Annotated in this window: 109 protein-coding genes, 1 tRNA gene, 7 pseudogenes and 1 other annotated feature (2 of these 118 only partly in view); of the genes and pseudogenes, 43 read left to right on the forward strand and 74 right to left on the reverse strand. The window is 60.2% G+C overall.

The features are described 5' to 3' along the window. The 10 genes from xrtA to NQE15_RS12400 all read right to left on the reverse strand — a co-directional run. Positions 1 to 725, reverse strand: partial view of an exosortase A gene (xrtA, locus tag NQE15_RS12355; protein ID WP_416336459.1) — the 5' portion only. It extends 700 nt beyond the left edge of the window; 725 of the gene's 1,425 nt are visible here — the first part of the coding sequence; its start codon is at positions 723 to 725; its stop codon lies off the left edge, out of view. Positions 726 to 829: 104 nt separating this feature from the next. Further along, positions 830 to 2,041, reverse strand: coding sequence for a TIGR03087 family PEP-CTERM/XrtA system glycosyltransferase (locus tag NQE15_RS12360; RefSeq protein ID WP_265941719.1), 1,212 nt, complete (start codon positions 2,039 to 2,041; stop codon positions 830 to 832). 6 nt (positions 2,042 to 2,047) lie between these two features. Then, on the reverse strand, positions 2,048 to 3,082 hold the full coding sequence (locus NQE15_RS12365) for a FemAB family XrtA/PEP-CTERM system-associated protein (RefSeq protein ID WP_265941720.1): 1,035 nt from the start codon (positions 3,080 to 3,082) through the stop codon (positions 2,048 to 2,050). A gap of 5 nt (positions 3,083 to 3,087) precedes the next feature. Further along, entirely contained in the window at positions 3,088 to 3,927 is an 840-nt protein-coding gene (locus NQE15_RS12370; protein ID WP_265941721.1) for an XrtA system polysaccharide deacetylase, read from the reverse strand. Positions 3,928 to 3,941: 14 nt separating this feature from the next. Then, the gene (wecB, locus tag NQE15_RS12375; protein ID WP_265941722.1) at positions 3,942 to 5,108 is read right to left on the reverse strand and encodes a non-hydrolyzing UDP-N-acetylglucosamine 2-epimerase; all 1,167 of its coding nucleotides are present in this window, start codon (positions 5,106 to 5,108) and stop codon (positions 3,942 to 3,944) included. Next, positions 5,101 to 6,183, reverse strand: a complete 1,083-nt coding sequence (locus tag NQE15_RS12380; RefSeq protein WP_416336460.1) for an XrtA/PEP-CTERM system-associated ATPase — start codon at positions 6,181 to 6,183, stop codon at positions 5,101 to 5,103. Before NQE15_RS12380 ends, wecB begins: the two co-directional genes overlap by 8 nt. A 25-nt stretch (positions 6,184 to 6,208) precedes the next feature. After that, positions 6,209 to 7,858: a TIGR03016 family PEP-CTERM system-associated outer membrane protein gene (locus NQE15_RS12385; RefSeq protein ID WP_265941724.1), complete on the reverse strand. Its 1,650-nt coding sequence runs from the start codon at positions 7,856 to 7,858 to the stop codon at positions 6,209 to 6,211. Next, positions 7,848 to 8,816 (reverse strand): XrtA-associated tyrosine autokinase, encoded by a 969-nt coding sequence (locus NQE15_RS12390; protein WP_265941725.1) that lies wholly within the window; start codon positions 8,814 to 8,816, stop codon positions 7,848 to 7,850. The genes NQE15_RS12385 and NQE15_RS12390 overlap by 11 nt, the downstream gene beginning before the upstream one ends. Before the next feature lie 9 nt (positions 8,817 to 8,825). Further along, on the reverse strand, positions 8,826 to 10,385 hold the full coding sequence (locus tag NQE15_RS12395) for an XrtA system polysaccharide chain length determinant (RefSeq protein ID WP_265941726.1): 1,560 nt from the start codon (positions 10,383 to 10,385) through the stop codon (positions 8,826 to 8,828). A 65-nt stretch (positions 10,386 to 10,450) separates the two neighbouring features. Further along, positions 10,451 to 11,068: an XrtA/PEP-CTERM system exopolysaccharide export protein gene (locus NQE15_RS12400; RefSeq protein WP_265941727.1), complete on the reverse strand. Its 618-nt coding sequence runs from the start codon at positions 11,066 to 11,068 to the stop codon at positions 10,451 to 10,453. Positions 11,069 to 11,485: 417 nt separating this feature from the next. On the opposite strand from NQE15_RS12400, the gene NQE15_RS12405 reads away from it, so the two are divergent. Continuing rightward, entirely contained in the window at positions 11,486 to 12,346 is an 861-nt protein-coding gene (locus NQE15_RS12405) for a PEP-CTERM sorting domain-containing protein (protein ID WP_265941728.1), read from the forward strand. Between the two features lie 177 nt (positions 12,347 to 12,523). On the opposite strand, the pseudogene NQE15_RS12410 reads toward NQE15_RS12405, so the two are convergent. Further along, positions 12,524 to 13,093, reverse strand: a pseudogene (locus NQE15_RS12410) (IS3 family transposase); the annotation flags it as partial. A 57-nt stretch (positions 13,094 to 13,150) separates the two neighbouring features. Continuing rightward, positions 13,151 to 14,377 (reverse strand): annotated as a pseudogene (locus tag NQE15_RS12415) (IS3 family transposase). Continuing rightward, positions 13,983 to 14,099: a sequence feature (AL1L pseudoknot), on the reverse strand. (Overlaps the previous pseudogene by 117 nt.) A gap of 48 nt (positions 14,378 to 14,425) precedes the next feature. On the opposite strand from NQE15_RS12415, the pseudogene NQE15_RS12420 reads away from it, so the two are divergent. After that, positions 14,426 to 14,926 (forward strand): annotated as a pseudogene (locus NQE15_RS12420) (IS66 family transposase); the annotation flags it as partial. Positions 14,927 to 14,943: 17 nt separating this feature from the next. On the opposite strand, the pseudogene NQE15_RS12425 reads toward NQE15_RS12420, so the two are convergent. The 6 genes and pseudogenes from NQE15_RS12425 to NQE15_RS12450 all read right to left on the reverse strand — a co-directional run. Continuing rightward, a pseudogene (locus tag NQE15_RS12425) lies at positions 14,944 to 15,506 on the reverse strand (transposase); the annotation flags it as partial. Between the two features lie 108 nt (positions 15,507 to 15,614). Continuing rightward, positions 15,615 to 16,487 carry a ThiF family adenylyltransferase gene (locus NQE15_RS12430; protein ID WP_265941729.1) on the reverse strand — a complete coding sequence of 291 codons (873 nt, stop codon included), beginning with the start codon at positions 16,485 to 16,487 and terminating at the stop codon, positions 15,615 to 15,617. Between the two features lie 76 nt (positions 16,488 to 16,563). Further along, positions 16,564 to 17,847, reverse strand: coding sequence for an ABC transporter permease (locus tag NQE15_RS12435; protein ID WP_265941730.1), 1,284 nt, complete (start codon positions 17,845 to 17,847; stop codon positions 16,564 to 16,566). Further along, positions 17,796 to 19,025, reverse strand: a complete 1,230-nt coding sequence (locus NQE15_RS12440) for an ABC transporter permease (protein WP_265941732.1) — start codon at positions 19,023 to 19,025, stop codon at positions 17,796 to 17,798. Before NQE15_RS12440 ends, NQE15_RS12435 begins: the two co-directional genes overlap by 52 nt. A gap of 49 nt (positions 19,026 to 19,074) precedes the next feature. Further along, positions 19,075 to 20,427: a DUF1302 family protein gene (locus tag NQE15_RS12445; RefSeq protein ID WP_265941734.1), complete on the reverse strand. Its 1,353-nt coding sequence runs from the start codon at positions 20,425 to 20,427 to the stop codon at positions 19,075 to 19,077. A gap of 20 nt (positions 20,428 to 20,447) precedes the next feature. After that, positions 20,448 to 21,209 (reverse strand): ABC transporter ATP-binding protein, encoded by a 762-nt coding sequence (locus NQE15_RS12450; RefSeq protein WP_265941736.1) that lies wholly within the window; start codon positions 21,207 to 21,209, stop codon positions 20,448 to 20,450. A 54-nt stretch (positions 21,210 to 21,263) separates the two neighbouring features. Between NQE15_RS12450 and NQE15_RS12455 the strand changes: the two genes are divergently transcribed. Both NQE15_RS12455 and NQE15_RS12460 read left to right on the forward strand, forming a co-directional pair. Then, entirely contained in the window at positions 21,264 to 22,058 is a 795-nt protein-coding gene (locus NQE15_RS12455) for an outer membrane lipoprotein-sorting protein (RefSeq protein WP_265941738.1), read from the forward strand. Positions 22,059 to 22,095: 37 nt separating this feature from the next. Then, complete coding sequence (locus NQE15_RS12460; RefSeq protein ID WP_265941740.1) at positions 22,096 to 23,535, forward strand: mannose-1-phosphate guanylyltransferase/mannose-6-phosphate isomerase; 1,440 nt, start codon at positions 22,096 to 22,098, stop codon at positions 23,533 to 23,535. On the opposite strand, the gene NQE15_RS12465 is transcribed toward NQE15_RS12460, so the two are convergent. Beyond that, the gene (locus NQE15_RS12465; protein WP_265941742.1) at positions 23,536 to 23,871 is read right to left on the reverse strand and encodes an Mth938-like domain-containing protein; all 336 of its coding nucleotides are present in this window, start codon (positions 23,869 to 23,871) and stop codon (positions 23,536 to 23,538) included. 160 nt (positions 23,872 to 24,031) lie between these two features. Between NQE15_RS12465 and NQE15_RS12470 the strand changes: the two genes are divergently transcribed. Next, positions 24,032 to 25,297, forward strand: a complete 1,266-nt coding sequence (locus tag NQE15_RS12470) for a pyridoxal phosphate-dependent aminotransferase (RefSeq protein ID WP_265941743.1) — start codon at positions 24,032 to 24,034, stop codon at positions 25,295 to 25,297. Positions 25,298 to 25,312: 15 nt separating this feature from the next. Beyond that, positions 25,313 to 26,623: a homoserine dehydrogenase gene (locus tag NQE15_RS12475; RefSeq protein ID WP_265941744.1), complete on the forward strand. Its 1,311-nt coding sequence runs from the start codon at positions 25,313 to 25,315 to the stop codon at positions 26,621 to 26,623. Between the two features lie 141 nt (positions 26,624 to 26,764). Here NQE15_RS12475 and NQE15_RS12480 read toward each other — a convergent pair whose 3' ends face one another. Then, positions 26,765 to 27,004, reverse strand: coding sequence for a hypothetical protein (locus NQE15_RS12480; RefSeq protein ID WP_265941746.1), 240 nt, complete (start codon positions 27,002 to 27,004; stop codon positions 26,765 to 26,767). Between the two features lie 214 nt (positions 27,005 to 27,218). On the opposite strand from NQE15_RS12480, the gene NQE15_RS12485 reads away from it, so the two are divergent. Genes NQE15_RS12485 through thrC form a run of 3 tightly spaced genes read left to right on the forward strand, consistent with a single transcriptional unit; the run spans position 27,219 to position 30,070 of the window. After that, positions 27,219 to 27,485 (forward strand): DUF2249 domain-containing protein, encoded by a 267-nt coding sequence (locus tag NQE15_RS12485; RefSeq protein WP_265941748.1) that lies wholly within the window; start codon positions 27,219 to 27,221, stop codon positions 27,483 to 27,485. Continuing rightward, on the forward strand, positions 27,486 to 28,610 hold the full coding sequence (locus NQE15_RS12490; protein WP_265941750.1) for a hypothetical protein: 1,125 nt from the start codon (positions 27,486 to 27,488) through the stop codon (positions 28,608 to 28,610). A gap of 32 nt (positions 28,611 to 28,642) precedes the next feature. Next, on the forward strand, positions 28,643 to 30,070 hold the full coding sequence (gene thrC / locus NQE15_RS12495; protein ID WP_265941752.1) for a threonine synthase: 1,428 nt from the start codon (positions 28,643 to 28,645) through the stop codon (positions 30,068 to 30,070). A 36-nt stretch (positions 30,071 to 30,106) separates the two neighbouring features. Here thrC and NQE15_RS12500 read toward each other — a convergent pair whose 3' ends face one another. The 5 genes from NQE15_RS12500 to NQE15_RS12520 form a co-directional block, all read right to left on the reverse strand. Further along, on the reverse strand, positions 30,107 to 30,244 hold the full coding sequence (locus NQE15_RS12500) for a hypothetical protein (RefSeq protein WP_265941754.1): 138 nt from the start codon (positions 30,242 to 30,244) through the stop codon (positions 30,107 to 30,109). Between the two features lie 70 nt (positions 30,245 to 30,314). Then, positions 30,315 to 31,178: a carboxylating nicotinate-nucleotide diphosphorylase gene (gene nadC, locus NQE15_RS12505; protein ID WP_265941756.1), complete on the reverse strand. Its 864-nt coding sequence runs from the start codon at positions 31,176 to 31,178 to the stop codon at positions 30,315 to 30,317. 84 nt (positions 31,179 to 31,262) lie between these two features. Next, positions 31,263 to 32,762, reverse strand: coding sequence for an NAD(P)H-hydrate dehydratase (locus tag NQE15_RS12510; RefSeq protein WP_265941758.1), 1,500 nt, complete (start codon positions 32,760 to 32,762; stop codon positions 31,263 to 31,265). A 64-nt stretch (positions 32,763 to 32,826) separates the two neighbouring features. Further along, entirely contained in the window at positions 32,827 to 35,556 is a 2,730-nt protein-coding gene (locus NQE15_RS12515) for an ATP-binding protein (protein ID WP_265941760.1), read from the reverse strand. A gap of 105 nt (positions 35,557 to 35,661) precedes the next feature. Next, positions 35,662 to 36,570, reverse strand: coding sequence for a histone deacetylase (locus NQE15_RS12520; protein WP_265941762.1), 909 nt, complete (start codon positions 36,568 to 36,570; stop codon positions 35,662 to 35,664). A gap of 257 nt (positions 36,571 to 36,827) precedes the next feature. Here NQE15_RS12520 and NQE15_RS12525 point away from each other — a divergent pair, with 257 nt between their 5' ends. Next, positions 36,828 to 38,042, forward strand: coding sequence for a hypothetical protein (locus NQE15_RS12525; protein WP_416336461.1), 1,215 nt, complete (start codon positions 36,828 to 36,830; stop codon positions 38,040 to 38,042). Between the two features lie 83 nt (positions 38,043 to 38,125). Here the strand turns inward: NQE15_RS12525 and NQE15_RS12530 are convergent, their stop codons facing one another. The 10 genes from NQE15_RS12530 to NQE15_RS12575 all read right to left on the reverse strand — a co-directional run bounded on the left by NQE15_RS12530 (position 38,126) and on the right by NQE15_RS12575 (position 46,627). Further along, positions 38,126 to 38,983 carry a tetratricopeptide repeat protein gene (locus NQE15_RS12530; protein ID WP_265941766.1) on the reverse strand — a complete coding sequence of 286 codons (858 nt, stop codon included), beginning with the start codon at positions 38,981 to 38,983 and terminating at the stop codon, positions 38,126 to 38,128. 18 nt (positions 38,984 to 39,001) lie between these two features. Then, entirely contained in the window at positions 39,002 to 39,676 is a 675-nt protein-coding gene (locus tag NQE15_RS12535; RefSeq protein WP_265941768.1) for a hypothetical protein, read from the reverse strand. Then, on the reverse strand, positions 39,673 to 40,752 hold the full coding sequence (locus NQE15_RS12540) for a beta-ketoacyl synthase N-terminal-like domain-containing protein (protein WP_265941770.1): 1,080 nt from the start codon (positions 40,750 to 40,752) through the stop codon (positions 39,673 to 39,675). Before NQE15_RS12540 ends, NQE15_RS12535 begins: the two co-directional genes overlap by 4 nt. Beyond that, complete coding sequence (locus tag NQE15_RS12545) at positions 40,749 to 41,018, reverse strand: phosphopantetheine-binding protein (RefSeq protein WP_265941772.1); 270 nt, start codon at positions 41,016 to 41,018, stop codon at positions 40,749 to 40,751. The genes NQE15_RS12540 and NQE15_RS12545 overlap by 4 nt, the downstream gene beginning before the upstream one ends. Next, a complete protein-coding gene (locus tag NQE15_RS12550; RefSeq protein ID WP_265941773.1) occupies positions 41,015 to 42,247 on the reverse strand; it encodes an ABC transporter permease in 1,233 nt (410 codons plus the stop codon). The genes NQE15_RS12545 and NQE15_RS12550 overlap by 4 nt, the downstream gene beginning before the upstream one ends. A 3-nt stretch (positions 42,248 to 42,250) precedes the next feature. Then, entirely contained in the window at positions 42,251 to 43,162 is a 912-nt protein-coding gene (locus NQE15_RS12555; RefSeq protein ID WP_265941775.1) for an ABC transporter ATP-binding protein, read from the reverse strand. Beyond that, positions 43,162 to 44,157 (reverse strand): BtrH N-terminal domain-containing protein, encoded by a 996-nt coding sequence (locus NQE15_RS12560; protein ID WP_265941777.1) that lies wholly within the window; start codon positions 44,155 to 44,157, stop codon positions 43,162 to 43,164. The genes NQE15_RS12555 and NQE15_RS12560 overlap by 1 nt, the downstream gene beginning before the upstream one ends. Then, positions 44,154 to 44,549 (reverse strand): hypothetical protein, encoded by a 396-nt coding sequence (locus tag NQE15_RS12565; RefSeq protein ID WP_265941779.1) that lies wholly within the window; start codon positions 44,547 to 44,549, stop codon positions 44,154 to 44,156. The genes NQE15_RS12560 and NQE15_RS12565 overlap by 4 nt, the downstream gene beginning before the upstream one ends. After that, a complete protein-coding gene (locus tag NQE15_RS12570) occupies positions 44,542 to 45,618 on the reverse strand; it encodes a beta-ketoacyl-ACP synthase III (RefSeq protein ID WP_416336462.1) in 1,077 nt (358 codons plus the stop codon). Before NQE15_RS12570 ends, NQE15_RS12565 begins: the two co-directional genes overlap by 8 nt. A gap of 64 nt (positions 45,619 to 45,682) precedes the next feature. Continuing rightward, positions 45,683 to 46,627: a dialkylrecorsinol condensing enzyme gene (locus NQE15_RS12575; protein ID WP_265941783.1), complete on the reverse strand. Its 945-nt coding sequence runs from the start codon at positions 46,625 to 46,627 to the stop codon at positions 45,683 to 45,685. Positions 46,628 to 46,785: 158 nt separating this feature from the next. On the opposite strand from NQE15_RS12575, the gene NQE15_RS12580 reads away from it, so the two are divergent. From NQE15_RS12580 to NQE15_RS12615, 8 genes are all read left to right on the forward strand, one after another. Further along, complete coding sequence (locus tag NQE15_RS12580; RefSeq protein WP_265941785.1) at positions 46,786 to 48,426, forward strand: CTP synthase; 1,641 nt, start codon at positions 46,786 to 46,788, stop codon at positions 48,424 to 48,426. Then, the gene (gene kdsA, locus NQE15_RS12585; RefSeq protein ID WP_265941787.1) at positions 48,423 to 49,259 is read left to right on the forward strand and encodes a 3-deoxy-8-phosphooctulonate synthase; all 837 of its coding nucleotides are present in this window, start codon (positions 48,423 to 48,425) and stop codon (positions 49,257 to 49,259) included. The genes NQE15_RS12580 and kdsA overlap by 4 nt, the downstream gene beginning before the upstream one ends. Next, positions 49,256 to 49,564, forward strand: coding sequence for a DUF1330 domain-containing protein (locus NQE15_RS12590; RefSeq protein WP_265941789.1), 309 nt, complete (start codon positions 49,256 to 49,258; stop codon positions 49,562 to 49,564). The genes kdsA and NQE15_RS12590 overlap by 4 nt, the downstream gene beginning before the upstream one ends. 36 nt (positions 49,565 to 49,600) lie before the next feature. Then, complete coding sequence (eno, locus tag NQE15_RS12595) at positions 49,601 to 50,884, forward strand: phosphopyruvate hydratase (RefSeq protein WP_265941791.1); 1,284 nt, start codon at positions 49,601 to 49,603, stop codon at positions 50,882 to 50,884. 6 nt (positions 50,885 to 50,890) lie between these two features. Further along, positions 50,891 to 51,175: a cell division protein FtsB gene (ftsB, locus tag NQE15_RS12600; protein ID WP_265941793.1), complete on the forward strand. Its 285-nt coding sequence runs from the start codon at positions 50,891 to 50,893 to the stop codon at positions 51,173 to 51,175. A 99-nt stretch (positions 51,176 to 51,274) separates the two neighbouring features. Continuing rightward, complete coding sequence (locus tag NQE15_RS12605) at positions 51,275 to 51,745, forward strand: peroxiredoxin (protein ID WP_265950267.1); 471 nt, start codon at positions 51,275 to 51,277, stop codon at positions 51,743 to 51,745. After that, positions 51,742 to 52,242: an FKBP-type peptidyl-prolyl cis-trans isomerase gene (locus tag NQE15_RS12610; protein WP_265941795.1), complete on the forward strand. Its 501-nt coding sequence runs from the start codon at positions 51,742 to 51,744 to the stop codon at positions 52,240 to 52,242. The genes NQE15_RS12605 and NQE15_RS12610 overlap by 4 nt, the downstream gene beginning before the upstream one ends. A gap of 195 nt (positions 52,243 to 52,437) precedes the next feature. Then, on the forward strand, positions 52,438 to 52,608 hold the full coding sequence (locus NQE15_RS12615; RefSeq protein ID WP_265941797.1) for a hypothetical protein: 171 nt from the start codon (positions 52,438 to 52,440) through the stop codon (positions 52,606 to 52,608). Between the two features lies 1 nt (position 52,609). On the opposite strand, the gene NQE15_RS12620 is transcribed toward NQE15_RS12615, so the two are convergent. From NQE15_RS12620 to menD, 5 genes are all read right to left on the reverse strand, one after another. Further along, a complete protein-coding gene (locus tag NQE15_RS12620) occupies positions 52,610 to 53,293 on the reverse strand; it encodes a hypothetical protein (protein ID WP_265941799.1) in 684 nt (227 codons plus the stop codon). Further along, a complete protein-coding gene (locus NQE15_RS12625; RefSeq protein WP_265941801.1) occupies positions 53,290 to 53,613 on the reverse strand; it encodes a thioredoxin family protein in 324 nt (107 codons plus the stop codon). The genes NQE15_RS12620 and NQE15_RS12625 overlap by 4 nt, the downstream gene beginning before the upstream one ends. 10 nt (positions 53,614 to 53,623) lie before the next feature. Further along, positions 53,624 to 54,544: a hypothetical protein gene (locus NQE15_RS12630; protein ID WP_265941803.1), complete on the reverse strand. Its 921-nt coding sequence runs from the start codon at positions 54,542 to 54,544 to the stop codon at positions 53,624 to 53,626. Next, a complete protein-coding gene (gene mutS / locus NQE15_RS12635) occupies positions 54,541 to 57,120 on the reverse strand; it encodes a DNA mismatch repair protein MutS (protein ID WP_265941805.1) in 2,580 nt (859 codons plus the stop codon). The genes NQE15_RS12630 and mutS overlap by 4 nt, the downstream gene beginning before the upstream one ends. Before the next feature lie 74 nt (positions 57,121 to 57,194). Then, complete coding sequence (gene menD / locus NQE15_RS12640) at positions 57,195 to 58,808, reverse strand: 2-succinyl-5-enolpyruvyl-6-hydroxy-3-cyclohexene-1-carboxylic-acid synthase (protein WP_265941807.1); 1,614 nt, start codon at positions 58,806 to 58,808, stop codon at positions 57,195 to 57,197. A gap of 121 nt (positions 58,809 to 58,929) precedes the next feature. On the opposite strand from menD, the gene NQE15_RS12645 reads away from it, so the two are divergent. The 7 genes from NQE15_RS12645 (at position 58,930) to NQE15_RS12675 (ending at position 65,661) form a co-directional block, all read left to right on the forward strand. Continuing rightward, positions 58,930 to 59,006 (forward strand) — tRNA-Asp (locus tag NQE15_RS12645). A gap of 155 nt (positions 59,007 to 59,161) precedes the next feature. Then, positions 59,162 to 60,454: an HD domain-containing phosphohydrolase gene (locus tag NQE15_RS12650; protein ID WP_265941809.1), complete on the forward strand. Its 1,293-nt coding sequence runs from the start codon at positions 59,162 to 59,164 to the stop codon at positions 60,452 to 60,454. Beyond that, complete coding sequence (locus NQE15_RS12655; protein WP_265941811.1) at positions 60,451 to 61,005, forward strand: response regulator; 555 nt, start codon at positions 60,451 to 60,453, stop codon at positions 61,003 to 61,005. The genes NQE15_RS12650 and NQE15_RS12655 overlap by 4 nt, the downstream gene beginning before the upstream one ends. Before the next feature lie 12 nt (positions 61,006 to 61,017). After that, positions 61,018 to 61,671: a GTP-binding protein gene (locus tag NQE15_RS12660; RefSeq protein ID WP_265941813.1), complete on the forward strand. Its 654-nt coding sequence runs from the start codon at positions 61,018 to 61,020 to the stop codon at positions 61,669 to 61,671. After that, entirely contained in the window at positions 61,668 to 62,870 is a 1,203-nt protein-coding gene (locus tag NQE15_RS12665) for a sensor histidine kinase (protein WP_265941815.1), read from the forward strand. The genes NQE15_RS12660 and NQE15_RS12665 overlap by 4 nt, the downstream gene beginning before the upstream one ends. After that, complete coding sequence (locus tag NQE15_RS12670; protein WP_265941817.1) at positions 62,867 to 65,107, forward strand: ATPase, T2SS/T4P/T4SS family; 2,241 nt, start codon at positions 62,867 to 62,869, stop codon at positions 65,105 to 65,107. Before NQE15_RS12665 ends, NQE15_RS12670 begins: the two co-directional genes overlap by 4 nt. Positions 65,108 to 65,253: 146 nt before the next feature. Beyond that, positions 65,254 to 65,661, forward strand: coding sequence for an Hpt domain-containing protein (locus NQE15_RS12675; RefSeq protein ID WP_265941819.1), 408 nt, complete (start codon positions 65,254 to 65,256; stop codon positions 65,659 to 65,661). Positions 65,662 to 65,682: 21 nt separating this feature from the next. Here NQE15_RS12675 and NQE15_RS12680 read toward each other — a convergent pair whose 3' ends face one another. The 5 genes from NQE15_RS12680 to smpB form a co-directional block, all read right to left on the reverse strand. Further along, a complete protein-coding gene (locus NQE15_RS12680) occupies positions 65,683 to 66,318 on the reverse strand; it encodes a response regulator (RefSeq protein ID WP_265941821.1) in 636 nt (211 codons plus the stop codon). Between the two features lie 96 nt (positions 66,319 to 66,414). Beyond that, positions 66,415 to 67,461, reverse strand: a complete 1,047-nt coding sequence (locus NQE15_RS12685) for an MBL fold metallo-hydrolase (RefSeq protein ID WP_265941823.1) — start codon at positions 67,459 to 67,461, stop codon at positions 66,415 to 66,417. A 32-nt stretch (positions 67,462 to 67,493) separates the two neighbouring features. Beyond that, the gene (locus NQE15_RS12690; protein WP_265941825.1) at positions 67,494 to 68,141 is read right to left on the reverse strand and encodes a DsbA family oxidoreductase; all 648 of its coding nucleotides are present in this window, start codon (positions 68,139 to 68,141) and stop codon (positions 67,494 to 67,496) included. Between the two features lie 64 nt (positions 68,142 to 68,205). Beyond that, positions 68,206 to 68,826, reverse strand: a complete 621-nt coding sequence (locus tag NQE15_RS12695; protein WP_265941827.1) for a trimeric intracellular cation channel family protein — start codon at positions 68,824 to 68,826, stop codon at positions 68,206 to 68,208. Positions 68,827 to 68,833: 7 nt separating this feature from the next. Then, positions 68,834 to 69,283, reverse strand: a complete 450-nt coding sequence (gene smpB, locus NQE15_RS12700; protein WP_265941828.1) for an SsrA-binding protein SmpB — start codon at positions 69,281 to 69,283, stop codon at positions 68,834 to 68,836. Between the two features lie 57 nt (positions 69,284 to 69,340). Between smpB and NQE15_RS12705 the strand changes: the two genes are divergently transcribed. After that, positions 69,341 to 69,784, forward strand: coding sequence for a type II toxin-antitoxin system RatA family toxin (locus NQE15_RS12705; RefSeq protein ID WP_265950268.1), 444 nt, complete (start codon positions 69,341 to 69,343; stop codon positions 69,782 to 69,784). Then, positions 69,777 to 70,103, forward strand: coding sequence for an RnfH family protein (locus NQE15_RS12710; RefSeq protein ID WP_265941830.1), 327 nt, complete (start codon positions 69,777 to 69,779; stop codon positions 70,101 to 70,103). Before NQE15_RS12705 ends, NQE15_RS12710 begins: the two co-directional genes overlap by 8 nt. Positions 70,104 to 70,119: 16 nt before the next feature. Here the strand turns inward: NQE15_RS12710 and NQE15_RS12715 are convergent, their stop codons facing one another. Next, positions 70,120 to 70,596 carry a DUF4124 domain-containing protein gene (locus tag NQE15_RS12715; protein ID WP_265941832.1) on the reverse strand — a complete coding sequence of 159 codons (477 nt, stop codon included), beginning with the start codon at positions 70,594 to 70,596 and terminating at the stop codon, positions 70,120 to 70,122. 62 nt (positions 70,597 to 70,658) lie between these two features. On the opposite strand from NQE15_RS12715, the gene guaB reads away from it, so the two are divergent. From guaB to NQE15_RS12750, 7 genes and pseudogenes are all read left to right on the forward strand, one after another. Next, positions 70,659 to 72,122 carry an IMP dehydrogenase gene (gene guaB, locus NQE15_RS12720; protein ID WP_265941834.1) on the forward strand — a complete coding sequence of 488 codons (1,464 nt, stop codon included), beginning with the start codon at positions 70,659 to 70,661 and terminating at the stop codon, positions 72,120 to 72,122. A gap of 60 nt (positions 72,123 to 72,182) precedes the next feature. After that, positions 72,183 to 73,817 (forward strand): glutamine-hydrolyzing GMP synthase, encoded by a 1,635-nt coding sequence (guaA, locus tag NQE15_RS12725; RefSeq protein ID WP_265941836.1) that lies wholly within the window; start codon positions 72,183 to 72,185, stop codon positions 73,815 to 73,817. 222 nt (positions 73,818 to 74,039) lie between these two features. Next, positions 74,040 to 75,337 (forward strand): annotated as a pseudogene (locus NQE15_RS12730) (tyrosine-type recombinase/integrase). A 277-nt stretch (positions 75,338 to 75,614) separates the two neighbouring features. Continuing rightward, a complete protein-coding gene (locus tag NQE15_RS12735) occupies positions 75,615 to 75,878 on the forward strand; it encodes a helix-turn-helix domain-containing protein (protein ID WP_265941838.1) in 264 nt (87 codons plus the stop codon). Further along, positions 75,875 to 77,224 carry a type II toxin-antitoxin system HipA family toxin gene (locus NQE15_RS12740; RefSeq protein ID WP_265941840.1) on the forward strand — a complete coding sequence of 450 codons (1,350 nt, stop codon included), beginning with the start codon at positions 75,875 to 75,877 and terminating at the stop codon, positions 77,222 to 77,224. Before NQE15_RS12735 ends, NQE15_RS12740 begins: the two co-directional genes overlap by 4 nt. A 209-nt stretch (positions 77,225 to 77,433) precedes the next feature. Continuing rightward, on the forward strand, positions 77,434 to 78,147 hold the full coding sequence (locus tag NQE15_RS12745) for a hypothetical protein (RefSeq protein WP_265941842.1): 714 nt from the start codon (positions 77,434 to 77,436) through the stop codon (positions 78,145 to 78,147). 125 nt (positions 78,148 to 78,272) lie between these two features. Beyond that, positions 78,273 to 78,581, forward strand: a complete 309-nt coding sequence (locus NQE15_RS12750; protein ID WP_265941844.1) for a hypothetical protein — start codon at positions 78,273 to 78,275, stop codon at positions 78,579 to 78,581. Positions 78,582 to 78,666: 85 nt separating this feature from the next. Here NQE15_RS12750 and NQE15_RS12755 read toward each other — a convergent pair whose 3' ends face one another. The 26 genes from NQE15_RS12755 to NQE15_RS12880 all read right to left on the reverse strand — a co-directional run bounded on the left by NQE15_RS12755 (position 78,667) and on the right by NQE15_RS12880 (position 103,286). Then, the gene (locus NQE15_RS12755) at positions 78,667 to 80,232 is read right to left on the reverse strand and encodes an LA2681 family HEPN domain-containing protein (protein WP_265941846.1); all 1,566 of its coding nucleotides are present in this window, start codon (positions 80,230 to 80,232) and stop codon (positions 78,667 to 78,669) included. 300 nt (positions 80,233 to 80,532) lie between these two features. Continuing rightward, positions 80,533 to 80,832, reverse strand: coding sequence for a hypothetical protein (locus tag NQE15_RS12760; protein WP_265941848.1), 300 nt, complete (start codon positions 80,830 to 80,832; stop codon positions 80,533 to 80,535). A gap of 601 nt (positions 80,833 to 81,433) precedes the next feature. Further along, a complete protein-coding gene (locus NQE15_RS12765; RefSeq protein ID WP_265941850.1) occupies positions 81,434 to 84,217 on the reverse strand; it encodes a conjugal transfer protein TraG N-terminal domain-containing protein in 2,784 nt (927 codons plus the stop codon). Between the two features lie 33 nt (positions 84,218 to 84,250). Next, complete coding sequence (locus tag NQE15_RS12770; protein ID WP_265941852.1) at positions 84,251 to 85,699, reverse strand: conjugal transfer protein TraH; 1,449 nt, start codon at positions 85,697 to 85,699, stop codon at positions 84,251 to 84,253. Then, on the reverse strand, positions 85,696 to 86,559 hold the full coding sequence (locus NQE15_RS12775) for a thioredoxin family protein (protein ID WP_265941854.1): 864 nt from the start codon (positions 86,557 to 86,559) through the stop codon (positions 85,696 to 85,698). The genes NQE15_RS12770 and NQE15_RS12775 overlap by 4 nt, the downstream gene beginning before the upstream one ends. A gap of 8 nt (positions 86,560 to 86,567) precedes the next feature. After that, a complete protein-coding gene (locus tag NQE15_RS12780) occupies positions 86,568 to 86,942 on the reverse strand; it encodes a hypothetical protein (protein ID WP_265941856.1) in 375 nt (124 codons plus the stop codon). Next, the gene (gene traN / locus NQE15_RS12785; RefSeq protein WP_265941858.1) at positions 86,939 to 88,678 is read right to left on the reverse strand and encodes a type-F conjugative transfer system mating-pair stabilization protein TraN; all 1,740 of its coding nucleotides are present in this window, start codon (positions 88,676 to 88,678) and stop codon (positions 86,939 to 86,941) included. Before traN ends, NQE15_RS12780 begins: the two co-directional genes overlap by 4 nt. 146 nt (positions 88,679 to 88,824) lie before the next feature. After that, the gene (locus tag NQE15_RS12790; protein ID WP_265941860.1) at positions 88,825 to 89,058 is read right to left on the reverse strand and encodes a hypothetical protein; all 234 of its coding nucleotides are present in this window, start codon (positions 89,056 to 89,058) and stop codon (positions 88,825 to 88,827) included. Positions 89,059 to 89,067: 9 nt separating this feature from the next. Then, entirely contained in the window at positions 89,068 to 89,826 is a 759-nt protein-coding gene (gene trbC / locus NQE15_RS12795; RefSeq protein WP_265941861.1) for a type-F conjugative transfer system pilin assembly protein TrbC, read from the reverse strand. Next, positions 89,813 to 90,841 (reverse strand): conjugal transfer pilus assembly protein TraU, encoded by a 1,029-nt coding sequence (gene traU / locus NQE15_RS12800; protein ID WP_265941863.1) that lies wholly within the window; start codon positions 90,839 to 90,841, stop codon positions 89,813 to 89,815. The genes trbC and traU overlap by 14 nt, the downstream gene beginning before the upstream one ends. After that, positions 90,838 to 91,473, reverse strand: coding sequence for a type-F conjugative transfer system protein TraW (traW, locus tag NQE15_RS12805; protein ID WP_265941865.1), 636 nt, complete (start codon positions 91,471 to 91,473; stop codon positions 90,838 to 90,840). The genes traU and traW overlap by 4 nt, the downstream gene beginning before the upstream one ends. Continuing rightward, positions 91,470 to 91,781 carry a hypothetical protein gene (locus tag NQE15_RS12810; RefSeq protein ID WP_265941867.1) on the reverse strand — a complete coding sequence of 104 codons (312 nt, stop codon included), beginning with the start codon at positions 91,779 to 91,781 and terminating at the stop codon, positions 91,470 to 91,472. The genes traW and NQE15_RS12810 overlap by 4 nt, the downstream gene beginning before the upstream one ends. A 97-nt stretch (positions 91,782 to 91,878) precedes the next feature. Beyond that, positions 91,879 to 92,475, reverse strand: a complete 597-nt coding sequence (gene traF, locus NQE15_RS12815; protein WP_265941869.1) for a conjugative transfer signal peptidase TraF — start codon at positions 92,473 to 92,475, stop codon at positions 91,879 to 91,881. Beyond that, positions 92,472 to 92,717, reverse strand: coding sequence for a hypothetical protein (locus NQE15_RS12820; protein WP_265941871.1), 246 nt, complete (start codon positions 92,715 to 92,717; stop codon positions 92,472 to 92,474). The genes traF and NQE15_RS12820 overlap by 4 nt, the downstream gene beginning before the upstream one ends. Before the next feature lie 118 nt (positions 92,718 to 92,835). Then, positions 92,836 to 95,403, reverse strand: coding sequence for a type IV secretion system protein TraC (gene traC / locus NQE15_RS12825; protein WP_265941873.1), 2,568 nt, complete (start codon positions 95,401 to 95,403; stop codon positions 92,836 to 92,838). Positions 95,404 to 95,410: 7 nt separating this feature from the next. Beyond that, positions 95,411 to 95,992, reverse strand: coding sequence for a TraV family lipoprotein (locus tag NQE15_RS12830; RefSeq protein ID WP_265941875.1), 582 nt, complete (start codon positions 95,990 to 95,992; stop codon positions 95,411 to 95,413). Continuing rightward, positions 95,989 to 96,807 carry a DsbC family protein gene (locus tag NQE15_RS12835; protein WP_265941877.1) on the reverse strand — a complete coding sequence of 273 codons (819 nt, stop codon included), beginning with the start codon at positions 96,805 to 96,807 and terminating at the stop codon, positions 95,989 to 95,991. Before NQE15_RS12835 ends, NQE15_RS12830 begins: the two co-directional genes overlap by 4 nt. Beyond that, positions 96,794 to 98,167 (reverse strand): TrbI/VirB10 family protein, encoded by a 1,374-nt coding sequence (locus tag NQE15_RS12840; RefSeq protein WP_265941879.1) that lies wholly within the window; start codon positions 98,165 to 98,167, stop codon positions 96,794 to 96,796. Before NQE15_RS12840 ends, NQE15_RS12835 begins: the two co-directional genes overlap by 14 nt. Next, the gene (locus tag NQE15_RS12845) at positions 98,164 to 98,973 is read right to left on the reverse strand and encodes a type-F conjugative transfer system secretin TraK (RefSeq protein WP_265941881.1); all 810 of its coding nucleotides are present in this window, start codon (positions 98,971 to 98,973) and stop codon (positions 98,164 to 98,166) included. Before NQE15_RS12845 ends, NQE15_RS12840 begins: the two co-directional genes overlap by 4 nt. Before the next feature lie 58 nt (positions 98,974 to 99,031). After that, on the reverse strand, positions 99,032 to 99,598 hold the full coding sequence (gene traE, locus NQE15_RS12850) for a type IV conjugative transfer system protein TraE (RefSeq protein WP_265941882.1): 567 nt from the start codon (positions 99,596 to 99,598) through the stop codon (positions 99,032 to 99,034). A 15-nt stretch (positions 99,599 to 99,613) separates the two neighbouring features. Then, on the reverse strand, positions 99,614 to 99,913 hold the full coding sequence (gene traL / locus NQE15_RS12855) for a type IV conjugative transfer system protein TraL (protein WP_265941884.1): 300 nt from the start codon (positions 99,911 to 99,913) through the stop codon (positions 99,614 to 99,616). A 28-nt stretch (positions 99,914 to 99,941) separates the two neighbouring features. Beyond that, positions 99,942 to 100,292: a hypothetical protein gene (locus NQE15_RS12860; RefSeq protein ID WP_265941886.1), complete on the reverse strand. Its 351-nt coding sequence runs from the start codon at positions 100,290 to 100,292 to the stop codon at positions 99,942 to 99,944. Between the two features lie 140 nt (positions 100,293 to 100,432). Next, positions 100,433 to 101,110 carry an OmpA family protein gene (locus tag NQE15_RS12865; RefSeq protein WP_265941888.1) on the reverse strand — a complete coding sequence of 226 codons (678 nt, stop codon included), beginning with the start codon at positions 101,108 to 101,110 and terminating at the stop codon, positions 100,433 to 100,435. Next, entirely contained in the window at positions 101,107 to 101,646 is a 540-nt protein-coding gene (locus tag NQE15_RS12870) for a lytic transglycosylase domain-containing protein (RefSeq protein ID WP_265941890.1), read from the reverse strand. Before NQE15_RS12870 ends, NQE15_RS12865 begins: the two co-directional genes overlap by 4 nt. 194 nt (positions 101,647 to 101,840) lie before the next feature. Next, positions 101,841 to 102,338 (reverse strand): hypothetical protein, encoded by a 498-nt coding sequence (locus NQE15_RS12875; RefSeq protein WP_265941892.1) that lies wholly within the window; start codon positions 102,336 to 102,338, stop codon positions 101,841 to 101,843. Between the two features lie 702 nt (positions 102,339 to 103,040). After that, positions 103,041 to 103,286, reverse strand: coding sequence for a hypothetical protein (locus NQE15_RS12880; protein WP_265941894.1), 246 nt, complete (start codon positions 103,284 to 103,286; stop codon positions 103,041 to 103,043). A 388-nt stretch (positions 103,287 to 103,674) separates the two neighbouring features. Between NQE15_RS12880 and NQE15_RS12885 the strand changes: the two are divergent. Next, a pseudogene (locus NQE15_RS12885) lies at positions 103,675 to 103,977 on the forward strand (efflux RND transporter permease subunit); the annotation flags it as partial. Between the two features lie 390 nt (positions 103,978 to 104,367). Here the strand turns inward: NQE15_RS12885 and NQE15_RS12890 are convergent. Then, complete coding sequence (locus NQE15_RS12890; RefSeq protein WP_416336463.1) at positions 104,368 to 105,699, reverse strand: heavy metal sensor histidine kinase; 1,332 nt, start codon at positions 105,697 to 105,699, stop codon at positions 104,368 to 104,370. A gap of 65 nt (positions 105,700 to 105,764) precedes the next feature. Then, entirely contained in the window at positions 105,765 to 106,442 is a 678-nt protein-coding gene (locus NQE15_RS12895; RefSeq protein WP_265941898.1) for a heavy metal response regulator transcription factor, read from the reverse strand. A 177-nt stretch (positions 106,443 to 106,619) separates the two neighbouring features. Between NQE15_RS12895 and NQE15_RS12900 the strand changes: the two genes are divergently transcribed. The 8 genes and pseudogenes from NQE15_RS12900 to NQE15_RS12935 form a co-directional block, all read left to right on the forward strand. Continuing rightward, a complete protein-coding gene (locus tag NQE15_RS12900) occupies positions 106,620 to 106,901 on the forward strand; it encodes a hypothetical protein (protein WP_265941900.1) in 282 nt (93 codons plus the stop codon). A gap of 192 nt (positions 106,902 to 107,093) precedes the next feature. After that, positions 107,094 to 107,609 (forward strand): annotated as a pseudogene (locus NQE15_RS12905) (TolC family protein); the annotation flags it as partial. Between the two features lie 266 nt (positions 107,610 to 107,875). After that, positions 107,876 to 108,343 carry a TolC family protein gene (locus NQE15_RS12910; RefSeq protein WP_265941902.1) on the forward strand — a complete coding sequence of 156 codons (468 nt, stop codon included), beginning with the start codon at positions 107,876 to 107,878 and terminating at the stop codon, positions 108,341 to 108,343. A 17-nt stretch (positions 108,344 to 108,360) separates the two neighbouring features. Then, complete coding sequence (locus NQE15_RS12915; protein ID WP_265941904.1) at positions 108,361 to 109,770, forward strand: multicopper oxidase family protein; 1,410 nt, start codon at positions 108,361 to 108,363, stop codon at positions 109,768 to 109,770. A gap of 27 nt (positions 109,771 to 109,797) precedes the next feature. After that, the gene (locus NQE15_RS12920) at positions 109,798 to 110,298 is read left to right on the forward strand and encodes a cupredoxin domain-containing protein (protein WP_265941906.1); all 501 of its coding nucleotides are present in this window, start codon (positions 109,798 to 109,800) and stop codon (positions 110,296 to 110,298) included. A 127-nt stretch (positions 110,299 to 110,425) separates the two neighbouring features. Further along, positions 110,426 to 111,622 carry a TolC family protein gene (locus tag NQE15_RS12925; protein WP_265941908.1) on the forward strand — a complete coding sequence of 399 codons (1,197 nt, stop codon included), beginning with the start codon at positions 110,426 to 110,428 and terminating at the stop codon, positions 111,620 to 111,622. Beyond that, complete coding sequence (locus NQE15_RS12930; RefSeq protein WP_265941910.1) at positions 111,619 to 112,185, forward strand: carboxypeptidase-like regulatory domain-containing protein; 567 nt, start codon at positions 111,619 to 111,621, stop codon at positions 112,183 to 112,185. The genes NQE15_RS12925 and NQE15_RS12930 overlap by 4 nt, the downstream gene beginning before the upstream one ends. Further along, positions 112,182 to 112,784 carry the 5' portion of an efflux RND transporter periplasmic adaptor subunit gene (locus NQE15_RS12935; protein WP_265941911.1) on the forward strand. Its footprint extends 576 nt past the window's final position, so 603 of the gene's 1,179 nt are visible here — the first part of the coding sequence; the start codon lies at positions 112,182 to 112,184; its stop codon lies off the right edge, out of view. Before NQE15_RS12930 ends, NQE15_RS12935 begins: the two co-directional genes overlap by 4 nt.

Consider the following 112,784-nt stretch of genomic DNA (forward strand, 5'->3'; position numbering starts at 1 on the left):
GGCTCTTCGCTCCAGCGGGCGCCGATCATGAACATGATCATGATGACCAGGCCGAAGAACAGCCAGCCGTAGAGAAGGTGATCGACCCCGACCGCCAGCTTGTTGCCCGACAGATGGCCGAGCATGACGATCATGTAGGCACGCAGCCAGTTGGCGATGACCGGGACGATGATCGCTACGGCAATGAAAATGAGGCGTCGCCGTAGCGAAACATAATTGAGATAGGCGAATAGGGTGCCGACGGTGACCGATGCGATGATGTAGCGGATACCGCTGCAGGCTTCGACAACCGACCAGTTGCCGGAGGAAATGACGAATTGCAGTCCTTCCTGATAGACCGGGATACCGGTGGCACGCAAGGCAAGGACGGTGAACGCGGCGGTCCAATCCATCAGTTTCGGCAGCATGAAATCGCCGATCGGGACTGAGAAAAAAAGGAAGGCTAGCGGGAAGGCGATGCGCTTGCTGACTTGTATGCCAAGCAGCGCCATGATGGCCAAGACGAGTGTTGCGATCAGGGCGAACTGGGTGAGGGCATTGACTGCGGTCAACTCACCGAGCAGCCAGAAAAAGGTGGTAATGACGACCGGGGCGGCGAGTAGGAACGAGGCGCGTGGTTGTTCGGCCAGTACTTGGGTGCGCTGACGCCAGATCAGCCAGAGTGAGATTGGTGGCACCACGAAGGCATGGGCGTAAGTCTCGGAGCGCAACCAGATGGTTACCATCGCGCTGGCTGTCTCCCAGTACCAAAAAAGAATCCAGCCGATCAAGGCCAGTAACAGCGGGAGCGCTTGCCGCCATGCTGTCGACAGTGAAGGCGTCTGTTGGGTCATCTTGGCTGAGCCGGGTGGGCGGGAAGGTAGCGGTCGATGCCGCTCATGTGTGCTTGCCAGCTGTAGTTGGCAATGACGCGGGCCCGGGCGGCCTGGCCAATGGCGGCGGCGGTCGACGGATCGGCCAATTGGCGATCGATGGCCGCGATGAATTCGTCGGGAGTCGTTGCCGTGAGTAGTTCGGTCTCGTTGTCCGCATCGACCGATGCGGCGCAGTCCGTCGTCGCAATGACCGGACGTTCCATGGCCATTGCTTCGAGAACAGTGTTCTGGAGGCCGGGGACAATGCGTAACGGTGCAACGACGACAGTGGCATACTGGAGATAGGGGCGAACGTCGGAGATGGTGCCGGTCAAAACGACATGATCGCCGGCCAATGCCAGGACTTCCGGCATCGGGCTGTGGCCGACGACATAGAAACGCAGTTGTGGCCGACGCTGGAGCAGGCCGGGCAGGACTTCACCAACAAACCAGGTAACGGCTTCAACATTCGGCCAGTAGTCCATGGCGCCGGTGAAGACAACTGGCACTTCCTCGGTTGCGTAAGGCGAAACGCGCTCGGGGTCGGGTGAGAAAAAATCGGCATCGACGCCATTGCTCATGGCTTCAACCCGGACGCTGCATTCGGGGGCCAACTGGGCAAAACGCTCCACTGCGGCGTCCGTGGCGAAGAAGGAACGAGACGCCTGGGCGGCCATCTGGCGCTCATAGGCGAGGAGGGTTTCACCTTCGCGCCGATGGAGCCATGATATCGGCCAGCGATACTTGGGCGCGTATTGGGTCCATTTTGCCGAATCGACATCGATAAAATCGATGAGCACGGGCATGCGTTGCTTGTCTTGGATGTACTGCGCCATTGCCGAGCTGAAGACCACGGCAGCATCGATTTTTTGATTGCGGCAGGTCGTATTGACCCAGTTCTGAAGGGATGCATCCCGGTAGTAGCGCAGGGTTAGCGGGTCCCCTGCGAGCAGGCCGTTCAGGCTGCGGATCTTGGCGCGGCGCGGGTCGAGTCGGGCGACATGGAGATCGGCACACATGCCGCGCAAGGTGGCGATGTGAATCTCGTCTTCCGGATCGTCGATGAAGGTGCCGAGAAAGACGCGGTGGTACTTGGTCAGGTGTTTGAGCAGATTGTACGAACGCACCTTGTCGCCCTTGTTGGGCGGGTAGGGCAGGCGATGGACGAGGTAGAGGATGTTGGCCATGGCGGCTCAGCCCAGGTTGCGGACGATGTGCGGCCCCAGCCAGTTGGCCAGGCCGATCGGCATGCGCCGCCAGGCTTCGATGAAGAGCTTGTATTTGGCGTTGTTCGGGTTGTTCTGGGGAATGGAGTCGCGCTTGTAGAGGCAGTATTCGTAATGCAGTGGCTGCGGCTCGAAACCCCAGTTTTTCTTGAAGGCGTAGGGGCCGGTGCCCACCTTGCTGCGTCCGTAATCGAAAAGCTTGATGCCCCGTTCGCAGCTGCGGCGCATCAGCTCCCAGTATTTGAAGTCGTTGGCAGCGAGGTGGCGGGCACTTTCGTCGTCGCCAGCGTAGTAGGGGAGGACTTCGTCGCGGAAGTAGAAAGAGAGCACACTGCTTAGCAACTGGCCGTCGGCTGTCGTTATGGTTAGCACTTCGCAGTCCTTGCCGAATACCCGGAGCAGGGTGTCGAAATAGCGCTTGGGCATGGCCGGCGTGCCATGGCGATGGACGTTGTCGGCGAAGAGCTTGAAGAAACGGTCCGCGTTGGGGTCGAGCGTGCTGATCAACTCGTTCTTGATGCCCTTGCGGACCATGGCGCGCTGCTTGCGCGGGATGGCCAGCATATTGGCCTCGACCTCGGGCTGGATTTCCTTGCGGAAGGTAACGTACAGATCCTGCGTCGGCCATTCGGCATGGCGCGGATTGATGTTACGGAATTCGAGATGATCGACGCCCAGTCTTTGTGCCCGTTTTTGCGCTTCGCCTTCCAGCAGCTGAGCGGCTTCCTCGCTGCTCGCAGCGACCCCTCCGTAAACGGCGAAGGGCAGGGCAACCAGAGCGTTGCCGAAAAGCAGGCTATTGACGTGCGCCAGGGGGAGTACGCCCTGGATTTCGCCGGCCTTCTCCGCATAGAGAAAATAGGTCGGATGACGGAAGACGTCCTGGATGATGCCCTGCCAGTCGGCGCGGTGAAAGAAGGTGGCCTGCTTGCTGGCGAAAACGAATTCGTCCCAGCGTTTTGCGCTTCCGGCATCGGAAGTGTCCAGCTGCTTGATGATCATGGGGCTCAGATCTGGTCGAGGAAGAGCTCGTCCATCCGGCCCCAGGCGAAATCGGCCAGCAGACGATGGAGACGATGCTCCATGCGGTGGATATTGACGTAATGGCGAAAACGGGTTTTGGCGCCGATGCCCGGGATGCGCGGTTGTCCTGGGTCGATTTCCCAGGGATGGAAATAGAAAACCGCGGAAAGCTGATCGACCGTATTGACGCGCCGGATCATCCAGCGCGAGATGCCGTAGGGCATCAGGCGAAAATAGCCGCCGCCGCTGGCCGGCCAGTTGCGGTTGAAAAGGCGCAGGGTGGTGACCGGGATTTCGAGAAGCTTGCCGATCCGGTGCGCGTGGCGCGGGGCATCGGGCATGCCGTAGTGGTCGTGGCGGATGGGATAAATACTCGAACTGTAGTGATAGCCGGCACGCTCCAGGCATTCAAAGGCCCAGAGATTCTTTTCGCCGATCGAAAAGCTGGGCGCGCGATAACCTTTGACTTCGCAGCCGGCAAGGTCTTCCAGAATCAGTTTGGCGACCTGAACGTCGGAGAAGAATCCCTCGGGAGTTTGGTCGCTGGCCCGTTCATGGCCGTAGCCATGGCTGGCGACTTCATGTCCATTGGCGGCGATCCGCCGGATGACCTCCGGGTAACGCTCGGCGACCCAGCCCAATGTGAAGAAGGTGGCTTTGGTCCCGTGCTCGTCGAGCATGGCCAGAATGCAGTCGACATTACGTTCGATGCGGCACTCGCGGATCGGCCAATCGCTGCGCGGGATATGTGGAGCAAACGCCGAAACCTGAAAATAGTCTTCGACATCGATGGTGAGCGCATTGATCGGCGGCTGGGCTGGCATCGGTGCGGTGTCGGTCAGCCGTTCGATCCGGCGTGGCGCGCCAATAGCCAGCTGGCCATATCTTCGGCAATACGCTCGGCAGTGCGGCCATCCCAGAGTTCGGGTAAGCGACCGCTCTTGCCTTTTCCTGCCAGAATTTCTACCGCGTGGTGGCGAATGGCCGCGACGTCGCGCCCGACCATGGTGTTGGTGCCTTGCTCGACCGTGATCGGGCGTTCGGTATTTTCGCGCATGGTCAGGCAGGGTACGCCGAGGGCAGTGGTTTCTTCCTGCAATCCCCCTGAGTCGGTCAGTACGATGCGGGCTCCGGCCATCAGGCCAAGCATTTCGAGATAGCCCTGGGGCGGCAACATGATCATGCGCGGCGTGTCGATCAGATGCGACAGGCCGAAGCGCTCGATATTGCCTTTGGTGCGCGGGTGGAGGGCAAAGATCAAAGGAATGGAGTCGGAAATTTCCCGCAAGACGCCGAGCAGGGAGGTCAGGACATTAGCCTGATCGACGTTGGATGGGCGGTGCATAGTGACTACACCGTAACCGGCTGCACCACAAATCAGGGCGGGATTTCCGCCGCCGTTACCAATGCTTTCAGCCGGCGATCGGGCAAATTCACGATTATGGAGTAGTGAGTCGATCATCACGTTTCCGACGAAACGTACTCGCTCGGTGGCGATCCCCTCGCGGGCCAGATTGTCGGCTGCGCTACGCTCGGTGGTGTACAGCAGATCTGCTATCTGGTCAGTGAGGACGCGATTGATTTCCTCCGGCATGGCACGATCATAACTGCGTAAGCCCGCCTCCACATGCACAACGGGGATGCCTTTTTTGACGGCGACCAGCGTACAGGCCAGCGTCGAATTAACGTCTCCAACTACCAGCACGCAAGATGGCTTCTTCTCGTCGAGTACGGGCTCAAACCGGCGCATGACTTCGGCTGTCTGCACGGCATGCGAGCCGGAGCCGACTTCAAGGTTGATGTCCGGGTGGGGCAGGCGCAGATCCTCGAACAACTTGTCGTTCATGTCCCGATCATAGTGCTGGCCGGTATGGAGAAGAATGCTCGGAATGGCCGGTCGATATGCGGCAAAGGCACGCAGGATGGGGGCCATCTTCATGAAATTGGGGCGGGCGCCGACAACGCAAATGACGGGGCCGAGCTCGTTGGGCCAACTTTCAAGCATCTGCTTTATCTCTTTCCTGGGGCATTGCAGCGAGTTGGGTGCCGTTGCTGACTAATTGTTGGAGGAGCGTCAGCGTGGCACCATTTATTTTTTCGAGTTGTAGCAGGCTGCGTTCCAACCGTGCCAGTCGTTCCCCAAATTGCTGGACGTTGAGGCTGGCGAGCAGGGTGGCCGGGTCACCGGTGAAGGTGCCATCGGCAGCAACGCCTGCTGCGTTCAGCTGCGCGTAAGGGGAGTGGGCAGGGGCGCTGGCATATGACATGCCGACTTGCGTCGTGCTGCCCATCGTTTCTTCGTGGATCTCGCGGGCAACCTCCTCGACGTCTGGCTCGTCGAATTCCTTTTTACCGCTCAGATAACCAAATAGCATCAGGCGGTCGCACACCGAATTGATACGGCGGGGAATGCCGCTGCTGGCCTTGAAAATGGCTTCGTGAGCTGCCGGAAGTATGGTTGGGACACCGGTCGAGCCGGCGCATTTCAGACGGTGCTCGATGTAGGCACGCGTTTCTTCGACGTCGAGAGGTCCGATATGGCAGGCCGCGATGACGCGCTGCCGGAACTGCATCATGTGCGGGCTTTGCAGAATTTGCCGGAATTCGGGTTGGCCAATCAAAAAGCTCTGGAGCAGCGCGTGGTTGCCGAACTGGAAATTGGAGAGCATGCGAAGCTCTTCGACAGCCCGGGCCGTCAGGTTTTGTGCCTCGTCAACGATGAGCAGGCAACGCTTGCCCTTGCTTGTGGCGCTGATCAGGAAGGCTTCCAGTGACATAAGGATGTCAGCCTTGGAAATATCCTTGGTACGAAGCCCAAACGCTGCACCGACCAGCCGCAGGGTGTCGTCGGCGTCGAGCTGCGTGCTGACCAGATGAGCGGCGACGACTTTATCCTGGTCAAGGCTGTCCAGCATGCCCCTGACTATGGTTGTCTTGCCGGCACCGACTTCACCGGTAATGACAATGAATCCTTCATTCTGGTGCATGCCGTATTCCAGATAGGCGGCAGCACGGCGATGCTGTTTGCTTCCGAAATAGAAGGAGGGGTCTGGGTTTAGCTGGAAGGGCTTGTTGGTCAAGCCATAAAATGCTTCGTACATGCGGTCAGTAAATATAGGAAAGCGTCCCGACGAGGGCGTTTTCCGTGTAAGGATTTGTGGCGTTATCGAATTCGGATCGTCGGGCGCTCAATGAACCAGTGGTTTTTACCCCAAGTTTGGTCGAGAGTCTGACCTGAAGCATGGTCATTGTCGCTTTGACTGTTGTGGCGCCGCTACCAGTGCTTTCCTGGCGCGAGGCAAGGAAACTCAGGCTGGAAAGTTCACTTAGCTGATGGGAAACGTTCAGGCTGAAGCCTCGTTGTTGAATGACGTTGTTTTGTGCAAAGTCGTCGTTGAGTGCTGCGGCCGCTAGTATCGATTGATTTTCGTTGCGATTGATCAAGAAAGTGATTGTGTTGCGTACTCCGGTGAGGACCAGTGCGAGTTGCTGGCGCCGTTGCACAGTAGCGCGAGAGGTCAGGAAATTGCTGGTGGTCTGTTGGTTAGGATTTAACTGCAACTTGGCAAGAACCAATTCGACAGCTTTCGCGACGGCAATCTCTTTTGCGTCTGGGGGCATACTGGCGAAAGGCTCGGTATTTTCCAGTAGCTGGAACCACTGGTCGTAGACAGTTCCAGTGCCGACAGAGGAAAACTGGTTAGGAAGGACCGAAACATCACGTGTGTCGGTGAATCGGATACTGCTCCTTGGAAAACGGTGGCTGAAACTTATATTGTGACCATCACCGAAGAAGCGATTTTCCTTGAAAGCTGAAAACCGCGTGCGTTCGGTGGGGGTCCAGTCAAAGCCATAGCCATGAGTGTTATGGGACTCTTGCTCGAGCGAAGCGTAATTATTGGATTCCCTGCCAGCACTTAACGAAACACGGAACTGGGGAAGCACCGTGTAGGTACCGATGGCTCGCAAAGTATCGGCTTCGGTTTTTCGGCCGCTGCTGTATTCAGTGGTTTGTTGATTGCCATCGATTGTCCAGCGCAGATTTTGGAACGGTGTACTACCTCTCAACTGCCCGATCCATTGCGAGAGATCTACATTGGAAAGATTTGCAACATCGGATCGCGTGGTCGAGCGATTATAGCGAAGCGAATAATCCACCATTCCACCCAACTGCCCCCGAATGTTAGGTGAAAGACGGTAGGAAGCGGTTTCCGTACTGTTGTTATTGATGGCCCCGCTACCCGATGACTGCGTACCGAAGGCCGAGATGGCTTGTTGGGCGATGATCCCGCTAAAATCCAAGTATAGCCAGTTGTCGACCGCTTCAAGTGTACCAAAAGTGTTGAGTGAGTTTTGCGTCCGGCTGTAATCAGTCTGTGTGTAAAACTGACCACGCAGAGCGTAGTCAAAATAGCTTTTCAGTCGGGCAGTTCTGGACTCAATACGGATGCCGGGCGCCAATTCGGTGATCAGATCACTCTGTTTACCCTGGGCAGAGCGGTTGATGCTGACATTGTCGGTCAATGTTTCAGTTAATGTAACTCTCGGTTTGATCGTCCATGTTCGTTGAAAGGTTGAGGCCTGGTCGTCGGTATTCTGTTCTGAAAATGTCGATTGAGATGAACTTGCCGACGACATTGGTGATGTTGTATTGGGAACCGCGCCGGGAAGGTTCTGCTGGGCGAGGGCTAGTGGACTCAGGCAAAACAGCAAGGCTCCTGAAACTGGCCTGAGCAGTGGCGCCTTAGTTTTCATTTCCGTATCCGTATCCGTAGCCATAGCCATAGCCGTAGCCGTAGCCATCGGTCGAGGCTTGCCTGGCCTGATTGAGGACCATCATCTTGACCGGGCATGCCTCGATGGCATCAACGGCCTGCTTGACGGCTGCCTGGGCCGTATTTTCTGCGTGGACGACGATGACTATTTGCCCCATATGAGTGGCCAACGCACGGGATTCGGTCGTCAGCAGTAATGGCGGTGAGTCAAAGATGATGATGCGATCACTGTAACGGCTGGCCATGTCATCAAGGAGGCGAACCATGGCATCGCTTGCAAGGAGTTCTGTGGCACGCGGGTGCTGGGTTCCGCTGGGCAGGATGGAGAGCTTCTCGATGTTGGTGCGCAACAATACGCCGGAAATGTCTACCGAATTTTTGTCGACAACGTCGAGCAGGCCTGGCGCAGGTGGTAGCCCAAGCATGTTGAGAACAGAAGGGCGGGCGACATCGGCATCGACAAGCATCACTGTGTTATCGAGTTCCATGGCGATACTGATAGCCAAATTGATTGCGGTAAAACTTTTTCCCTCTCCGGGAAGGGCGCTGGTCACCATGATCAGATTGCCATTCTGAATTGGTGCGATCCCTTTGCCCATGGCATTGGCGATCAGAGGGCGCTTGATGACGCGATATTCGTCAGCCAGTTGACTGCGAGATATCTGGGGAACCAAAAGTCCAGACGCGGAGATCGCCTCGAGATTCAGCTCGACTCGCCTACTAGGCACCGAGGGGGATTTAGTCGGTGCTGGTTCTATTTTGGCGACGGTTTGATCCACTGTTGGCGCTATTTGGGCTTTGGCTGCATACGGATCAGGTACCGTTTCAGCCGCTTTTGCTTCGGATGCGAGCGAGCGAGGTGCATTATCTTCTGGCAGATCGACGCCGGCCTGGCGAAGTTGCTCAAGGCGCTTGGCTGCTTGTTCAATCAGACTCATCGATCAACCTCAGGCAGCACGTTGGGAAAGAAGGGTGAGTGCAGCAATACCTGCTCCGTAAGCTATTACCAGTCCGGAAGTTGCCGCAACGAAACGACGAAGGCTGGCTCGCTCCTTGAGGCGCCTTGTTTCGTTGGGAATCAGCGAAACCGTGCCGAGTACGGGCAAACCGGTTACATCGCGCAGCGATTTGCCCTCAAAGAAGACAGGGCGAATTTGGCTGGCAACAAAAGCGGCAAACAGGCCTGCTGCCAGGCCAAGCAGGAGACCCAATGGCAGAAGGAGCAAGCGATTCGGCGCAACGGGGGTAGACGATGCTCGCGGCGGGTCGATCAGCCGAAAATCGGCTACCGAACCTGCCGCATCAAGATCGCCTGTTAATTCGGCTGATTCGCGGCGAGCGACCAACTGTTCGTAGTTCTTCTTATTGATATCGTAATCACGGTTGAGTTGGGTATATTCCGCTTCAAGTTGAGGTTGTGTCTTCAGCATATCGGTGATGCGCTTGTAGCGCATTTCGTACTCGGAGACCCGAGCACGTAGCGATGCCACATTGGCTTCAGATTCAGCCAACGACACTTTTAGTTGCTGATACACCGGATTGTTGCTGACACCCGAACCAGGGTTGGCAGCCGCAAATTTCTTGCGTGCCAGTAGTTCCTGACGTTTCTGTTCCTCGAGATCCTTGATTAGGCGGCGGGTCCCGACGACATCGGGGTGTTGTTCGGTATAGCGTTGGAGAAGGCTATCGAGATTCCGCTTCTGGGTGTCGATTCTCCCATCGATTTCCGGTAGAGAAATACCGGAGTCGGCTCCAGGAGACTCTGGTAAGAGAACTGGCTCTTCTCCAATGATCTGACGACGCATGGCATCCCGTGAGTTTTCGGCTTCCCTCAGTGCCAAGCGTGATCGGCTGAGCTCTGTTGTCAGATCCGAAAGGCGATCCACGCTGCTTTTTCCTTCTCCGGTTTGCAGTTCGATATTGCGAAGCTTGAAATCCTTAAGACGGGTTTCAGCTTCCTGAAGCTTCTTCTCGTAGTTCTGGATTTGTTCGTCAATGAATTTACGGGCCGAGTCTGAGTCTTGGCGTTTATCTCCCAAACTGGATTCCACAAAAATAGATACCAGTGCTTGAATCACGCGTTGAGCTTTGGCCGGTTCGGTATCTCGATAGGAGAGGGTGTATAAATTGTCACGCCCAACACTTTGGATTTTTAGCGTTTTTGTAAGATTGTCGATTAATTCTTCCTGCTCAGCCTTGCCTTTTGTTTTCAGGTCGAGGTCTGCCATTCGGATCAACTTTTCGACATTTGGTCGGCTGATCAGCGTACGACTCAGCATCATTACTTGCTGCTCAACGTTGGGCTGGATTGCAAGTCCTGACATCAGGGGCTTCAGAATCGACTGGGTGTCGACAAAAATTCTGGCAGAAGCCTCGTAGCGGTCGGGAATGCGGAGAATGACTCCGGCAGCGATGGCACCGACGACCCAAGCAACCAACATGCCGAGTCGTCGATATTTCCAGGTCGCGCGCAGGATAGTCAGAACCTGGCGAAGAATATCTTCCATCTAGGAGCCCATGCTTACAACCGCTCCGATTTTATTCGGAGCGGCATACGTTGAAAATCGGTTGATCAAAACCAGCTTTGCGGGACGATGAGAACGTCGCCCGGTTTCATTTCAACGTTAGCGGTAACGTCGCCGCGCTTCACCAGATCTTTGAGACGAACGGTGTACTGCGCGTTGTTCTCGGAGGTGCGCAGAATCGTCGCACGATTGCCATCGGCAAAATCGGTAATTCCACCCACTGCAATCATGACATCCAGCAAAGTCATTTTCTGCTTATAAGCAAGGATTTGTGGTTTGGCAGCTTCGCCTATAACACGAATCTGTTCGCTATAGGGGCCGACGAAGCCGGTCACTATGACTGTAACGACAGGATCGCGAATAAATTTGGCCAGTTCCTTTTCGATATCTCGCGCCAAGCTGGTGGAGTCCTTGCCCATCGCATTCAGGTCATCGATCAGGGGAGCGGAAATCTTGCCATCCGGGCGTACTGGGACATTCATTGAAAGTTCCGGGTTGCGCCATACCACAATGTTCAAGTTGTCTCCGGGGCCTATTTTGTAGCTGTAGTCAGCTGATGCAGCAGAGACGGGGGCTTCGGGATGACTGGCGCAACTCGAAAGAACTAGCGCAACGGCAGTGATCACTAGGAATTGAATAGTGGATTTCTTGGCTAAATGAATCATGGTGTTTTTCCCTCAATCAGGTCGCAGGCCGACCTTGCCGAGCTAAGTCATTAGGGCACTATCATAACGGAAAGTGCTGCGAAATAAAGAGGCGCAACGATTCTGCTTGCGCAGTATTTCACACTCAAGAATAGATCTTGTGAGGAACAATCTTCCGATTGGCCCGTCAATCTACCATCTGGACTCGGCTTGCTGGGCCAACTGGGAGACCTGGCTAATAGATAGAGTCGCAAATGTGTCTGTATAGCAGCGTGCCATTTTCGACTGTCGGAAAAATTTACATCAACGTAGGGGTGTTAAAAATTAGTTGTTTAAATTCATGTTGATATGGTAGTGGCACGAATTGTGCCTTTGGTTTGTTGTGGCTAGATTCGTTTGCCCCTCGCATTGTTGAATCCACTCTTTCTGGAGATAAAAATGAAACTTTCTACTAAGCTCAAGGCGCTATGTGCTGCTCTTGCCGTGGGTGCCGCAAGTGCGGCTTCGGCTTCGCCGATCTATCTTGACGTTGGCACGAACTTCGCGCCGGGCGCTGACAAAGTCAATGCCACCAGTACCTCCGTGAAGAATGAGGTGTTATATACATATCAGTCGACTACAACGGTTTTTGACACCAACGCTAGCGGCACCATTGATGCGGGTGATGCAATCTCGACCAATATTGGGTTGTTTGGTACCAACATCTTGGCAAACAACCGTGCTACGGGATTCAACCCCGGCGAAACTTTCGGTACCAATGCTGACAATGGATATGGTGACGATTGGGTGATTAGCTTTAGTGGTGTAAACCTTCTGGGGACAGTCTCATCGGTTCTTGGTGGTGTTCCGCTATTGTCTTACGCTCCCGGTGGCGTGATCAATATGTTGCTCACGTTCGATGGATCTACCTATAACAACTTTATGGATCTAGTCATTTCCGGCGGTGCACCAACGGGCTTGAGTACTATTCTGCTCGGGGTTCCTGATTTTTCCGCTGTTGATGCAGGGTTTAACAACCTGTTTCACGCTGCGGGTGGTGTTAATTGTGCCGGAAATACTGGTTTCAAAGATCTCACTGATTGCGCTCCGCCCATAGCGATTAGTTTTGAAGCTAGCCAAGACACCAATGTCTTGATCAGTCAATTTACTAACAATGGCGATGGCACCTTTTCTGTTTCTACAAACCATGATGGCAGCCTGACCTTCTCTGTGCCTGAGCCTTCGATGCTTCTTTTGATGGGTGGCGCGTTGCTTGGTCTGGGGTTGTCGAACCGCCGTCGTGCAACTCGCAAAGCTTGATCGGTTAAGCTAATACGGGAGCAATTCCCTAATGCCGTTCAGCGAAAGCTGAATGGCATTTTTCTCATCTAAACAATTTTTGGTTTTAGCTGAGTATGGCTGGCAAGCATTGAGCAGGTGAGGTGCCCCCGGTTTTAGTGCCAAGGGCGTTTTAGCAAAAGTCCTTGGGTTGCACCATTAAAGACATTCTTCGGCGGTCGGCTGGGTAGAGATGATTGCCCGATGCTCGGCCGCGAATTCTGCCGGGGTTTGATAGTTCAAAGCGCTGTGCGGCCGATGCTGGTTGTAGTCCCGGCGCCAAGCGGCGATCAGGATACGAGCCTGGGGCAAGCTCGTAAACCAATGGTCATTCAGGCACTCATCCCGGAAGCGCCCATTGAAGCTCTCGATGAACGCGTTCTGCGTGGGTTTCCCGGCCTGGATCAGCTTGAGCTGCACACCATGCTGGCAGGCCCACTGGTCGAGCGCCTTGCCGGTGAATTCCGGCCCCTGGTCGGTTCGAACGGCCTTGGGGTAGCCCCGAAAGCGAGCCGCCTGATCGAGAACACGTGTCACGTAATGGCCTGAAATGCCGAAGTCGACCGCGAGATCAATGGCCTCCTTGCTGAAATCATCGACGATGGTCAGCACTTTGATCCGCCGGCCGTTGGCCAAGGCATCACTGACAAAATCCATCGACCAGACCTGGTTCGGCCCGGTAGGTAGTTCCAGAGCATGGCGCTCCACGGCTACGCCATGCCGACGCTTGGTAAGCGCCCGGCGAAGTGAATCGCCCCGGTTTCCGTGGAGGCCGGTTGGTTTAAGTCAGGCCACGATGGCGGCCTGATCGGCGAGTTGCCTGTAGTAGTTTGCCTCAGCTTCTGCGGGGGGGATATAGCCAATCGGTTCAAGCAGCCTGTGGTGGTTAAACCAAGACACCCATTCCAGAGTTGCCAGCTCCACGGATTCCCTGGTTTTCCAAGGGGCGCGCCGGTGGATCATCTCCGCCTTGTACAAGCCATTAATCGTCTCGGCTAGCGCGTTGTCGTAGCTGTCGCCCTTGCTGCCGACTGATGGCTCAATCCCGGCTTCGGCCAGTCGCTCGCTGTAGCGGATCGAGACGTACTGCGAGCCCCTGTCCGAGTGGTGGATCAAGGCCTCGTCGGGACTCGGCTGACGGGCGTACAGCGCCTGTTCCAGCGCATCGAGCACGAAGTCCGTATGCATGGAACTGCTCACTCGCCAACCCACGATACGGCGGGCAAAAACGTCGATGACAAAAGCCACATATAACCAGCCTTGCCAGGTCGAGACATAGGTGAAGTCCGAGACCCACAACTGATTGGGACGGTCGGCCTTGAACTGTCGATTGACCCGATCCAGCGGGCAAGCCGCTTTGCTGTCGCTGATCGTGGTGCGCACCACCTTGCCGCGCATGACTCCGCGCAAACCTTGACGCCGCATGAGTCGCTCGACCGTACAACGGGCCACCGCGATGCCTTCGCGGTTCAGTTGCCGCCAGACCTTGTCGGCACCATAGACCTGCAGGTTGGCCTGCCAGACGCGCTTGATCTCGGGCACTAACACCTCGTCACGCCGCACTCTCTGACTGCGCTGTTCAGGATTGCGCCGCCGAGCGACATGACGCCGGTCCCGACGGGGCAATCTGCAATTGCCTGCAGATCGGCTCGACCCCGAAGGCAGCACGATGCTCGTCGACGAAAGACCTCAAGACTTGAATCGGCGGTCGAGCTCCGCCTGGGCGAAAAACGCGCTGGCAAGCTTGAGGATCTCGTTGGCTTTGCGCAGCTCTTTGACCTCGCGCTCCAGTTCCTTGACACGCTTCTGGTCCGCCGTGGTCGGCCCTTCGCGCTGGCAGGCATCTCGTTCGTGCTGACGCACCCAGGTCAGCAGCGTCTGCGGCGTGCAACCGATCTTGACCGCAATGGATTCAACGGCTGACCACAGCGACGGATGATCGGCACGGCTTTCGGCAACCATGCGCACGGCGCGCTCACGAAATTCGGGGGAGAACTTAACTGACTTCTTCATGGCTCTATCTTCTCAAGAGTTAGAGCCTCCACCAAACCCGGGGCGATTCAGATCGCCGGCGAGGCACTGGATTGTTTCGGCAAACTCTATGGGGTCGAGCAGGAAGCTGCCGGATTCGACATCGATGAGCGACGACGAATTCGGGAGGCGAAAGCCCGACCGATTGCCGATGAATTGCATGCCTGGTTGACCCGGCAACGACAGGTGGTACCCAATGGCTCGGGGACCGCCAGGGCGATCGACTACAGCCTGAAACGCTGGGTGGCGCTGACGCATTACCTAACGGATGGCCAGGTGCCGATCGACAACAACTGGATCGAGAATCAGATCCGGCCGATCGCGCTCGGCCGCAAGAACTGGTTATTTGCCGGCAGCTTGCGCGCCGGCAAACGCGCCGCCGCGATCATGAGCCTGATCCAATCCGCCAAGCTCAATGGTCACGAGCCTTTGGCTTACCTGAAGGATGTCCTGACCCGCCTGCCGACCCAACCGGCAAGCCGCGTCGGCGACCTGCTGCCGCACCGCTGGCAACCTCAAATCACCGACTGACCTGAGTTCGCCGGGGGCTTACGACGCTTGCGCCGACGAACGGAGAGGCCGGCATCGCTGTAGAGCCGATACACCCGTTTGTGATTGGCCTGAACACCTTCTCGCCGAAGCAGCGCATGCAAGCGGCGATAGCCAAACCGACGGCGTTCGCCAGCCAGTTCGACCAGCCGGGCTTTCAATTGCTCGTTCTCCGGCTGTGCCTTCGACTCGTAATGCAGGACCGTGCGTGATAAACCCACCAGCTGGCAGGCACGGCGTTCGGAAATCGCTGTCGCTTCCCGCATCACCATGACTGCCTCACGCTTTAGCTGGGGGCTTACCGTTTTCGGCCCAATGCTGCTTTCAGCGCTTCGGCGTCGAGAATCGATTCGGTCAGCAGACGCTTGAGCTTCGCATTCTCTGCTTCCAGCTCCTTCAAGCGCTTCGCGTCCGAAACGGACATCCCGCCAAATTTCGCCCGCCAGTTGTAGAACGACGCATCACTGAAGCCGTGTTGCCGGCACAGTTCCTTGATCGGAACACCAGCTTCCGCCTGCTGCAAAAAACCGATGATCTGCTCTTCTGAAAACCGCTTCTTCAAGTCCATTCTCCTTCTCGAAAACGGACTTTACTAAATTGCCAGTGGCAATGATTGCGGGGGGCAGCTCACAGGGGCAAGGTGAGCAGGTGGCTAAAGAGGCCGGCGGCCTCAGTTGTTTTTCATTAGTATCCGTCGAATGTACCAAAACATTAGTTGTTGTAGAGGGTTGCGATTGCCAAAAGGACGCCAGGTCTTAACCAGTCGATTCTGGTAGGCATCGAAGTGCAACCCTTTCGGGGCATAACGGACATCTCCTCGGCCAAGAAGTACTTTTAGCGCAGCGGAGCAAGCGACACCGGCAGCGAGTTCGATCCCCATCGCAACTGACGGTACCTTACGTTTGAAGAGATTGACTGAATCGCGTGTTAGTAAATAGTGTCGTTGTAGCATTGACGGCGATACACCGACGATGAATTTGAGGATTTGATCCTCAAAACTGTAACCATCCAGAGCAAAATACTCTTCAAAACTCATTTTTCCCGGCATAAACACCAGTAAGGCGGTGCCCATGCCCATCGGGGCGGCGGTGATGGCCGGAATGCCCAGTTCGTAGCAGCGCGCAAAAACCTTGCGACGTATATCGAGTGAAAAGATATCAAGGCTATCGACGTAGAGATTAGCGCCTTCAAGAAAGTAATCGATATTTTCTAGGCTGAGTCCGTTTGGTAACAATCGTAAATCAACCGATGGATTGATGCCGCGAACCTGCTCTGCCATTACATCGAGTTTTGGTAGGCCCATTGTTGAGACCATGGCGCCAGCCTGGCGATTCAGATTTGGCCAGTCAAATGTGTCTAGATCGGTGATGGTGAACGATCCAACTCCCAGGCGCGCAAGTGTAAGCGTGTGATTCCCCCCAACCCCTCCTAGACCTCCAACAGCAACGCGTGTGGCTCGGAGGCGCGCCTGTTCATCTTCCGTTACCCATCCGATATTGCGGGAAAATGCAATATCATAAGAGAATTCAGATGCTTTTGACATGGCTTGTGTTCCTTTTTTACGCTTAAGTAACAGATTTGTACATGATCGTAGTTACCCAGAAACCTGGTTCTGCTGATTAAGTTCCATGCCGTAGTGCTTCTGTTATTTCTATGTTCGAGACTCTTCGTGCTGGAAGAATTGAAGCGAGCACGGTGGCAGACCAGCCAATTATTCCTGCAATGACAATTTCAAGCCCATCAAGCCTTATATAGGCGGTATATCCCATATTAGCATTGGGTGGTGGTGGCATTGGTATGCCAATAGCCGAAATAATTAAAGCCCCACTAATACCAATAATGAGGCCGAGAAGAGCCCCGCAAGCACCAACAAAAATATTTTCTAGAATGATCTGCTGAAAGACCGTGGATGGCCGACTACCCAATGCAAGCAAGGTTCCGAATTCACGCGTACGCTCGAATAGCGTCATGTTGACACTATTGGCCACCGAGAGTAAAACCATGAATAAAATAATTAAACGAAGTACGCCGAATTGCCGATCGTAAAGTTGAATAGTTTTTACATAGAAATCTGACAAGTCACGCCAAATGGTTACTTCCATCTCATTCTGTTGAAGCAGTGAACGAACCGATGCTGCCACTTGAGTGCTGAGATCAGTGTTGTTCAGCACCATAATCAGCAGATGGATTGAGGTGGTATCCATGAGTTCTTGCGCGCTACTCAATGGAATCCGCACTGCGCGTGCATCAAAATCCTTGGAGAATGTTTGGAATACACCAACAATCTCAAAATCCATTGTATTTATTGCGCCTTCAGATAGGCTGATAACCATGGTTACATGGTCTCCAACGCTGAGGTTCAATGTGCGCGCCACACCTTGACCAATAACGATACCTGACTTGTCTGAATTTGCGAGGGCACGCCCTTCAATGTAACGAACGTAAATGCCGCTTAGTTTGGCTTCTGCGTCGGGTTCTATGCCTTCGCCAAAAATGCCGAGGTCGCGTTTGCCATTATTCAGAGTTCCGGTGAAATTTAGCCTGCCAAGTACGCTAGTTGTTCCAGTTTGGCTGGCCAATTGTTTCCTAAGTGCATCGGCATCCTTAATAAGGTATTTTTCCGGGGCGCGAGTTCGACCTTCTTGAAAGCCTTGACGTGTAATCTGAATATGGCCAGTCTGACCGTGGATGATAGCTTCACCCAGTTGAACAAATATATCTTTAACAAACCCGCCAACAATAATTAGACCGGCAACGCCAAGTGCAATCGACGTGAGCGTGGCTAAGGTTCTGGCTCGCTGCCGGAAGATATTGCGTAGCGTGAAAAATAACTTGGTTGTAATGACGGAATTCATTGGTTGTAGCGCAAAGCATCTACGATATTCAATCGGCTCGCTTTCCATGCGGGAAGTATGCTGGCCAGCAGAGTCGTTGTGACTGCCAATACAAGCGCGTCAAATACAATTTGAGGCGTAAAAAGAATTCTTCCGATGAACCCGTGTGACATGCCTGGTGCTGCAGGCATGGGCAACCCTATTGCTGAAATAGATGTGGCGGCGACCCAAGCAAAGAGGGTGCCGGCAATGCCTCCCATTAAACCGATGAGAAAGCCCTCGATCAGGAATAATCGCATTATCGCGAGGCGGCGCTGACCTAATGCCAGATTGGTGCCGATTTCTGTGGTTCGTTCAAGGACGCTCATCATTTGGGTGTTAGAAATTGAGAGAACGATGATCAATCCAATAATGATTTTGACTACTTGTATCTGGCTCGTAAAAAGAACGACAGTTTTATTATAGAAGTCCGCCAGCGCGGTCCACGGGATGATTTCATATTGTTCGGACGGTAGTTTGTCCTTAAGCGTAGCGACGATTGGTGTTGTCAGCTTATGGCTTTCTAAAAGAAGGACCCAAGCGGTCCCGCCGTCGACCTTCATAAGACTTCGAGCGCGTTGAATTGGTAGGCGTAGGAATTGATCGTCAAATTGCTTCGAGGTTGTATTGAATATGCCAACCACTCGAACTTCGGTTGCATTGGGCCCTCCTTTTGCGGTGGTGACCAGCAACACAATTGAGTCGCCAATTTTCACACCCAGACTATTGGCCAATCCTTCGCCCAAGAGGACAGATGCTTCACTGTCACTTTTCATGTCTTGACCAGCATCGATATTGATTCTGGCACTGATCGGTTTTTCCTTGGCAGGGGATACGCCTTCCCCAATGAACGCTACCGTGTTGTCCCCAAAGCTTGCTAAGCCGCTAAAGGCGAGTCGTGGAGCAACGCTGACTACACCTGGTAAGTTTGACACAGCCTCGAAGTCGCCAGAGGTCCCTGGTAGGAGGAAGCTATAAGGGTCTGCAATTCCTTTTTCGTAATATCCTGGCGTGACAATTTGAATATGGCCAAGTTGAGATCTGACTGTGGAATCACGCATGTCATCAAATATCCAGGCAATGAAGCCACTTGCCAGACAAAATGCCAGAATTCCCCCGCTTACAGTAAGCGTGGAAACAATCGTTCGCTTTGTGTTACGTGTCAGGTTACGTAGCGCGATCTGGAAATCTGATGTAATTGTTAGCAATTGGTACCTAATTTCAGACTTAATATTTTCGAATTAAGCCTTCGTCTATTTAGAAACTATATCTAACTTCTGAATACACACGGTCTTTCTGGTCATAACGTCCAAACATGCCAAGCGGCGGTCCTTTGAACAGATCGGCACCTATCAGCACGCGCCAGTTGCGCTCAAAGTTCCAGGTCAGGCGGGGCCGGAACAGCCAGTCCGGGCGGTTAGCGCTGGAGATGAAAAGTGCTTGTGCTTCCCAGTTGGTAAAGAACTTGTTATTGAGCAGTACGCTGTAACCGTTTTCACGCCGATCGGAAATAATGTCCTGGTTGTAGCTGAAAAATTGGCGCTGGAATACCTGAACATTCAGGCGTGTTTCGGCCGGCAGCGTGAAATCGAGGCCGGCAGCCCAGTCCAGGGTGTTTTGCTGGGCAACGCCATCGGTATCCATGGCGTTCAATACCGTAAAGTTGCGTCCCCGCGTATAGACGGCCTCCGCCTTCAGGACAATATCGCCCAAGTCTTTGGCTAGTGTGCTGCCGAACTGGTGGATCCGGTCGTGCCGGGCCTGGAAGACAAAGGTTGGCGTGGGGGTGATAACGATGTCGCGATAGAAGGTTGGGTTGATGTCGGTGCTGCGATAGTAGAAGGCTGAAATGTCCCAGCCACTCTTGAGCGTGGACAGGCGAAGACCATAGTTCATGTTTTCCGCGTTGCGCTCGGGCCGTTGCTCCTGACGGTACTGCGCAGCAAAACCGGGCGGCACGGGTTGGGTGGGATAGAACTCGGCACCCGGTTTGCCGATGTTGTCGTAGCTGGCAACCGGAATCCAGAGAACTTCGGCGTGAAAATCGTCGGCGAAGTACTCGGCGCGCGCGGCCCATTGCGGAATGCGCATCTGATCAAACTCGGGCAGGATGAATTCACGCAAATCGCGGGCGGATACGACATCGGCAAAAAACAAGCCAACCATTTCACCCCAGACGACATTTTGTTTTCCCAGACGGAAGTCCCAGTTGCCAGCACTGTAGTCCAGATAGTTTTCGCGAAGCGCAGCATCGAAGCGCTGGTTTCTCTCGACCTCCGGGGGGTAAAAGTCATTGATGCCATAAACTGCGTCGTAATCGAAGCGCGCCCCGAGTTTCCACTTGATGCCATCGCCCAGTTTGCCTTGGCTGCTCAAGTCGGCGCGGGTACGCATCTTGGACCAGTGGTCGGGGCTCGCGGTGGTGCGCGCCAGTTCAAATTGGACAAAGCCCTTGATGCCGGAACCCGAAGCCGCCTTGGGTTTGTCAGCGGCCATGGGCAGATCGTCACCAAAAAGTGAGTCGCGATCGTCGGCGGCCTGGGCGCCAAGACTGAAAAAGAGGGCTGCAATCAGTGGCAGTCGGGGAAGCATACGGTCAAGTGAGGGCACGGCAGTAATCCGGTAATGGTTTATTCGGTAATGCTTTCGGCGGCGATATCCGAGAGATTGTGGACGCGGGCGATATTCCAGCCGTTGTCGGGGCCGCGAATGCCGAACGCCTTGATAGTTCCGTCTTCAACCTTGACCAGTCGATTGGCATGGTCGATGACTTTCTGGTCATGGGTCGAGAAAATGAAAGTGGTGCCTAAGTGTTCGTTGATCTTCTTCATCAGCTTCAATATCTCGATGCCAGTGGCCTTGTCGAGATTGGCTGTCGGTTCGTCGGCGAGGACGATCGCTGGCTTGACGGCCAGAGCACGGGCGATGGCGACACGCTGGCGCTGGCCGCCGCTCAACTGATTGGGGCGGTTGTTGGCGTATTTGCTGAGGCCGACGATGTCGAGGAAATAGTCGACGCGGCGCTTGCGATCGGCTGGTGAAACATCGTTCCGGCGCAATAGCGGGTACTCGACATTTTCGGCGGCCGACAGTACGGGGAGCAGGTTGAAGCTCTGAAAAATGAAACCGATCGAGTGTGCTCGCAGGTCGGCTAATTCGTTGGCTGATTTTTGCGAGACATTCTCTTCGTTGATGTAGATGTTGCCGCTGGTCGGCCGGTCAATGCAGCCAATCAGGTTCAGCATGGTCGTCTTGCCGCTACCGGAGGGGCCGGCTATGGCGAGGAATACGCCTGGCTCGATGGCCAGTGTTATATCATTGAGGGCCTGAACGATCTGCTCGCCAAGCAGATATTCCTTGAAGACGCGCTCGATACGGACGACGCTGCTCATGGCGTGCCGGAAACGAAGGAACTTGCGTCGAAGAATCCAAGCGAGGAGTCGCCTATGCTACGCAATACTGTCAAGCAGCTGAATTTGTGGGCCTGTGTTCTTACATCCGGCATTGTTCTATCGCTCCAGTCAGTAACGGCTTTTGCTCAGCAGCCCGGCCCGGAAGCGACCGATGAAGCTTATGCTCGAAGTATAGTGGAAAAGGCGGATCAGGTTCGCTTCCCTGGCGACGGGTTTCAGGTCGATATTGTAATCAATACCCTGCAGGCGGATAAATCAGCCGAGACTAGAAAATACCGAATCCTTTCAAAGGGTAACGAAAATACAGTAGTAATGGTAACCGAGCCCGCCGCCGAGCGTGGCCAGATCATTCTGATGAAAGGTCGTGATCTCTGGGTCTTCATGCCGGAGGTTTCCCAACCTGTACGCATTTCATTGGCTCAGAGGCTGACCGGTCAGGTCGCTAACGGGGATCTGGCGCGAGCCAATTTTTCAGGCGACTACAACCCCAAGGTCTTACGAAGCGAAACCATCAACGGCGAAAATTACATTGTTCTGGAATTGGCTGCTGTCGATCGCTCGGTCACCTATCAAAAAGTTGTCTACTGGGTAAATAAGAAAAATTTCTGGCCCTTGAAGGCAGAGTTTTATTCTCTTTCCAATCGTCTATTGAAAAAGTGCAGCTATGAGAACTTCCGCACCTTGGCCGGCAAGCTAAGGCCAACCCGTCTCGTGATGGAAGATGCCCTACGCAGTGGTGAAACATCTGTACTGGAGTACAGCGAGATGAAATTGCGTGAATTACCTGACAAGATATTTACTAAGGATTATCTTAAGAAGCTCGACTAACCTTACTGTGGCGCTTTTTAATAGTTTGATATTGCCTATGACCAAGATTCTGCCAGTTGTCCTATCCGGTGGTTCGGGAACCCGTTTGTGGCCGCTTTCCCGCGAAAAATATCCCAAACAGCTCTTGCCGCTGGTCGGTGAACAGTCGATGTTGCAGGCAACAGTCGCTCGCCTGGATGGTATTGCCGGGCTCGGGGAGCCGCTTCTCGTTTGCAATGAAGACCATCGCTTTGTCGTGGCTGAACAGATGCGCTTACTCGGCAAGCAAGGCAAGACCTTGCTTGAACCCTTTGGCCGCAACACGGCGCCTGCGCTGACGCTAGCCGCACTCTGGGCGCAGCAGCAAGACGACGACTGCGTATTGGTGGTGATGCCGGCGGATCATGTGATTCTTGACGGGGCTGTGTTCCGGGATACGGTCGTCAAGGCGGTTGCACTGGCCGAAACGGGGCTGGCGGTGACCTTTGGCATTACGCCGGATTGCCCTGAGACGGGTTACGGCTACATCAAGCAGGGCGTTCCACTGGCCGATGGTAGCGGTGCATTCAAGTTGGCCCGTTTTGTCGAGAAGCCAAACCGTGAAGTGGCACAAGCCTACCTGGATTCAGGCGATTTTCTGTGGAACAGCGGTCTGTTTGTGATGCGCGCTTCAACCTGGTTGAATGCGCTTCAGTTGTGTCGGCCGGATATTCTGGATGCGTGCAGGGCGGCGTTGCGAGGGGGGGGCGAAGACGGAGAGTTTGTCCGTGTCGACCGTGTGATGTTTGAAAAATGTCCATCCGACTCGATCGATTATGCCGTGATGGAGCGCTTGACTACGGGGCAGGCCGGTTTGCCGGAAAGCGCCGTCATTCCATTGTCGGCCGGTTGGTCGGATGTAGGCGCCTGGGATGCTCTGTGGAAAGTGTTACCGAAGAGCGAGGCGGGCAATGCGTCGCGTGGCGACGTGCTGCTCGAAGGTTGCCACAATACGCTGGCGATTTCCGAGGGCCGCCTGGTGGCCTGTGTTGGGGTGAGCAATCTGGTGGTGGTCGAAACCGACGATGCAGTGCTGGTCGCGCACCACGACGCCACTCAGGATGTGAAAAAGATTGTCGATCGCCTGAAAGCTGACAAACGTTCGCTGGCGCAGTGGCATCGCAAGGTCTATCGGCCATGGGGCTGGTACGACGGCGTCGATTCCGGTGAGCGTTTCCAGGTCAAGCGCATCGGGGTCAAGCCGGGTGCCTCATTGTCCTTGCAGATGCACCATCACCGGGCCGAGCACTGGATCGTGGTCAGTGGTACGGCGCGGGTGACCAAGGGGGACGAGGTGTTTCTGGTCACGGAAAACCAATCCACCTATATTCCGCTCGGCGTCAAGCATCGCCTGGAAAACCCAGGCATTGTGCCGCTCGAAATGATCGAAGTGCAGTCCGGTAGTTACCTCGGCGAGGACGATATCGTCCGCTTCGAGGACACCTACGGGCGCAGCTGATCAGTCGAAGAGCAGGGCGGCCGCCACCTTGCGGCCCTCGGCGGCGAGGATGTTGTAGGTGCGGCAGGCGGCGCGCAGGTCCATGACCTCGAGGCCGATGCCGGCCGGGGCGAAGGGCCGGAGCAGGGTGCCGGCCGGGAAACGCAGGCGGCTGCCGGTGCCGAGCAGGACTATTTCGGTACCCAGTTCGAGCAGTTTCTGCATATCCGTTGCGGTGAGGGTGGACACCGTTGCAGTCGACCATTCGGGAATGATCGACTCGGGCAGAAGGATCAGGTTCTTCTCGTATTTTTCATTATTGACCGCTACGTAGTCATCGCCGTAGGCAGTGAACATATTGAGTCCGGCAGTATTGGAGAGATGAAGTTTCACTGAGCTGAAGTCCCGAAAAGCCCGCCAAAATTGCGGTGCACCATGCGATAAAGTAGGATTATACCTTTTGGGGCATCGTAGTCCGGCTGATGGCGGCAGGATGCGGGCCCGACGGACACTGTTCATGAAACAAGTCAAGAAATCAGCCAAACTCGCCAACGTCTGCTACGACATCCGCGGCCCTGTGCTGCAGAAGGCCAAGCAGATGGAGGAAGAGGGCCACAAGATCATCAAGCTGAACATCGGCAATCTGGCCGCGTTCGGCTTCGACTCGCCCGAGGAGATCCAGCAGGACATCATCCGCAACCTGCCCAACGCGGCCGGCTACACAGATTCGAAGGGGATTTTCGCGGCGCGCAAGGCGATCATGCACTACACCCAGGAAAAGGGGATCAAGGGCGTGACGCTGGAGGATATCTACGTCGGCAATGGGGTGTCCGAACTGATCGTGATGGCGATGAACGCGTTGCTCGATGCCGGCGACGAAGTGCTTGTGCCTGCACCGGATTACCCGTTATGGACGGCGGGGATTAGCCTTTCCGGCGGGACGCCCCGGCACTACCTGTGCGACGAGGAAAATGGCTGGTATCCGGATCTGGACGATATTCGCAGCAAGATCACGCCAAAGACCCGGGCCATCGTCATCATCAACCCGAACAACCCGACCGGTGCCCTTTATCCCGACGAGTTGCTGAAGGAGATCATCGAGATCGCCCGCCAGCATCACCTGATCATCTATGCCGACGAGGTGTACGACAAGGTGCTGTACGACGATGCGAAGCACACCTCGATCGCGGCCTTGTCCGACGACGTGCTGACCATCACCTTCAACGGCCTCTCCAAGAACTATCGCTCCTGTGGCTATCGCGCCGGCTGGATGGTGGTTTCCGGCGACAAGCGTCATGCCAAGGATTACATCGAAGGCCTCGACATGCTGGCTTCGATGCGCCTGTGCGCCAACGCGCCGGGTCAGCACGGGATTCAGACGGCCCTGGGTGGTTATCAGAGCATCGACGACCTGGTCGCCGACGGTGGCCGGATGCGCCGCCAGCGCGATATCGCCTACGACCTGATTTCGGCTATTCCGGGCGTCAGCTGCATCAAGCCGAAGGCGACGCTTTACATGTTCCCGAAGCTCGATCCCAAGATCTATCCGATCAAGAACGACCAAGCCTTCATTTCCGAATTGCTGCAGGAGGAGAAGGTGCTGCTGGTCCAGGGCACCGGCTTCAACTGGCCGCATCCCGACCACTTCCGTCTGGTTTTCCTGCCTCATGAGGACGACCTCAAGGAAGCCATCGGTCGTATCGCCCGCTTCCTCGAAAATTACCGCAAGCGTCACGGCACCAACGAGCTGCTGGCAAAACGCTCGCTCGATTCCAATAACTAACTCCTAGATCCCAAAATGAAACCTATCAATGTTGGCCTGATCGGCATCGGCACCGTCGGTGGCGGCACCTGGACTGTTCTCAAGCGCAATGCGGAAGAAATTACCCGCCGTGCCGGCCGTCCGATCCGCATCACGGCCGTGGCCGACAAAAATGTCGAGCTGGCCAAGCAGGTTACGGGCGGCGAAGCACGCGTCACCGACGACGCTTTTTCACTGGTCAACGACCCGGAAATCGACATCATCGTCGAACTGATCGGCGGTTACGGCGTTGCCAAGGAAGTCGTGCTGCAGTCGATTGCCAATGGCAAGCACGTGGTGACAGCAAACAAGGCGCTGCTCGCCGTGCATGGCACCGAGATTTTTACCGCCGCCCAGCAGAAGGGCGTCATGGTCGCCTTCGAAGCTGCGGTGGCCGGCGGCATTCCCATCATCAAGGCGCTGCGCGAGGGCCTCTCCGCCAATCGCATCGAATGGGCGGCCGGCATCATCAACGGCACGACCAACTTCATCCTCTCCGAAATGCGCGACAAGGGCCTGTCCTTCGACACCGTGCTGAAGGAAGCGCAGCGTCTGGGCTATGCCGAGGCCGATCCGACCTTCGACATCGAGGGAGTTGATGCCGCGCACAAGGCGACGCTGATCGCTTCGATCGCTTTCGGCATTCCGGTCCAGTTCGACAAGGCCTACATCGAAGGCGTCACCAAGCTGGAAGCTTCCGATATCAAGTACGCCGAACAGCTCGGCTATCGCATCAAGTTGCTCGGCATCGCCAAGCGGCGCAGCGCGGGCATCGAACTCCGCGTCCATCCGACCCTGATTCCGGCCAAGCGTCTGCTGGCCAATGTCGAAGGCGCGATGAATGCTGTCGTCGTCAAGGGCGATGCCGTGGGCACGACGCTCTACTACGGCAAGGGTGCCGGTGCCGAACCGACGGCGTCTGCAGTGATCGCCGACATCATCGACGTGACCCGCCTGGCGACCGCCGATCCCGAGCATCGCGTGCCGCATCTGGCCTTCCAGCCCGATTCGATGTCCAGCCTGCCGATTCTGCCGATGAGCGAAATCGAAACCGGTTACTACCTGCGCCTGCGGGTCGCGGATAAGCCGGGCGTGCTGGCCGACGTCACCCGTATTCTGGCTGACCAGGCGATCTCGATCGATGCCATGCTGCAGCGCGAGCCGGAAGAAGGCGAGGGCGAAACCGACATCATCATCCTGACCCACGTCTGCAAGGAAAGTGCGGCAGATGCGGCGATCGCCAAGATCGAAGGACTGGCCGCGCAAAAAGGCAAGGTCAAGCGCATTCGCCTGGAAGAGTTGCAATAAGCTTTTTCGGCAAAACAAACGGGAGCCAGCGGCTCCCGTTTTTGTTTGGGGCGAAGCGAAGTCAGCAGAACTGGCGGCAAAGCTGGCCGAGGCGTTTCAGTGCGGCTCCTATCTCATGCAGCCAGACTTGGTGGAACCGGCTCAGGGACGCCTTTCCTTGTCTGGTTTATCCAGTGTGGCATCCGCCGGTGGAACTGGCGGCGGTGCATGCATTCCCACTGCAGCAACTAGGATCAGCATCGTGATCAGCGACACCGCGCCGGCGACCATGAAGCCACTCAGCATCAATAGTGGCGGCAGGGTACCGAGGCCGCACATCAGGAAATCGACAGCATCGTCGATGCCGCGATAGCCAATACCATTCAGTAATTTGCGCAGCATCGCCCTCTCCTTCACGGAAGCTGGAAGCCAACATTTATCGAAAGAAGCAACTCCTCTCTTGGGTTATAGCGCTTCTGTGAAAAACCGACAGGACCATCTTGTGAATTCCCACACAACGCATATGACTATTCCGACCCGGATCAAGGAAATAGGTTCGGCTGCCCGGCACAATTGACTGCAATTGCCATTCCGGCAAGCCATTCAAGGAGCTAATATGCAAGCCATCCATGCCTGTAACCATACGACCCCCGAAGCCCTTTATCCGTTCGATGCGCGCGGTATCGCCAAGCGTTTCCGTCATGCTGCCATCTTTGGCGCGCTTGACGCCCTGCAGCCCGGCGAGACCATGCGCTTCTGCAATGATCACGATCCTCTGCCGCTGCTCGGACAATTGCAGCAGCGTTATGGAGCGCACTTGAATATCGAATACAAGCAGCGCGAGCCGGGAGCCATTGTGATCGACTTTACCGTCGTCAGCTGATTGCTCTACACCGCGAGCCTGACCCTTCTCTCCTTGCTGGCCAGTGTCGTTCTGACGCTGAGCGGGTTTGGTTCGCGGCCAGCCGTGGCTCATCTGGCCTTTGCCGTCGGCATCGTGCCGTTGATCTTTGCGGCGATGAGTCATTTCGTCCCGGTGCTCACCCGCACGGGCGATCCCGGTCGCTGGATCGCCAGATTGCCCCCTGCCGCCCAGTTGGCAGGCCTTTGCGCCGTTCTCGCCATGCAAGGGCTGCTCCCGCGCTGGGTTCTGCACCTAGCGGCGACGATGGATCTGGTTCTGGCGGCGTTATTGCTCAACTGGATTGCCGGCCGGGTGCGGGCAACCCTGGGGTCGCCGCATCCCTGCTGGCGCTGGTATGGCGCGGCACTCGGCTGTCTGATGCTGGCCCTGCTGGCTATCCTGTTCATGGGTTTCTGGCCGCAATACTGGCAATTGTTGCGGCTTTTTCATCTTCATCTGAATACCATCGGTCTGGTTGGTCTGGCCGCCCTCGGCACAATGCCGGTGCTGTTGCCGACGGCCCTCGGTAAACCCGATCCCGAGGCCGTTGGCTGGCTGCATCGTCGGCTCTGGCTGGTGGCTGGCGGGGCGCTGGTCATTGCGACCGGTACGGCCGTGATCTGGCCGTTTGCGGTACCTGGCGCGGCGCTGGTTCTGGTGGCGGCGCTGGGCCTGGTGGGGCAGTGGGCTAGGCGGTTCGGCTTCAGAACCTTGCTAGCTGATGGCGTCAGCGCCTCGCTGCTGGTAGCGGTGGCCGGTCTGTTGCTCACGCTCGCCGCAGGGGTGGCCCACGGTGCTGGCCTGGCACCGGGACAGCCGACGTTGCTCGCCTGGGGCGCCGGCTTCCTGTTGCCACTGGTGACCGGAGCGCTCAGCCAATTGTTGCCCGTCTGGCGCTGGCCAGGGCCGCAAATCCCGGCGCGGGCGCTGATGCGGCAAAAGTTGGCAGCGACCGGACGCTGGCGGGCGGGATTGTTTTTCATGGCCGCCCTGGCCCTGGTCACTGATAACGAAAGCTTGGCCGGGGTTCTGCTGGCCATCGGCATGCTGCTCTTTTTTACCGGACTGCTGCAAGCCGTGCGCGTCTCGCAGTCGACGCGGTAAAATCGCGCTCTTTCGCTTTTCAGGGCTACGCCATGCGCTATATCTCGACTCGCGGTAACGCCGCGCCCCAGGCTTTCTGCGACATCCTCCTCGGCGGTTTGGCGCCGGATGGTGGTCTCTATCTGCCGGAAAGCTATCCGCAGATCAGCCGGGCCGAACTCGACGCTTGGCGCCAGTTGTCGTACGCCGATCTGGCCTACGCCATCCTTTCCAAGTTCATCACTGACATCCCGGCCGCCGACCTAAAGGCGCTGGTTGCCAAGACTTATACCGCCCAGGTTTATTGCCATACCCGCAATGGCGGCGACGCGGCGCAGATCACACCGCTGACCAAGCTCGAAGACGGCCTCTACACCCAGGAACTGTCCAACGGCCCGACGCTGGCCTTCAAGGACATGGCCATGCAATTGCTCGGCAATCTGTTCGAATACGTGCTCGACCAGCGCGGCGAGTCGATCAACATCCTCGGCGCCACCTCGGGCGACACCGGTTCGGCCGCCGAATACGCCATGCGCGGCAAGCATAACGTCAAGGTCTTCATGCTCTCGCCGGACGGCAAGATGAGCGCCTTCCAGCGCGCCCAGATGTACTCGCTGCAAGACCCGAATATCTTCAACATCGCCGTCACCGGCCTGTTCGACGATGCCCAGGATATCGTCAAGGCAGTGTCCAACGACGCCGAATTCAAGGCCAAGTACAAGATCGGCGCCGTCAATTCGATCAACTGGGCGCGGGTCGCGGCGCAGATCGTCTATTACTTCCAGGGCTATTTCCTGGCCACCAAGAACAACGACGAACAGGTCGCCTTCGCCGTGCCGTCGGGCAATTTCGGCAATATCTGTGCCGGTCATATAGCCCGTCAGATGGGCCTGCCGATCGCCCGCCTGGTGCTGGCGACCAACGAAAACGACGTGCTCGACGAATTTTTCCGGACCGGCGTCTATCGTCCGCGCAGCGCGGCGGAAACGAGCATCACCTCTAGCCCGTCGATGGATATTTCCAAGGCCTCCAATTTCGAGCGCTTCATTTTCGATCTGGTCGGCCGCGACCCCGTCGTCGTGCGCGACCTGTGGGGCAAGGTCGACAAGGGCCAGGCATTCGATCTGAGTGCGACGGCCTGCTGGTCAAAGATGCCGGGCTTCGGCTTCGTCTCGGGCAAGAGTACGCATAGCGACCGCATCAAGACCATCCGTTTCGCCCAGGGGCGCTACAACGTGATGCTCGACACCCATACGGCGGATGGCCTCAAGGTGGCCCTGGAGCAGCGTCAGCCGGGCATTCCGATGATCGTCCTGGAAACCGCCCAGCCGGCCAAGTTCGAAGAAACCATCCGTGAGGCCCTGGGCCAGGAGCCCGTGCGCCCGGCTGATCTGGCCGGCATCGAGCAGTTGCCGCAACGGGTGGAAGTCATGGCCCCGGATGTCGAGGCCGTTAAACGCTATCTGGCTGAGCGCGTCTAAAAAGAAAGAAGGGCGGGGATTTCCCCGCCCGGTCGCTTACAGGTAGATGACGGCGGGGAAAACTGCAACCGCCAGCACCAGCACCATCCATTCAAGATTGTGGCGGGCGAGGAAGCCCGTGAAATGCAGCACCAGAATGGCAATGGCGACTACGTAAAACAGCGCAAACAGCATTCGGAACCCCCTGGATACAATCGTTGTTCGACTTGTCAGCTGTAATTATGACGACAACCTGCGCTAAATCCTAGCCGACGAAGCGCATTGATAGGTCGAGGGCCTTGACGTCCTTGGTCAGCGCGCCGACCGATATGCGGTCTACACCGGTCTCGGCAATGGCGCGAATGGTTTCCAGGCTGACGTTGCCCGAAGCTTCGAGTACGGCGCGGCCGGCATTGATCGCCGCCGCCTGGCGCATCATTTCCAGCGTGAAGTTGTCGAGCAGGATCATCGTTGCGCCAGCGGCCAGAGCGGATTGCAACTCATCCAGCGATTCGACTTCGATCTGGATGAACTTGCAGCGTGCTCCGGCCGCGGCCGCAACGGCTTTCGCCGCCGCCATGGCCGGGGCGATACCGCCGGCCGCGTGGATATGATTTTCCTTGATAAGAATGGCATCCCACAGCGCCAGGCGATGATTGCCACCGCCGCCGCAGCGCACGGCAAACTTCTGGGCCAGGCGCAGGCCGGGCAGGGTCTTGCGGGTATCGACCACTTGCGCTCCGGTGCCGGCGATCTCGTCGGCGTAGATGCGGGCTTTGCTGGCAACCGCGGACAGCAGTTGCAGGAAATTCAGGGCGCTGCGTTCGGCCGAAAGCAACGCGCGACCGTTGGCGTCGATGGTGCATAGCAACTGGTTGGGAGTGATCCGGTCGCCATCGGCGGCCTGCCAGCTAACCGTAGCCTGCGGGTCGAGCCGTCTGATGCATTCGTCGAACCAGGCCGTGCCACACAGAACACCGGCTTCGCGGGAAATGACGGTGGCCTTTACCTGACGCTCGCCGGGAACCAGGCTGGCCGTGAGGTCGCCGGCCCCAAGATCTTCGGTCAACGCGGCATCGACATTGCGGGCGATTTCGGGAGCAAGCGGGAGGTCAAATTCGATAGGCATGGGATATTTCGGTGGCGAGCGGAGAGGGCGAATTGTAACGTTTGGAACGCAGCGGTGTCCGTCGGTTGTTTGCGGTATTTCCGGTCAGCGGGGTGCTACGCTGGCAGTTGAACGAACCCATTCGTTCAACTGTTGGCGGGCGGCATCGATCAGTTCGCTGGCGGTCAGGCCGATCGGCCCGAGGCCGTTGGCGACCAGTCGGTCGGCCGCTGCCCCGTGCAGATGCACGCCGCACAATATCGCCTTTTCGGCCGGCCAGCCCTGGCCGAGCAGGGCGCTGACGATGCCGGTCAGGACATCGCCGGAACCGGCCGTCGCCATTCCCGGGTTACCGGTACGATTGATCCACCAATCGCCGCCAATCGTTGCAACCACCGTTCCGCAGCCTTTCAGCGCCACATGGCAGTGGTAACGGCTGACGATTTCGTAAGCGGCGGCGATGCGGTCGGCCTGTACTTCTGCGGTCGTGCACTCGAGCAGGCGGGCTGCCTCGGTTGGGTGCGGCGTCAGGATCGCCGGCGTGCGCCGGCTGGCCAGAGCGGTTTGCAGGCTCTCCTCGCTGGCGACCAGATTGAGGGCGTCGGCGTCGAGGACCAGTGGCAGGTCGAGGCCGAGCGCCGTTTCCAGCAACTCGCCGGCATCGAGCGACATGCCCATCCCCGGGCCGCAGGCCAGGGCGCTGAGTTCGGCCTGGAGCAGGGCCTGCGGTCGGCGGAACATCAGTTCCGGCTGAACGGGATCGAAGCCCGGGGGCTGGTGCTCCATCAGTCCGACGTATACCTTGCCGGCGCCCAGCTTGACGGCAGCGCGCCCGGCCAGAAATGCCGCCCCGACCATTGAATGGGCTCCGCCGAGAATGCCGATGCCGCCGTAACTGCCCTTGTGGCTATTCTGGCGCCGGGGTTTGAGGTGTTCGGAAAAATCCGCCAGGCTGAGCTGGCGGCCATCCGGCGCGAGCTCATTTTCCGGGAGCAGATCGAGCTTGGCTACGCGAAGATCGCCGCAATGGTCAGGGCCATCGTTGGTTAGCAGACCGGGTTTGGCGGCGATGAAAGTCAGCGTGTGGCTGGCACGAATCGTCACGCCGGGGCAGTTGCCGGTATCCGCATTGAGCCCGGAGGGGCAGTCCAGGGCGAGCACGGGGCAGCGGTCGCGAGCCGCCTGGGTATTGGTGGCGGTGATCCATTTTGCATATATGCCTTCCGGGGCACGGGTCAGGCCAATTCCGAACAGGCCGTCGATGATCAGCGACCAGCCGTATTGCGTTGGGATGTCGTCGATGGTCACGCCGCCGGTATCGATAAAACGCTGGTGGGCGGCACGGGCATCGTTGGGCAATTTGGCCGGATCGCCGGCAAAGCACACCTGCACATCGAAGAATAGCTCGCGCAGCAGGCGGGCCGCTTCGAAGGCATCGCCGCCATTGTTACCGGGGCCGGCCAGGACCAGGATTGGCCGGTTGCAGCGCCTGACCAGTTCGGACGCCCAGGCGGCGGCGGCGCTGCCGGCCCGCTGCATCAGGGGCTCGTGGCGGTGTCCAGTTTCGATCAGGCGGAGGCTGGGGCTGAGATAGAGGGAGGTCATCATGGGGCCAGAGAGAGCGGGGAGAGTTGGCGTTTGCCGGCGGTGTGCTTGAGGATCAGCGCCGTCAGCGCGGCGGGATCAATCGGTTTGGCAATGTGATCGACCATGCCACTGGCCAGGCAGCTTTCCCGGTCCTCTGGCAGGGCATGCGCCGTCTGGCCGATGATCGGCAGCCCCGGGCAAGGGCGGAGATCTGTGAGGCGGCGTCATAGCCGTTGAGGACCGGCATCTGGATGTCCATCAGGACGATGTCGAAGCAGCCAGGTGGGTTCTGGCGCACGTTGTCCACGGCCTGTTGCCCATCGCTGGCCATGGTAATGCTGGCACCGTCTTCGTCGAGATTTTCGCGCAGGATTTCCTGATTGATCTCGTTGTCTTCGGCAATCAGCACCTTGATGCCGGCCAGCGGCTTCTGGCCATGAGAGGGCACATCGATCGGCGCGCTCGATGTGCCGGCCTGTAGCTTCAGGCTGGCGCGATAGGGCAGGCGGACCTCGAAAGTGCTCCCCGCGCCCAGTACGCTGTCGACCTTGATCGAACCGCCCATCAATCGGACGATGCGTTCGGTGATCGCCAACCCGAGGCCGGTTCCGCCGAATTTCCGGGTCGTCGAGTTGTCGCCCTGCTCGAACGGATTGAAGATGGTCTTGATTTGCTCGGCCGAGATGCCGATGCCGGTGTCGCTGACGCGTGTCACCAGCTGATTCTGGCTTTCATCGAGCGCCATCTCCACCGCCACTTTGCCGGATTCGGTGAATTTAACTGCGTTGGACAGCAGGTTGAGCAGAATCTGGCGCAGGCGTAGCGGGTCGCTCTGGCAGCTTGGCGGGAGATTTTCTGCCAGCTGCAATTCGAGTCGGATAGCCTTGCCGCTTGCCCGCTCGCGCATCATTTCCAGCATTTCGTTGAGAATGGCGGGAAGATCGACCCGGGTCGATTCAATCTTCAACATCCCGGCATCCATTTTCGAGAGGTCGAGAATGTCGTTGATGATGCCCTGTAGCAGGGTGCCGGAACTGATGATTTTGTCGAATGCCTCATGGGCCCGGCTGTCTTCGGCGCTCGAGCGCCGACCAATATGGGCCATGCCGAGAACTCCATTGAGCGGCGTCCGGATTTCATGGCTCATATTGGCCAGGAAATCGCTTTTGATCCGGGCCAGGCGCTCGGCTTCGGCGCGGGCGAGTTCGAGATCGGCCGTGCGCTGGCGGACCAGTTGCTCCAGATGGTCGCGATAGCGCTCGATCTCTTCATCCTTGCGCTTGTGGTCGGCCAGGGCTTGCCGCAACTCGGCCTCCATGGCCTTGGTCTCGGTGATGTCGGCAATGAAGCCGTACCAGATGATGCCGTCGTCGCTGCCCCGTTCCGGGACGGCATTGACCAACAGCCATTTGAGGCGGCCATCAGGGTGATTGATCCGGTACTCTATGCGCCACGGGCTCAAGGTCTCGGCCGATGCTTGCAGCGACTCGAAGAAGCGTTGCGTATCGTCGGGATGCACCATTTTCCGGATGGCCGCCGAGCTTTTTCCCATTTCCTCCGGCGTTACGCCATAGATATCCGAGATGGCGTCGCTGGTGAAGGGAAAGCTGCCATCACCGTCCGGATTCAGCCGGTATTGAAAAACAACCCCGGGAATATAGGAGACGATGCGGCGCAGGCGGGTGTTGGCGGCGTGGTCGGCGGCGCGGGCCTCTTCGGCGACGATGGCGTCCTGGAGGCCGTTGAAGGCGGTGGTCAGCTGGCCGATTTCGTCCATTTTCCGGACTGGTAGCGGCTGGCGCGGGATAGTGCCATCGCGCATCTCGCCTATCATTGCGGCAGCCTCGGTCAAGGGCGCCAGTTGCCGGCGCAGCCACCACCAGCTGATCAATGTGGCGAGGATGCTCAGGGCCAGCGAGATCAGGATCAGGTGGCGCTGCATGGCGCGGATCGAGGCGAAAGCCTCGTCGGTTGGCAGGACCGACTGCATCAGCCAGCCGGTGGAGGCGATGCGCTTGCTGGAGGAAAGCTCGACGACGCCGCGCGAACTGCGGGCGACGCCGGAGCCCTCGTAACCATCGATGTAGCGGTCGTATACCGGATTGAGGCCGGGCGGTGGCCCGGCTTTCATGACCCGGCGCTTGTCGGAAGAGGCGACAAAAACCCGGGTGACTGGCGCTGTCACCAGAAAGTCACCGGTATTGCCGTACTTGGCGGCGCTGATTTCATCGAAAAAATTGGGTTCAGCCAGATTGGTGACACCGATCACCGCGCCGATCACCTTTCCTTCCGGGGCGTGAATCGGTATCAGCATGCCGACCACGGGTTGCTGGCTATGTTGACTGACTAGTGGATCGGTGATCGTGCTGCGTCCCTGGCGCAGGGTCTCCTGCACGCCGACGTATGCGCTGAAATCAACCCCGCGCCGGTTGAGTCGCTGGGGCATGCTGGCGATAGCGCGGCCGGAGGCATCGATGATGATGATGCCCCAGTTGAAAATGCTGGGCGGGACATCGTGCTGCTCAAGATAGGCCTGCGTAGCATCGGGCGTTTGTAAAATTTCACGGGAAAGTTTGCCGGCAATCGATTCGGCGATGCTCATCCGCTCGCGGACGGAGCGGTCAATTTCCTTGGCGAGCAGCGAAACGGTCGAAAACTGCTGCGCCGAAATGGTGGCTTCCATATCGCGACGCAGGGACTGGCTGAGTGCCAGCGCCGTGGCCCACAAGACGGCCAAACTGACGATCAGAACCCCGATGGTTAGCCGGGTGCGCAGTGATTGCCAGTCGAAAAATCGGAGCGATGCCTTCATGGTCTTCCCGTGACTGACTCGAAAGCCCGGTTGTCATGGCGACAATGGCAAGAGGCAGGTGGCGTATTGTCGCCCGTGCACCGTCTGCCGGCAACCGCCGCCAGTTCAGCGGATGACGTCCAACAGCGATTTTGCCGAGCGGATGGTGTTGGCATGGATGGCCACGGTATCGTCGATGTTCCGGGCGTAACCCCCGGCCATGGCGATGGCGACGGGTGTCCGGTGCGCCTGACAGCGGCTGAAGACGCGGCGATCGCGTTCGGCCAGGCCGTCGATGCTGAGACCGAGGCGGCCCAGGCGGTCGTCCCGGTAGGGGTCGGCGCCGGCCAGGTAAATCACCAGATCGGGACGTGCGAGGTCGAAGGCGATGTCGAGCCCTTCGTCCAGGCGCAGCAGATAGGCGGTGTCGGCGCAGCCATCCGGCAATTCGATGTCGTGGTCGCTTCGTTCCTTGGCGAACGGGAAATTGCGGGCGCCATGGATCGAGAACGTGAAGATGCTGTCGTCCCCGGCCAGGATGCTGGCTGTGCCGTTGCCCTGATGAACGTCGCAATCGATCACCAGAACCCGCTCGGCCCGTCCTTCAGCCTGCATGGCGCGGGCGGCGACGGCGGCGTCGTTGAAAACGCAGAAGCCTTCGCCGCGATCGCGAAAGGCATGGTGGGTGCCACCAGCAAGATTGGCCGAAACGCCATCCACCAGGGCATTCCGGCAGGCGCATATGGTGGCGCCGGCGGAGCGGCGGGAGCGTTCGACCATCCCCTCACTCCACGGAAAGCCGATGGCCTTCTGAGCTTTTTCGGAGAGCTGGCCGGCGGCGACCTGGCGGATGTAGTCGGGATCGTGGGCGCGGGCCAGTTCTTGGTCGGTCGCCGCGTGCGGCAGATGGAAGTCATCGGCGGCGAATTCGCCGCCGGCCAGCAGCGCCTGCCGGAGCCGGGAATACTTTTCCATCGGAAAACGGTGCCCGGCTGGCAGGGGTAGTACGAAGACATCGGTGTAGTAAAGCTTCATCGGGGAGGGGGCGGGAAAAAAGGTAAGGAATCATTGTCGGTCGAAGCACCTCGTTCCGCTACCTGGCCGCTATGCAGAATGGAACTTGGCGGGCGGGTTGGAGTCTGAGCGGCAGGAAGTACGAGGCGCCGGCTCGGGTCTGATCGTCTGGTCGATTGATTGCCCGGTCGCGTGCTGGCCAGCGTGGCAAGGAGGTCGCAATGCGTGCCATTTTTATAAGTTATCGCCGGGATGATTCCGAAGGTCAGGCTGGTCGCTTGTTCGACGATCTCAGCAACCATTTTGGCGAGGACACCGTCTTCATGGATGTGGCCGGCATCGAGCCGGGACGAGATTTTCGCCGCGTCATCGACGAACACGTGGCCTCCTGCGGTGTTTTGCTGGCCATCATCGGCAAGAGCTGGACCGATGCCAAGGACGAGGAAGGTCGGCTCCGGCTCGACGACCCGATGGATTTCGTTCGCCTCGAAACCGCCTCCGCCCTGAAGCGTGATATTCCTGTCGTGCCGGTACTCGTGCACGGGGCGCGTATGCCACGCGCCGAACAGTTGCCCGATGACCTGAAGGAACTAACATTTCGTAACGGCGTCGAGTTGACGCACGCGCGCTGGGACTCTGATGTCCAGGTACTGATCAAGGCGCTCAGCCCGTATGTGGCCACACTGCAAAAGCAGGATGGTGGCGCGCCGGACAAGGCGCTGGCTCAGGCACGGCAGCCGACCGGGACAGCCGATGTCATATCGGCTCGGGTCGCACCGGCGGCAAAGAATAATGTGGGCATTATCGTTGCGCTCGCGATGGCGGCCATCCTGCTCGCAGTCGGTGGATACTGGGCATATCGAAATGCAGTCGAGACTGCAGGGCAGGAAAGAATAGCCGCAGAACAAACCAAAGCCGCCGAGTCGGACAGGCTGGCTCAGGAACGGGCGAGGGAAAAAGCCGAAGCTGACCGGGTCGCCGCCGACAAAGCCAAGGCGCAGGAGGCTGAGAGGTTGGCCCGCGATCGCGCGAGCCAACAGGCCGAAGCGGAGAAAATCGCCATCGAGAAAGCGAGACTTGAAGCCGAGCGGCTGGCCATACAAAAGGCCAGACTCCAGGCCGATGTCGACAGAGTGGCCCGGGAAAAGGCGGAAGCCGAACGGCTTGCGGCCGAAAAGGCAAGAGCGGCCGAGGCAGAAAGAATCGCCCGCGAACGCGCCTCGCCGAACCGGGGCTGGCTGGCCCATGATTTCCCGGCGCCGAACGGTGGCAGGCTGGTTTACCGGATCATGGCGGACGGCAATCCGGCCTGCGCCTCTTACGACGCGGCCAATTGCTTGTGGGGCGTTCCCTTTAGCGAACTCGACATGCAGCGCATCCGGGTGCTTGCCTGTGGCAAACCGCACTATGCCCGATGGGGTGCCACCGGCTACGAAGACCCCAAACACTGGTGCAGCATCGCCCGAAGACTACGCCTGAGCCGGGCGGAATAGAGGCGACGACGGATGTCCGCAAATTGATCGAGTGGGGCGCGGGCCGGTGAAATCGGCGGAAGGGCCGGCCCGCTCGCCGCTTTTCAGTTGAGCGCTGCCGACATCTTGCGGCGGAATTCGCGAATCAGGTCGTCGTACTGGTCGCTACCGCCGAGCGCTTCGAACAGTTGCAGCAGCGCCTTGCGGCCGGCGCCTTCCTCGAAGAAACGGTCGCGGACGACGACTTCGAGCGCCGCTTCCATCGCTTCGCGGAAACGGCTCTGCGCGGCGTAGGCGCGGGACAGGTCGAGGCGGATGGCGTGGTCGGCCGGGTTGGCGGCCAGTTTGGCTTCGAGTTCGGCCGTATCGGCGGCACCGGCGGCCAGCGCCAGGCGGGCTCGCAGGGCATTGGCGCGGGCGGCTTCCTGGGTGTATTCGCCGGACAACAGCTGCTGGGCTTCGTCGCTGCGCCCGAGCTGGATCAGCACGTCGACGGCGTCGAGCTGGATGGCCTGGTCTTCCGGCTTGGCCTTGCTGGCTTCGACCAGCTTGGCGAGGGCTTCTTCGAGCTTGCCATCGGCGACCAGGGCAGCGGCTTCCTCGCGCAGGTTGCCGCCGGCCGCGGCGGGCAGCGCGAAGCGGTCGAGGAATTCGCGGATCTGGCTTTCGGGCAGGGCGCCATTGAATTCATCGACCAACTGGCCCTGGAACAGGACCTTGACCGAGGGAATGCTGCGCACGCCGAAGTGCTGGGCGAGTTCCGGGTTCTCGTCGGAATTGACCATGGCCAGCAGGAAGCGGCCCTGGTATTCCTCGGCCAGCTTTTCCAGTATCGGCTTCAGGGCTTTGCAGGGTTCGCACCACGGCGCCCAGAAGTCGACGACGACCGGCACGTCCTGGGCCGGCAGCAGGACCTTGGTTTCAAATTCCTCAATGGAAACGTCAAAGGCAAATTGGGACATGGCGGGAACCTGTAATAGTTAGAGTGTCGCGAATTCTACTGCCAGCCGGGGGCTGTCGGGCGATTGCAGGTGCAGCCTGGCAGCCGTCGGCTGATTCAGCCAATTGGCAACCAGAGCGGGGAAATCCGGGGTGTCGGGCACGGCCGCGGGGACGTTCGCAGTCGTTGGCAGCAAGCAAGCCCGGGCGGTTTCCAGACGGGTGCCGGCGAGGGCCAGCCAGTGGCCGACGGCGCCATCCGCTGTGCTGTCGAGATGGGCGCACAGGACTTGCGCGTAACGACCTTCGGCCAGCCAGTTGCCGGCCAGCGCGAGGAGCAGCGACCAGTTGGCGAGACCGGCGGTATCGAGCGGGAAGTGCATGGCCGAGCGCAGGCCGGGGAGGAAGGGCTGGATCTGGACTGCGGCCAGGACGGGCTGGGTGGCCAGAAACTCGAAGGGCATCGGTTCGCCGCCACCGGCGTAGAGTTCGTCGAGCATGGCCTGGGTCTCCTGGCGCGGGCCATGGGTCGATTGCCAGAGCAGGGCGGTTGGCAGGTGGCGGCGCTCGGCGGGCAGGTTGGCCAGGGCCCCGAGCAGCGCCAGTTGAGTCAGGGGGGCGGCACGGCGCAGCGGTTTGCCGAGCGCGGTGCGGACGGCACTCGGCAGCTCGTCGGCGGCGAGGTGCTGGCTGAAGGCGGAGGTCAGGTAGATCATCGGCGCTCGACGATCATCGTGGCCAGCCCGCCGCCGAAGCCGACCAGATTGAGCATGGCGCGTTTGACCGGGGCAGTGCAGCGTGTCGTGGTCGGTTGCAGGCCAATTTCCGGATCGGGATCGGCAAAGCCGGCGGTGGCTGGAATTCGCTCGCTATCGAGGCAGGCGATCAGGGCGGCCGCTTCGGCGATGCCGCTGGCGCCCAGGGTATGGCCGAGCGCCGACTTGAGCGAGAGCAGTGGCGGCATGGCTTGGGCGAAAACCCGGCGCAGGGCGTTGGCTTCGGCGAGGTCGGTGCCGGGCGAACCGGCGGCCTGCAGTTTGAGCAGTTCGATGTCGCTTGGCGTCAGGCCTGCCTCATGCAGGCAGTCGGCGATCACGGCCGCCAGCGGGCCGCCTTCGGGATCGGGGCCGGTCATCGAATAGGCATCGATCCCGGTGCACAGGCCGGCGATGCGCCAGCGGCCGGGCGTGGCCGAGAGGCGCAGGGCGGCGACCGCTTCGCCGAGGACCAGGCCGTCGCGGCGGGCGTCGAACGGCCGGCAGGCGCTCGGCGAGAGCAGCTCCATGGCGGCGAAGCCGGCCAGGGTCAGATTGTTGGCGAGCTCGATGCCGACGATGACGGCCTCGTCGATCTGGCCGGCCGCGATCAGACTGCGTGCCGCATCGATTGCGGAAAAGCCGGAAATGCAGGCATTGGACAGACTGTAGCGCGGCCCGGCGAGTTGTAGCCAGTCCGCAATGGTCCGGCTGAATTCGGCATTGGCGGCGGGCAGGTCGCAGGGAGCGCCTTGTTGCTCGAAATGGCCGATCTGGAAGGACGAGGAGGCGACGAAGAGCGGGGCGCCGGGATGCAGCGGGCCAAGCTGGGCGGCGATGCAGCCGATGGCCCGCTCGGCGCGGGCCAGCCAGTTGGGTTCAGCCAGCGGCAGGCTGAAGTAGGGAAATTCGCGCTCGCCGAGCCGGCGCTGGCTGCTTGCCCAATCGCCCGTCCACAGGGCGTCGGCGACGGCCGCCGGCGAATCGCCGCGGGCGCAGAGTAGTCCGCTGCCGGTGAAATAGACCGGGCGGCTCATGCGCGCCGGGCAAGCCAGGCGTCGAGGTGTTCGGCGAGGTTGGCGACGCTGGACAGGATGCGGCGGGTTTCCTTGCTGTCCGGCAAGCGCAGCCCGTATTTCTTCTTGATCGCCATCGAGACTTGCAGGGCGTCGAGCGAGTCGAGCTGGAGCGGCGCTTCCGGGCCGAACAGCAGTTCGTCGTCGGTAATGCTGGCTGGGTCACAATCCTTGTCGCAGGCTTCGACGATCAGGGCTTTGATTTCAAGGCAGAGGGCAGCGTTCATGATTGGGCGGCGAAGTCGCGGTGGTTGAGCCAGACGGCGGCGAGCAGCGCGAGGGTGGCAAAGACCAGCAGCTGGAGCAGGTTGGGCAGGATGTCGGCAAAGCTGCCGTGGCGCAGCATCACGTTATGGAAGCCTTCCAGCCCCCAGGCCATCGGCGAGATGGCGGCCAGTTTCTGCATGGTGGCCGGCATGATGAATTTGGGCACCATGATGCCGCCGATGGCGCCCATCAGGATGTTGCCGATGCCGCCGACGATGGTCGCCTGTTCCGAGGTGCGGGCCAGACTGGCGATGAGCAGCGCCCAGGCTACGGCGGCGAGGCTGACGGCGGCCGAGACCGCCCACCAGTTGAGGAGCAGCGGCAGGCTGTCGGGTATTTCCAGCGCTTCGCTGCCGAACAGCGGGACGACGAAGATGCCGACCAGCACCATCATCACCGCCTGCACCTGATTGACCAGGAAGAAGGGCAGCAGCTTGCCGGCGAGGATCAGATGAAAGGGCAGGCCCATGGCGCGCAGCCGTTGCAGGGTGCCCTGCTGGCGCTCGATGATGAAGATCGAGGAAACCGGAATGACCACAAAGAACATCGCGAAGATTAGCCAGGCCGGCACGTTCTGCTGCACCGAGGAGGGCAGTTGGGCGCTCCGGTCGTTCCTGACCGCGATGCTGCGGATTTCGTCGGGCCAGTCCTTGTCGGCCGTGCCGGTTGCCGCCGTCGGCAGGCCGAAGAGTTTGCCGGCGCGCACGGTCAGTTCGTCGGCGCGGACGCCGCCGAGGGCGGCCATGATCTGGTTGCGGAAGGCGAGCTGCAGGGCGGGGTTCAGAGTCGGGTCGATCAGCAACTGGAGTTGCTCGGTCGGTTGGCCATCGGCCCCGGCCGGGGTCAGCAGGCGTTCGCCGAAACCTTTGGGCAGGACCAGGGCCAGCGCCTGGCGCTTGGCGAGGATGTCCTGGTGGGCGGCATCGGGATCGTTGGCGCTGTCCAGCCGCCGAAAGGCCGCCCCCTTGTCGAGCCGCTTGATCAGGGCTTGCGAATGGATGCTCCGGTCGAGATCGACGACGACATAGGCGACGTCGATCGTGGTGCCCGGCGAGAAGGCGTCGCGCAGCGCCATGGTCATGACCAGGATGAAAATGGTCGGCATGATGAAGAGGGCCAGCAGGCCGTGCTTGTCGCGGGTCAGCGCGATGGTTTCCTTGAGCCAGAGGGCGAGCAGGCGGGGTGACATGGTTCAGTCCCGCAAGGAGCGTTTGGTCAGCTGCATGAATACCTGTTCCAGGTTGTGCTGACCGAAGTTCAGGTTATTGACCGTGCAACCGGCGGCCGCCAGTTCGTCGAGCAGGCGGGGCAGGGCGGCGGTGGCGGGCAGTCTGAGACGGTATTTCAGCGTGTTTTCGGCGACCGCCTGGTAGCGGGTGGCGATGGCGTCCGGCAGCGGCTGGCCGAGATGCAGTTCGAGCGAAGGTTCCGCGCTGCGCAGGATGTCGTTCAAGGTGCCTTCGGCGAGGACCTTGCCCTGGTCGATGATGGCGATCTTCTGGCAGATGGCCTCGACCTCTTCCATGTAGTGGCTGGTGTAGATCACCGTCGTGCCGGCGGCGGGCAGGGCGGCGATCGAATCGAGCAGGAAGTGGCGCGACTGCGGATCGACGCCGACCGTCGGTTCGTCGAGCAGCAGCAGTTGCGGCTGGCCGAGCAGGCCGATGGCCAGGTTGAGGCGCCGGCGCAGGCCGCCGGACAGCTGTTCGGCGCGCTTGCCGACGACCTGTTCGAGGCGGGCGAAGGCGATGGCCGAGTCGATCTGGGCCTTGAGCTTGGACCCGCTCAGGCCGAGGGCGCCGCCGAAGAAGCCCAGGTTCTCGCCGACGTCGAGCATCGGGTAGAAGGCGTAATCCTGCGGCACCAGGGCGATGGTCCGCGGATTGGCGGCGCGGGCTTCGGCCAGCGGCTGGTCGTCCAGTGTGATCCGGCCGTTGGTCGTGCTCAGCAGGCCGGCGAGCAGCGAAATCAGCGTCGTCTTGCCGGCGCCGTTCGGGCCGAGCAGGCCATAGACGCCACCGGCCGGGATGGTGAGGGAAACGGCTTGCAGCGCCTCGCTGGCGGCGGCGCGATAGCGGTACGAAACGCCATCGATGGCCAGCATCAGGCAGCGCGGCGCAGGTCGAGGAAGAATGCCTTCTCGCGCTCGGCGATCTGGCGCAGCTTGGCGGCCAGGGCGGCCGGGACCAGGGGCTCGCGGTCGCGGATCATGCGGGCGGCGGAAAGGGCGAATTCGCGCCACTCGTCGCCGATGTCGACGAGGTTCTCCGAGAGTTCGTTAAGGCGCGGCCGGGCTAGCAGTTCGGCAGCTTCCTGCAGGAAAGAAGCGTAGATGAAGCGGAAACCGCCGCCGCCGGTGCCGATCTCTTCCTGCATGCGGACGACTTGGCCGATGAACATCTTGGCCTGCGCCGGATCGTTCTTGGCGGCCAGGCCTTCGATGGCGTTGGCCAGCCGGCGGATGCCGCGCACGCCAATGATTGGCAGCGGCGTGTCGAGCATGATGCGCGTCGTCTTTTTCAGGGCCTTGGGGATGACCTTGGTCCAGTCCGGGGTCGATGGCTTGCCGGTGGTGTAATAGAGCAGGCCTTTCGGGGCCAGTGCGCCCTTCGCGAAGCGGGCTTTTTGCAGCGCCTCGCCGGCGCAGCTGACTGTGGTCTCGAAGACCGGGTCGGACAGTTGATAGTCGCCGCTGGCTGCGTCGCGGCCGTAGGCCAGCACGTTGTGGGCGTTGAAGTGGAAGCGCAGGTCTTCCGGCATGTAGGGCAGGAAGAAGACCGAAGTCTGCATGCCGACCACTTCGCCGTCGGCCAGCAGTTCGTCGAGGCGCCGGGTGCCGGCCACCGGGTCGCGGAAGGTCTCGAAGCGCATGGTTAGGCCGAGCGGCTTTTGCAGGCCCTTGATGATGAACTTCGGCGGCATGCGGTAGGAAACCAGCGGCAGGCCGTTGATTTTGATGATCGGCAGGTAGGCGAAGGACAGCGCCGAGGAGAGGCCGAAGGCCATCGGTTCCGAGATCGGCAGGCCGTGGTGGCGCAGCATGGCCGACATGACGCCGCTTTCGCAGTGGGAAGCCTGGCTGTGCTGAAATTCCATCATTCGGCCTTTTTCAGTTGCTCGACGCTGATGCCCATCACGCTGGCGTAGCGGCCGAGCAGGGCCGGCGACAGGCCGGCGAAGACGGCGGGCCGGAAATGGCGGCGGATACGCCACTGCCAGAGGCCAGTGGTCTGGGAAAGCAGCGGCACGTCCATGCGCGCCTTGTGCATGTGATATTCGAGAGTCGAGGTCTGGCCGGCCAGTACCCGCTGGCGGGCATCTTCGGCCAGCCGGTTGAGATCGTCGACGGCTTGGCGGGTGACGATTTCTTCGACTTCCCAGCCGGCCGACTGGACGATCTGCAGCTTGCCGTCCTCGCCGCGGGCATAGACCGCCTTGCGATGACCGCCGAGGGTGACGTTGCCTTCCTGCGGAACGTCGCGCTCAAGCATGGTCGACTGCGGTCAGGTACATCAACGAACCGGTGAAACGGCCGCTTTCGGGAACGAAGCAGAGCAGGCGGTCGCCGGCCTTCAGTCGACCACTCTTCAGCAGTTCGTCGATCATGATGTAGATCGCTGCCGAGCCGGTGTTGCCCTTGGTGTGCAGGTTGGTGAACCATTTTTCCGGCGCCACCGTGAAGCCGACGGTGGCCATGCAGTCGGCGATCGGCAGTCGGAAATATTCGGAAGACATGTGCGGCAGATACCAGTCGACATCGGCCGGAGTCAGGCCGCGGCTGGTCATGACTTTTTCCAGCGGTTTGCCGACCGTCTGGTAGACCACGCTTTCGTTGAGCAGCCGGACGTCCTGCTTGACCGCAAAGACCGAGCGCGCCGCCCATTCCTCGGCAGGGAAGGCTTTCCAGCCTTTCAGCGAACCATCGGCCTGCTTTTCGCCGCCGGCATACATGCAGACGTCCATATGGTTGGCCTGCGACAGGATGTCGATCCACTCGATGCGCAGCGACAGGCCGCTGGCCGCCGGCCGGTTCTGAAGCAGGAAGGCGCCGGCGCCGTCGGACAGCATCCAGCGCAGGAAATCCTTCTCGAAGGCGATTTCGGGATTGTTTTCCAGTTCGGCAACGCGGAATTCGGATTCGGCCTCGAAATTGCGCGCATGCAGCACGGCGGAAGCCTGTTCCGAGCCGGTGGCCACGGCATTCTCGGCGAGGCCGGCGAGGACCGACATATAGGCGTACTTCAGTGCGGTGATGCCGGAAACGCAGATGCCGGCGGTGGAGACCACTTCGCAGGGCGGGATGCCCAGTTCGCCGTGAACCATCACGCCATGATTGGGCATCAGCTGGTCGGGCATCGTGGTGCCGGTGGCGAGGCAGTCGATCGTCTGGCCGACCCCGAGACCGCGCACGGCTTCGGCCGTGAGCTGGGCATTGGTGTGGGTCGTTTCGCCGGTCAGCGGATCGATCGCGTAATGGCGCTGGCGGATGCCGTTGTTGCGCAACACGATGCGGCGGGCGCGGGAAGGCCGGCCACCGACCACGCCGAGGATGTTTTCCATGTCCTCGTTGCCGACTGGGGCATTAGGCAAAAATGCCGATGTCCCCGTGATGTAAACCTTGCCGCTACTGTGCATATTTGTTCAGGTTGAAGTCCTGCGAGCCGGAAGGTTGTTCGAGCTCGGTTTTGAGTCGTTCAAGCCGGGGCTTGAGCAGGGGAGAAAGCAGCCATTGTAGCAACAGGCTTAAGGGAACGACGGTCAGTACCAGGGTGATCAGGTACAGGGCAAAAACGAGCAGCATCGGCCGTCGCCGCCACTGGCCGCGTTTGCCGAAGGCGCGGATCAGCTTCGACCAGACCTTGAAAGCGCGGTGGGCGGCGCGCTCGCTGAGGGCGAGGCGGGGATTGACGGTAGTGGCGCGCAGGCCGGTGAGCATGGCGGTGCCGGATTTCTCGCCGTCCCGGTCGAGCGCATCGCTCAGGGCGCGGCCGAAACGGCTGGCCTGGCGGATTTCTTCCGGCGCCACGCCGGCCGGCGGCAGGCCGAGCCACCGGTCGCGGCGGCCGGTCAGTACCCAGCGCGGGGTGGTGATGAAGGTGGCCAGCGCGTGACCTTGATCGGTAAACGCCAGGTGGTCGCGTAATTGACCGCCGGCTTCGGCGATCAGCCGTTTCATGGTCTCCTGTGCCGAGAGCCACATGTTGCGACAGGCGACCAGCGTGATCACCGGTTTGCCGTCGATCAGCTGCCGGCCTTCCGGGCTTTTCAGAAAGGCTGTCATCGGCAGGGCGGGCGACAGGTACCAGACCTGATAGGTCAGGATCACCAGGTCAAACTCGCGGCTGGCAGGAATCCCCAGGGGCTTAAGTGGCGGTGCATCAAGCTGCACGCACTCGGGGAAGGCGTCGACGAAATCGACGATTGGCCACGGCCACGGGAAGGGCGTTTCCGGCACCAGGGTTTCGAGATGCACGTCGTGCCCGGCGGCTCGCAGCGGGGCGATCACCTGCGCCGTGATGTCGGCGAGTTGTCCGGTTTGCGAATAATTGATGACGAGAACGTGTTTCAAGCTGGTTTCTGGTGGCTGGGTAACCCGCGATTCTAGCAAATCGGGGAGAAATTACCGTGGTCGTGCGGAACTCGGCTGGAATATCGATGTCGGTCGCGAGGCTTGGGGGTTTTTGCGGTTTTCGGCTATCATTCGGCTTTCCCGCAGCCTGTCTTTCCATGACCAAATTCGTTTTCGTTACCGGCGGTGTCGTGTCCTCATTGGGCAAAGGCATCGCCGCCGCATCGCTCGGGGCCATTCTGGAATCCCGCGGCATCAAGGTTACCCACCTCAAGCTTGACCCCTACATCAACGTCGACCCCGGCACGATGAGCCCCTTTCAGCACGGAGAGGTTTTCGTCACCGAGGACGGCGCCGAGACCGATCTCGATCTGGGGCATTACGAGCGCTTCACCAGCGCCAAGATGACCAAGCGCAACAACTTCACCACCGGCCAGATCTACGACACCGTGATCAAGAAGGAACGCCGCGGTGAATACCTCGGCAAGACGGTGCAGGTCATTCCGCACATTACCGACGAGATCAAGATCAAGATCAAGGCCGGCGCCGAAGGTGCCGACGTGGCGATTGTCGAAGTCGGCGGCACGGTCGGCGACATCGAGTCGCTGCCTTTCCTCGAAGCCATCCGCCAAATGGGCATCCAGGAAGGCCGCAACAACGTCTGCTACATGCATCTGACGCTGTTGCCCTACATCCCGACCGCCGGCGAGCTGAAGACCAAGCCGACCCAGCATTCGGTCAAGGAACTGCGTGAAATCGGTATCCAGCCGGACATCCTGCTCTGCCGCGCCGATCGCTCGATTCCGGTCGAGGAACGCCGCAAGATTGCGCTGTTCTGTAACGTCATGCCGGAAGCCGTCATCGAATGTCTCGATGCCGATTCGATCTACAAGATCCCGGCCATGCTGCACGAGCAGATGCTCGACGAAATCGTCTGCCACAAGCTGAACATCCTGGCCAAGGCAGCCGATTTGTCGATCTGGAACAAGTTGATCGATGCGCTCGAGCACCCCAAGAACACGGTCAAGATCGCCTTTGTCGGCAAGTATGTCGATCTCACCGAGTCCTACAAGTCGCTGATCGAGGCCATCAAGCACGCAGGGATTCATACCCGCTGCCAGGTCGATATCATCTATCTCGATTCGGAAGATATCGAGAAGACCGGCTGTGGCGTGCTCAAGGGTATCGATGCCATTCTGGTGCCGGGTGGTTTCGGCCGGCGCGGTACCGAGGGCAAGATTGCCGCGATCCGCTATGCCCGCGAGAACAAGGTGCCCTATCTCGGCATCTGTCTCGGCATGCAGTTGGCCGTCGTCGAGTTCGCCCGTGACGTGGCCGGCATGGAAGGCGCACATTCCACCGAGTTCGTGCAGGACACGCCGTATCCGGTGATCGGTCTGATTACCGAGTGGCTGGACGCGTCCGGCAAGATTGAAAAGCGCAGCGAGGATTCCGATATCGGCGGCACCATGCGCCTCGGCGCCCAGGTCTGCAAACTGGCCGAAGGTTCGCTGGCCCGGGAAATCTACGGCGCCGCCGAGATCACCGAGCGTCACCGTCACCGCTACGAAGTCAACAACACGCTGCTCGCCCAACTTGAAGAGAAGGGTCTGAAGGTCGCCGGCCGCGCGCCGGGCACCGATCTGTGTGAAATGGTCGAATTGCCGGCCGACGTGCATCCGTGGTTTGTCGGTTGCCAGTTCCACCCGGAATTTACCTCCAACCCGCGTCAAGGCCACCCCCTCTTTACGTCTTACGTCAAGGCGGCACTGGCTAATCAACAGGCAAAAGGCAAATGAAACTCTGTGGTTTCGAGGCTGGTCTTGACCAGCCTTTTTTCCTTATCGCCGGCCCGTGTACGGCCGAATCCGAGCAACTGTGCCTTGACGTCGCCGGCCATATGAAGGAAGTCTGCGCCCGACTCGGCATAAATTACATTTTCAAGGCCTCCTACGACAAGGCTAACCGCAGCTCCGGCAAGTCGGTGCGTGGTCTCGGTATCGATGAAGGCCTGCGCATTTTGTCGGAAGTGCAGCGCCAGATCGGCGTGCCGGTATTGACCGACGTCCACGACATCGACCAGATCGCGCCAGTTGCCGCCGTCGTCGATGTGCTGCAGACGCCAGCCTTCCTCTGCCGGCAGACTGATTTCATCCATGCCGTCGCGTCCTGCGGCAAGCCGGTCAATATCAAGAAGGGCCAGTTCCTGGCGCCGGGCGACATGAAGAATGTCGTCGACAAGGCGCGAGAGGTCAATAACGGCGCCGACAACCTCATGGTCTGCGAACGCGGCGCGTCCTTCGGTTACAACAATCTGGTGTCCGACATGCGCAGCCTGGCCATCATGCGCGAAACCGCTTGCCCCGTCGTGTTCGATGCAACGCACAGCGTTCAGTTGCCGGGCGGGCAGGGCACCACCTCGGGCGGTCAGCGCGAGTTCGTGCCGGTGCTGGCCCGTGCCGCGGTCGCCGTCGGCATTTCCGGTCTGTTCATGGAAACCCACCCGTGTCCCGAAAAGGCCTGGTCGGACGGCCCGAACAGTTGGCATCTGGAGCGCATGGAAAGCCTGTTGGCGACCCTGGTCGCCCTCGACAAGGCGGTGAAGGCTGGTGGCTTCGAGGAATTGAAGTGAGTGTCAAAGGCTACCTGATTGCCGAAGCCAAGGTCCATGATGCAGCGGCCTATGAGCAGTACAAGCCGCTGTCCCTGGCGGCGGTCGAGCAATATGGTGGTCGCTTCATCGTTCGTGGCGGGGCCTCCGATGTGCTCGAAGGCCAGTGGTCGCCACCGCAACGGATGGTGATCGTCGAGTTCGACTCGGTCGACCAGGCGAAATCGTTTTATCACTGCGCCGAATATCAGGCAGCTCGCAAAACCCGCGAAAACGCTGCCGAAATGAATATGCTGGTTATTTCCGGTGTTGAGAGTTTAATTTAAGTTGTATTTATAACCTTCTGAAAACAAGGAAGATATATGAGCTCTATCGTTGATGTTGTTGCTCGCGAGATTCTGGACTCCCGTGGCAACCCTACCGTTGAAGCCGATGTGCTGCTGGAAAGCGGTGTCATGGGCCGGGCAGCGGTTCCTTCTGGCGCTTCGACCGGTTCGCGCGAAGCCATTGAACTGCGTGACGGCGATGCCGCCCGCTATCTCGGCAAGGGCGTGCTGCAGGCAGTCGAGAACATCAACACGGAAATCTCCGAAGCCATCATCGGCCTCGATGCCCAGGAACAGGCTTTCATCGATCAGACCCTGATCGACCTCGACGGCACCGACAACAAGTCGCGTCTCGGCGCCAACGCCATCCTCGCCGTCTCGATGGCCGTCGCCAAGGCCGCCGCCGAAGAATCCGGCCTGCCGCTCTATCGCTACTTCGGTGGCATGAGCCCGATGCAGATGCCGGTGCCGATGATGAACATCATCAACGGCGGCGAGCATGCCAACAACAGCCTGGACATCCAGGAGTTCATGGTGATGCCGGTCGGCGCCGCCAATATTCGTGAAGCCATCCGTTGCGGCGCCGAGATCTTCCATGCGCTGAAGAAGCTGCTCAACAAGAAGGGCCACTCGACCGCCGTCGGTGACGAAGGCGGCTTCGCCCCGAACCTGGGCAGCCATGCCGAAGCCCTGCAGATCATCATGCAGGCGATCGAGACCGCCGGTTACGTGCCGGGGCAGGACGTGCTGCTCGCGCTCGACTGCGCCGCTTCCGAGTTTTACAAGGACGGCAAGTACCACCTGGCTGGCGAAGGTCTGCAATTGACCTCGGCCCAGTTCGTCGATTACCTGGCCAACCTGGCCGACCAATTCCCGATCGTCTCGATCGAGGATGGCATGTCCGAAGCCGACTGGGAAGGCTGGAAGCTGCTCACCGACCGCCTGGGCAAAACGGTACAGATCGTCGGCGACGATGTCTTCGTGACCAACACCAAGATCTTCAAGGAAGGCATCAAGCAGGGCATCGGCAATTCGATCCTGATCAAGATCAACCAGATCGGTACCTTGTCCGAGACCTTCGCCGCCGTCGAAATGGCCAAGCGCGCCGGTTACACCGCGGTGATCTCGCATCGCTCGGGCGAAACCGAAGACAGCACCATTGCCGACATCGCCGTCGGCCTGAATGCCGGCCAGATCAAGACCGGTTCGCTGTCCCGTTCCGACCGCATCGCCAAGTACAACCAACTGATCCGCATCGAGGAAGATCTCGGCGATACCGCTTCCTACCCGGGCCGCGAAACCTTCTACAATCTGCGCTAACTTTTGATGCGCTGGCTGACGGTCGGCCTCCTCGCAACCATCGGCCTGCTCCAGTATCCCCTCTGGGTGGGCAAGGGCGGCTGGCTGAAGGTATGGGAGTACGACCGTCAATTGCAGCAACAGAAGGAAGTGACCAAGAAGTTGGAAATCAGGAATGCGGGCCTCGATGCCGAAGTCCGCGACCTGAAACAGGGTTACGATGCCATTGAGGAACGTGCCCGTTTTGAATTGGGCATGGTCCGGCAGGACGAAACTTTCGTGCAGATCCCGGAAAAGGTTCCGGGAAAATAAGCGAAATAAAGACGTCGGCCGCTGTAGTCATCGGCAATTGCCTCCGCTAGAATCGTTCTCAGCAGTCCCCCACGCAGAGCGCTTCAGGAGAACAACATGCTGCTCAAGGTTGGTGAGAAAGCCCCGACGTTTGCGTTGCCGGATGCCGATATGGAGACTGTCAATCTGGCAAACTTTCAGGGGAAGAGGCATATCGTGCTCTTCTTCTACCCGAAGGACGGGACGCCCTGGTGTACCAAGGAAGCGACTGATTTTTCGGATCACGAGGAAGATTTCCATGAGCAGGATTGCGTCCTGTTCGGAATCAGTCGCGACGACTGTCTAAAACATGCAGAGTTTCGCGACAAGGAAGGCATCGGGCTGGACTTGTTGTCGGATGCCGAGGGTACCGTCTGCAAGCAGTACGGCGTCTGGCAGGCCAAAGAGGTGGATGGCCACAAGAAATACGGCATCGTCCGCTCCACCTTCATCATCGATCGCACCGGCCATATCCGCCATGCGCTCTACAACGTCAATTACAAGGGCCATGCACTGGATGTGCTACGCCTAGTCAAGGAAATGAATTCATGAACATGCAGGTTGCCAAAGATAACGTCATCACCCTCGATTACCACGTTACCGATCCTGATGGCGAGGTCGTCGACGAAGGGCGCGAACCGCTCGTCTACCTGCATGGCGGTTACGATGACATTTTTCCGCTGATCGAAGAAGCCCTGCAGGGCAAGAAAGTCGGCGAATCGATCAAGGTCAAGCTGCAGCCGGACGAAGCCTTTGGCGACTACGACGCCGAGATGGTCCAGATCGAACCGCGCAAGGATTTTCCCAAGGAATTGCAGGTCGGCATGCAGTTCGAAGGTGGTCCGGAAGATGGCGGCGATGACGATTTCGTCATCTACCGCGTGACCGACATCGCCGACGACAAGGTCGTGCTCGACGGCAATCATCCGCTGGCCGGTATGGCCCTGGTCTTCACCTGTACGGTGACTTCGATTCGCCCGGCCAGCCCGGAAGAGATTGAACACGGCCACGTGCACAACCCGGACGACGACGGCGAAACCTGCCATTAAACCGGCCTAAGGCCCGCCCGGTGCGGGTTTCCGCAAGCGACTCCAATGCCCGTTTCGACGGGCATTGTTTTTTTCGAGCCGGAATTTATCGAGTACTGTACAAATATACAGGTATCGGATAATCTACGTCTTACAGCACTCGAATCCGGGTCTGCCTGTTGATTTCAACCGATTCCTGTTTGGGGAGTATCCGAAATGAAGCGTCTTCAGAAATGGTTTGATCAGATTGCCGGCATGTCGTCAGACGAAATAGCCCGTCTGGCGCGAGCCCGGGAAATTTTCGACACCCCGGGCGTCGACGTGGCCAGCCTGAAGAAGCCGGCCTGCTGGCGGCGCAAGGCCCGGATTCAGATTTCCGGCGTTTGAATCAGTCGTAGTACCGTTCGATCATCCGCATGGAAATCGAGTAGGTATGGGCGATCTGTTCGTCGCTGTAGCGATGATCGCTGGCGACCGGACAGGTAATGCGGGCGACACAGGTGGCTTTGCAGCGGGAGGTCGGCGTCTTGCGGTAGGCGATGCATTTCTGCAGATCGAAACCGCCATTCAGAGCCCCGGCCGGGCAAGCCGCCAGGCAGGGTTGGTCAAGGCAGGCGGTGCACGGGGAGGTGGTGACCTGCGGCGGCGTCGGTACAAAATCGCTGTCGGTCAGGACAACCACGCGGTAGGCGTACCAACTGCCCCAGGTTTCGTTGATACCGACCATGAAGGGCGAGGCATGATGCCATCCGGCGAGTTTGCCCAGCGCCTGCAGACCGACCGAAGTTTCGGCCGGATAGACGATGGCGTGGCGAAGGCCGCCCAGCCAGCGTTCGGTGATCGCAATGCTGAACTGGTCGATCGGATGTTCGGCGGCAACTCCTGCCGCCTTCATCGCGGTCCACATCGCTTTGCCGCCATGGCCGATCAGAATTAACTGACGGTAGCGCTGCTCGGTGTCGAAGCGCTGGCGGATGTCCGCCTTCATTTTGGCGGGCAGCGTGTCGATGTTGAAAATCGCCTGCAGGTTGAGGCCGGCCTCGTTGAGTAGTGTGAAGTCTGGGGTGTTCATGGCGTGACGAGTTGCTCGATGGCTTGCGCAATCTGCGCGGCATCGCTTGGCCGGACCATGCGGGCGATCTCCTCGCCCTGCCGAAGGAAAATCAGCGTCGGCCAAAGCTTGACACGGAACGAGCGGCCCAAGGGCTGCCCCGGTCCATCCTCGATCTTGAGGTGGCTGAGTTGCGGAAACGCGGCCAGGGCCTTGGCCAGCAAGGGTTGCGCGGCTTGGCAATGGCCACACCAGGGGGCGCCAAACTCGATCAGCACGGGTTCTTGCAGGGCGTTGATCTCGTCGCGGGTGGGCGCGATTGCGGCATAGCTTTCGTTCATCGGCAGTTCCTCAATACCCGCGGCGTGGCCAGGGATGCGTTGCGAAGTGAAAAAGCTCGGGGTTGTCGGTGTCGATGGTGCCCCGTGTCCAGCCCATCAGCGGGTAGCCGAAGGTTTCCACTCGCGTGAAATTGGCCAGCGGCTTGCCTTGGCCGTCACGCAACGGATGATCGATACGGCTCATGTGGCTGTCCCCATGTACGACAACAACCTGGCCGCTGAAATTCATCGTTTCGCGCTGCATGTTTTCCACAAAGCTCCGGTAGCCGCGATGGGCCAGCCCTTGGGAGAAATGCTGGAAACCAGGATTGGCTTGGAAAAGGACCACGATGCCGGCCAGGTGGTTGCGGCGGGCCAGAGCGAAGCTGTCGGCCAGCCAGTCCTGTACGACGGGATTGCGGGCCAGGAATTCGGCACTGGCTTCGCCGACCATGCCGAAGTTGTTATTGCCGCCCGGCAGGTTGAGCGTCACGAACAGCACCGGCCCCAAACGGAAACGGGCATGTTCGACATAGCTGCCGGGCTGGCGTTGCAGCGGCAGTTTCCGCATGCCCAGCGAAAAGCCGTCCGGCCAGAACAGGCGGCGCAGTTTGCCGAGTCGTTCCAGCGGGTCATAGGCGCCGTTCGAGAGGCGGGCGCAGTCGCTCCATTCGTTGTCGCCGGGCACGAAAATGAAGGGCACCCGACTGTTGTCGAACAGCCGGTGGCGATCCTCGAACAGGCTGTCGTCGCAGCGCGCCGAACCATGCTTGAAATCGCCTACGTGGGCGATAAACTCGACCTGGCTGTCGGCGATCACCGAAAGCATCAGGGGCAGTTCGGCCCGTTCGCGATCGGAATAGGGCACGTCGCCGATCAGCCCGAAATGCCAGGTTTCGGCCCCGGCCAGCAGCGACCAGCCGAGCAGCAGCGCGGCCAGCCAGGGTCTCACTTGAGCAGGCCCTTCAGGGCATAGAGGGCATCGAGTGCTTCGCGCGGCGTCAGGCTGTCGGGGTCGAGGGCGGCCAGTCGGTCCACCACCGGATGGCTTTCCGGTTCGGCCGGCTCGGGGTCGCCCTGGGCGAAGAGGTCGGGTTGCAGCGGATCGACCGCCGCCCGCTGCTCGAATTCGCGCAACTGCTTGCGGGCGGCGCGCACGACGGCGCCCGGTATGCCGGCCAGCGCAGCAACCTGGATCCCGTAGCTCTGATTGGCCGGGCCTTCCTCGACGGCGTGCAGGAAGACGATGCGGTCGTTGTGCTCGACGGCATCGAGGTGCACGTTGGCCAGTTCCGTGTATTCGTGGGAGAGCCGGGTCAGTTCGAAATAGTGCGTGGCGAACAGCGTCAGGCAGCGGTTCTTCTCTATCAGGTGGCGCAGGATGGCGAAAGCCAGCGCCATGCCGTCGAAGGTCGAAGTGCCACGCCCGATTTCGTCCATCAGCACCAGGCTGTTGGCGGTCGCGTGGTGCAGGATGGCGGCGGCTTCGGTCATCTCGACCATGAAGGTCGAACGGCCGGAAGCTAAGTCGTCGGAAGCGCCGATCCGGGTGAAGATGCGGTCCATCGGGCCGAGCACGACGCGGTCGGCCGGCACGTAGCAGCCGATGTGGGCGAGTAGGGCGATCAGCGCCGTCTGCCGCATGTAGGTCGATTTACCGCCCATGTTGGGGCCGGTGATGAGCAGCAGGCGACGGTTGTCGGCGAGCAGGCAGTCATTGGCGATGAAGGTCTCGGCGCTGTTGGCCATTTCCCCTTCGACCACTGGGTGACGGCCGCCGGTGATGGCGAGGCCGATCTCGGTCGTGAATTCCGGCTTGCTCCAGTTGCGCTTCAAGGCGGTGTCGGCGAAGCCTGCCAGCAGGTCGAGTTGGGCGATAGCGCGGGCGATGGCCTGCAGGGTCGGCACGTCCGGCAGCAGGTCGTCGAGGATGACCTCGTAGAGCATCTTTTCGCGGGCCAGCGAACGCTCCTGAGCGGACAGCGCCTTGTCCTCGAAGGCCTTGAGTTCCGGCGTGATGTAGCGCTCGGCGTTCTTCAGCGTCTGACGGCGGCGGTAGTCGTCGGGAATCTTGTCGACATTGGCGTGGGTGACCTCGATATAGAAGCCATGCACCTTGTTGTATTCGACCTTGAGGCTGGCGATGCCGCTGCGTTCGCGTTCGCGGACTTCCATGTCGACCAGGTAGGCGCCGCAGTTGTCGTTCAGTGAGCGCAGTTCGTCGAGCTCGACGTCGTAGCCCAGGGCGATGGCGCCGCCGTCGCGAATCTGGGCGGCGGGTTCGGCGGCAATCGAACGGACCAGCAGGTCGAGGGTGGCTGCCGGCGTTTGCAGATCGGATTCCAGCTGGCCGAGCAGCGGCGAAACGTTGCCGGCCAGCGGGGCGCGCAGGGCACCGAGGCGGGCCAGCGATTCGCGCAGGCTGGCCAGGTCGCGCGGCCGGGCGTTGCGCAGGGCGATGCGACCGGCGATGCGCTCGATGTCGGCGATGCCCTTGAGTTCGCGGCGCACTTCGCCGGCCATCCGGCCGTAGTCTTCGAGCAGGGCTTCGACGGCGCCGTGGCGAGCGGCGGGAATGCCACGTTCGCGCAGCGGATGGTGCAGGGTATGGCGCAAAAGGCGCGAACCCATGCTGGTCACGCAGTTGTCGAGCAGCGAGAACAGGGTCGGTGTCGGCTGGCCGCGCAGGGTTTCAGTCAGTTCCAGATTGCGCCGGGTGGCGAGGTCGAGACCCAGGTAGGCGCCTTCGAGTTCGACGGTCAGCGCCCGCAAGTGCGGCAGGCTACCGCTCTGTGTCGCCTGGGCGTACTGCAGCAGGGCACCGGCGGCGGCGATCGCCGGGCGCAGGCCTTCGGCCCCGAAGCCGGCCAGCGAGGCGACCTTGAACTGGTCGCAGAGCAGGCGCTTGGCCGAGTCGAATTCGAAATACCAGTCGGGCTGGCGGGTGCGCGCCGTCTCCAGCGGGAAGTTGGGCTCCCAGCTTTCCGGGTAGAGGATTTCGGCCGGGCGGATGCGTTCCAGCGTCGCGGCGATCTGCTCGCTCGGCACTTCGGTCAGGATGAACTCGCCGCTCGCCAGATTCAGGCGGGCGAAGCCGGCCGTGTTGCGGGTCGTGGTCAGGGCGAGCAGCCAGATGTCCTGCTTGTCGTCGATCAGCGCCGCATCGGTCAGCGTGCCGGGGGTCACGATGCGCGCCACGGCGCGCTCGACCGGCCCCTTGCTGGTCGCCGGATCGCCGATCTGCTCGCAGATGACCACCGATTCGCCGAGCTTGACCAGGCGGGCGAGATAGGGCTCCAGCGAATGGAAGGGGATGCCGGCCATCTTGATCGGCACCCCCGCCGACTGGCCGCGCGTGGTCAGCGTGATGTCAAGCAGGCGCGCTGCCTTTTCCGCATCCTCGTAGAAAACCTCGTAGAAATCGCCCATCCGGTAGAAGAGCAGGGTGTTCTGATGATTGGCTTTCAGCCCGAGATACTGGCGCATCATCGGGGTGTGCTTGGAGAGGTCGGGCGTCGGGGTGGCCATTGATTCAGTGTTTTAGGTGGAGCGGCGAGGGGCGCAATTGTCCCATCAACGGGGAGTAGCTGCCACTGGCGGGTTCAGGGGACGAGCAGTTCGATCAGTTGCGGCCCGCCGTCGGCGATGGCATGGCGCAGGGCGGTACGAAACGCGTCGTTGTCGTCGGCCCGGGCATAGCCGAGGCCGAAGGTCAGGGCCGCGTGTTCGAAGCTGATTTGCTGCGGCGTGCGCCAGCCCGGCTCGAATTCCGGCAGGGCGGCCTGGGGCAGGAGGTCGAAAATGCCGCCGCCACCGTTATTGACCGTGACGATGATTGCATCGCGCCCAGCAGCGAGCGCCAGGCCGCCGAGGTCGTGCTGGGTGGTCAGGTCGCCGAGCAGGGCGACGATCCGGCCATGGACGGCGGCGATTCCGAGGGCGGTCGAGATGTTGCCGTCGATGCCGCTGGCGCCTCGGTTGCCATGGAAGTGCAAGGTCTTTCCCCCGTGCCCGGAGTAGGAGTCGAGCTGGCGGATGGCCAGCGAGTTGCCGATGAAGAGCGGCGTGTCGGCTGCGACTTCGTCGATCAGGACGGCGATGTGCCCGGCATCGATAGCGGCCGGAACGGTTTGTTCCCGATCGGCGAAGGCGGCTCGCCAGCCGGCTGGTGTTGGCGCCGGTGCCGCCGCCAGCAGCGCCTGACAGACGGCGAGCGGCGCGGCGCGCAGCAGGTGGGTCAGGCGGTGGGTCGGGTCGGTCCACCGCGGCCAGGGCTCGACCAGAGCATGGGTGGCCGTAGCACTGGCGACGTAATCCTGGAGATGGCGGGTTACCGGAAAGGCGCCGAAGCGCAGCACCCATTGCGGGTGGTGGCTGGCGGCGAATGGGCGGTCGGCCAGCCAGCGGTTGTAGCGGACGCACAGTCGGGTGCGGTCATGCGGCCCGAAACGCATATTGGACAGCGGTTCGGCCAGGATTGGGCAGTCGAGGTGTTCCGCTAGCGCGGCGAGGGCGTCGGCAAAGCCGGATTCCGGGGGCTGTTCGCCGCAGACGATGATCCCAGGGCGCCCGGCAATGGCTGCGCTCAGTTCGGCTATGACCTCCGGCGCGGGGTGCAGGGCAGGAGGCGCCCAGCGAATACTTCCCGGCGGCTGGATGGCCGGGATGTCGCCACTCGGCACCAGTGGTTCGCGGAAAGGCTGGTTGACATGCACCGGCCCCGGATACGGCCAGACGGTCTGCTCATAAATCCGCGCCGCCAGGCGGTGCAGGTAGTCCGGGTCGAAGGCCGCCTCGGGCGTGCCGAGATCGTGGCAGGCCCGGACATGCGAGCCGAACAGCCCGACCTGGTTGATCGTCTGGTTGGCGCCGCAGCCCTGCAGTTCGGGGGGGCGGTCGGCGGAGATCAGGATCAGCGGGACGCCCGCCTGGCTGGCCTCGATCACCGCCGGTAGCCAGTTGGCCAGGGCGGTGCCGGAGGTGGCGAGGACGAGGACCGGCTGCCGGCTGGCCTTGGCGATGCCGAGGGCGAAAAACGCCGCACAGCGCTCATCGACCGCTACCGTACACTCCAGGCCGGTCTGGCGCAGCATGGCCAGGGCGAGCGGCGTCGACCGCGAGCCCGGCGAGATGATGGCGTGCGTCGCGCCGGCGGCAACCAAACCGGTGACCAGGGTTTGCGACCAGAGAAGGTTCAGTGTGCCGGTATCGATCATCGTTTCAGCAAGAAGGCCGGAAACGCCCGATTGTAGCGGTAATGAAGCGGGCGGAAAGCCGTTGGCGTGCTATTATCCGGCCCGTTCTCTGCTGTCCGGCTAATACCGGGCGGCCCAACGCGGAGTGGTAGTTCAGTTGGTTAGAATACCGGCCTGTCACGCCGGGGGTCGCGGGTTCGAGTCCCGTCCACTCCGCCAGTTCAAGAAACCCGATGAAAATCCCGGCGATTTCCATCGGGTTTTTGTTTTTCGCCAGCTGTGATTCTGAAGACGCAAGAACCGTGGGCCAGAAAGGCACTTTCGAGGTATTCTGAGCGCTGGCGGCTCATGCCATTTGACAGGGTTATTTCCGAATGAGCGACAACGGCAATTTGACACTTCTGTTCGTCGATGACGAACCGAGCATCCTTTCGGCTTTGCGCCGACTGTTCCGGCCCCACGGCTACCGGATACTGGTTGCCGAAAGCGGCGCCGCCGGACTGGAAATTCTCGAAAATGAAGCGGTCGATCTGGTGATTTCCGACATGCGCATGCCGGAAATGGATGGCGCGACTTTTCTCAAGAACGTCCGCAAGCGCTGGCCGCAAGTGATGCGCATCCTGCTCACCGGCTATGCCGACATCACGTCGACGGTGGCGGCGATCAACGAAGGCGAGATCTACCGCTACATTTCCAAGCCCTGGGACGACAACGAAATCGTTCTCGTAGTCGGCGAAGCCCTGGAGCGGCGCCGGCTGGAACAGGAAAATCGCCGCCTCAGCGAATTGACGCAACGCCAGAACGAAGAACTCAAGGAGCTCAACACTGGTCTGGAGCAGAAGGTCAATGAGCGGACCGCCGAAGTGCGAGCGGCCCTGAGCGAACTGAAAAAAACCTTTCTCGCCACCGTCCAGGTCTTTGCCGGCATGGTCGAGTTGCGTTCGGGGCAGGTCGGCAAGCAGCTTTCCGGTCACGGCCGGCGGGTCGCCGAGCATGCCCGGGTTCTGGCTCATCGTCTGGGCTTGAGCGATAGCGAAGTGCAAACCGTGATGCTGGCCGGCCTGCTCCACGACGTCGGCAAGATCGGCCTGCCGGATGGCCTGCTCGACAAGCCGTTCAATACCTTGAACCCGGATCATCGCGCCCAGGTCATGAAACATCCCGTCGTCGGCCAGAACATCCTGATGTCGGTCGAGAAGCTCCGCGATTGCGCCTTGCTCGTCCGCCATCACCACGAACTTTACGACGGCAGCGGCTTTCCCGATCATCTTTCCGGCATGGCCATTCCGCTGGGCAGTCGCATCCTGTCCGTGGCCAATGATTACGATGCGTTGCAGATCGGGACGCTGGTCCAGCGTCCGCTGCGCCCGGACGAGGCAGTGACCTACCTGATCGACAATCGTGGCCGGCGCTACGATCCGCAGGTGGTCGACAGCTTCATCCAACTCTTGGCCGAGTCCGGCAAAAAGAATGTCACCGAACTGCCGATGCGGGCGCTGCAACTGCGTCCGGGCATGGTCCTGGCGCGCGAACTGAATCACCGCGATGGCTATCTGTTGCTTGCCCGCGGCAATGTGCTGACGCCGGAAATCATCAGTCAGCTGGTCAAGCTGGAAACGGCCGAGCAGCAGCCTTACACGCTGTACATACGGCAGGAGGAATCATGAGTCGCGTCATGCTGGTCGACGATGAGGAGTCCATCCTCAGCGCACTGAAACGCTTGTTGCGGGTTGCTCCTTGCGCCATCGCCAACAAGTCGTTCACGCTTGAAGTCGAGACTTTCTCGTCGCCGGCAGCCGCCCTGGAACGGGCGCACCATGAGGCATTCGACCTCTTTGTCAGCGATTACCGGATGCCGGAAATGGATGGCGTCGAGTTCCTCAAGGGCGTCAAGGAGTTGCAGCCCGACGCTGCGCGCCTGATCCTTTCCGGTTATGCCGATCTCAACGCCCTGGTGCGGGCGGTCAATGAAGTCGGTATCGATCGTTTCATCGGCAAGCCGTGGAACGACTACGAGCTGATGTCGGCCATCGCCCAGTCGCTGGCCCATCGCGACCTGATGCTGGAAAACCGGCAGCTGGCCAATCTGGTCCGCATGGAGATGGGCGAGAAGACGCCGGAAGCGATCGAGGCCGAGCGCCTCGAGGCCCTGGAACCCGGCATCACCCAGGTCAACTGGGGCCGGACGGCTCGGTACTGCTTGATCCCGACTGGATGAAGAAACCCTAGGATGCCGGAAAGCGAGAGCGGGCGACTTTCCTTCAAACTGGTCTATTACGGACCGGCGCAGAGTGGCAAGACGACCAACCTGCTCCGCCTGCATGACCTGCTTTCGCCGGAACTGAAAGGCGAAATGATGACGTTGGAAACGCAGGACGATCGCACGCTGTTTTTCGATCTCTTGCCGCTGGGCTTTCGCGCGCCGTCCGGCCTGCTGATCAAATTCCGTCTCTTCACCGTGCCCGGTCAGGTTGCCCATGACGGTACGCGCAAGGCGGTTCTGTCGCGGGCCGATGGCGTGGTTTTCGTGGCCGATTCGGATCGGGCGCAGGAGACCAATAATGCGGAATCCTTTCAGACCCTGGCCGAGAATTGCTCGCGGGTCGGGCTCGATTTCGAGCGTCTGCCGCTGGTTGTTCAGTTCAACAAGCGCGATCTGCCGACTGCCGTGCCTGAGGCGGAAATTCGTGACCGCTGGTCGGCGGCACCGTGGCCGCTGGTCTTCGCTTCGGCCTTGCATGGCCAGGGGGTCGAGGCTAGTTTCGAAGCCTTGCTCCGCGCGACCTATCGCCGCCATGCCGAAGATTGCGAACTGGCCAGTCGGCACGGCGTCGATGAGGCGGCGTTCGTGGGTGGCGGGCTGGGGAAAACCTTAACCCTATGAACGAAACCTTTGACCGCGAATGGCGGATCGAGGAATTGCTCGATCCCGCCACCCTGCAACGCATTGGGCCGGCCTTGACGGCGCTGCTCGGCGGCGATGCCGCGATTGTCGATGCCCGGGGCAGCGTCCTCTGGGGAGCGCTGACCAATGACGCACGGCGCGAACCGGTCAAGCTGGAACTGGAAGCCGTCGGCCATCTGGCCAGTGCCAACGCTGCCCAAGCGCAACTGGCGGCGGCGCGCTGCCTGCTGGAACATCTGCTGCGCACGCAGATCCGTTACAAGATGGCGTCCAATCTGCACCTCGAAGTAGTCGCTGCGGATTTCGATCGCCTGCGCCTCGAACATGCCCGCCTGCAGGAGTCCGAGGCTCGTTACAAGGCCCTGTCGGCCGAACTGGAGGCACGGGTCAAGGTCCAGGTCGCACAACTGGAAGAGCGCCAGCAAATGCTCTACGAGGCAGAAAAGCTGGCTTCGGTCGGCCAGCTGGCCGCCGGGGTGGCGCACGAGGTCAACAATCCGCTTGGTTTCGTGCGTAGCAACCTGAGTTCCTTTCAGGTCTATCTGAGCAAGTTTGCGCAGTTGCGCGACCGGCTGGCCGAGGGCGAAACGGCCTGGAAGGCACTCGACCTCGATTTCCTGCTTGAAGATGGCAACGATCTGCTGGCCGAAACCCTCAAGGGGGTCGATCGCATTGCGAAAATCGTCAGTGAGCTGAAGAGCTTTTCCAATGTCGATCGCGCCAGTGAGGAATTTGCCGACCTCAACACCTGCCTGAAACACGCCGCCAGCGTCATTGAAGGTCAGCTGCCGGCCGGCGTCAGCCTGCGCTTCAATTTGTTGCCGCTCCCCGGCCTGATTTGCCTGCCGGGGCATATCAACCAGATGCTTCTCAACCTGCTTCGCAACGCCGGTCAAGCGATTGTCGATGCCGGGCGCTCCGGCGAAATACTGGTCACCAGCGAAGCGGACGAGGCGGGCATCACGATCAGCATTCATGACGATGGGGTCGGCATGACCGCCGAGCAGCAGGCGCGGGCCTTCGAACCCTTCTTTACGACCCGGCCGGTTGGTTCGGGAGCCGGCCTCGGGCTGTCCACGGCCCGCAACATCGTTCTGGCGCACAGCGGCCGTATCGCGCTGGATAGCCGACCGAATGTGGGGACGACCGTGACGCTCTTCTTTCCCGTACCGAAATGACTGATTACTCGTCGCTTTTCACCGGAAAAACGGCCGCCCCGCAGGCGCCCGCCACCCACCTGACCCCGCCGCGCTACCGCCTGCTGTTCGTCGATGACGAGCCCGGCATCCTGAAGGCGCTGATCCGCGTCTTTCGCCAGGAGAACTACGAAGTGGTGACCGCGGCCAATGGCGCCGAGGGGCTCGAACGGCTGGCCGAAGCGACGACGCATCTGGTGATCAGCGATTTCATGATGCCGGTGATGACCGGTGCCGAATTCCTGCGCGAAGTGAAGCAGCGTTCGCCGGACACCATCCGCATCATGTTGACCGGCCAGGCCAACACCGATGCGGTGATGGGGGCGATCAACGAGGGGGCGGTCTACAAGTTCATTCTCAAGCCGTGGAACGATGACGACCTGCGGGTCACCGTCGCCCTGGCCCTGGAACAGTCCGACCTGATCGCCCGCAATCGGCTGTTGAAGACCGAGAATGCCCAGAAGAACAAGGAAATCTCGGCGCTCTCCAAGCTGGCCGCGACCCATCGTAGTCGCCTGGGTATCATGCTGCACAAGAAGGGCGCGCTGTCGTCGGCCCAGTTGCAGGAACTCTCGATGCTGCAGGAGCGCCGCAAGGAGCCGATGATCAGTCTGCTGCTCGAGAAGGACTGGGTGCCAGAGCGCCGGATCCGCGAAATTCTCAAGGCCGACCTCCTTATCGACGAGGTTCAGCTGCCGGAATTCCGTATCGATAGCGTGCTCGCCGACCTGATTCCACACAGTTTTTGCCAGCGCCAACTGGTCGTGCCGCTCAAACTCGACGGCAAACGCCTGTTGCTGGCCATGGCCGACCCGCTCGACGAAGGCCTGATTGACGAAGTGCGCTTCACGGCGGGGCTCGACATCAAGGTGGTGAGTGCCGATGTTGCGGCCATCCGCAAGAAGATCGACGAGCTTTACGGTGGCAACGGAGCGGTCGATTTCAAGGAGCTGGAAACCCTGGTGGGCGGTCCTGACCCCTACGAAGGGATCGAAATCGTCATCGAGGAGGAGGATGCGGCAGCGCTTGAAGACCTGCTGCGCGACACCGAAGCGCCGCCGGCCATTCGACTGGCCAATGCGATCATCCTCGAGGCGATCCGGCTCGGTGCCTCGGACATTCATATCCAGCCGCGGACCAAGAGCGTTATCGTGCGCTACCGCATCGACGGTGTGCTTGCCGACAAAATCCACATTCCGCATCACCTACACCAGTCGCTTGTTTCGCGCCTGAAAATCATGTCCGAGCTCGACATCTCCGAGCGCCGCCGGCCTCAGGATGGACGGATTACCGTCAAGACACCGATGCGGATGGTCGACCTGCGCATTTCGACGCTGCCGACTATCAACGGCGAAAAAGTGGTGATGCGCATCCTGGATCGCAATTCTACGGTGCACAGCCTGGATAATCTTGGCTTCCCGGCCGGCGACCTGGGGCGGATTCGCGACATGGTGGCCAAGCCGCAAGGGATCATCCTTGCTACCGGACCGACCGGCAGCGGCAAGACGACGACCCTGTACTCGCTGCTCCAGCACGACGCGACACCGGACAAGAACTACGTCACCATCGAAGATCCGGTCGAGTACTACCTCGACATGGCCGGCCAGGTGCTGGTCCGCGAAAAGATCGGCCTGACCTTTCCAGCGATCCTGCGTGCCTTGCTGCGTCAGGATCCGGACGTCATTCTGCTCGGCGAGATCCGCGATTTCGAGACCGCCGAGGTCGCCTTCCACGCAGCGCTGACCGGCCATCTGGTCTACTCGACGCTGCACACCAACTCCGCGGTGGCCACCATCGCCCGCCTGTTCGATCTCGGCCTCAAGCCCTTTGTTGTCGCCACTGCCCTCGAAGGGATCATCGCCCAGCGCCTGGTTCGTCGGATTTGCCCGGCCTGCCGGGAGACGGTCGCGGCATCCCCGGATATGTGCCGTCGACTGGGGCCGCAGTTCGATTCATCGCTTGCCGTCTTTCGCGGCAAGGGCTGCCCGGAATGCCATGGCAGCGGCTACAAGGGGCGGGTCGGGGTCTATGAAGTGCTGACTTTCGACGACGAGTTGCGCGACCGCATCGGCAGCGGGGACAGTGTTCTCGAAATTCGTCGGCTGGTCGCCGCCAAGGGGATCGGCGGCATTGCCAGTCACGCGGCAGAACTGGTTGCCGCCGGGCAGACCACCCTGGAAGAAATATTGCGGGTTCTCGGGCCGCAGTCAGGGGCGTAGTCAGGAAGGCTGTTGTGGTTACCCGTGAGACGCGAGGAGCAGTCCAGCCTTCGCAGCCCGCCGCCCCTAGGGTATAACCCGGTTCCCTAGTTAGCCCCCTGGTCTTAAGCTAAAGACAAGGTAAAAACAATAATCAGGGTTGGCTTATGGATCGGAAAGACAAAGTTCAAGCGGGGGGCACGAGTTGCAACCTTGATTATCTTCTGATCAATTTGGGCCGTAATGAGGAAGCGGCGAAGCGTCTGGTTCATCTGTTCCTCGACAACTATCCGAATCTGATCGGGCGGCTCGACGAGTCGCTCGCCAACCGCGATATACCGACACTGCAACGTGTCGTGCATGACATCCGGGGAAGTTGCGTCCTGTTTTCAGCCCGTGATTGCCTCGACCAGACGCACCGAATCGAGAACATGTTGCGCGATGCCTTGGTCCTTAAAGAGGAGGGCGGTAAGGGCATCGACTGGGAAAACGAGTTGGTCGCTCTGCGCGAATCGCTGGCTCGGATGGTGAATGAACTCAAACACTATCTGGGCGACGGCACCGCATCCGCCTGAATACCTGAGGCAAAGTGGGTGTCAGGTCACAACGCCCGACTGGATGGCATAGCGGGTCAAGGCAGTCACATCGTGCACCGCCAGTCTTTCCATCAGCCTGGCCCGATGAAATTCCACAGTTTTCGGGCTGATCCCCAGGTCTCGGGCAATTTCCTTGGTAGTCATTCCGGAAGCGACGAGCCGCAGAATCTGGGTTTGCCGGGCGGTCAACCCGGCGGTATTGCCGGACCTGCCGTCGAGGTTGCGTTGAGCCCGCAGTTCCTGAATTTTCGGTGAAAGAAATATTTGGCCCGCCAGGACAGCATCAAGTGCATGGCGCAAATCATCGAGCACGAAGTCCTTGAGCAGGTAGCCGTCGACGCCGGCCGCCAGTGCCTGGTCGATAACCTCCTGACGGTCGATACTGGAGAGGATCAGGATCCTGATCTGTCGGTCGACTTGACGGATGGCCTGGCTGACCTCGATGCCATTCAGGCCGGGCATGGCGATATCGAGGAGGGCGATGTCCGGCTTCAGGCGACGGATTTCGACAACGGCTTGCAGACCATCGGCGCACTCGGCATCAATCTGATAGTCGGGCAGGGCTTCCAACAGGGCGCGAATGCCAGCTCGGACCAGCAACTGGTCATCGGCGAGAACAATGCGTGTTTTTTTCATACCAGTTGAAAGCATATGCCTGGCTGATTCAATTGTCTCGATCTGATTTGGCCTTGTCATGAATTTATGCTGTCGATATCGCCAAAGGTCCGATCATCACTCGGCGCGGAGTTGTCGCGTTTCGCCTTGCTTCAACATCCAGACCCGGTCTCTGGCCAGTTGCCGTTGTTGCAGCGCGACCGCCAGATCTCGTGGGGCCTGATCGAAACTGTCCTGTGCCAGCTCAAATGTCCCCCAGTGGACACCCAGTGCCTGGCCGGCTTCGAGATCGAGAACAATCTTGACCGCGTCGTCCGGATCGATGTGCTGGGGGGACATAAAATCACGGGGCAGGTAAGCGCCGACCGGTAGGGCGAGAAAATCAATTGCCCCCAGACGCTGCCGGATTTCCTTGAAATCGGCCGAATAACCGGTGTCGCCGGTGTACAGGAAGCGCCAGCTGGGCTGGGTCTGTCGCTCGATGGCAAACCCCCCCCACAGCGTGGCGTTGGTGTCGAAGGGGGAGCGCTTGCTCCAGTGCTGGGCCGGTGTGAAATGAATTTTCAGCTTGCCTGCGATCCGGTTGTCCCACCAGTCCATTTCGCTGACATTGGTGATGCCCAGATCGTCGAACCAGGCTTTGACACCCAGCGGTACGAGAAAGTGTGGTTTTTGTCCGGCCGCAATCAGCGCTTTAATTGTGTAGCGATCGAGATGGTCGTAGTGGTTGTGGGAGATCAGCACGAGATCGATCGGTGGTAGCTGTTCGGGAAGGATCGGCGCGGGGGTGCGGCGCTTCGCAGATAGCCAGGGGTGCGGACCAGCGAAGTCGGAAAATTGCGGATCTATCAGGATGTTTTGCCCATCTACCTGCAGGAGCAGTGACGCATGACCTAGCCAGGTGATTCGTGGTGAGGCCGCGGGTATCGAAAGCAGGGCGTGGTCGATGGGCGTTGTCCAGTCGGCAATGAATCTTTCGTATCCGTCAGTCGGTGGCCGGGCCGGGCGGAAATCGCCGCGCAGGTTCCGCATCATGATTTCGTACCAGGGCAAAGTACCTATCTGGAGCGATGCGTCGCTATTGGCGAAGCCGGTAGCTCGATGGTGTGCGCGGCTTGGGTTGTAATGGGGATTGGCCGTCGTGCAGGCGGTGATCGCCAGCATGAAGAGGATGCCGATAAGGTTTCTGCTATGTTTCATTTCCGAAAGCCCGGCATCTGCCGAATGGCAGTCGCCAGAGTGGCCGGATCCTCGGCCCCGACGATGACCCGATGCTCATCAAGGATAAAGGTCGGAACCTGGCGGATACCGGTGGCGCGTATGTTGCGTTCATCCTCACGGACAGTATCGGTGTCCGTTTCGGAGGCCAGGTAAGCCGCGACCTCGTCTGTCGCGTAACCGCACTCGGCGGCAAGGCGAGTCAGGGTGGCTGGTTCGCCAATTGCCTCGCCACGCTGGAACTGGGCGACAAACAGGCGCTCGACCAGGGCATCGGCATTGCCGCGCTGTTGCGCCCAGTGGATCAGACGGTGGGCTTGCAGCGTGTTGGCCCGCAGGCGGATTTTCTCGAAGGCGTAGTCGATGCCATAGGCCCGGCCAGCTTCGCGAACGCGCTCGAACAAGGCATCGACTGCCGCCCGGCTGCCGAATTTGTGCTCAAGAAACGGCATGTAGGGCTCTCCCTCGGGCGGGGTGTGCGGATTAAGGAAAAAGGGCCGCCAGCGCGTTTCATGGCGGAAATCCGGGTTTTCCCGTAGCACCATGGCGATTGCCGTTTCAAGGCGGCGTTTGCCGATGAAACACCAAGGACAGACGATGTCGGCAACAATATCGATTTTGAGCATGGGGTCGGTCAAAACGTGGGAACCTTGAGCAGACAAGCTTTCTGCGGGAATGGTTCCAGCGGCGTCAGATGCTGCGTTGCTGTCCGAAGGCGGGCAGCGTGATGTGGTAGCGCATGGCAAGCAGGCGGAGAACAAGCACGATGGCCATCGCCAGCCAACTAGCCAGAACGGAGGAGACGCCAACTTCCTGGAGGCCGATCATGGCCAGGGCGCCGACCCATGCTGCGGTGGCATAGAGTTCGCCCTTGAGGAAAACCAGCGGTACGTCGTTGCACAGAATATCGCGCAAGACTCCGCCGACGATGCCTGTAATGACCCCCATCAGGCTGGCGACCAGCCAGGGGGCATGCCATTGCAGTGAGACCTGGGTGCCGACGATGGTGAAGAGCGCCAGCCCGATGGCGTCGGGAATCAGGAACAAACGCGGCGGCAGGGGCAGTGCACGGGCGATGAAGAAAGTGACGAGCCCGGTGCCGAGGGCGGCGATCAGGTAGGTCTGATCGACTACCCAGAATACATTGCGATCGAGCAGCAGGTCGCGAATGGTGCCGCCGCCGAGCGCGGTGGCGATGCCGACGAGCAAGGCTCCGATCAGGTCCATCTGCTTGCGGCCGGAATCCAGTACACCGGTCAGCGCACTGACCGCGACGGCAGCCATGCCAACCCAGTAGAGCAGGGCGTCCATGCCCGCCCTAGCGCTGACGTTCCTTCATCGCGCGTTGGGCTTCGCGTTTGGAATCCTTTTCCAGCTGGTCGTCACGCTTGTCATGCTGTTTCTTGCCCTTGGCCAGGCCGATTTCGAGCTTGATCCGGCCGCGGGTGAAATGCAGGTCGATCGGCACCAAGGCGTAACCGGCGCGTTCCACCTTGCCGATTAGCTTCATGATCTCCCGGCTGTGCAGCAGCAGCTTGCGGGTCCGGGTTGGGTCGTGCTTGTTGTGCGTCGAGGCGGTGGTTAGCGGCGAAATGTGCATGCCGATCAGGTAGATCTCGCCGCTCTTGATGATGACGTAGGATTCCTTGATGTTCATCCGGCCGGCACGAATGGCCTTGACTTCCCAACCTTCGAGCGCGATGCCGGCCTCGAACTTCTCTTCGACGAAGTAGTCGTGAAAGGCTTTTTTGTTGACCGTGATGCTCATGCCGCGACTGATCCATTAAAATTGTCATTTTACAGGATACCGGAACGTTGCCGACGCATGGCCCAGGTTGAAAAAACAGTACTGATCGAGCAATCCGCCGAGCGCATGTTCGATCTGGTTGACCGTTGCGAGGACTACCCGGCTTTTTTGCCCTGGTGTAGCCATACCGAGGTGAAGTTCCGCGATGCCGCCAAGACCGTGGCGACGCTGCATATCAATTACCATTCCGTCAAATCCGGGTTTACCACCGAGAACGACAAGGAACATCCGAAGCTGATGAAGATCCGTCTGATTGACGGCCCTTTTCGGCATCTGGAAGGCTCTTGGCATTTCAAGGCGCTGGCGCCGAATGCCTGCAAGATCGAGTTCAAGTTGCACTACGAGTTTTCCAGCAAATTGTTCGAAAAAGTTATCGGCCCGGTGTTCAGCCATATTGCGAATACCTTCGTCGATGCCTTTGTACGGCGTGCGGCGCAAGTTTATGGAGTCAGCAATGACTGAAACGATTAAGGTCGAAGTGTGTTACGCGCTGCCAGCCAAGCAGGAACTGGTCAGCGTCAAGCTGCCCGCGGGCGCGACGCTGGCGCAGGCGCTGGAAGCTTCCGGGTTGCTTTTGAAATACCCGGAAATCGACCTCAAGAAGAACAAGTTCGGGGTCTACGCCAAGCTCTCTAAGCCGGATGCCGTATTGCGGGACCGCGACCGTGTCGAGATCTATCGGCCGCTGATCGCCGATCCGAAGGAGGTCCGCAAGCAACGAGCCGCCGAAGGCAAGATCATGAAAAAAGGCGCCGGTGATACCGACGCCTCAGAGGGCTGATTCGCAACCATTCTGCTTATTTGCAGGATTCGGTCATGATCTGGCGGGTGCGTTCGAGTTCCTGTTGGCGCTGACTGTTGTCCATGACTTTGCGCTCGCCTTTTTCGTCGAGCCTAGCCATTGGCTGGTTGGATTCAAGGGCGGCGAGATTGCGCCGGGCGCGCTCACAGTTGTCCTGCTTGTCGGCCGCGGCTTTTTGCTCCTTGGCGTCTTTTTCCGACTTCTCCCGGGCTTCCAGCTGCCGCTTCTTGAATTCCAGATCTTTTTCGGCCGTCGTTTTCGGAGCCTCGGCTGTCTTGTCGGCCGGTTTCTCTGTGATGACCGATGGCATCGGCCCGCCGATTACTCGCGCAGCCTTGCCGGCTCCCTGTTGCGGGGTGTCCGAAATGACGGTCTGTCCGTTACTGTCCTTCCACTGATAGGTTTGGGCATGGACCGGGGTGAGGGCTGTGGCGGCGGCTATTCCGAGGGCAAAGATGAGAGCGGATTTCATGGTCATCGGGGTTTCCGTAGGTTTTCTGTATAATACGATTTTGTGACCTTGGATCAAAGGCCATGCGACTTTTGCAAAAAGCCCTTACCTTCGACGACGTTCTGCTCGTCCCCGCTCATTCCCAGATTTTGCCCCGCGACGTTAGCCTGGCTACCCGGCTGACCCGCAACATAACCCTGAACCTGCCGCTGCTTTCCGCCGCCATGGATACCGTGACGGAAGGCCGTCTCGCCATTGCGCTGGCTCAAGAAGGCGGCATCGGTATCGTTCACAAGAACCTTTCCGCCAAGGCCCAGGCGGCCGAAGTGGCCAAGGTCAAGCGTTTCGAATCCGGCATCCTGCGCGATCCGATCACCGTGTCGCCCCTGATGACGGTACGCGACGTGATCGAAATTACCCGTCAGCACAAGATTTCCGGTCTGCCGGTGATCGACAAGGCTGGCAAGGTGGTCGGTATCGTCACCAACCGCGATCTGCGCTTCGAAACCAATCTCGACCAGCCGGTCAAGTTGATCATGACGCCGCGCAAGCGTCTGGTTACCGTCAATGAACAGGCCAGTGTCGAGGATGCCAAGGAACTGATCCGCGAGCACCGTCTGGAGCGCGTGCTGGTCATCGATGACGAGTATCACCTGCGTGGTCTGATTACCGTCAAGGACATTCTCAAGTCCACCGAACATCCGCTGGCCAACAAGGACCTTTCCGGTCGTCTGCGTGCCGGTGCTGCGGTCGGCGTTGGCGCCGGTACCGAGGAGCGCGTTGAGGCGCTGGCTGAGGCCGGTGTTGACGTGATCGTCGTCGATACGGCGCACGGTCACTCGCAAGGTGTGCTCGACCGCGTCAAGTGGGTCAAGAAGAATTTCCCGCAGATCGAAGTGATCGGCGGCAATATCGCTACCGCCGATGCGGCGCGTGCGCTGGTTGACATGGGCGCTGATGGCGTCAAGGTCGGTATCGGTCCGGGTTCCATCTGCACGACGCGCATCGTCGCCGGTGTCGGCGTACCGCAGATCACCGCCATCCAGAACGTTTCGGAGGCTCTTAAGGGCACTGGGGTGCCGATGATCGCCGACGGCGGCATCCGCTACTCTGGCGACATCGCCAAGGCGATCGCCGCGGGTGCCGATACGGTCATGCTGGGCGGACTGTTCGCCGGCACCGAAGAGGCGCCGGGCGAAGTCGAGCTGTTCCAGGGCCGCTCCTACAAGTCCTACCGTGGCATGGGTTCGCTGGGGGCGATGCAGGCCGGTTCGTCCGACCGCTACTTCCAGGAAAATACCAATAACGTCGACAAATTCGTTCCCGAGGGGATCGAAGGCCGGGTTCCCTACAAGGGCTCAGTGCTCGCCGTGATCCACCAGCTGGTCGGTGGCCTGCGCTCGTCGATGGGCTACCTCGGCAGCCCGACGATTGCTCACATGCACGACAACGCCTGTTTCGTCGAAATCACCTCGGCCGGCATCCGCGAGTCTCACGTCCACGACGTGCAGATCACCAAGGAAGCGCCGAACTACCACCTCGACTGATAGTTCCAGTGTCCCAAAGGGCGGCTCCCGGAGCCGCCCTTATTCATTCAAGGCTTTGAAATGGCTCACCAGAAAATCCTCATCCTCGACTTCGGTTCCCAGGTCACCCAGCTGATTGCGCGACGCATCCGCGAAGCCAAGGTCTTCTGCGAAATTCACCCCTACGACGTTTCCGACGACTTCATCCGCAATTACGGCGCCCAGGGCATCATCCTGTCCGGCGGCCCGAGTTCGGTGACCGAAGGCGATACGCCGCGGGCACCCGCTGTTGTCTTTGAACTCGGTATTCCGGTGCTCGGTATCTGCTACGGCATGCAGACCATGGCGCAGCAACTGGGCGGCAAGGTGATGTCGGCGGAGCAGGCAGGCAAGCCGCGTGAATTCGGCTATTCCGAAGTCCGGGCGCACGGCCACATGGCCTTGTTGAACGACATCGCCGACTTCTTCACCGATGAAGGTCACGGCATGCTGAAGGTCTGGATGAGCCATGGCGATTCCGTCATGGAACTGCCATCCGGCTTCAAGACCATGGCTTCGACGCCATCCTGCCCAATTGCTGGGATGGCCGACGAGAGCCGCAAGTTCTACGCCGTGCAGTTCCACCCGGAAGTCACCCATACGATGCAGGGCCGCGCCATTCTCGAGCGCTTCGTGCACGGCATCTGCGGTTGCGGCACCGACTGGGTGATGGGCGACTACATTGGCGAAGCGGTGCGCGCGATCCAGGAGCAGGTCGGCCAGGAAGAAGTCATTCTCGGCCTCTCCGGCGGCGTCGACTCCAGCGTCGCGGCGGCGCTGATCCATCGTGCAATCGGCGACCAGCTGACCTGCGTTTTCGTCGATCATGGCCTGTTGCGCCTCAACGAAGGCGATATGGTGATGGACATGTTCGCCCGCAACCTCGGCGTCAAGGTCATCCGCGTTGACGCGGTGGACGAATTCATGGGCAAGCTGGCCGGCGTCTCCGACCCGGAACAGAAGCGCAAGATCATCGGCAAGGAGTTCGTCGAGGTCTTCCAGGCCGAATCGAAGAAGCTGTCCGCCGCCAAGTGGCTGGCCCAGGGCACCATCTACCCGGACGTGATCGAATCGGCCGGCAAGGGCAAGAAGGGCGCCCACACCATCAAGAGCCATCACAACGTTGGCGGCCTGCCGGAAGACATGCACTTGAAGCTGTTGGAGCCGCTGCGCGAACTGTTCAAGGATGAAGTCCGCGAACTCGGCGTGGCGCTCGGCTTGCCGCGCGAGATGGTCTATCGCCATCCGTTCCCTGGTCCCGGCCTGGGCGTGCGCATTCTCGGCGAGGTCAAGCGCGAGTCGGCCAGCCTGCTGCAGCGCGCCGACGCCATCTTCATCGAGGAGTTGCGCGCCACGCATGCCACCGAGCGCGATGTCGCGGCCGGTTCGTGCGCCGCCGCCGATCTTGGCAAGAGCTGGTACGACCTGACCAGCCAGGCCTTCGCCGTGTTCCTGCCGGTCAAGAGTGTCGGCGTCATGGGCGACGGTCGTACCTACGAAAACGTCGTCGCGCTGCGTGCCGTGGTGACCAGCGACTTCATGACGGCCCACTGGGCACACCTGCCCTACGACCTGCTCGGCCGGGTGTCGAACCGCATCATCAACGAAGTGCGCGGCCTGAATCGGGTCGTGTATGACGTGTCGGGTAAGCCGCCGGCAACGATCGAGTGGGAATGAATTAGCTTCGTTTCAGGACATCCCAAGGCGTCCCAGTTTTGCTGGATAGCCTTGTCCTGACAACAGGTTAGCGTCTCACACAGTTTCACACTACCTCACTCAAGCCCGCCGATTTTGACGGTATGGGTGACGGTATCGGTGAACAGGTCCTTCAACTACCGCAGTTGATACCGTCAAATGGTCTGACGGTATCAACTGACGGTACGAGTTTGGAGGAAAAAGATGCTTACTGACAAGCAGTTAAGGACGCTGAAGGCAGCTGACAAGGTTTACAAGGTCGCCGACCAGCATGGGCTGTACGTAACGGTTCTGCGTACGGGGAACATTAGCTTTCGCTACGACTATCGATTGAACGGTCGTCGCGAAACCCTTGTGATCGGCCAGTACGATCCGGGGCTCGCGGCCAAGAATCCACGAGAGGTGTCGACCCTGGAGTACGGTATGTCGTTGTCGCTTGCCGAGGCGCGTCAGCTCCTGGCAAATGCGCGACGAGCCATCGAACAGGGCGAGAGCCCGTCCCGCGCGAAGGTGGAAAAACGGATCGAAGCCAACGAGGGAATGACGTTCGGGAGCTGGGCTGAAAAGTACTTTGCCGAAGCTAAGCTGGCAGAGTCGACGCGTGCGATGCGGAAGGCCATCTACGATCGCAACCTGGCCACGGAGTTCGGTCGTCTAAAGCTGGAAGAAATTACGCCGCCGCGTTTGCTGGCGAGGTGCGAAAAAATTAAGGAACGTGGTGCGCCTGCACCGGCGGTTCAGTCGCGGGATATCGTGCTTCAGATTTTCCGCTTTATCCAGGCGAGAGGGTTGAAGATTGAGAACCCCGCAGAAGCGATTCGCCCAAGCGCCATTGCAACCTTCAAGGTCAGGGACCGGGCGCTTTCCCGGAAGAAATCCACAAGTTCTTCAATGCGCTTGAGGATGTTTCATCGGCAGCCACGCTACGCCTCGCGGTCAAGTTCATGTTGTTGACGATGGTGAGAAAGAGTGAGTTCACCCAAGCTAAGTGGGATGAGATCAATTTCGAAACAGGTGTGTGGACGATTCCCAAGGAGCGGATGAAAGCTGGTCGGCCGCACAATGTGTACCTCAGCCAGCAGGCCGTGGACATTCTGGTTGCCTTCAAGACCTGCTATGGCGCTAGCCCATACCTTCATCCCGGGCGCTACGAGTCGGATTTTCCGATGAGCAATGGGACTCTGAACCGTCTGGTTGTCGCCGGCACAGAGGTGATCATCGGTCGCGGCGAGGAGTTCGAACCATTTACAGTGCATGACCTTCGCCGAACTGCCAGCACATTGTTGCATGAGGCTGGATACAACACTGACTGGATCGAGAAGTGCCTGGCTCACGAGCAACGGGGAGTGCGCGCTGTCTACAACAAGGCTGAGTACGGTGAGCAGCGAAGAGTGATGCTTCAAGCTTGGGCCGATATGGTCGACTCATGGATCGTGGACGGGCCCAGTCCTGTTCAGCCCATCAATCTGAGCTTTTCTTCAGAGATGCGTTTAGGGTTGTAGCACCAAGCGGTTTCTGTTCAACCTGTGTGAGAAAACACATCACTGGGCGGGCATTCCTGCTTGGGCGGGGTGGCCGCCCCATTGGTGGCAGAAGTGACTGTCGATGGAGCAGAACGTTAGCCGCTGCTTCGATCGCGAATGTGGCGCAAGCGCACGGCGGTGTTGTGAGCTGGGAAAAGCGAGGGCTCCTGATTTGTCGGATTGCTCACTTGAATTTATGTGTCCCAAGGGCTACAGTAATGGCAATTAAATGCTATTTTGACGCCTGGGGGCTACAGTGACAACACTTTCCGATGTTGCCGAGATGCTCAAGAGTGCTCGCCGCGAAGCACGACTGAGTCAGGATGAACTCGCACAGCGGGCGGGTGTTTCGCGCACAACCGTGGCGCGCATGGAAACCCTGGCCAAAGGCGACATGAGCGTGTCCGCGCTAGTACGCCTGCTCGAAGCCGCCGGCTACGACTTGAGGCTGGTCAAGCCTGGGCATGTGCGCACGGTCGAGGATATCCTGGCCGAGCAGCGCCAAGGTGACTTGCCATGAAGCTCGACGTCCAGGTCAGTGGCAAGACCGTTGCCCAACTCTACCGCGAACGCGACGAGTATGTACTCAAGTATTTACCGGGCTCTGATGCGGCCGATTTCATCAGCCTGACCATGCCGGTGCGCGACGAGCCCTGGCGCTGGCCGCGCGACCTGCATCCGTTCTTTCGCCAAAACCTGCCCGAAGGCTACCTGCTGAACATCATCCGCGAGGAATTCGGGCCTCTGCTCGATGGCACAGATTTGTCCTTGCTGGCGGTCGTAGGGGGCACCGGCATCGGCCGCGTCACGATCACGCCCGAAGGTGGCAAGCCCGGTATCGAGATGGAGCCCCTGCAGATCGACAAACTGCTGACGGCGGACAACACCACCGAGCACTTCACATCGCTGGTGCGCCGCTATGCCCGCGCATCCATTTCGGGCGTGGTCCCCAAGTTCCTCGCACCGGACGAAGCACCTGACGAGGCGCTGGGCCCGCTGGGCAAGCCCACGCTGCGTACCAGTCGCCACATCATCAAGGGCTCGGACGACAGCACGCCCTACCTCGGCTTCAATGAGTTTTACAGCATGCGGGTGCTGGAGCGCCTGAATGTTGTGCCGGTGGCCCGGACCCGGATGTCCGACGATGGTCGGGTGCTGGTGGTCGAGCGTTTCGATGTGGACGAACAAGGTGCGCCAACGCACGGGCTCGAAGATGCCTGCGGGCTGCTCGGCCTACCCCCTCACGAAAAGTACGCAACCACCACCGAGAAGGTGCTGAACGCCACGCGTGCCTACCTGCCGCCCGCGCACGTGCGCGTCCAGTTGGCGCAATTTGGCTGGCATGTGCTGGCCAACTATGTGGTGCGCAATGCGGACTGTCACGCCAAGAACGTCGCGCTGTACTACACCCGGCTTGGCGATGTGGCCTTTACGCCGGTCTATGACATCGTGACCACTCAGGCTTACCCGCGCTATGCGAACAACCCACCGGGCTTATCCATCGACGGTCGGCAGACCTGGGCGGCTGGTAAGGTACTGCAGCGCTTTTTCAATGCACGGCTCGGCATTGCGCCAAGGGACTATGCTGACATGGTCGAGCGCTTGTGCGAATCGGCGGTTGAGGTCGGCGCAGAAGTGATCGAAGCGGCCAAGAACGAGCCGCACTGGCGTCCAATTGCCAAGCAAATGGTGCATGCCTGGAATGAAGGCATGGCATCGCTACGCGACCCGAAAAAGTCCGTGGCGTTCCGAGGCCTGGATGGCGCGATTGCCGCGGCCGGTTTTTCCGAACCCGAGTCTCCCGAACAAACCCATGTGACGATCGGTCGCTCTGTATTGTTAGCCCCACAGCGGCGAAAACGGTAATTGAGCACCAGCTTGCTCACAAGGCTCAGGATGCTCTCGGTACAGCCTACAACCGCACCAAGTTCCTCAAGGAACGTAAAGCGATGATGCAGACGCGGGCTGACTACTGGATCAGCAGAATGCTGGGGAAGGGCTCATAGAACTGCATTGTTCGGAGTGAGCCTTTATGATTTTTGCGTAGAATAAGTCGCGTAACCACAAACCACTCCTTGAACCACATGGCGGAACAAAAGAGCTATTTGATCAAACTAGCTACGAAGCTGGGCGAAGAAAATCCACGCCTCGATATTGAACGGCTACGCAGCAACGCCGCCAATGGAATCCGTACAGCCGTTCAACTCGATGCAAATGTCTTTATCAACATCCTTGACCATCAACAGGATAGGGACGGCGTACCGGGCTACGAAAAGTTAGTGCAATGGGGGCTCTTTGATTTTGTCGAGTTAATCTGGTTATGCAACAAGGAATCGATCCCACTGTCGATACATCCAGGAATCGCGTTGACCGAAGTGCAGGGAGATCCCAACCTGGTCCGAAAAGACTATGATGATTTTCTGGCTGCATATCAACTCGAGTTAGAGGATGACCCCTCCAACCTTTCTTGGAACAGCGCGATCGCGTCGAAGCTCCCGGCACATCTCGACAACTGCGGCTTCTTTAAACTGACGCCGGACGAGCAGAAGTTTCGAGCGTGTTCATTCGTCAGTCTGCTTGCAATGCTAGTTGTAGATAGTGATCTCAACCTTGAAACCCCAATGTCGCGTATCCGGCGATATCTCGACCTGATGCTTGAATTTGTCGGTGTGTTCAGCGTCAAGGAAACCATGATCGCTTGCTTAGTACTGGGTGACCTCGTTGAGCGAGCAGCGGCAGGGGATACTCGGTCGGCAATGACGGAGAGGCGTTTTATGCTGCTGTGTTAAGGAATTTTGCGCGGCGACGACAAGGGCGCAAGCCGCTGGGCAGACGTCCGCGAACTTCTACGGAGGTCTTCCACCTCGCGTTTAATTCAGCCAACGACATCGCCCAAGTCAATGCGGGGATCGTCATGGAAGATCGTGGCCTCGATGGTGAGCGATGGGATCTTTGGTTTTGCACGATGGACGCGAAACTTGCACAGTTCCTTGGCGCAATGACGTACAAAAAATTGATTCCAGGACAGACGGGAATGTTCGCCGAGCTAGGACTACCACGCGGGATTGCCATTCATCCCGATCTAATAACGCAAGAAGCCATTGTCTTTGCTCGGCAATTCTGCGGACCCGAGCGAAACATTCCACAGTTGAGCAGCGATATTTGGCTGGTGAAAGCTGAACAGATGGCAACGTTGGTGAGCAGAGCGTTTCCGTCATCGTAGAAAATTTCGGCTGGAATCCGCGTCCAGATCTCCTTGGTTCTGCCTCAATACGTCGGACGATGCCCCATTAGTGCTCAAGGTTACGTCAGTTTTCCCCGCGGATCCAGTCGTGGTCCGGCACATCTAGAGCCCAAGCGTTGTCCGCCGGAAACCGTCTTTCTCGGTCGGAAACAGTTTCCACAAAGTAAATTAGGGCTGCTCGGACAAGTTGAAGTGTTTCAATGAGGTGCCGACGAAATTCGTCCATGTCGTAGCGATCGACGATGTCGACGTCGGGTGCTGTGGCAAGTGATATATCGTGCAGGACAATGAAGCGATGAGTGGAGGCATTGCGCAACTGGCGTTTGGGTTGGAGATATCCTTGGTGTGAAACATCGGCTGCCATTTCGGCAAGGGCGAGAAGCCCACGATTGCCGCAGTCGATTTCTCCTCTGATACGTGCCTTCCACTGTTTGGGCACATCGCCGGGTTCGAAAAACGAATTGAGGAATGTAGCGTTTCGCTCAGGTTTGATCTGGCCCAAGTAATGGAGCATGGCGACCGTCAACTTGTCTAAAACATCGACGCAGGTGCGCTGGGCCAGGGTAAGGCTGGCGGTGTAGATGCCGTAGCAAGCATAGTCCAGCGTATCGGCGTAGCTGCCACTCTCCGGCGGCGGATCTTGTAGCGCTGTAAATGCCAAATGGCGTACCGCCAAATAGTCGGCCTTCAATACGTTGAAGGTCGCGAAGACCGTGGGTATCCGATATAGGGTTCCCGCTGGTTCGAAAATTCCCGGCAGCCCGAGCGAGTCCCAGCGCTTGAGCGACAAGTCGAACCCCTCGATGGTCGGCGAGAGGGCGAGGCGATAATCTCGCACGAAACGCTGGTAGGGGGTCGCTTCCGAAAAATCAGGCCGGCGCAATTCCGGTAGAGGTTGCTGAAGGAGCGGTGTCAGCGCCTCAAGGGCGTGTTCGCCCGCCAGTTCCCGGAGGCGATGAGGATTTTGCCGGGCGTAGCGCAGATGCTCGTTGGCGGCTATCAGGAGCAAGTCCTGGTCACCAATGCCGGCGCTGGCATATGAGAGCAGGACTCGTGCAGCGCCGGTGGCGGCGATCGCGTTGCTCGGGTCGGACTCGAGAGCGCGGCAATAGCAATCATAGGCCTCGACGAAGCGATAAGCCTTCAATAGCGCATTGCCGAGGTTGGTCTGGGCGCGCGCCCGCAGATCGCGTTCCGATGCAGCGTCGGCGCAGTGCTGATACAGGGTTTTGGCGCGCTGGCGCCACGATGATGTCTTCAAGTACCAGCCTCGATCATCGTAGGGTTCGATGTCAGCAATGGCAGTCAGCCCGTTGGCGAGGTTGTACTTGAAGTTTTCCTCGTCAGGATATTGCGTGATTAGGTGTTCGAAAATTTCGATACCGCGAGTAACCAAAGCGATGTCTTTGCACAATGCCCCTGCGTCGATAAAAAAGCTCGCACGCATAGAGAGGAGTGTCGCCATGCCGAACTCAGCAGCGTCGAGCGCGTCAAGCCGCGCCAAGGCCGCTGCCGGGTCAGTGTCAAGCAGACCGTAGAGTTCCGCCTGCAGGCGGGCAAATCGCGCTTGAAAGTTGTCATCTTGCTCAGCCATATCTCCGCCCTGATTACTCTCGATGCTTTTTTGCATGCTTGCCTGCGAAGTTCGCTTTCACCCCCCAAGCCCGGCAGGCTAGCGGCCTGAATCGCCTGTCTGAAATGTAAAGATCAACTATCGTTTACCTGCCAAGACAGACCCTGTCCATGGCGATCACCGGAGAGACAAGGTGGCACAGGGAATATTTGATCCGTCCGTCTTGGAGCATCTGGCTGCCAGCCGCACTACGCGGAGTTGAACAGGGAGGCGGGGAAGTAGCTCAAACTCGATAGTGCTTGTTTTCCCCTTCTGAAGAAACAGACTCTCCCGAAGAGGGCGCGGGGCGAGAGCAGTTTAATACGGGTAGCTAGGGCTAAGTTTGGAAAAATTTTCCACGACCCAGCCGGTTACGGTTTGCCGACTTGGCGCAGTAGATTTGTAGTGCTCTTTAAGCATCCACTCGACGATGAGCCGTGTTTTCTTAGAAAGGTCCGCCTTATCTTTCCCCGTCAGAGAATTCAAGTACAAGAGCATTTCATAGCCTTCGTTCCGACTGAGATGGTTCGCGTCATCAGAAATAAGTTTGGGGTTGTCCCCCGCGGTAACCGTCCAGCTATATTCATAATGAAGGTCTTCTTTCATCAGTTTCGGCATTTTTTTGATTCTCCCTAGGTTAGTTTGCCGGAATGGCAACCTGCTTTGGAAATGAGTCCATGCGGATAGATTTCAACCCCGCAATGCATAAATTTGTCAGAAACCCGCGAATCCGATGGATGCCGTGTCGAATTGGGAGTATGCCTTCAGGGAACTTTGGCCTAGAAAGCTTCCGAGCAGAAACCTCATCAAACTCTGATGATCCTGTTGTTGCTACAAAAGAAGCGACCTGTCTAACGATTTCTGCGGTGCTTGGGTGTGGCAATAGCGATTGATCGGAATCACGGGCTTGCTGGCTGAAATCATGCGGTTAGCCTGAAGCCAGGAGGTCGATATGCGGAAATTTTTCTTCTTCGCGATCCTGGCGATTGGCGCAGGGATCGGATTGCTGGTTACTATCGCAGCTAAAGGCGAATGGGGCGCAGGGGCTGTCATGGTGGGTGTTGGGCTACTCTTTGCCATTCCTATCGCTAGTGCGTTGACGGGCATTGGACGAGGCCGCAGGAGGTTGCGGCGGCGTTGGAATGGTGGCGGAGCAGGGGGCGCGTCCGGGTCTTTGTTCAAAGGCGATGTTCCCATTCGGCGCTGGGATCGGTAGCAGTTACTTCTTCGACTTGATCAGATCCTGCACGGCATCCTTTGCGTTACCTACCGTTGCCTCTCCATCTTTGTATACCTGCCTGGCTGATTGCCACATCAGCGACTTCTTCGATGCCAATGTCCCGTCGTCAGTCTTGATGATTTCAGCCTTGCCGTCGAATTCTTCGCGCTTCGCTGCGGCCTCGCCGTGAATCTGGACGGCGCGTCGCTGCACTTCCTCGCGCACGGGCGAAGGTGGTTCGGTTTTCTGTTCCAGCGGTCGACTTGGATTGCTGCTAAAGCGAGAGGTCTTGGTCACTTGAGCCTGGTGAGTTGCGTTGATATCCGGGGTGATGGCGACATCATGCAACTGCTCATTATGGAGGTCGCGGACGTCTCCAAAGGAGGTCGGGAGACTGCTCCCATCCGAAATAACCCGGTTCGGGCGCAATGACTGGCGGGCCAGTTCGGCCGACATCAAGGCGTGAGCGGCGGCGCTGTTGCCACCGTAGGTCTGGGCGTACCGGAGGAACATCTTCATATTGTGCGGGTCTTGGGCGATGTCGATGGAGATGGATTCGCCCTTGTCGTAGGCGGACGATACACGTTCCGCAAAACTGGTACGGTCGGCAAGAGTGGCATCCGCCCGCTCGGAACGGGCCCGCGTCGAACCGAGGCGGGACGACATCTCGCGGGCCTCGCTCGCGTCGTTCGAGAGCGCCTGCAGATAGCTGGCGTCCCTCGATACCCGGTCACCGAATTGTTTGAAGGCTACCAACTGCTCCCCACTTAGGCTGGACAACGCTTTCTGTTCCTGGGCGGAAAGGCTCGACTGGTAGGATTTGTCGGCGCTGGTGTGAAGTTCAGCACCGGCGACTTTTGCATTCACGCCGACATGGGCGGCCGCACCGAAAGCGATGCGCGCAACCTGCGCTTGGCTGAGACCGGTGCTCTGGGCAAGGCTTTGCGTGATCTGATCTAGCTGGTTCAGCGTGTCGCCCATTTGCTCGAAGCTACTGGTGCTGGAACCGCTGCTGTTGCGCGTGGAGCGAAGCTTTTTGAGCCCGCGAGAAAACACTTCAGATAGTGCTGCCGATTGCTCCGTGGTCGCTGACACGGCTTCACCACGCGCCGCGTCGACCTGCCGGCTGGCTTGCTGCACATCCTGTTCGGATACACGCATCGAGACTACTCGCGAAGCGAATCCCTGATTGCGCAACAGGCTGACAGCAGTTCGGCTGGTGAGCGCGTTCGATGAGAACGTATTTCCAGAGAGGTCGTTTTGCCAGCTGCTCATGAACGCCGATGTACGGTTGGGTGCCAGTTGCATCTGGTCCATACCGACATTCCCCATTGAGACGTTACCAACGGTGGCGGCCGAGGTGCCGCCCGAGATCATCCCTTGTAGCCCCGACAAGCCACCGACCAGCGCTGTTCCAAAGTTTTCCATGCGCTTCAGGGCGGCCCAGGCAATGAATGGAATACTGATGGCGAGGTAACCGACAACGGCCTCTCCCGAGATTGCCCGCGAATAGATCGTCGAAGCCGTCTGCAATGCCAGCGATTTGCCCCCCGTTCCGAGGTCGGCAGCGGCGGCGAGGTCGTAAGCCGCGTAGATCGAAGCCATGTAGTTCAGGATGGCGTAGAGCGGCGGCCACAACTGAATCCAGATCAGCACCGCTGCATAGCCCTTGAAGGCGAGCATTGTCTCGCGGCCGCTAGTGAGCAGGAGCAGCAGGACCATGAGGGGGAACATCGCGTAGGTCACCGCCTCGACCACGTTGCGGAACACGGGCAGTGCCTGTTCGGCCACCTTGCCGTAATTGAGCCAAGAAGCATTCTGCTGGGCCACTGCCTGGGCGCGGCCGACCGCCAGAACCATCGCCGCCGGATCATTGACCTTCTGGCCGACGATCTTGCTGGTGTCCTCGATGGCATTGAGCATGGCGTTCTGCCGGATGAGATCAGCTGCCGTCGCTGCTGCGGTGGCAATACTGTTCTTGATATAGGCCTGCTGGATTTGTCCGGCGATGGCCGCTGCAGCAGCGGCACCGGGCAAGGTTGGGTTGAGTTGGAAGGCCAGGCGCCCCTGGATGCGGCTGATCTGGGCCGGCAATCGGCCATTGAGGCTCAGGTACACATTGGGGCAGGTATCGACGCCGACACTGGCGCCGGCACTGGTCAGCGTACTGAAGCGCGCCGGATTGGGTGAGGCCATCAGCGGCCAGACATCATCCGATGCAGAAAAGACAGCCGGATCGAGCGTGCCGTCGATCAGATCATAAGTCGTGCAGTTATGGATAAAGTTGATCAGGTCGGTGCGGAAGGCCGGATCCTGAAATACCACATTGCCGGTTTCGCGGATCAGACGGTTTCCGAACATCAGTCCGTTCTGCTGATAACTCAGTTCGACCGGCAGGGCGCCGACGCCCGGGATGACCTGGAAGGCGGTCTCGAACAGACTGGTCAGCGTGTTGCCGATCGTACTGGTGATGCCGCCCAACGCGGCCACCCCGAACGGCACGTTGCTAACAACTTTGACGGCCGAACCGCCGACCTTGTCCACGATGCCTACCGTAACCTTGGGCACAATCAGCACCGAAAAGACCAGCACGACCGTGCCCAGCCACTTCCAGCCCTGTAATTTCTCGGGGGCGAAAGCGTAGGCAATCAGGGCCGCCACAAAACCGCAGAAGGCCACGGCCGCCAGGGCAGCGGCATAATCGCCTGAAGCGTGGATCGCGGCGGCGGCATTGAAGACGCCGAACAGACTGTCGGCATTCTGGTAGGCGTAGATTTCCCACATGCTGCGTTCTCCTGTCGCGCTATTGCTTCGTCTCTATTGCGACAGGTAAGCTGCCTGCTGACCGAGCATGTCCATCACGTGTTGCGGCATGCTGGAGCGCAGTTGGCGTTCGAGTTGCTCCAGGTGGTTTGATACCGCCCGGAAGGAGCCGACCTTCTGGTAGAGCAGATTCTTTTCCTGGGAGAGTTGCATAAGCATGGCCTGCGCGCGCTGGCGAACCTGGTTGGCCTGCTCCCGTTGTGACTGCTGCAAGGTGTAGTTCTTATCCAGCGCAGCCATGCCCAGACGTAGATTACGTTCAAGAAAAACATAGGCGTAGTCGGCGGCAATCACGTCGCGGTACTGGGCGATCAAGCTGTCGGCTAAGCCCGATCCCGGGATGCTGGTACCGATGGACAACATCTTGTAGACCGGCTCGCTGGTCTGGTTGACGAAACCGACCTCGGCCGAGTTATTGGGAATGGCGGTGCGCGTCGTGATCTTCTCGGCAATGGAGCGCATGATCGCCTCGACCTTGGCGGTAAAGGGCGTGTGGGTGTACGCGGTGTTCAAGGTGACGACATCGCAATTGCTGTAGTCATTGCACTTCAAGACATGCTGCACGACATCGGTGCCAGCGGCTGCGCCCTGGCCGTAGAGCAACTGGCTGATCGAGGTCAGCGTCGGGGCAATCGGCTCGGGGTCGCGTGCCGACTCTTCCGGGTAATAGATGATGGTGCCGACCAGACTCATGATCAGTTCGCGCTCTTGATCATCCAGATAGGCACCGGTGTACTGCAAGGCTTTCCAGGTCAGGTTGCCGACGAAGGGCGCCTTGTTTTTCACCTTGGGGTCGCCCGAGGAACGTGCCGAGGAGAGAATGCTGGGCCGATCTGTCGCGCAACGCCGACGGGCTGCATCGCGGTCGCTTTCCATGCCCATCTCGATGGCCAGATCAGCGCAGGTCTCCTGAGAGCTGTAGCCAATCGACTCAGCCGCCGTGCTAACAATGGCCTTGGCAGTTTCGCAGGAATTGATACGGGCGTTGTTGATCCAGGTCTCGAGTCCCTTGGCCCACTTGGTCAGCCCGCCCAGCAGCGGCGAGACCGCCTCCAAGGCGAGTTGAAAAGCGATCCCCGGCAGGGCGGCCGTGATGTTCCTCAGCATGTTCTTGAATTCGGTTGCCGAAATGTGCGAGAAGGAACCGCCAAAGACGTCGATGCCGCCGCAGCCGGCTTTGGCGCTGGGGAACTGGATAGCGGCCAGCTGATAAACCTTGTTCGGCGAACGCATCATCAGGCTGCCGCCGGTGTAGGTATTGAAGGTCTGGCCACGGAAGGCACCCGGTGCCGTGTAGTTACCGATGGCGCCCAGATTGTTGAACATGTTGTTGACCTCGCTGTTGAGGTCGCCGGCCTGCAGTTGAACGGATGGGGTCGCCAGCAGCAACGCCAGGATGGCGGCAGCGCTACGTCGAAAATGGGTATGGTCGTAATGTGTCATGGCACCTCCGGGGGTAGGGCGAGACCTTGTGTGGTGGTGGGCAGCATGGTTTCGGCTTGAGGGCCGGTCACAGTGGCGATCCGCTCGAGTAACTGAGACTCCGAGAGCACGCCGAAGCCGATCGGGGTGATCTTTCCGGTGAAGGGCTGGGCCAGAAAAACGGCGGGCACTTGGCTGACTTTCAGGGCGGTGGCAATGCCGTTGTCCGGGCGGGCATTGGGAAAATTCGGGAGCGGGCCACCGTCCACGCTGATGGCGACGACCTGGATACCGTGACGGGCCTGGAAGGCTGCCAACGTCGGCGCGAAGGCATGGCAATACGGGCAATCCGAGCGGTAGAAGAAGAACAGGATGTGATCCTTGCCCAAGTCGGCGATGGCGCGCGAGCGATCCACCAACTCGGCCTGGTCGAAGACTTCCAAGGCCTTGGCATTGACCGGGCGGCCCTGCAGGGTGGGGTCCAGTTGCGGTGTAGCCCAGGCCACGCGCTGCGCGACGTCGGCGAAATAGGAAGCGCGGGCGACGACCTGGGACTCCAGTACCATGTAGCGCCGGACATTGGCTTCGCTCGGTCGCATGATGGCGATGTTGCGCGTCTCTTCCAGGGTTTTCTGGAGACGTTCGAATTCGACCAGTTCCGGTGCGCGCGAGGGGTGAGCCGGTGGTGCAGTTGCTGTGGACTTGCCCGGTGGTAATGGATGTTCAAGCTCCTCGGGCATCGGCTCTTCATAAAAATGCCAGCCGCGCCAGCTGTCGCCCCAGTAACGGGAAGCAGCATCCTGGGCTACTGCACCATGGCTGCCGAGCATTACGGCAAAGGTCAGCAGCAGGAGGCGGGCGGGGCGGTTGTGGATCGTCATGCGTGGCTCTACTTCAGGGATTGCGGTGTCCGGCCATCGAGGCAGTAATTAATGCCGAAATCCATGGTCTGGCGGCGTGGGCTCGAGGCACCGGGCAGCAAAACCCCGTCCTGCCACAACCTGACGTTCAAGCGGGCACACCCAGCCTGGGCGTAACGCTTCTCGGTCGTGACATCGATATAAATCGGCGAAGTGGCAGAAAATCGCAGGGTGAGCGCATCGGCAATTTCGCCGCTGAGGATGCCGTGGGCCTCGCCATTGACTGATTGGAGGGCAGCCAACATGACCGGCCGCGGATCCAATACCGGGGCTCTGGGCATTTCGTCGGCAAGGACGAGCGATGCGAGTCCGGCGAGCAATGCAGCGGCGTAGGCGATCTTCATTGGCACTTCCCTTGTCCGTAGTAGCAAGTCGTCAGGCGCGCGGCATTGCTGCCCTGCAGCGCGCCGGTATTGGGCAGCGTCGGGACGATGGAGGCGTAGAACTCGGTGAGGTCCATCGCCGCAAAATTGAGGCTCTGGAGTTGCGCGATGGTGAAGCCCGAGCAGTCTGGACTTTCGCCCGAACCCCAGCCCTTGCCGACCTGCACGCGGCCCTGCTCATTGACGATGCGGGCCAGTTTGCTGTTGAAGCAACACTTGCCGGTGCTGTGTTCGAGGCAGGAGACGCATTTGCCGAAGAGACGGAAGCAGGAGGAGCACCAGGTGCCGACGGTATGGCACAGGCCGGCCCCTTCCTTCATGGCGAGTTTGCCTTCTTCCTCGTTGCAGGACGACATCGACATGATGATGTAGATGACGATCGCGATGACCAGAGACCAGGGGTCGAAGGCGACGACCAGGCTCTCACCGGAATAGAGCACGGCCGAGCTGGCCGGCAGGGCCGTACCGTTGACCGCGACGGTGATGCCATAAGTGGTGAAGCTACCGCTGAAACCGCCGCCCAGCAGCAAGGCTTGCATGCCCTGGTAGAGGAACTCGCGGTTCTGGGAATTCATCAGCACGTCGTAGACCAAACTTGAACCGGTGCCGAACAGGCTCTGATTGGTCATGCCGGCGCCAGCCGAATCCGAACTGCAACAGTTCTTCAGCAGGCGATGGCGGCAGCGATTGCCTTCCCCCTTGAAGACCTGCATTTTGCTGGTGTCGAGATACACGCCGGCTTCGCGTCCGGCTTCCATCAGCGACATCGAACGGGCAAAGTCGGCATCGTTGGTGTAACTGGTGTTGAAGCAGTTCGTACCCAGGCAATAGACGTTGGTCGGGCAGTTCGAGGCGGTGGTTGCGGTTTGCGCGGCGACGGGGCAGGTAAAGGTGTCCTGGGTTATCTCGCACAGCCCGCTGCCGACATTCATTTGCTTGCAGGTGCTGCTGAGTGGCGAGCAGCCGCTGCTAGCCAGCGCTGCGCACTCGTCGACCGGGGCACCCGAAGTGCAGGTCAGGGTGCGCTCATAGGACCAGCAGGCACGGGCCACGGGACGGCCTTCGATAGCCTTGGTCGCCGGGCCGTCGACACAGGTGTCGGCAGTGGTGATGGCGCAGCGCCCACCGGCGTTCAGCACGGCGCTCTTGTCGACCCAGACATCGGTTTCGTGTTGCACCATGGCCGGCTGAACGAACGACAGTGGCAAGTTCCACTTCACGAGCCCGGCAAAGCCGCTGAACTGGAAGGTGTAATTGCACATCCCGGCCGTGCAGCCTGAACCCGGCATCATGTTGACTGTGAACGGCCTCCAGCAACTGCCCTCCCAATGCGGGGAAAGGTTGGTGACATAGGTGGCCTGGCTGGCCGGTGTGGTCGGCAGGTCTACGGTCTGCCAGCCGATGCAGGCACCCCGGCCACCGGCCGCATAGAAGCGAAAACGCTGCAGCCCATCGCTGCGCAGTTGGCATTGCGCTTCCGCCACCATGTAGTCGGCGCCGTTGCGGTTGACTTGGCCGTGGGCGACCCAGGTTCCTTCAACGCAACTGGGCTGGAGGTCTATCTCAACTGTCAAATCGCGCCGCGTCGTGTAGTTGCCGACACCACTGTAGCGGTTGCAGATCTTGGTCGTTGTGCCCGCCGCGGTGCTGACCTCGGCGGTGGTGCAGCCCGAATAATAGTCGGCCAGGCTACCCAAGGCGCTCGACGGATGGCGGGCGATGTCGCGGGCCGCAGTGACCGCCGGATCGTAGGCGGAGATCGCCGGGCGGGGGGTGTTGGCCGAACTCAGTGCGCCATCCTGGGCCTGGCAGACCGGATCGTTGGCGCTGGCCGCGCAGGTGCTCAGGCGGACATTGGCTGCACCCGACAGGTTGGGCTGGCCGTAATAAGCCGTTTCGGGGGCGTCGTTGTGTACTCGGGCACGGCGCTCGAGGCGCTGGGCATATTAACCGTGCCGCGAATGACCGGGTTGGCTACCTGGCCGGCGGCGGTGCCTTCTTCAAACGGCCCGGCGATAGCGGCGCTCTGCGTCGTGACGAAGCAGAACAGCGTGATCCAGATGATCAGGCGGCGCATGGCGATCACCTATCCTTTGATGCGTTTCAGGAAGAGTTCGACGGCGGGGCTGAAGGCAGGCGCCGAGCGCTGCATGTGTTCCAGGGCGTAATCCAGGCTGACGTCACCGGTCGAGCGCAGGAAACTGTCGGCGGGCGCGCAACTGCCACTGGCACAGGCAACGGGACGTGTGCCGTCGCGCACCAAGACGAAGCTGGGTACCTTCGTGATGGCGAAGCGGTCGAAGGCCAGCGGATCGATCTGGATTGCTACCTGCCGTTTGCCGATCAATCCCTGGACCTGAGCAACCGTATCGCGCAGCAAACCGTTGGCAAAGCCGCGGATGACGATAGTGGCCTTGGCGCGAGCCGCCTGGTCGACCAGACGTTGCAGCGTGGCGCGGGGCATGGTCAGGCTGACGAAGATGAAAAGTCCTGGCCCGGCAGTAAGCCCCTGCGCCTGAGTCATCGCGTCGGATTGCCCGGCATAGCCGCGGGCCAGCGCTTCCAGGTCGACCGGTATTTGGGTCGCTGGTTGGGGTAGCGTCTCAAGGTTTGGACTGGTCAACGGAGTGGATCGCTGTCCAGCGTCGTCAGGCAGGGCGAACTTCTGCCGCGCCAACTCGATATCTTGCTCGGTGACGGTGGGGGTCTCGCGCCGGGCGCGTTCGATGTCCGCCTCCGTGACGATCGGCATTGTCTGCGCCAGAGCCGAACTGCCGGCAGCGAGCGCGGCGCTTAGACCGAGGATCAGGGTGGCGAAGGGATGATGGAAGTCAGTAGCCGACACAGCAATTCCTTTTACGAAACAACATGAAGGCGAAGTCCTCGCCGCGTACCGGGTATTCCTTGCCGGCCCCCCAGAGCACGGTGGTCCGCCCGAAGGGCTGGCAACAACGGCCGCCTTCCTTGTCGGTGTTGGGAATGGGATAGGTGAGTTGGGTTTTGTAGGCAGTCTTGTCCATCACTGGCTCGAAGTACGGCCCGCACAGGCCGTCTTTGCCATGCCAGCCCCAGGCCACCAACTCACGGTGCATCTTGGCGCTCAAGCGCTGGGCCATCAGCGCGGCAGTCCGCACGCCACCCAGGTGGTAGGGAACGTGCCCATTGAGCGGATAGATGCCGCCTTGGCAACCAGCGCACCAGAACATCTCGCGTATGCCGAAGCCAACCGAGGCTGCGACGCAATCGGCGGCGCATGCGGCAATGGCGGCCGGATTGGCGAACAGCACGGCATCGGGATTGAGGATCAAGGTGAGTTCGTCGTCGGCCCACAAGGGATCGACCTCGGTCATGTAGGCCAGGTCGAAGGAGCTCTTTTCCAGGCAGGGAAAGTCGGTGACGACTTCCAGCCAGTACATCACCGGGTTCAGGTAGTAATGCGCCTGATAGAACCCGCCACCGTCGCCATCGCCTTCCGGCCGGGTAAAGCGAGCCGCCTCGGGGGCCGGGATGCCCGGATCAAGGTCGACCCCGCCGAGCGAGACGAGGCAGAAGGGTTTGCGCACCACTTCGACATGGCGCGCCGGCTCCCAGAAACCGATGGACAGACCGACGATCGGATTGACCAGACAACTGCAGACGGGATTGGGCGGATTGTCGGTATCTTCCTGGTCGCCGAAATTGGCGATGCGCGCACTACCAATGCTGATCGGCAGGATGCAGGACCAGCAGATATCGGTGATCGGATTCGGAAACTTGCCGGTGCAGGTGGCGGTACCGGCGGCCAGGGCTGGCAGGGAGGAGAAGCCGAGGAGGAACGCCAGAAGGAAAGGGAGACTGTTCACGAAGTAGCGTTGGCTCATGGCGCGACCTCCAGTTCGTCGATGCGCAGGCGCAGCCCTTCCTGCGATACGAGGGCCGGAACCTGGGTGATGCCCAGGCGGCGGGTGAGCAGACCCTGCTGATCGAAATAGACCGGCATGCGCCATGACTTCATCAGGTCGAGATAGGAACCGCCGACCAGGATCGGTTTGACTCGCCCCTGGTAGAAGGCGATCAACTGCCGGGCACGGCCGACCTGGCGCGCGTCGCGCCCATCGAAAAAGAGCAGATGCCGGGATAGCGAGACCACTTCCAGCGGGTTCTTGCGGGTACCGGCGGCAAACAGCAACTCGCCCTGGGGGCCGAGAATATTGCGATCGAGTGCGAAGCTCGGGTCGAAGTAGAAGGTCCTGGCTGTCTCGGTCGAATGCAGGCCTGCGACCGGTGGCGGGTTTTTGACGGTTGCGATACCGCGTTCCCGGGCCTGTTCTTCGAGGCGCTTGAGTTCGCCGCTGCGCTCCTTGTCGCGCAATCGTTGCTTGATCATTTGCAGCAGATGCGGTTCGCTGATCTCATAGGTCGGCCCGATGACGCCCAGATCAAGGGCCGGCGCGCCCGGTGCGACCAGCAGCAGTGCGAAGAGCAGGGGAATGGTGGCGATCAGGCGTTTCATCGCGCCGCCTTGCCCGGACAGCGGATCTGTCCGACGAGTTGTTCGCGCCCGGCGGTATCGCCCAGGTGGTTCGCGCGGATCAATGCCACCAGTGCCGGATCGCCGTCACCGTCGGCCATGGCCCGGCGCAATTCGGCTGGGGTCAGGGGGCGGCCGCAGCGCCGCGCGAAAGCGGCGAGGTAATCCCGCGCACCGGCTTCGGCGGCTGGGGCGATTTGCCTGAGCAGGGCGAGGTAGTCGGCCAGTGGCACGTGGTCGGAGGGCTGAGTTCCTTGCGCAGCTGGCGGCTTGGCTTGGTGGCCTGGCAATGGGGCGCCGGCCAGAGGGCTCTGGGCCCACGTAGTGGAAGAGGCCAGAAGACCGAACAAGGTGAGGGTAAGGAGGGGGAGGGGCATGGCTGGCGTCTCAGAGCAGTGGGACCACGACGCCGATCACCTGCTCCTCCCGGACCAAGCCACTTTCCTGGTAGCGTGAGTCGAAGGAGTCGGAACTGGTGCCTTGCACGTAGTAGTAGCGAGGCGGGATGACAGTCGGCGCAATCGGCGCGAGTGGCCTGCGGTCGTAGGCCTTTGTCTTGGCCGCACCGACGTCCTCGCCGTTGATGGCCACCTGTCGGCCGCTGACGGTTACGGTATCGCCCGGCAAACCGCGCACGATCTTGAAGAAAGGCTGACCGCGCAATCCCGGATAACGCTGTTGCGCCTCGCCGGCAAAGGAGAAGACGATGAAGTCGCCCCGCTGCAACTGATGAGGGCCATGATGTAGCCAGGCAACGCGATAAGGCAGGCTCGGTGTCCAGTTGAAAAGGACCGGTACTCGCGGTGTCGCATCGACGAAAAGGCGGACATAGGCCAGAGTCCAGATGGCGATGATCGGCAGATATAGGTACCAGCGCTGGCGGGCGTGGCGCAGGAAGTCGCCAACACTCTCGAGGATTCGCTGCCTGTGTTTGGGTCTCGCAGCAGGATGGGCAACCGCAAGTTGAAGAGGATCACTGTTCATGGCGTACTCACCTTTCTGCGCAATACGGCCGTCAGGTCGATCGTATTCGGGGTCGGTCCAGCCACCGCCGCCTTGAGGACAACCAGGCAGCCGCAGTCGCGCGGTAATTCCTCGAGGGCGACCGGCAGACGCTGGGCAAAGGTTCGCGCCATGAACAGGGCTTTTTGCCGGTCATCCTCGGAACTGGCCTTGGTCAGAATCTGGGTGAATTCGGCTTCCTTGGCGCGGTACACATCGACCACGTCGACCACACCGATGACCAGCGCGGGCGCAGGACGAGTCGGTCGTAGGCGGTCAGGGCGGCACTCACCACGAGGAGCGTCAGCAAGCCCTGGCGCAATAACTGAGAGGTGCTCGGTTTCATACTGTATGCCCCCGATGGCGCAGCAGTTCGCTGATCGCCTCGTCAATGGACAGACCCTGGGCGCGCAATTCGTCGATCGGGGCGTTGTCTTCCAGCTTGTTGGAGAACAACAGATGGGTGGCCGGATCGAGGATGTTGCGGGCGACGCCTTCGCCGACCGGCGACGAAATATACAACTCTGAGAAAACGCCGGCCTCGGTGCGCAGGGAATTGAGCAGGCGCTTCTTCGGTTCGTCCATGGTCAGCCTGCCCTTGCGGTCGAGCATTTCGATGGACTCCGGTTTCTGACGCAGCAGGAAGACCCAGTCCGAGCAGTTGAAGGCCGCTTCCATCTGGGTCGAGCCGTAGAAATCGTCGGCACTCTGGGTCGCCGTCCCGAGCGCACCGCCGTACTTGCGGGCGCGCCGCGCCGCTTCCTCGATGACGGCGGCCTTGACCGGATCGTCGGCGCCGATGTCGCCCAGTTGCTGTTTCAGCTCGTCGACGAACAGCACTTTGCGCCGGTTGCGGGTGAGGTACATCTCGCCAGTGATCCGATGCAGCAACAGAATATTGACGACGGCGTGCAGGTCGGGCCGGCGTTTCAGTTCCTCGTTCTCGATGACGATGAAGTCATTGGAAAGGTCGATGTTGTTGCGGCCTTCGAAAAAGCGTTCGTATTGCCCGCCGCGCGAGTAGGGATTGAGCATGATGGCGAGGTCCTTGATGCGCTGGTCGCCGACCACACCCAGTTCTTCGATGCTCCCGCTCTTGAAGGCGTCGCGTAGCCCGGTGATGCGCAGCTCATTGCCGTATTCGCGCCAGAGCTTGAGGACCATGGCCGAGATGGCCTTGTACTGAACCTCTTCCAGGGTGTGCTGCATCGAGCACATCTTGGCGATGCCGGGTACCAGCATGTCGATGTCTTCATTGATATCGACGATGTGGGTAAACGGATCCAGGCAGATGTTCACGTCAGGCCGGAACTCGATATAGGTGCCTTTGGCCTTGCGGCACAGCTTCTCGAAACTGCGACCGAGATCGAGCATCCAGACCTTGGCGCCGATGGCCCGGTAGGACCAGGCCATTTCGTTCATCAGTACCGATTTGCCCGAACCGGGGGCACCGATGATGGCGAAGTTGTAGTTGCCGAGATCGTTGTCGAAGATATCGAGGGTCATCAACTGGCCACGCCGTCCCCCAAAAACCAGGGCCGGCGTGCGCGTGCCGCGCCACTCGGCAATCAGTGGCGCCATGTGGATGGCATTGGCCATGGTCTTGCGCGTGACGCGGCGCATTTTGACGAGATCCTTGTGGAATTTCTCAGTCAGTGTCATCGGCAGGCTGGCAAGTAATGCCTGGCGGTGCATATAGGCATCAGCATTGAGCTGGAAACCGCGGCCGCGCCAGATCGCATTGGCGGCTTCGTGGGCGGCGACCGATTTGTTGGGTGCGGTGAATATCGCCAGTTGGTGGTACAGGCTGACCAGGTTGCCACCGGTGTCGATGGCATCGGCTGCGGCCGTCCAGTCCAGCAGTTTTTTGTTCACGTCCGGCATGACGTCGGCCATCTTCGATTTGGCGTTCTGCGTCGCTCGCACATGGTTGGCGGTGACCACGGACTTGGTGAGGTTGGGATCGAGGACCTGGACGCCGAGGGTGAGCAGGAAGGGCGCGCTGTACTGCAAGGCCGGCTGCATCAGGTCGCCGATCAGCGACCCCATCTGCCACAACGCGAAGCGTTCCGGAAAACTCTTGATCGAGTAGAAGCGCGCCTCCAGTACATCGGGACTGGCTTCCTTCCACAAGGTCAGGCCACTCGGATGCGGGTCCTGGATGGTGTCGAAGTCGACGATCTGGTCGCGTAGTTCTCGGCCGTCGTCGTAATTGAGGTCTGGCGCATCGGTCTGCGAGATGCGGTCGGGATTGGTGAATAGCGCGCACCAGTTGATCAGGTCGGCGGCATCGCAGACGCGATTGGGCAGCGAGGCCGAGCGCAGGCTGGACGACATCGAGTCGCGCAAGGCGAGCAGTTCGTCGCGCTTGTTGAGGTCTTCCGGGTCGCCCGGAAATGCGACGCTCAGCATCAGCCGAAAATCCCGGATCGTGTAGTGGAAACCGGCGGTCAGCGACTTCTGTGCCCCCTGCAGCAGGTGCTCGACGCGCTGGCGAGCCAGTTTGCGGAACAGATTGCCGTTGCGCGCCGGACGGCCCCATTGTTTGGCCTGCTCGGCCTGATCCTCATCCTCGACCCGCAGATTGGCGTACTGGCGCAACTGGCTGCGCACTTGCGGCGAGGCGAACAGATGGAACTGGATGCCGGTGCCGGGCGGGCAATTGGCGTAGAGCGAGATCAGCACTTCCGCCATCCGCTCGTCGGCCCCCGACTGCGGCATCAGTTCGAGCATGACGCCCATGCTGTCGCGGTTCACGAAAATCTTCTCGGCAGCGAGATAGCCAGAGTAGGGCAACCAGTTGGCGAACTGTTCGGCCGGCGTGTCCGCCGGTTCGCCGAAGGGAAAGCGCGGCGCATGGGGGTGGTTGTGCGGGCGGGTGAAATGGGGATCGCTGTGGGCGGTGTTCATGTTGACCTCACTGCGCAGGGTTGGCGCCGGCCCCGGAGGGCGGCGGGCGTTGCAGCATCGGTAGGGGCGACGGTGCACTGGCGCCGGGTTCGGTTGCTGCCTCAGTGGCTGGCTTGGGTGGCAGCTTCAGCGGAGCATAGACATCACGGATCTGGCGTTGCACGTGGTCGATCTGCCACTGGCCGTTGTCCACCTGGACATAGACGTAGCCCTGATCGTAGAGATCACCGTCGGCATCTTCCCAGGGTTTGATCCACAGCCGCAGGATGCGGGCCTGGGTTCGCAGGGTGCCGGGCGCCACGGCGATACCGGAAGCGTCGGTTGTTGCCGGGAATGTAGCACGCCCTTTTGTGCGGGGAAGGCTGTCTTCGGATGCCTCCTTCTGCCGGCGAGCCGATCGTTGCGCCTGCTGGCTGGGCAGATTGTTATGAAGGGCGTTGGCGTAGGTGCCGGACACCGAGTCGCAGGCGACGCCATCGGGCGCCTTGCAGGCGTACTTCGAGTCGCCGCCCAGGCCAGACATGTTCATGCAGGCGGCCAAGGGGAGAAGCAGGCAGACAGCACCCATTCGCAGGACGAGCGTCTTCATGGCTGCTTCTCCGGTGCAACTTGTGTAGCGGTCGCGGCGAGTCGTGATTCGATCACGGTCTGTCCAACGAACCCTTCGCTACGGGTGCCATCCGCCCAGATCAGTGTGGGCGTGCCTTGTATGCCGAGTTGGCGGGCCAGCGCCAGGTTGCGATCGATCGGGTGGTCGCAGGAAGTGGCGGTGTCGAGCAGGCTGTCGTCGCCATCGAGCATGAGGCGCCGCCAGGCCGCCGCACGATCCATCGCACACCAGACGGCGATCGGTTTCGTCTCGCCCAGGAAAGGCAGCAGGAAGGTGTAGATGGTGATGTTGTCGAGGTTGGCCAGCTCCGCTTCCAACTGTTTGCAGTACGGGCAGTTCGGGTCGCTGAAAACGGCCACCCGGCGCTGGCCAGAGCCGCGCACCGTCTTGATCGCATCGCTCAGTGGCAATTGCTCGAAGCGGATCGGGGTTGCCGTGGTTGGCTGGTATTTCTGGGGCGCTTCATCGGGGCTTTTTGCCTTGCCGGCCTGCGCCAGTTTCGGGCCGGTCAGGTCGCTCATGCTCTTGGTGTCGAACAGATGACCAAAGAGAAAGTAGCGCGGCTGCCTGGCCGACACGTAGGCCACGTTGCCGTTCATCCAGACCTCGTAGAGGCCGGTGACTGGCGTGCGGGCGATGCTGGAGAAGGGCGTTCCCGGATGGGCTTTCTGCAAGCTCGCCAACAACTGAGTCTCGTCAGGCGTGGCTGCCTTGACGGCGAAGCAGGTGCCCAAAAGGATCGTGCTCAAGGCGGCGACGAGCGCGCGCCGACGCATGGGTTTAGTAATTGCCATCGTCTGAGGTCTCCAGATAACGGGTTTCAGGGGAATTGGCGAAGCGGGCGGAAGATGGGTTGCCTGTCGTCATCGGCACATCGATGCGCACGCCCTTGGTGATCACCACATCGACTTCGCGTCCGGCGTCCACTTCGATGACCGGGAAGGTGTTTTCGGCGAGCTTGATGTAATACTGGGCCAGCCGGTCGAGGGCCTTGCCGACACCGGAGCCGAGGCCGGCGCGGTAGGCTTCGGATCCGGTGGCACTGGCGACCGTGCCAAGGGCCGAGGTGCTGTACTCGGTCGACGAGGTGGCCAGGCCCTGGCCGATGCCGCTGACTACACCGGCCAGCAGGGCGTTGGCGAGCATCTGGCCCTGCTTGGTGACGAGACGCCCGCGCATGCCGACCTTGCCATCCTCACCGTAGATCGAGCCCTGGATCTTGACTTCCAGCGTCGCGCCATCAGTCCGCACACAAGACAGACTCTCGGTCCGCAGGTAGGCACGCTCAGAACTGATATCGCCATAGCCGGCGGCCACCACGAAGCACTCCCGGTATTCGGCGCGGAAGCGGTTGGGCAGGAAGGCGTTGTCTGAAAGCCGGATCAGGACCGGGTGCGGATTGGATTGCGATTGACCGCCGGTAGGCGCATCCAGGCCGCCCAGTAGCGTGCCGCGGGTAAAGCTGACGGGCAGGAAGGTGGATACGGTCCTGGCAGATGCTTGCGGTCCCGCTCCTGATGCACGCTCAGATTTCTCGCCGGTGTTGGCGAGAAGGGCGCGCTCGGCCACCGTGATACGGGTAATCGCTGGCGTTGGCACCATCAGTTGGCTCGGCGCCAACAGGTCGCCGGGCGTGCCGCTCGGCATTGCTCCGGTGGATAAGCCCTTGGAAGGCGGCGGTGCGGGGGGCAGGCTCGCCGCCGGCGGCATGGCTGGGATTGGCATGGGAAGTTGGGGCGTCACAGCGGCCTGCTGGGTCGAAGTCAGTCGCTGTTCCAGTTCGGCAAAGCGCTGCATCGTTTTTGCTTCGAAGGTCTGGCGATCTTTGTTCAGTCGCCCCTGTTCTTCGCGTTCGTTCTCGTACTGGGCAAGCTTGCGCCCGGCAGTGCCGACCCACTGATCGACCGGATTGACCTGAGCACCTGGCGACATCACACCTATGTTGGTGACCGAACTGGCTGGCCCGGCGGCGGGTTGCGCAGTGCTTGCTGGTGGACTGCTTGCCGTGAATGCGAAAATCGACCAGAGCAGCCCGACGCCGCCGGCCAGCAGGGCGCCGAGCATGGCGTACTGGCGCTGCCGCGGGGACAAGCGCTGCAGCAATTGCTGCGGTAAGCCCCGCAGCGTTTGCATCCACTGACGCGGCGAAATCATGGTGTCTCTCCGCGGCGGATGACATAGACGCTGGTGCTCTCGCCGGGACGAAGGTTGTGGTGCTCGACGGCAATACCCACCACATTGCCTTGCGCGCGGTCGAATTCCTGTTCGGCCATCACCATGAGTGCATCGCTGATGTTCTGCAGCAGGTATTTCTCGCCGACCAGGCCGCGTCCCTCGTACTGACGCACCCGGGAAAACCGCACCTCGTTCCACAACGGGAGCGTGCCGTGGATTTCCTCGACTCGGATATCCGGCGGTACCCGATCTGACGCCATGGCCACCAACAGCGCCTTCATGGCCCGTACCTGGTTGGGCGACGGGCTGGCCGGAATCTGAGCCGATAACGCATGCTTCAATGCCTTCGGCGTCTTGTCGCGGATGACGATCGTGTCGGCCGGGGTATCCGAACGGCGTAGCAGCAAGGTGTAGGTGGCGTTGGCCGATGCGACGAAGAGGTTGATCGGCTTGGCGGAATCGCCGGTCGGACGAACATAGATTTCGCCCTTCTCGCGATCGCAGGTCAGCGCGATCTCACCGGCCGGATTGATCGGCGATGAGCCGGCTCCGGCGGGTGTAATGCCCGGGCTGGCGGGAAGGGCTGCCGCCATGCCGCATTGGCTCGAATGAATGTTGCCGAAGACGTCGGTGATCGACGCCCCTTCGATGCGGATGCGGGTCGGTTCTCGGATCGACAGGATGGCTTCGACCGCCGCACCATCGCTGGCCTCCACGAGTTGCAGTGCCCTGGCGGGCAGGGCCGTCATGGCGGCGATACAGGCGACGGCCAGTACAGCGCCCATCGTCCATCCGCGCCAAGGTGTTGACTGGGGAGCAAGACGGGATATGGCCTGCTTGGTATCAGTTGCCGACATTGGCTACCTCCTTGAAACTTTTCAAATGCATGCGTGCACCGGCGTAGCTGAACTCGACCCGATAGGCCTTGAGGTCGTTGGCGGTCTCGAAGCCATTGACCAGGGTGCGCAGGCGTCCGCGGATGACGACGCTCTGGCTCTCTTCGCTGGGCACCAGTTGCTGGGGCGCGAACACGGTGGCGGCATTGATGCGCTTCAAGCGCTCGGCCTCCACTTCTTGCCGCGTCTTGAGCGGGCCGTACTGGTCGGGTTCGACGTAGCCGAGCAGGATGTCCTTCTTCCAGTCGATCGAGGCCGGCGTCACGTCGAGCACCAGCCAGGCGATGAAACTGCCCATCTGCTCGAGGTATTCGTTGCTGGCCTGGTCGCGGGTGACCCAGAAGGTCTTGTTGAGCGAGGGCGGCACGACCACGGTGCGCACCGTCCCGAGCAGGTTGAGGATCACCACCAGGGCGAGGATCTGGCCGGCAGCGAGCACGCCGACTGCCAGGCCCAGCCCGCGATTCCGGCGCCGCATCTCCTTGATGTCGCCGTTGAGCCGTTCGAAGTCCATGGGCTTTCTCCTGGCTCAGCCGACCATGCGGCGGATGTGCGACGGTGGCGTCGCGCGCATCGCGGTCATTGGACTGGCGGGTAGATGCCAGTACAGCCAGTGGATGGCGAAGGCCGGGTGCTTGTCCGCCTTGAGGCGCGAAATCCAGCGCGAGACGAAGATGCCCATCGCCATGCAGACGGCGAAGGACAACTTGCTGCCGGATAGATAGCCGACGAAGAACATGAACAGGATCGGCGCGGCGACATCGACATCCCAGAAGCCGATCTTCCATTGGTCATCGAGACGCCGCGGGATATAGGTGTCCGCTTGCATGTCGGTCTCCCGGGTGTCGATGCTGGCGTCAGATGACCGCGCCCATGATCGCGCCGGCGATCACGAGACCCACGGCGGCGAAGATGGCGAGGCCGACGTAGAAGAGGACCGGGCCGAAGTTGCGTAGCGCGGAAAGCGAGATGAGCGCGACCACGAAACCGACGAATCCGACCAGGGCCTTGATCCCCGGGCCAAGTGCGGCGATCTGGGTCAGGGCCGAGGTGAGCGGTCCGGTGATGCCGGTGAAGGCGACCAGGTCCAGGGCGTAGCCGGGAAGAGCGGTGCCGAGGCCGACGACGATCATCGCCAGCAGCATCGCGACGGTCATCGGTTTGCGGGTGGCGACGCGGGGGGAAGAAACAAGGACTGCAGTGTTCATGAAAACCTCCGGGCATGGTTGAAGCGTTGAAAGTCGGATAGGGGTGGAAAGGCGGGTGTGCGTACGGACGCGCCTGCGGGTGGGAGCGCGAGCGCTCGTCGGGTGAAAGACTTGGATGTGAGTGGGCGACCGGCGCGGGGTCATGGCCGATCCTCGTCGCTCATCTGAAAGATCACCTCGGCCCGCCGGTTCTGCGTGCGGCCGGCCACGGTGTCGTTGGCGGCGATGAAGCAGCACGCCCCTCGAGCCTGCAGTGTCAACGTGGCGGCCAGCGTCGGATGCATCTTGCGTAGGTGGTCGCGAACCGCGAGGGCGCGGGCAAGGGCCAGCGATTCATTGAAGGCCAACGGCCCGGTGCTGTCGGTGCGGCCGACGATCTTGATGCGGCGCACGTGGAGCGGGTCGTCCATGGCCCCGTTCAGTTGGGAGCGCGCGGCGGGGCTCAGATTGGCGCTGCCCAGGCCGAACTGCACCGTGACCGTGCGCGCGATCTCCGGCTTGGTTGCCGGGGCTGGCGCCACAGGGGCTGGGGCGACGGATTCGGCCGGGGTGAATGCGGCTTCGCGCCCGATCGGCTGGCTGGGCGTTTCCGGGGCGAGCGTCTTGGGCGTCCGGGTGGGGCATGCGGGGGGGATGCACTGCGCGAACATGGCTTGACGGCCGAAGTCGAATTGGGCCAACCGCGGAGGCGCCACCGCATGCGCGCCTGCGGGCTCGGCCGGCACCGACGTGCGAAACAGGCTGCACGACGATACGAGGGCTATACAACTGGCGACGAGACCGAGCGCAGTGACACGGCGCAGGAAGTGAGCTGTCATGGCGAGACCCTCACCGACATCAGGGCGGGAATCGTGGTCGCCGTCGCTACCAAGTGCTTGCCCAACTGCGCGTTGCGTTGTGCGGGTAAGTGGCGGTACACCCGCCAGGCGTATTGGGCGCGGGCCTCGATGCAGTCCTGCCCCTTGAGTTGCGAGCAGGCCGCGTTGTAGGCACCGACGGCATCCCACGTCGCCCCCCGTCGAGAAAAGCTGTCGGCCAGCAGCCAGGCGCCGACCCGGATGTTGGTGCAGGGATCAAAGAGATCGGCTTCCTTGAGGCCGTGACGGGACAGTGTCCGCAGGTGGCCGCTGTTGATCTGCATGAGGCCGATGTCGTAGGACCCGGTGCGCTGGAGGTGCGAGCGGTTGATGGCCTGGGGGTTCAGGTTCGATTCGACCCGGGCAACGGCATAGAGTAGGTCGGCCGAGATGCCGTAGCGCTGGGCGGCTTCCTCCCAGCAGGCCCATGCCCAGGTGGGCGCGGTCGCCAGGACGGCCAGGGCAGCCAGACCAGCAAAATACAGCGGCAGACGCATGAGTCACCTCTCCAACGAAACCGGAACGACCCGCCGGGTAGGCGGGCAGCGAGGGTCTGGGCCGTCGGCGGTGCGCGGACGGTCAGGGTCGGGTTCGGGTGGGTCCGGCGTCTAGCCGGGCAGGGTGACGGTGAGCGAGCGGGTCAGAAGCGGGTGGATGCCAGTCAGGCGCACTAGTTAAGGCGTCGTAAGCCTCAGCCGGGCGGTGCATCGCGCCCGCGATGGGAACGTTCGGCCATGTTGCGGCGAGCTTGCCGCAGGATGCCGGCGCCCGAGCCATCTTCTGCCCGGCACAGGGCGACGCAGGCCGTGGTCAATTGGTCGAGTTGGAACTTGGGGTTGGGGTGCCGGTTGGCGGGTGAACGTTGCAGGTCCAACAACAACTGGTACTGGTGCCGCCACATCGATTCGCGGCGGCGTGGTGTCTCGGGCGGGCGGAGAACAAGTTCGGTCCCAAGAAACTGGAAGATGCGACAAGGGGCGTCCTGATGCGTGAAGACCAGCGAGACGCTGGCGCTGATGAGATCGGGAAAGCGGAAGGTCGGCGAAACGTTGTCTTCGCTACGCAGCAGGCGGTAGAGCCAGTCGTGCTCCTCGATCCACAGGCGAGTCTCGATGACATCGTGAGCTTTATTCACCTCCGAGGGAGGTGAGAGGTGATGCTGACGCGTCGCTGATGTGGCGGTGAACATGCGGCTTTCCCCAGTTCTGTGGCGGCGTATTGCCCTTACGAGCACATGACCGGAGGATAGGCAGCCGAGGTTGTGGTGTCTCGTGGGAATGGCGGACTTGAGAGGGGGATTTCGATATCAGGAAATAGGCCACTAGAAACATTCCCCGTTGCATGACATATAGGATCGGATTGGTTGACAGCCGCCATCACCGGGAGGACCTTTGACAAGGCGGGTCTGGCGACAGCACCCAGCCGAAGTGGCAGTTCGGGGATCAGCGTCGGAGGGTCGGGTAATTACCCGACAGCCGGACGCTGGCGGGCTGACAGCAGCGAATATGCGCCTTCAGTCACCCTTGACGCGGCGTAGGGGAGATCGATGGTGCATGGCAGTAAGTGCGGCAGTATCGCGCTTACTGCCATGCAGACAACGCCGCTTTGCCGCCAGATTTACGCGGATTTGCGCCGCCGGTAACAACTAGCAATGGCACCGCAGGGCGTTCCATGCTCGACCCGTGCCGTCGTCCGCAGTGCCGTGTTTGGGGCAAACCTCGTGCCTGCGGGCACGTGACCACCCCGCGTCGTAGCGCTTCTTTCCCACCGCCAATGCCGTTGATCGGGGTCGTATCCTGGCCTGACTGCCCCGAAGCACCGACCAATGCCGACGGCTCCCTGCCGGGGAACCGTCGGCTTGGCGCTCGGCGGGCCGACCCTGCATACCCTTCTATTGCACGTCCTTGGTCAGTAGCCGGAGGTTGTCGTACATGTCGCCCTCCCCATAGCCCACGAGCGGTTTGAGGGCGCGCTCACCGGGTCGACCCTGCGCGCCCCTCAATTGCGTGTCCGTGGTCAGGTTGTGGAGATTGTGGTACATGGCACCCTCGGAATAGTCTTCATGGGCCAGGGCAGTCGTCGTGCCAGAAACACCCAGCAGGGCGACCAGCGTCAGGGTTGTAAGTTTGGTTTTCATGATGCGCTCCTTCATTGATCACGTTGATCGATTCGGACAACCTTGTTTCGTCCTATCGTGATCTCATCTTAGGACGCGTTTCCCAACAGGAGGCTGACCCGTTCATTACATTTCGGTCAGCCTCGTCTCACGCTGGCGTCCCGACCCGCACTCCTTCACACGCGCCGCGCAGCGATCGCTGCGGCCGGTAGCGCATGATTGCGCACGGCGCCTGCACCCATCAGCCGGCCTGCGCCAGTTGTTCGCGCTTGGCGGCCATCACGCCCATCAGATCGTTCCACGACTTGGCAAACGCCAAAGGGGAGAGACATTTCCGATTTGGTCAATTGCTCAGAAAACTAAATCATTGAGGTAATCCCCGGATCTGCCGGGGGAGCCTCACCAAGGCTTCACTCGTTCCCTGCGCGAGGAAGGCCGGTCGCTGGATGTGGCGATTCACGAAGGGGCGTTGACGCGACTGCGCCCGGTGCTGATGACCGCGATCGACGCGTCGCTCGGCGTCATTCCGATGGCCATCGCTACCGGAACCGGCGCCGAGGTGCAGCACCCGCTGGCCACCGTCGTCATTGGTGGCATCCTGTCATCGACGGCGCTGACCCAGCTGGGCCTGCCGATCCTGTATCGGCTGGCCCACCGCAAGGATGAAGAGGAGGGTGTTGACGCAAGCCGTGGTAGGCTACCGACGCATTAAGAGGCTAACCGGAACAGCCCCGCCGAATAGGGCTGAGGCATATCCTTGCACAACTTATAGATTGAGTTCGTTACTAGTAACTAATTTATTCTGATGCTAAAACACTTGCCGTCGGAACCTTATAGCTTTACCCAACTCCTTGTCGTCGGGGGGGGGCTTGGGGTATTTTACTAGTTTGTAAGCAGGATCCGGAAGAAAAAATCTCTGTCATACTCCAAGCACCTTGGCTAACAGTTGCGGAATCGAAAGGTGAAACATCGACCAGCCAAAGGACTTTGATTTTTCTTGTTTAAACACCGCACTGGTAGTCCCAGCATCTCTTGCAACTCGCAACGTTTTTCAGAATGACGTCGGTTGTGTCCATGCGCAATCTGGCTGACGTTGACACGATTAGGTCTGCAGCGGCAAAGACAGGGTAAATTGCGTAACGCCTTCGGCCGAGTTCACGGTGACGTCGCCGCCATGTGCATTCAATATGGAGCGGGTGATTGCCAGTCCCAAACCTGAACCTTCGGTTGTCCGCTGACGTGAACTGTCGGCTCGATAAAAACGATCAAACAGGCGTGGGAGATGCTCGGCAGGGATACATGGCCCTGTATTTTCAACGACCAAGTGAACCCTCCCATCGTCGTGCCGCTCGATCCGGATTGTCACGCGCCCTCCGTCGGGGGTATGGCGAAGCGCGTTCGATAGCAGGTTGCTGATCGCCCGCCGCAGCATCAGACGGTCGCCGGAAACGGCGCCGCTTCCCGCGGCCGATAGCTGAATTTTCTTTTCCTCGGCCAGCACTGAGTAGAACTCCAACATATCTGCAACCTCGTCGGCCAGTTCGAGACGCTCCTGGTTCGGGATAATCTGCTTGTTCTCTGCCTTGGCGAGGAAAAGCATGTCGGCAATCATCCGCGACAGGCGCTCGAACTCCTCCGCGTTGGACGCCAGAATGTCCCGATATTCGTCGGCCGATCTGGCTCGCGACAGCGTGACCTGGGTTTGGGTCAGCAAGTTGCTGACGGGCGTTCTCAGTTCATGGGCAAGGTCTGATGAAAAGTCCGACAGGCGCTGAAAGGACTCTTCCAGCCGAGACAGCATGTCGTTCAGGGTGCTCGCCAAGTCGCCCAGTTCAAGGGGAATAGCCTCAACCGGCAGACGGGTGTGCAGCCGGTTGGCGGTGATCTCGGCAGCCTGACGCTTGATCGTCTGCAGCGGAGCCAGTCCGCGCCGGACGACAAACCAGCCCAGCAGGCCCATAGCCAGCGTGGCCAGCAGCATGAAGACCCACAAGGTTTGCCGGAAAGCGCCCATGAAATGCTCGTGATGCGATATTTCGGTGGCCACCACGACGGTATACGAGGAGCCCGCCTGGCCTCGGGTGGTCAGTGTGGCCGAGATACCTCGCCATGGGAGACCATCGTTGGCGACCCATTTGATAGGGCGTCCACTACCGGTTGCAAAACGCTCATTAAGTAAGTCAGGGGGCAGATCAAGCCCAACATGGGCATCCAAGCGTTGCCGGTTAGGCCCGACCACGGCTATGACCAAACCGTGATGCCCGGTCAAAGCCTCATCCAACTGTTTTGCCAGCGTCTCGCCGCTTGGCGTGGCCAGCGCTTTTTCAAGAACATGCTTGGCCAGTTCCATTTTGCCGGCCAGCACCTCGATGTCCTGCTCTTCGAAGTGTTGTTCCACCGAGCGCCCGATCAGCAGCCCGAGCAGGAACAGCACGAATACTGACGCCAATGCAAACCATAAGGTCAGGTGAAGCGTCAGCGATCGACTCCGTATTTGACTCAATCGGTAATCTCCAAAACGTAGCCCATGCCCCTGACCGTGCGCACCAGCTTTGGTTCGAAGCCTTCATCAATTTTGACCCGCAGGCGTTTGATGGCGACTTCAATGACATTCGTGTCACTATCGAAATTCATGTCCCAAACCTGAGAGGCGATCAATGAACGGGGCAACACTTCACCCTGGCGGCGCAGCAATAATTCGAGCAAGGCGAACTCCTTGGCGGTCAGGTCGATGCGTTTCCCCGCACGGGTCACCCGACGCCGCAGGAGATCAAGTTCCAGGTCGGCCGCCCGCAGAAACTCCGACTCTTTTGCTTTCCCACCCCGCCGCAACAAGGTCCGAACGCGAGCCAGCAATTCCGAAAAAGCAAACGGTTTGACCAGATAGTCGTCCGCACCCAGTTCCAAGCCTTTGACCCGATCTTCCACCTGATCCCGGGCGGTCAGGAACAGCACGGGCATCTCCTTGCCGGCCCGCCGGATGCCCTGCAGTACCTGCCAGCCGTCGATGCCCGGCAGCATAACGTCGAGGATGGCCAGATCGTGCGCCTCGGTCAACGCCAGATGTAAGCCATCCAGTCCGTTAGCCACCAGATCGACCACAAAGCCGGCCTCAACGAGGCCTTGTTTCAGGTATATCCCGGTCTTTGGTTCATCTTCTACAACCAATATTTTCATGACGCTCTCCACCAACCGTTGGCTATCGTTGGTGCATTTTCCGTCGGATTCAGCATCGATCACCCTAGATTACGCAAATGTAATCCGCAAGTCAGCCGATTGTTGGTTTCGCGAACGCATGATGTCCACCATGGGAACGATAGATTCCCGCGACTCCTCTTTCCCCACGGAGGCAGCATGAAATACAGGGCATTGATCCTGGTCGTCGCCATGAGCTCGGTATGGGCCGATGATGACCACGCAGCGCCAACGGCAATGCCAACTGTCGGCTACCGTTCGGTGTTTGTCGACTACAAACCCATGCCGGACGAAACGGTTCGGGATTGGCGGCAAGCCAATGACGAGATGGGGCGCTTGCGAGGTCACATGGGACATCTCAATTCCGAAAATTCCCCACCTTCGAAAGCTGGGCACCATTCGGGAACAGCGCCCGAAGCCGCCCTGCGCGAGAAGAAATAAGCCATGTCTTCCCATCCTCCCAAAGGGCTGTACAACTGCGGCAAGCGTAGCCTGTTCGTGATCGCCCTGACGAGCCTCGCCGGCTGTGCCACTTTCTCCAATGACGGCGGCTTCGCCAGCGTCGAACAGACCACCCGCGAGCGCCTCGGCAAGGAAGTCCAATGGGCGCGCAGCGACGGCGAGCGGGTGACCATGCAGGCCCGCGCCGACGAACTGCTGGCCCAGCCCCTGACGGTCGACGCCGTAGTCCAGTTGGCGCTGTTCAACAACCGGGGATTGCAGGCCCGCTTTTTCGATCTCGGGATCAGTGAGGCCGATCTGGTGCAGGTCGGCCGGCTACCCAATCCGCACTTCTCGATGCTGCGCGCCAGTCGGGCGGAAAACGGCAGTCGCGAATACAAAATCGAACAGGCGCTGACCTTCAATATCTTCGCCTTGATCACCATGCCGCTGGCCGTCGAAGTCGAGCGGCGCAATTTCACACAAACCCAACGTCTGGCGAGCATCGAGGTGGCCCGTCTGGCCGCCGATACCCGGCAGGCCTATTTCACCGCCGTCGCGGCCGAAGAGTCGGTGCGCTACCTGCGCAAAGTCAAACAGGCGGCGGAGGCCGGGGCCGAACTGGCCCGCCGGATGGCGCGGGTGGGCAACTTCAGCAAGTTGCGCCAGGCTCGGGAACAGGCGTTTTACGCCGATGCGGCCCTGAATCTGGCACGGGCAGAGCAGGTGGCTACTTCGTCGCGGGAGCGCCTGGCCAGAGTTCTTGGCCTGGCGGACCGAACGTCCTTCCAACTCCCCGAGCGTTTGCCGGACTTGCCGACGGCCGTCAATGAACTCCCCGTCCTGGAACAGGCGGCCCTCGACCAGCGCCTCGACCTGCAAGCCATACGTCTCGAAACCGAAGCCCTGGCCAGCAACCTGGGATTGAGCAAGGCGACCCGCTTGATCAACGTTCTGGAGGTGGGGCCGGCCGCGTGCTGGAAGGCGCCCGCAACAGCGGCTACAAGAAAGGTTATGAAATCAGCTTCGAACTGCCGATCTTCGACTGGGGCGGCGCCAAGGTGGCCAAGGCCGACGCCATCTATATGCAGGCGATCGAGCGGGCGGCTGAAGCGGCGACGAATGCGCGCTCGGAGGTTCGCGAAAGTTATCACGCCTATCGGACCCACTACGATATTGCCCGCCATTATCGCGACGAGATCGTGCCGCTCCACAAGCGGATTTCCGAAGAAAACGTGCTGCGCTACAACGGCATGCTGATTGGCGTGTTCGAACTGCTCGCCGACGCGCGAACGCAGATCGCGACGGTTAACAGCTATATCGAGACGCTACGGGATTTCTGGATTGCCGAGGGCGATCTGCAGATGTCGATGATCGGCAAACCCGCTTTGAATATGGCCGGCCGCGCCACCGTCACGGCGACAGGTCGGGCCGATCACTGAGCGCAAAGGATTCGACCATGACTTCTCGTCGCGAATTTTTCAAGAACCTGGGGATGGCTGGTGGCGCCGTAGTCGCCGCTTCGGTCAGTTCCGTCGCCATGGCGGCGCTGCCCGAACTGGTGACGATGGACAAACCGGATACCATGCCGCCGCTCCAACCGCCCAACGGGCGCCCTTACCATCCGGTGGCGACCCTCAATGGCTGGACCTTGCCGTGGCGGATGAACAAGGGCGTCAAGGAATTCCATCTCGTCGCCGAACCGGTTGTCCGCGAAATCGCCCCGGGCATGAACGCCCATTTGTGGGGCTACAACGGACAAAGCCCTGGTCCGACGATCGAAGTGGTCGAAGGCGACCGCGTGCGTATCTTCGTGACCAATCGGCTGCCGGAACACACGACCATCCACTGGCATGGCCAGCGCTTGCCGAACGGAATGGATGGGGTCGGCGGCCTGACCCAGAAGCAGATTCCCAGCGGCAAGACTTTTGTCTATGAGTTCGTCGCCCGCCGCCCCGGCACCTTCATGTATCACCCGCATGCCGACGAGATGACGCAGATGGCGATGGGCATGATGGGTTTCTGGGTAACCCACCCGAAGAGCAAGCATCCGCTGATCGAGGAAGTCGACCGCGACTTCTGTTTCCTGCTGAACGCCTATGACATCGACCCGGGCAGCTATACGCCGCAGGTTAATACGATGCTCGAATTCAATCTGTGGACCTGGAACAGCCGGGCATTCCCCGGCATCGATTCGCTGAATGTCCGCAAGGGGGACAAAGTTCGCATCCGCATGGGCAACCTGACAATGACCAATCACCCGATGCATTTGCACGGGCACGAGTTTGTCGTCAGTGGCACCGATGGCGGCCCGACGCCAATCGCTTCCCGCTGGCCGGAGGTGACGGCCGATGTCGCAGTCGGCCAGATGCGTCAGCTCGAGTTCCGCGCCGATGAGGAAGGCGATTGGGCCTTCCATTGCCACAAGAGCCATCACACGATGAACGCCATGGGACACGACGTGCCAACGATGATTGGCGTCGATCACCGGGGTGTGGTCAAACAGATCACCGACCTGATTCCCGACTATATGGTGATGGGCGAACGCGGCATGGCGGACATGGGGGAGATGGAAATGCCGATTCCCGACAACACGCTCCCCATGATGACCGGCCAAGGGCCCTATGGTGCGATCGAAATGGGCGGCATGTTTAGCGTGGTCAAAGTGCGCCGCGATCAGAAGCCGGGAGACTACCGGGACCCCGGCTGGTACACGCAGCCCGCCGGCAGTCAGGCCTACGAATGGACGGGGCCCGTCGCCGAGGCCCAGCGATCGACAAGTCAGGGCGGCGTGTCGATGCCCGCGAACGGGAAGCCGGTGAATCAGGAACTGACCGTGCGCAAACCCGGCAAACATGCCGGCCACTAAGCTGAATTTACTTGAAGAGGTGCCCCCATGCGCAATCGTTGTGATCTTGCTCTGCTCGTTATGCTGGCCATGCCCGGTTTTGCCGCCTACGGCGATGAAAACCACACCGCGCCGACCAAACAAGCGGCGGGCAAGGCATCCAGTCAACATGCCGCCGACCTCGGCAGACCGGCTTCGATCAGCGCGGCCACCCGGACGGTCGAAGTGGCCATGGACGACGGCATGCGTTTCAAGCCTGAGCGTATCGAAGCCAGACGAGGAGAAACGATTCGCTTTGTCGTGCGTAACCAGGGGCAAGTCAAACACGAATTCGTGCTGGGTACGCTGGCGGAATTAAAGAAACACGCCGCACTAATGGCGAAGTTCCCGCAGATGGAGCATGACGACCCGAATGCGGTGTCGGTAGAGCCGGGAAAGACCGCGGAATTCGCCTGGACGTTCGTGAAATCGGGGAGTTTCGATTTTGCCTGCCTCGTTCCGGGACATTTCGAAGCGGGGATGAAAGGCAAAATCATTGTGCACCGGTAGGTCGCAAGATTACATAAATGTAATTTATCGGTCAGCCTCCCGTTGGGCAACGCTCAGTACCATCTGGGCCATCGAATCCAGATCTGGTGAATTTGCCCCAATGAATTGCGCTCCGCCAACGCCCAGAATGCGTGCCGGGACCGGCTTCCTGCTGGTCTTGCTGGCCGCCCCTATCGGTTCCGCTCAGGCCGAAACCCTGCGCGATGTGTTTGAAAAAGCGTGGGCCAATTCCCCGCAGGGGAAAACGATAGTCGCGAAACAGGAAGAAGCGACCGCCAGCCGAACCGTTGCCGAATCCTTGTTTCCTGGTACACCGAAAATCGGCTTGGCGCAGCGCACTGACCGCTGGAACGACAATCTCGGCAAGGAAGAGAGCGAAATCGGAATTTCCGTTCCGCTCTGGCTGCCCGGTCAGAAAGCAGCCCGGATCGCCGTTGCCGAGGCCGATGGCGACGAGAGTCAGCGGAGCATTGCCGCCACCCGGCTAGCGGTCGCCGGTGAATTGCGGACAGCCCTGTGGTCGCTCTCCTTGGCGCAAAGTGAAGCGGTGGTGGCCGTTGAACGTCTCGAGGCCGCGGCCAAACTGGAAGCCGATGTGGCCAGGCGGGTCAAGGTCGGTGAAATAGCCCGTTCCGATCTACTCCTCGTCAAGCAGGAAACGAGCAGCGCCCGGGCTGCTGCGGCCGAAGCAAAAGCACGCGTGGTACGCAGTACGCAGCGCTATCGGGTGGTGACCGGCAGCGACAAGTTGCCAGACAATCCACAAGAGCCGGTCATGGCTGCCGCCATTGACGATATCCATCCCCGTCTTGCGGCCGGACAGGCCATTGCCGAGCGCGCCCGTGCCGGCATGAAACTGGCCCAAGAGTCGCGCCGCGATGCGCCCAGCATCGGCGTGCAATATCGCCGGGAGCGCGATGCTTCCGGCGCCATCCCACGCGACAGCGTTGGCTTCGCCATCACCATCCCCTTCGCTGGCGAGGTCCGCAACGCGCCCTTGATTGCCAGCGCCAACACGGCACTGATCCAGGCCGATGCCCAGTATCAGCGGCTTGCCGCCGAAATCGAAGCCGAAGTCATGGAGGCCGAGGCGCAACTCGATTCGGCCCGCATCGGCGCAGGCTTGGCGGAAGAGCGCGAACTGGCCGCGGCGGAACGCCTGATGCTGATGCGCCGCGCCTTCGAACTGGGGGAAACGGCGCTCGTCGAATTGCTGCGTGCCCAGACCCAGGCGATCGAGGCCCGCATCGACCTGGGTCGCAGCCGCGCCCGCCTGTCGGCCGCCCAGGCCAATCTGAATCAAGCCCGAGGAATTACACCGTGATCGACATGCCTTTCATCCAGAGTTGGGCTGCCCCAAAAGCCTTTATTACAGCCATCCTGCTTGCGCTGTCCATGCCGCTCCTCGCCCATGAAGGCCATGACCATGAAGCCGCCACCAAACCAGCCGATGTTCGGTTGGCGCCTCGTTTCGAGCTGCGTAGCGAAGACTTTGAACTCGTCGGCGTGCTCGCCGGCAAGGAGCTGATCGTCTATCTCGACCGCGCCGCCGACAACGCACCGGTTCCCGGAGCGCAAATCGAAATCGAAGGACAGGGGATCAACGGGGTAGCCACCGAGATGGCCAACGGCATCTACCAATTATCCGTTCCCCCTCTGACGCCGGCCGGCAAATACCCGCTGACCCTCACTATTCAGGCGGGCGAAATTGTCGATCTGCTTTCGGCCAATCTGGAGATTGGCCACGTAGCGGCTGCCGTGACTGACGCCGGACACCCTGATCGCAACTGGTGGTTCTACGCCGGCACACCGCTGTTGCTGCTGGCCGGCGGCCTGATCGTGCGCCGCCTGCGTCGCCAACCGCAACCTGGGATTCATTCAGCATGACCGATATCCATAACCTTACGCGCTTCGCCCTGGCTCTGCTCGTGGGCAGTACCCTGGCTGTTCAGGTCTCCGCCCATGGCGGCGAGGACCATGGCGACAACCAGAAACCTCCTGCCGCACCGGCCCCGGTCGCCGCCGTCAATGCCCAAGGTCAGGTGACGTTTAACGAGCCGGCCTTGCGCCTGCCGGACGGCAGCGTCTTTGTCCCGAAATCGGCGCAGCGGCAGTTGAGCTTGCGCACCCGGGCCGCCGTCAAGGGAGAATTCCCCCGCACCGTCGAACTCAATGGCCGCATCGTTGCCGACCCCAATGCCGGCGGGCGGGTGCAGACTTTCCAGAGCGGACGGATCGAGGCCGGCCCGAACGGGCTGGCGGTACTCGGTCAACAGGTGAAGAAGGGCCAGATCCTGGCCTGGCTGCAGCCCGCCGCAACCGCCCTCGAACGCGGCGCGCAGCAATCGGCGCTGGTTGAACTGGCCGCCCAGGAAAGCGTTTTCGAACGCCGCCTGGCGCGTCTTAAACAACTGGAAGGCAGCGTCCCGCAGAAAGACATCGAGCAGGCGGAAATCGAGCTCGCCGCGTTCAAGAAACGCAAAAGC

The organism is Dechloromonas sp. A34, from assembly GCF_026261605.1.
In the GTDB taxonomy this organism is placed as follows: Bacteria; Pseudomonadota; Gammaproteobacteria; order Burkholderiales; family Rhodocyclaceae; genus Azonexus.

Excerpts from the sequence above, each read along its gene's own strand:
- NQE15_RS12360 (WP_265941719.1), bottom strand. The coding sequence starts at position 2,041 with ATGGCCAACATCCTCTACCTCGTCCATCGCCTGCCCTACCCGCCCAAC.
- NQE15_RS12365 (WP_265941720.1), bottom strand. The coding sequence starts at position 3,082 with ATGATCATCAAGCAGCTGGACACTTCCGATGCCGGAAGCGCAAAACGC.
- NQE15_RS12370 (WP_265941721.1), bottom strand. The coding sequence starts at position 3,927 with ATGCCAGCCCAGCCGCCGATCAATGCGCTCACCATCGATGTCGAAGAC.
- wecB (WP_265941722.1), bottom strand. The coding sequence starts at position 5,108 with ATGCTTGAAAGTTGGCCCAACGAGCTCGGCCCCGTCATTTGCGTTGTC.
- NQE15_RS12385 (WP_265941724.1), bottom strand. The coding sequence starts at position 7,858 with ATGAAAACTAAGGCGCCACTGCTCAGGCCAGTTTCAGGAGCCTTGCTG.
- NQE15_RS12390 (WP_265941725.1), bottom strand. The coding sequence starts at position 8,816 with ATGAGTCTGATTGAACAAGCAGCCAAGCGCCTTGAGCAACTTCGCCAG.
- NQE15_RS12395 (WP_265941726.1), bottom strand. The coding sequence starts at position 10,385 with ATGGAAGATATTCTTCGCCAGGTTCTGACTATCCTGCGCGCGACCTGG.
- NQE15_RS12400 (WP_265941727.1), bottom strand. The coding sequence starts at position 11,068 with ATGATTCATTTAGCCAAGAAATCCACTATTCAATTCCTAGTGATCACT.
- NQE15_RS12405 (WP_265941728.1), top strand. The coding sequence starts at position 11,486 with ATGAAACTTTCTACTAAGCTCAAGGCGCTATGTGCTGCTCTTGCCGTG.
- NQE15_RS12430 (WP_265941729.1), bottom strand. The coding sequence starts at position 16,487 with ATGTCAAAAGCATCTGAATTCTCTTATGATATTGCATTTTCCCGCAAT.
- NQE15_RS12435 (WP_265941730.1), bottom strand. The coding sequence starts at position 17,847 with ATGGAAAGCGAGCCGATTGAATATCGTAGATGCTTTGCGCTACAACCA.
- NQE15_RS12450 (WP_265941736.1), bottom strand. The coding sequence starts at position 21,209 with ATGAGCAGCGTCGTCCGTATCGAGCGCGTCTTCAAGGAATATCTGCTT.
- NQE15_RS12455 (WP_265941738.1), top strand. The coding sequence starts at position 21,264 with ATGCTACGCAATACTGTCAAGCAGCTGAATTTGTGGGCCTGTGTTCTT.
- NQE15_RS12460 (WP_265941740.1), top strand. The coding sequence starts at position 22,096 with ATGACCAAGATTCTGCCAGTTGTCCTATCCGGTGGTTCGGGAACCCGT.
- NQE15_RS12465 (WP_265941742.1), bottom strand. The coding sequence starts at position 23,871 with ATGTTCACTGCCTACGGCGATGACTACGTAGCGGTCAATAATGAAAAA.
- NQE15_RS12470 (WP_265941743.1), top strand. The coding sequence starts at position 24,032 with ATGAAACAAGTCAAGAAATCAGCCAAACTCGCCAACGTCTGCTACGAC.
- NQE15_RS12475 (WP_265941744.1), top strand. The coding sequence starts at position 25,313 with ATGAAACCTATCAATGTTGGCCTGATCGGCATCGGCACCGTCGGTGGC.
- NQE15_RS12480 (WP_265941746.1), bottom strand. The coding sequence starts at position 27,004 with ATGCTGCGCAAATTACTGAATGGTATTGGCTATCGCGGCATCGACGAT.
- NQE15_RS12485 (WP_265941748.1), top strand. The coding sequence starts at position 27,219 with ATGCAAGCCATCCATGCCTGTAACCATACGACCCCCGAAGCCCTTTAT.
- thrC (WP_265941752.1), top strand. The coding sequence starts at position 28,643 with ATGCGCTATATCTCGACTCGCGGTAACGCCGCGCCCCAGGCTTTCTGC.
- NQE15_RS12500 (WP_265941754.1), bottom strand. The coding sequence starts at position 30,244 with ATGCTGTTTGCGCTGTTTTACGTAGTCGCCATTGCCATTCTGGTGCTG.
- nadC (WP_265941756.1), bottom strand. The coding sequence starts at position 31,178 with ATGCCTATCGAATTTGACCTCCCGCTTGCTCCCGAAATCGCCCGCAAT.
- NQE15_RS12510 (WP_265941758.1), bottom strand. The coding sequence starts at position 32,762 with ATGACCTCCCTCTATCTCAGCCCCAGCCTCCGCCTGATCGAAACTGGA.
- NQE15_RS12515 (WP_265941760.1), bottom strand. The coding sequence starts at position 35,556 with ATGAAGGCATCGCTCCGATTTTTCGACTGGCAATCACTGCGCACCCGG.
- NQE15_RS12520 (WP_265941762.1), bottom strand. The coding sequence starts at position 36,570 with ATGAAGCTTTACTACACCGATGTCTTCGTACTACCCCTGCCAGCCGGG.
- NQE15_RS12530 (WP_265941766.1), bottom strand. The coding sequence starts at position 38,983 with ATGTCCCAATTTGCCTTTGACGTTTCCATTGAGGAATTTGAAACCAAG.
- NQE15_RS12535 (WP_265941768.1), bottom strand. The coding sequence starts at position 39,676 with ATGATCTACCTGACCTCCGCCTTCAGCCAGCACCTCGCCGCCGACGAG.
- NQE15_RS12540 (WP_265941770.1), bottom strand. The coding sequence starts at position 40,752 with ATGAGCCGCCCGGTCTATTTCACCGGCAGCGGACTACTCTGCGCCCGC.
- NQE15_RS12545 (WP_265941772.1), bottom strand. The coding sequence starts at position 41,018 with ATGAACGCTGCCCTCTGCCTTGAAATCAAAGCCCTGATCGTCGAAGCC.
- NQE15_RS12550 (WP_265941773.1), bottom strand. The coding sequence starts at position 42,247 with ATGTCACCCCGCCTGCTCGCCCTCTGGCTCAAGGAAACCATCGCGCTG.
- NQE15_RS12555 (WP_265941775.1), bottom strand. The coding sequence starts at position 43,162 with ATGCTGGCCATCGATGGCGTTTCGTACCGCTATCGCGCCGCCGCCAGC.
- NQE15_RS12560 (WP_265941777.1), bottom strand. The coding sequence starts at position 44,157 with ATGATGGAATTTCAGCACAGCCAGGCTTCCCACTGCGAAAGCGGCGTC.
- NQE15_RS12565 (WP_265941779.1), bottom strand. The coding sequence starts at position 44,549 with ATGCTTGAGCGCGACGTTCCGCAGGAAGGCAACGTCACCCTCGGCGGT.
- NQE15_RS12570 (WP_416336462.1), bottom strand. The coding sequence starts at position 45,618 with ATGGAAAACATCCTCGGCGTGGTCGGTGGCCGGCCTTCCCGCGCCCGC.
- NQE15_RS12580 (WP_265941785.1), top strand. The coding sequence starts at position 46,786 with ATGACCAAATTCGTTTTCGTTACCGGCGGTGTCGTGTCCTCATTGGGC.
- kdsA (WP_265941787.1), top strand. The coding sequence starts at position 48,423 with ATGAAACTCTGTGGTTTCGAGGCTGGTCTTGACCAGCCTTTTTTCCTT.
- eno (WP_265941791.1), top strand. The coding sequence starts at position 49,601 with ATGAGCTCTATCGTTGATGTTGTTGCTCGCGAGATTCTGGACTCCCGT.
- ftsB (WP_265941793.1), top strand. The coding sequence starts at position 50,891 with ATGCGCTGGCTGACGGTCGGCCTCCTCGCAACCATCGGCCTGCTCCAG.
- NQE15_RS12610 (WP_265941795.1), top strand. The coding sequence starts at position 51,742 with ATGAACATGCAGGTTGCCAAAGATAACGTCATCACCCTCGATTACCAC.
- NQE15_RS12615 (WP_265941797.1), top strand. The coding sequence starts at position 52,438 with ATGAAGCGTCTTCAGAAATGGTTTGATCAGATTGCCGGCATGTCGTCA.
- NQE15_RS12620 (WP_265941799.1), bottom strand. The coding sequence starts at position 53,293 with ATGAACACCCCAGACTTCACACTACTCAACGAGGCCGGCCTCAACCTG.
- NQE15_RS12625 (WP_265941801.1), bottom strand. The coding sequence starts at position 53,613 with ATGAACGAAAGCTATGCCGCAATCGCGCCCACCCGCGACGAGATCAAC.
- mutS (WP_265941805.1), bottom strand. The coding sequence starts at position 57,120 with ATGGCCACCCCGACGCCCGACCTCTCCAAGCACACCCCGATGATGCGC.
- menD (WP_265941807.1), bottom strand. The coding sequence starts at position 58,808 with ATGATCGATACCGGCACACTGAACCTTCTCTGGTCGCAAACCCTGGTC.
- NQE15_RS12650 (WP_265941809.1), top strand. The coding sequence starts at position 59,162 with ATGAGCGACAACGGCAATTTGACACTTCTGTTCGTCGATGACGAACCG.
- NQE15_RS12655 (WP_265941811.1), top strand. The coding sequence starts at position 60,451 with ATGAGTCGCGTCATGCTGGTCGACGATGAGGAGTCCATCCTCAGCGCA.
- NQE15_RS12660 (WP_265941813.1), top strand. The coding sequence starts at position 61,018 with ATGCCGGAAAGCGAGAGCGGGCGACTTTCCTTCAAACTGGTCTATTAC.
- NQE15_RS12665 (WP_265941815.1), top strand. The coding sequence starts at position 61,668 with ATGAACGAAACCTTTGACCGCGAATGGCGGATCGAGGAATTGCTCGAT.
- NQE15_RS12670 (WP_265941817.1), top strand. The coding sequence starts at position 62,867 with ATGACTGATTACTCGTCGCTTTTCACCGGAAAAACGGCCGCCCCGCAG.
- NQE15_RS12675 (WP_265941819.1), top strand. The coding sequence starts at position 65,254 with ATGGATCGGAAAGACAAAGTTCAAGCGGGGGGCACGAGTTGCAACCTT.
- NQE15_RS12680 (WP_265941821.1), bottom strand. The coding sequence starts at position 66,318 with ATGAAAAAAACACGCATTGTTCTCGCCGATGACCAGTTGCTGGTCCGA.
- NQE15_RS12685 (WP_265941823.1), bottom strand. The coding sequence starts at position 67,461 with ATGCTGGCGATCACCGCCTGCACGACGGCCAATCCCCATTACAACCCA.
- NQE15_RS12690 (WP_265941825.1), bottom strand. The coding sequence starts at position 68,141 with ATGCTCAAAATCGATATTGTTGCCGACATCGTCTGTCCTTGGTGTTTC.
- NQE15_RS12695 (WP_265941827.1), bottom strand. The coding sequence starts at position 68,826 with ATGGACGCCCTGCTCTACTGGGTTGGCATGGCTGCCGTCGCGGTCAGT.
- smpB (WP_265941828.1), bottom strand. The coding sequence starts at position 69,283 with ATGAGCATCACGGTCAACAAAAAAGCCTTTCACGACTACTTCGTCGAA.
- NQE15_RS12705 (WP_265950268.1), top strand. The coding sequence starts at position 69,341 with ATGGCCCAGGTTGAAAAAACAGTACTGATCGAGCAATCCGCCGAGCGC.
- NQE15_RS12710 (WP_265941830.1), top strand. The coding sequence starts at position 69,777 with ATGACTGAAACGATTAAGGTCGAAGTGTGTTACGCGCTGCCAGCCAAG.
- NQE15_RS12715 (WP_265941832.1), bottom strand. The coding sequence starts at position 70,596 with ATGAAATCCGCTCTCATCTTTGCCCTCGGAATAGCCGCCGCCACAGCC.
- guaB (WP_265941834.1), top strand. The coding sequence starts at position 70,659 with ATGCGACTTTTGCAAAAAGCCCTTACCTTCGACGACGTTCTGCTCGTC.
- guaA (WP_265941836.1), top strand. The coding sequence starts at position 72,183 with ATGGCTCACCAGAAAATCCTCATCCTCGACTTCGGTTCCCAGGTCACC.
- NQE15_RS12740 (WP_265941840.1), top strand. The coding sequence starts at position 75,875 with ATGAAGCTCGACGTCCAGGTCAGTGGCAAGACCGTTGCCCAACTCTAC.
- NQE15_RS12750 (WP_265941844.1), top strand. The coding sequence starts at position 78,273 with ATGGAAGATCGTGGCCTCGATGGTGAGCGATGGGATCTTTGGTTTTGC.
- NQE15_RS12755 (WP_265941846.1), bottom strand. The coding sequence starts at position 80,232 with ATGCAAAAAAGCATCGAGAGTAATCAGGGCGGAGATATGGCTGAGCAA.
- NQE15_RS12760 (WP_265941848.1), bottom strand. The coding sequence starts at position 80,832 with ATGCCGAAACTGATGAAAGAAGACCTTCATTATGAATATAGCTGGACG.
- NQE15_RS12765 (WP_265941850.1), bottom strand. The coding sequence starts at position 84,217 with ATGTGGGAAATCTACGCCTACCAGAATGCCGACAGTCTGTTCGGCGTC.
- NQE15_RS12770 (WP_265941852.1), bottom strand. The coding sequence starts at position 85,699 with ATGACACATTACGACCATACCCATTTTCGACGTAGCGCTGCCGCCATC.
- NQE15_RS12775 (WP_265941854.1), bottom strand. The coding sequence starts at position 86,559 with ATGACGATCCACAACCGCCCCGCCCGCCTCCTGCTGCTGACCTTTGCC.
- NQE15_RS12780 (WP_265941856.1), bottom strand. The coding sequence starts at position 86,942 with ATGAAGATCGCCTACGCCGCTGCATTGCTCGCCGGACTCGCATCGCTC.
- NQE15_RS12790 (WP_265941860.1), bottom strand. The coding sequence starts at position 89,058 with ATGCGCCGCCTGATCATCTGGATCACGCTGTTCTGCTTCGTCACGACG.
- traU (WP_265941863.1), bottom strand. The coding sequence starts at position 90,841 with ATGAGCCAACGCTACTTCGTGAACAGTCTCCCTTTCCTTCTGGCGTTC.
- traW (WP_265941865.1), bottom strand. The coding sequence starts at position 91,473 with ATGAAACGCCTGATCGCCACCATTCCCCTGCTCTTCGCACTGCTGCTG.
- traF (WP_265941869.1), bottom strand. The coding sequence starts at position 92,475 with ATGAACAGTGATCCTCTTCAACTTGCGGTTGCCCATCCTGCTGCGAGA.
- traC (WP_265941873.1), bottom strand. The coding sequence starts at position 95,403 with ATGAACACCGCCCACAGCGATCCCCATTTCACCCGCCCGCACAACCAC.
- NQE15_RS12830 (WP_265941875.1), bottom strand. The coding sequence starts at position 95,992 with ATGAAGACGCTCGTCCTGCGAATGGGTGCTGTCTGCCTGCTTCTCCCC.
- NQE15_RS12835 (WP_265941877.1), bottom strand. The coding sequence starts at position 96,807 with ATGGCAATTACTAAACCCATGCGTCGGCGCGCGCTCGTCGCCGCCTTG.
- NQE15_RS12840 (WP_265941879.1), bottom strand. The coding sequence starts at position 98,167 with ATGATTTCGCCGCGTCAGTGGATGCAAACGCTGCGGGGCTTACCGCAG.
- NQE15_RS12845 (WP_265941881.1), bottom strand. The coding sequence starts at position 98,973 with ATGGGCGCTGTACTGGCCGTCGCCTGTATCGCCGCCATGACGGCCCTG.
- traE (WP_265941882.1), bottom strand. The coding sequence starts at position 99,598 with ATGGACTTCGAACGGCTCAACGGCGACATCAAGGAGATGCGGCGCCGG.
- traL (WP_265941884.1), bottom strand. The coding sequence starts at position 99,913 with ATGCAAGCGGACACCTATATCCCGCGGCGTCTCGATGACCAATGGAAG.
- NQE15_RS12860 (WP_265941886.1), bottom strand. The coding sequence starts at position 100,292 with ATGAACACTGCAGTCCTTGTTTCTTCCCCCCGCGTCGCCACCCGCAAA.
- NQE15_RS12865 (WP_265941888.1), bottom strand. The coding sequence starts at position 101,110 with ATGACAGCTCACTTCCTGCGCCGTGTCACTGCGCTCGGTCTCGTCGCC.
- NQE15_RS12870 (WP_265941890.1), bottom strand. The coding sequence starts at position 101,646 with ATGCGTCTGCCGCTGTATTTTGCTGGTCTGGCTGCCCTGGCCGTCCTG.
- NQE15_RS12875 (WP_265941892.1), bottom strand. The coding sequence starts at position 102,338 with ATGTTCACCGCCACATCAGCGACGCGTCAGCATCACCTCTCACCTCCC.
- NQE15_RS12880 (WP_265941894.1), bottom strand. The coding sequence starts at position 103,286 with ATGAAAACCAAACTTACAACCCTGACGCTGGTCGCCCTGCTGGGTGTT.
- NQE15_RS12895 (WP_265941898.1), bottom strand. The coding sequence starts at position 106,442 with ATGAAAATATTGGTTGTAGAAGATGAACCAAAGACCGGGATATACCTG.
- NQE15_RS12900 (WP_265941900.1), top strand. The coding sequence starts at position 106,620 with ATGAAATACAGGGCATTGATCCTGGTCGTCGCCATGAGCTCGGTATGG.
- NQE15_RS12915 (WP_265941904.1), top strand. The coding sequence starts at position 108,361 with ATGACTTCTCGTCGCGAATTTTTCAAGAACCTGGGGATGGCTGGTGGC.
- NQE15_RS12920 (WP_265941906.1), top strand. The coding sequence starts at position 109,798 with ATGCGCAATCGTTGTGATCTTGCTCTGCTCGTTATGCTGGCCATGCCC.
- NQE15_RS12925 (WP_265941908.1), top strand. The coding sequence starts at position 110,426 with ATGCGTGCCGGGACCGGCTTCCTGCTGGTCTTGCTGGCCGCCCCTATC.